At 58.7% G+C, this 115,343-nt stretch carries 70 protein-coding genes and 1 tRNA gene (1 of these 71 only partly in view); 28 read left to right on the top strand and 43 right to left on the bottom strand.

Annotated elements, in window-relative coordinates:
* A protein-coding gene (locus EC9_RS27090; protein ID WP_145348518.1) for a PAS domain-containing protein crosses the window boundary here: on the top strand, nucleotides 1–839 show its final stretch. The gene continues 5,329 nt to the left of window position 1, outside the view; the window shows 839 of its 6,168 coding nt (coding positions 5,330–6,168); its start codon lies off the left edge, out of view; it ends in the stop codon at nucleotides 837–839.
* Nucleotides 840–882: 43 nt separating this feature from the next.
* Here EC9_RS27090 and EC9_RS23780 read toward each other — a convergent pair whose 3' ends face one another.
* A complete protein-coding gene (locus EC9_RS23780) occupies nucleotides 883–1,389 on the bottom strand; it encodes a response regulator (RefSeq protein WP_218934386.1) in 507 nt (168 codons plus the stop codon).
* Between the two features lie 581 nt (nucleotides 1,390–1,970).
* Between EC9_RS23780 and EC9_RS23775 the strand changes: the two genes are divergently transcribed.
* On the top strand, nucleotides 1,971–3,452 hold the full coding sequence (locus EC9_RS23775; protein ID WP_145348516.1) for a sigma-54-dependent transcriptional regulator: 1,482 nt from the start codon (nucleotides 1,971–1,973) through the stop codon (nucleotides 3,450–3,452).
* A 292-nt stretch (nucleotides 3,453–3,744) separates the two neighbouring features.
* On the opposite strand, the gene EC9_RS23770 is transcribed toward EC9_RS23775, so the two are convergent.
* A complete protein-coding gene (locus EC9_RS23770) occupies nucleotides 3,745–3,978 on the bottom strand; it encodes a DUF1328 domain-containing protein (RefSeq protein ID WP_449314240.1) in 234 nt (77 codons plus the stop codon).
* A gap of 349 nt (nucleotides 3,979–4,327) precedes the next feature.
* Here EC9_RS23770 and EC9_RS23765 point away from each other — a divergent pair, with 349 nt between their 5' ends.
* Both EC9_RS23765 and EC9_RS23760 read left to right on the top strand, forming a co-directional pair.
* The gene (locus EC9_RS23765) at nucleotides 4,328–5,350 is read left to right on the top strand and encodes a zinc-binding metallopeptidase family protein (protein ID WP_145348515.1); all 1,023 of its coding nucleotides are present in this window, start codon (nucleotides 4,328–4,330) and stop codon (nucleotides 5,348–5,350) included.
* A gap of 578 nt (nucleotides 5,351–5,928) precedes the next feature.
* Nucleotides 5,929–6,762 (top strand): DUF3800 domain-containing protein, encoded by an 834-nt coding sequence (locus EC9_RS23760; protein ID WP_145348514.1) that lies wholly within the window; start codon nucleotides 5,929–5,931, stop codon nucleotides 6,760–6,762.
* A gap of 277 nt (nucleotides 6,763–7,039) precedes the next feature.
* Here the strand turns inward: EC9_RS23760 and EC9_RS23755 are convergent, their stop codons facing one another.
* The 5 genes from EC9_RS23755 to EC9_RS23735 form a co-directional block, all read right to left on the bottom strand.
* On the bottom strand, nucleotides 7,040–7,948 hold the full coding sequence (locus tag EC9_RS23755; RefSeq protein ID WP_145348513.1) for a diacylglycerol/lipid kinase family protein: 909 nt from the start codon (nucleotides 7,946–7,948) through the stop codon (nucleotides 7,040–7,042).
* Nucleotides 7,949–8,001: 53 nt separating this feature from the next.
* Nucleotides 8,002–9,135 carry a carboxylate-amine ligase gene (locus tag EC9_RS23750; protein ID WP_145348512.1) on the bottom strand — a complete coding sequence of 378 codons (1,134 nt, stop codon included), beginning with the start codon at nucleotides 9,133–9,135 and terminating at the stop codon, nucleotides 8,002–8,004.
* A 126-nt stretch (nucleotides 9,136–9,261) separates the two neighbouring features.
* Nucleotides 9,262–10,467 (bottom strand): amidohydrolase, encoded by a 1,206-nt coding sequence (locus EC9_RS23745; protein WP_145348511.1) that lies wholly within the window; start codon nucleotides 10,465–10,467, stop codon nucleotides 9,262–9,264.
* Between the two features lie 152 nt (nucleotides 10,468–10,619).
* A complete protein-coding gene (locus EC9_RS23740) occupies nucleotides 10,620–11,333 on the bottom strand; it encodes a phosphatase PAP2 family protein (RefSeq protein ID WP_246105847.1) in 714 nt (237 codons plus the stop codon).
* Between the two features lie 368 nt (nucleotides 11,334–11,701).
* Entirely contained in the window at nucleotides 11,702–12,061 is a 360-nt protein-coding gene (locus EC9_RS23735; RefSeq protein WP_145123355.1) for a hypothetical protein, read from the bottom strand.
* A gap of 412 nt (nucleotides 12,062–12,473) precedes the next feature.
* Between EC9_RS23735 and EC9_RS23730 the strand changes: the two genes are divergently transcribed.
* The gene (locus tag EC9_RS23730; protein ID WP_246105846.1) at nucleotides 12,474–13,388 is read left to right on the top strand and encodes a YihY/virulence factor BrkB family protein; all 915 of its coding nucleotides are present in this window, start codon (nucleotides 12,474–12,476) and stop codon (nucleotides 13,386–13,388) included.
* Between the two features lie 83 nt (nucleotides 13,389–13,471).
* Here EC9_RS23730 and EC9_RS23725 read toward each other — a convergent pair whose 3' ends face one another.
* The 3 genes from EC9_RS23725 to EC9_RS23715 form a co-directional block, all read right to left on the bottom strand.
* Nucleotides 13,472–14,857 carry a phospholipase D-like domain-containing protein gene (locus EC9_RS23725; RefSeq protein WP_145348509.1) on the bottom strand — a complete coding sequence of 462 codons (1,386 nt, stop codon included), beginning with the start codon at nucleotides 14,855–14,857 and terminating at the stop codon, nucleotides 13,472–13,474.
* Between the two features lie 202 nt (nucleotides 14,858–15,059).
* A complete protein-coding gene (locus EC9_RS23720) occupies nucleotides 15,060–18,383 on the bottom strand; it encodes an LPS-assembly protein LptD (RefSeq protein ID WP_145348508.1) in 3,324 nt (1,107 codons plus the stop codon).
* Nucleotides 18,384–18,684: 301 nt separating this feature from the next.
* Nucleotides 18,685–19,731: a Gfo/Idh/MocA family protein gene (locus EC9_RS23715; protein ID WP_145348507.1), complete on the bottom strand. Its 1,047-nt coding sequence runs from the start codon at nucleotides 19,729–19,731 to the stop codon at nucleotides 18,685–18,687.
* Nucleotides 19,732–20,033: 302 nt separating this feature from the next.
* On the opposite strand from EC9_RS23715, the gene EC9_RS23710 reads away from it, so the two are divergent.
* Entirely contained in the window at nucleotides 20,034–21,035 is a 1,002-nt protein-coding gene (locus EC9_RS23710) for a TauD/TfdA family dioxygenase (protein ID WP_145348506.1), read from the top strand.
* 131 nt (nucleotides 21,036–21,166) lie between these two features.
* Nucleotides 21,167–22,459, top strand: coding sequence for an MFS transporter (locus EC9_RS23705; protein ID WP_145348505.1), 1,293 nt, complete (start codon nucleotides 21,167–21,169; stop codon nucleotides 22,457–22,459).
* Nucleotides 22,460–22,475: 16 nt separating this feature from the next.
* Here EC9_RS23705 and EC9_RS23700 read toward each other — a convergent pair whose 3' ends face one another.
* From EC9_RS23700 to EC9_RS23670, 7 genes are all read right to left on the bottom strand, one after another.
* Nucleotides 22,476–23,840 carry an ArnT family glycosyltransferase gene (locus tag EC9_RS23700; protein WP_218934385.1) on the bottom strand — a complete coding sequence of 455 codons (1,365 nt, stop codon included), beginning with the start codon at nucleotides 23,838–23,840 and terminating at the stop codon, nucleotides 22,476–22,478.
* Entirely contained in the window at nucleotides 23,833–24,732 is a 900-nt protein-coding gene (locus EC9_RS23695) for a hypothetical protein (RefSeq protein ID WP_145348503.1), read from the bottom strand. The genes EC9_RS23700 and EC9_RS23695 overlap by 8 nt, the downstream gene beginning before the upstream one ends.
* 33 nt (nucleotides 24,733–24,765) lie before the next feature.
* Nucleotides 24,766–26,418, bottom strand: a complete 1,653-nt coding sequence (locus tag EC9_RS23690) for a hypothetical protein (RefSeq protein ID WP_145348502.1) — start codon at nucleotides 26,416–26,418, stop codon at nucleotides 24,766–24,768.
* The gene (locus EC9_RS23685) at nucleotides 26,415–27,167 is read right to left on the bottom strand and encodes a glycosyltransferase family 2 protein (protein ID WP_145348501.1); all 753 of its coding nucleotides are present in this window, start codon (nucleotides 27,165–27,167) and stop codon (nucleotides 26,415–26,417) included. Before EC9_RS23685 ends, EC9_RS23690 begins: the two co-directional genes overlap by 4 nt.
* Nucleotides 27,168–27,369: 202 nt before the next feature.
* Entirely contained in the window at nucleotides 27,370–28,173 is an 804-nt protein-coding gene (locus EC9_RS23680) for a Nif3-like dinuclear metal center hexameric protein (RefSeq protein WP_145348500.1), read from the bottom strand.
* Nucleotides 28,174–28,217: 44 nt separating this feature from the next.
* On the bottom strand, nucleotides 28,218–29,171 hold the full coding sequence (locus EC9_RS23675) for a ribose-phosphate diphosphokinase (RefSeq protein WP_145123344.1): 954 nt from the start codon (nucleotides 29,169–29,171) through the stop codon (nucleotides 28,218–28,220).
* Between the two features lie 49 nt (nucleotides 29,172–29,220).
* On the bottom strand, nucleotides 29,221–29,979 hold the full coding sequence (locus tag EC9_RS23670) for a sugar phosphate nucleotidyltransferase (RefSeq protein ID WP_145123343.1): 759 nt from the start codon (nucleotides 29,977–29,979) through the stop codon (nucleotides 29,221–29,223).
* 210 nt (nucleotides 29,980–30,189) lie between these two features.
* Here EC9_RS23670 and EC9_RS23665 point away from each other — a divergent pair, with 210 nt between their 5' ends.
* Nucleotides 30,190–31,152 carry a lysophospholipid acyltransferase family protein gene (locus EC9_RS23665; RefSeq protein ID WP_218934384.1) on the top strand — a complete coding sequence of 321 codons (963 nt, stop codon included), beginning with the start codon at nucleotides 30,190–30,192 and terminating at the stop codon, nucleotides 31,150–31,152.
* Nucleotides 31,153–31,359: 207 nt separating this feature from the next.
* Entirely contained in the window at nucleotides 31,360–33,801 is a 2,442-nt protein-coding gene (locus EC9_RS23660) for a hypothetical protein (RefSeq protein WP_145348498.1), read from the top strand.
* A 193-nt stretch (nucleotides 33,802–33,994) separates the two neighbouring features.
* On the opposite strand, the gene EC9_RS23655 is transcribed toward EC9_RS23660, so the two are convergent.
* Nucleotides 33,995–34,405: an OsmC family protein gene (locus tag EC9_RS23655; RefSeq protein ID WP_145348497.1), complete on the bottom strand. Its 411-nt coding sequence runs from the start codon at nucleotides 34,403–34,405 to the stop codon at nucleotides 33,995–33,997.
* A gap of 233 nt (nucleotides 34,406–34,638) precedes the next feature.
* Here EC9_RS23655 and EC9_RS23650 point away from each other — a divergent pair, with 233 nt between their 5' ends.
* A complete protein-coding gene (locus EC9_RS23650) occupies nucleotides 34,639–35,718 on the top strand; it encodes a beta-ketoacyl-ACP synthase III (RefSeq protein WP_145348496.1) in 1,080 nt (359 codons plus the stop codon).
* Between the two features lie 56 nt (nucleotides 35,719–35,774).
* Here EC9_RS23650 and EC9_RS23645 read toward each other — a convergent pair whose 3' ends face one another.
* From EC9_RS23645 to EC9_RS23635, 3 genes are all read right to left on the bottom strand, one after another.
* Complete coding sequence (locus EC9_RS23645; RefSeq protein ID WP_145348495.1) at nucleotides 35,775–36,557, bottom strand: AAA family ATPase; 783 nt, start codon at nucleotides 36,555–36,557, stop codon at nucleotides 35,775–35,777.
* A gap of 417 nt (nucleotides 36,558–36,974) precedes the next feature.
* Nucleotides 36,975–39,014: a prenyltransferase/squalene oxidase repeat-containing protein gene (locus tag EC9_RS27085; RefSeq protein WP_246105845.1), complete on the bottom strand. Its 2,040-nt coding sequence runs from the start codon at nucleotides 39,012–39,014 to the stop codon at nucleotides 36,975–36,977.
* Nucleotides 39,015–39,148: 134 nt separating this feature from the next.
* Nucleotides 39,149–39,760 (bottom strand): hypothetical protein, encoded by a 612-nt coding sequence (locus EC9_RS23635; RefSeq protein ID WP_145348494.1) that lies wholly within the window; start codon nucleotides 39,758–39,760, stop codon nucleotides 39,149–39,151.
* A gap of 57 nt (nucleotides 39,761–39,817) precedes the next feature.
* Here EC9_RS23635 and aroB point away from each other — a divergent pair, with 57 nt between their 5' ends.
* Entirely contained in the window at nucleotides 39,818–40,924 is a 1,107-nt protein-coding gene (aroB, locus tag EC9_RS23630; protein WP_145348493.1) for a 3-dehydroquinate synthase, read from the top strand.
* Between the two features lie 12 nt (nucleotides 40,925–40,936).
* Nucleotides 40,937–41,761, top strand: coding sequence for an inositol monophosphatase family protein (locus EC9_RS23625; protein WP_145348492.1), 825 nt, complete (start codon nucleotides 40,937–40,939; stop codon nucleotides 41,759–41,761).
* A gap of 271 nt (nucleotides 41,762–42,032) precedes the next feature.
* Here the strand turns inward: EC9_RS23625 and EC9_RS23620 are convergent, their stop codons facing one another.
* On the bottom strand, nucleotides 42,033–43,157 hold the full coding sequence (locus tag EC9_RS23620) for an ATP-binding protein (protein WP_145348491.1): 1,125 nt from the start codon (nucleotides 43,155–43,157) through the stop codon (nucleotides 42,033–42,035).
* Between the two features lie 159 nt (nucleotides 43,158–43,316).
* Complete coding sequence (locus EC9_RS23615; RefSeq protein ID WP_145348490.1) at nucleotides 43,317–45,863, bottom strand: c-type cytochrome; 2,547 nt, start codon at nucleotides 45,861–45,863, stop codon at nucleotides 43,317–43,319.
* A 292-nt stretch (nucleotides 45,864–46,155) separates the two neighbouring features.
* On the opposite strand from EC9_RS23615, the gene EC9_RS23610 reads away from it, so the two are divergent.
* A complete protein-coding gene (locus EC9_RS23610) occupies nucleotides 46,156–49,680 on the top strand; it encodes a hypothetical protein (RefSeq protein ID WP_145348489.1) in 3,525 nt (1,174 codons plus the stop codon).
* Nucleotides 49,681–49,829: 149 nt separating this feature from the next.
* On the opposite strand, the gene EC9_RS23605 is transcribed toward EC9_RS23610, so the two are convergent.
* From EC9_RS23605 to EC9_RS23580, 6 genes are all read right to left on the bottom strand, one after another.
* Complete coding sequence (locus EC9_RS23605) at nucleotides 49,830–50,102, bottom strand: hypothetical protein (RefSeq protein WP_145348488.1); 273 nt, start codon at nucleotides 50,100–50,102, stop codon at nucleotides 49,830–49,832.
* Between the two features lie 265 nt (nucleotides 50,103–50,367).
* Nucleotides 50,368–52,542, bottom strand: coding sequence for an HlyD family efflux transporter periplasmic adaptor subunit (locus tag EC9_RS23600; RefSeq protein ID WP_145348487.1), 2,175 nt, complete (start codon nucleotides 52,540–52,542; stop codon nucleotides 50,368–50,370).
* A gap of 4 nt (nucleotides 52,543–52,546) precedes the next feature.
* Entirely contained in the window at nucleotides 52,547–53,986 is a 1,440-nt protein-coding gene (locus EC9_RS23595) for an efflux RND transporter periplasmic adaptor subunit (RefSeq protein ID WP_145348486.1), read from the bottom strand.
* A 23-nt stretch (nucleotides 53,987–54,009) separates the two neighbouring features.
* The gene (locus EC9_RS23590; RefSeq protein WP_145348485.1) at nucleotides 54,010–54,918 is read right to left on the bottom strand and encodes an efflux RND transporter periplasmic adaptor subunit; all 909 of its coding nucleotides are present in this window, start codon (nucleotides 54,916–54,918) and stop codon (nucleotides 54,010–54,012) included.
* Nucleotides 54,915–56,843, bottom strand: a complete 1,929-nt coding sequence (locus tag EC9_RS23585) for a preprotein translocase subunit SecA (protein WP_145348484.1) — start codon at nucleotides 56,841–56,843, stop codon at nucleotides 54,915–54,917. Before EC9_RS23585 ends, EC9_RS23590 begins: the two co-directional genes overlap by 4 nt.
* Entirely contained in the window at nucleotides 56,840–59,167 is a 2,328-nt protein-coding gene (locus EC9_RS23580; RefSeq protein ID WP_218934383.1) for a TolC family protein, read from the bottom strand. The genes EC9_RS23585 and EC9_RS23580 overlap by 4 nt, the downstream gene beginning before the upstream one ends.
* A gap of 365 nt (nucleotides 59,168–59,532) precedes the next feature.
* Between EC9_RS23580 and EC9_RS23575 the strand changes: the two genes are divergently transcribed.
* Entirely contained in the window at nucleotides 59,533–62,058 is a 2,526-nt protein-coding gene (locus tag EC9_RS23575; protein WP_218934382.1) for a PAS domain-containing hybrid sensor histidine kinase/response regulator, read from the top strand.
* Between the two features lie 13 nt (nucleotides 62,059–62,071).
* Here EC9_RS23575 and EC9_RS23570 read toward each other — a convergent pair whose 3' ends face one another.
* The 6 genes from EC9_RS23570 to EC9_RS23545 all read right to left on the bottom strand — a co-directional run bounded on the left by EC9_RS23570 (nucleotide 62,072) and on the right by EC9_RS23545 (nucleotide 70,835).
* Nucleotides 62,072–63,535, bottom strand: coding sequence for a Gfo/Idh/MocA family protein (locus EC9_RS23570; protein ID WP_145348481.1), 1,464 nt, complete (start codon nucleotides 63,533–63,535; stop codon nucleotides 62,072–62,074).
* A gap of 68 nt (nucleotides 63,536–63,603) precedes the next feature.
* Nucleotides 63,604–64,929, bottom strand: a complete 1,326-nt coding sequence (locus tag EC9_RS23565; RefSeq protein ID WP_145348480.1) for a DUF1552 domain-containing protein — start codon at nucleotides 64,927–64,929, stop codon at nucleotides 63,604–63,606.
* 63 nt (nucleotides 64,930–64,992) lie between these two features.
* Nucleotides 64,993–67,299, bottom strand: a complete 2,307-nt coding sequence (locus EC9_RS23560) for a DUF1592 domain-containing protein (RefSeq protein WP_145348479.1) — start codon at nucleotides 67,297–67,299, stop codon at nucleotides 64,993–64,995.
* A gap of 257 nt (nucleotides 67,300–67,556) precedes the next feature.
* The gene (locus EC9_RS23555) at nucleotides 67,557–67,763 is read right to left on the bottom strand and encodes a hypothetical protein (RefSeq protein ID WP_145348478.1); all 207 of its coding nucleotides are present in this window, start codon (nucleotides 67,761–67,763) and stop codon (nucleotides 67,557–67,559) included.
* 7 nt (nucleotides 67,764–67,770) lie between these two features.
* Nucleotides 67,771–68,922, bottom strand: coding sequence for a hypothetical protein (locus EC9_RS23550; protein ID WP_145348477.1), 1,152 nt, complete (start codon nucleotides 68,920–68,922; stop codon nucleotides 67,771–67,773).
* 257 nt (nucleotides 68,923–69,179) lie between these two features.
* The gene (locus EC9_RS23545; RefSeq protein ID WP_246105844.1) at nucleotides 69,180–70,835 is read right to left on the bottom strand and encodes a TrkH family potassium uptake protein; all 1,656 of its coding nucleotides are present in this window, start codon (nucleotides 70,833–70,835) and stop codon (nucleotides 69,180–69,182) included.
* 405 nt (nucleotides 70,836–71,240) lie between these two features.
* Here EC9_RS23545 and EC9_RS23540 point away from each other — a divergent pair, with 405 nt between their 5' ends.
* The 3 genes from EC9_RS23540 (at nucleotide 71,241) to EC9_RS23530 (ending at nucleotide 74,136) form a co-directional block, all read left to right on the top strand.
* Nucleotides 71,241–72,791 (top strand): hypothetical protein, encoded by a 1,551-nt coding sequence (locus tag EC9_RS23540; RefSeq protein WP_145348475.1) that lies wholly within the window; start codon nucleotides 71,241–71,243, stop codon nucleotides 72,789–72,791.
* Nucleotides 72,788–73,159 (top strand): hypothetical protein, encoded by a 372-nt coding sequence (locus EC9_RS23535; protein WP_145348474.1) that lies wholly within the window; start codon nucleotides 72,788–72,790, stop codon nucleotides 73,157–73,159. The genes EC9_RS23540 and EC9_RS23535 overlap by 4 nt, the downstream gene beginning before the upstream one ends.
* A 149-nt stretch (nucleotides 73,160–73,308) precedes the next feature.
* Nucleotides 73,309–74,136, top strand: coding sequence for a glycerophosphodiester phosphodiesterase (locus EC9_RS23530; protein ID WP_145348473.1), 828 nt, complete (start codon nucleotides 73,309–73,311; stop codon nucleotides 74,134–74,136).
* 77 nt (nucleotides 74,137–74,213) lie between these two features.
* Here the strand turns inward: EC9_RS23530 and EC9_RS23525 are convergent, their stop codons facing one another.
* Entirely contained in the window at nucleotides 74,214–76,091 is a 1,878-nt protein-coding gene (locus EC9_RS23525; protein ID WP_145348472.1) for a serine/threonine-protein kinase, read from the bottom strand.
* A gap of 401 nt (nucleotides 76,092–76,492) precedes the next feature.
* Here EC9_RS23525 and EC9_RS23520 point away from each other — a divergent pair, with 401 nt between their 5' ends.
* Complete coding sequence (locus tag EC9_RS23520; protein WP_145348471.1) at nucleotides 76,493–77,896, top strand: ammonium transporter; 1,404 nt, start codon at nucleotides 76,493–76,495, stop codon at nucleotides 77,894–77,896.
* Nucleotides 77,897–78,051: 155 nt separating this feature from the next.
* Here EC9_RS23520 and EC9_RS23515 read toward each other — a convergent pair whose 3' ends face one another.
* Nucleotides 78,052–79,023 carry a hypothetical protein gene (locus EC9_RS23515; protein WP_145348470.1) on the bottom strand — a complete coding sequence of 324 codons (972 nt, stop codon included), beginning with the start codon at nucleotides 79,021–79,023 and terminating at the stop codon, nucleotides 78,052–78,054.
* 494 nt (nucleotides 79,024–79,517) lie between these two features.
* On the opposite strand from EC9_RS23515, the gene EC9_RS23510 reads away from it, so the two are divergent.
* Both EC9_RS23510 and EC9_RS23505 read left to right on the top strand, forming a co-directional pair.
* On the top strand, nucleotides 79,518–80,930 hold the full coding sequence (locus tag EC9_RS23510) for a BamA/OMP85 family outer membrane protein (RefSeq protein ID WP_218934381.1): 1,413 nt from the start codon (nucleotides 79,518–79,520) through the stop codon (nucleotides 80,928–80,930).
* Nucleotides 80,931–81,000: 70 nt separating this feature from the next.
* Nucleotides 81,001–82,809, top strand: coding sequence for a BamA/OMP85 family outer membrane protein (locus EC9_RS23505; RefSeq protein WP_246105843.1), 1,809 nt, complete (start codon nucleotides 81,001–81,003; stop codon nucleotides 82,807–82,809).
* Here the strand turns inward: EC9_RS23505 and EC9_RS23500 are convergent.
* From EC9_RS23500 to EC9_RS23485, 4 genes are all read right to left on the bottom strand, one after another.
* Nucleotides 82,806–85,262 (bottom strand): hypothetical protein, encoded by a 2,457-nt coding sequence (locus tag EC9_RS23500; RefSeq protein WP_145348468.1) that lies wholly within the window; start codon nucleotides 85,260–85,262, stop codon nucleotides 82,806–82,808. The genes EC9_RS23505 and EC9_RS23500 overlap by 4 nt on opposite strands.
* Before the next feature lie 194 nt (nucleotides 85,263–85,456).
* Nucleotides 85,457–87,436: a vWA domain-containing protein gene (locus tag EC9_RS23495; RefSeq protein WP_145348467.1), complete on the bottom strand. Its 1,980-nt coding sequence runs from the start codon at nucleotides 87,434–87,436 to the stop codon at nucleotides 85,457–85,459.
* Entirely contained in the window at nucleotides 87,433–88,284 is an 852-nt protein-coding gene (locus EC9_RS23490; RefSeq protein ID WP_246106161.1) for a DUF58 domain-containing protein, read from the bottom strand. Before EC9_RS23490 ends, EC9_RS23495 begins: the two co-directional genes overlap by 4 nt.
* 139 nt (nucleotides 88,285–88,423) lie before the next feature.
* Nucleotides 88,424–89,185: a hypothetical protein gene (locus EC9_RS23485; protein WP_145348466.1), complete on the bottom strand. Its 762-nt coding sequence runs from the start codon at nucleotides 89,183–89,185 to the stop codon at nucleotides 88,424–88,426.
* A gap of 134 nt (nucleotides 89,186–89,319) precedes the next feature.
* Between EC9_RS23485 and EC9_RS23480 the strand changes: the two genes are divergently transcribed.
* The gene (locus EC9_RS23480) at nucleotides 89,320–90,312 is read left to right on the top strand and encodes an esterase/lipase family protein (RefSeq protein ID WP_145123305.1); all 993 of its coding nucleotides are present in this window, start codon (nucleotides 89,320–89,322) and stop codon (nucleotides 90,310–90,312) included.
* A gap of 788 nt (nucleotides 90,313–91,100) precedes the next feature.
* Here EC9_RS23480 and EC9_RS23475 read toward each other — a convergent pair.
* Complete coding sequence (locus tag EC9_RS23475; RefSeq protein ID WP_218934380.1) at nucleotides 91,101–91,970, bottom strand: DUF1571 domain-containing protein; 870 nt, start codon at nucleotides 91,968–91,970, stop codon at nucleotides 91,101–91,103.
* Between the two features lie 399 nt (nucleotides 91,971–92,369).
* Between EC9_RS23475 and EC9_RS23470 the strand changes: the two genes are divergently transcribed.
* Complete coding sequence (locus EC9_RS23470) at nucleotides 92,370–92,849, top strand: EVE domain-containing protein (protein WP_145123303.1); 480 nt, start codon at nucleotides 92,370–92,372, stop codon at nucleotides 92,847–92,849.
* Here EC9_RS23470 and ykgO read toward each other — a convergent pair.
* The gene (ykgO, locus tag EC9_RS23465) at nucleotides 92,846–92,998 is read right to left on the bottom strand and encodes a type B 50S ribosomal protein L36 (protein WP_145123302.1); all 153 of its coding nucleotides are present in this window, start codon (nucleotides 92,996–92,998) and stop codon (nucleotides 92,846–92,848) included. The two genes, EC9_RS23470 and ykgO, sit on opposite strands and share 4 nt — an antisense overlap.
* Nucleotides 92,999–93,143: 145 nt before the next feature.
* Here ykgO and larC point away from each other — a divergent pair, with 145 nt between their 5' ends.
* The 6 genes from larC (at nucleotide 93,144) to EC9_RS23435 (ending at nucleotide 115,141) form a co-directional block, all read left to right on the top strand.
* The gene (gene larC, locus EC9_RS23460; RefSeq protein ID WP_145348464.1) at nucleotides 93,144–94,361 is read left to right on the top strand and encodes a nickel pincer cofactor biosynthesis protein LarC; all 1,218 of its coding nucleotides are present in this window, start codon (nucleotides 93,144–93,146) and stop codon (nucleotides 94,359–94,361) included.
* Nucleotides 94,362–94,658: 297 nt separating this feature from the next.
* On the top strand, nucleotides 94,659–110,306 hold the full coding sequence (locus EC9_RS23455; protein ID WP_145348463.1) for a CARDB domain-containing protein: 15,648 nt from the start codon (nucleotides 94,659–94,661) through the stop codon (nucleotides 110,304–110,306).
* A 165-nt stretch (nucleotides 110,307–110,471) separates the two neighbouring features.
* Complete coding sequence (locus tag EC9_RS23450) at nucleotides 110,472–111,734, top strand: lactate racemase domain-containing protein (protein WP_145348462.1); 1,263 nt, start codon at nucleotides 110,472–110,474, stop codon at nucleotides 111,732–111,734.
* A gap of 667 nt (nucleotides 111,735–112,401) precedes the next feature.
* Complete coding sequence (locus EC9_RS23445; RefSeq protein ID WP_145348461.1) at nucleotides 112,402–114,069, top strand: coiled-coil domain-containing protein; 1,668 nt, start codon at nucleotides 112,402–112,404, stop codon at nucleotides 114,067–114,069.
* A gap of 137 nt (nucleotides 114,070–114,206) precedes the next feature.
* A tRNA-Met gene (locus tag EC9_RS23440) sits at nucleotides 114,207–114,280 on the top strand.
* 267 nt (nucleotides 114,281–114,547) lie between these two features.
* Nucleotides 114,548–115,141, top strand: coding sequence for a hypothetical protein (locus EC9_RS23435; protein ID WP_145348460.1), 594 nt, complete (start codon nucleotides 114,548–114,550; stop codon nucleotides 115,139–115,141).
* The last annotated feature ends 202 nt before the right edge of the window (nucleotides 115,142–115,343 follow it).

Here is a 115,343-nt window from a genome sequence, read left to right as displayed (position 1 = left end):
ACCATGGATTTATTCCCGCGGAAATTCAGAGCGACCCCAAACGCTTGAAGCAGATTTTGATCAATCTGGTTGGCAACGCGATCAAGTTTACCACCGCCGGTTGCGTCAATATCATCGTTCGTTTTCTTCCTGGTGAAATACCGCGGTTGCAGTTCGATGTCGTCGATTCGGGGATCGGGATGTCCGAAAAACAGAAGCGACGGCTGTTTCAACCCTTCTCGCAGGGAGACGGGAATGTGAATCGAGAGTTTGGTGGGACCGGATTGGGACTCGCAATCAGCAAGCGTTTAACGGAGATGCTGGGAGGAGAAATCTCGGTCTGCAGCAATCTCCACGAGGGGAGCACGTTTACCGTCACGATCGCCACCGGTGACATCGACAAGGTGCCGTTGATCCAGCCGCGTTTGACGACCGAGCTAACGCAGGAAGAGACGGTTGGCGAAAAGATCACGCTGAATTGTCGGATCTTGGTTGTCGATGATCGTCGCGACATCCGGTTCCTCAGCAGGAGACTGTTGACCAAAGCGGGGGCGGAGGTTGACGAGGCCGAGGATGGGCAAGTCGCGCTGACGATGGTTCGAGAGAAGCTGGCCCGAGACGAGTGGTACGATTTGGTTCTGTTGGATATGCAGATGCCGCGGTTGGATGGTTACCAAACTGCCCAACAATTGCGGAAGCTTGGTTTTGCCGGACCGATCATCGCTCTGACCGCCGACGCGATGCAAGGGGATATGACTCGCTGCATCGAGTGCGGTTGCAACGACTACCTAAGTAAGCCGATCAATGTCCAACGACTGACTTCGATGGTCCATCGCTTTACGACCTCGCCTCCTGCGTGAAGTAGGACGCGTGCGATCGCGTCCAGCAGCGCCGCCGCTTGAATTAGGAATCGCTTGAGAACAACGGCTTCAACAACCGGCGGAAGGTTGGCGAGACCAAACCATCCCCGCTGATTTTGCCGTTGGGATCGCTGACGATCAACTTTTCCTGGTCCGTTCCGGCGGCGGCTAGCACCGCCAACACGATCGCATAGGTGGAGTATTGGTCGAGTGGTTTGGCCAGCAGACCGTTGCCACCTAAGCGTTCGATCGTTTGTTCGATCTGCCCATCGTGCAAACTGGTGATCATCACGACGGGGATCGAATGAATTTGCGGTGATGGGTCGGCTCGGACACGCTGCAGCAGCTTCAGACCGCAACAATTGGGCATTTCGATGTCGGTGATCAACAGGTCGGGTGGCTCGCGCTGAATCGCTTCCCAGGCCTCGTCGCCATCGGCCGCGAGCACGCATTCGAATTGGCAATCGCAAAGCCAGGAGCGCAGGATCTCGCGCGATGCACGAACATCATCCGCGATCACACAGCGTTTGGTTTGTTCGAGGTTCGGCATGATTTTGTTCGCGTTGGGTGAAGAGAGAGTTCGACGGGCTGGCATTTACCCTGACGAAGCGGGTTTGACCAAATCAAAGCTTTCACGCAAATTTTATGCCAGTGCATTGGTTCCGGTAGCCACACGTGACGGTGTCGCTCGGTTCGAGCGACATCCATTTTACCACTTCTAATGAGTGTGGACAGATGTGCACATGCAGTAGCTTTTATCGATGGTTTCAACGATTGGCGTGGGCTGTTGGGCAACTCCTTGAGTCGCTGGTTCCGCACTGCCCCGTTCCCACGGTGCGTCTCTACTCTTGGGAAGCCAGTTTTTGTCTCGGCTGAACCCTCGAATTGAAAAAGTGATTTGCCCTGCGTCTCGCGCTTTTGTGACCTCTTCGGAATTGCAAGACGTTGGTATACTGAAACGCTCGTATCGATAAGATTTATCCATGAGCAACTCAAAATAACGCGCCGAAGTTGGTGGGGCGGAGCCCTCGATTCCGCCGTCAACGATGAACCGATCGGTTCTCCGCGGCAAGCCCTTGCGGTTTGGATCGGAGCGTTGTTTTGGGATGTTCCCTACCGCGCGAAGCATGCATGCCAAAAATCCTGGTCATTGACGATGACCGAGCCATCCTGTTGTTGGCCACCAAAGCGCTCGAACCGTTTGCCGAAGTGACCACCGCTCTAACGGGCGAGGAAGGACTCGAACAAGTCAAGTCGAAGTCGTTTGATGTCGTGCTGTTGGACATCCAATTGCCCGACCGCAGTGGGATGGCGATCTATTGTGAGATCCGCGCTCACGACCGTCGCTTGCCGGTGATTTTTATGACCGCCGATGCGGGCAGTCAAACGACGATCGAAGCGATGCAGTTGGGAGCGTTCGATTACATCGCCAAGCCGTTGGCTGTGGAACCTCTGCAAAAATTGGTCAACAAAGCGATCGAGCAACGCAAGATGAGTAGCGTAGCGGTGGCGATCGCCGCCGACGATAAACTGCCCGATGATTCGAGCGAGTTGTTCATCGGGAAGAGCCAACCGATGTTGGAAGTTTTCAAGTCGATCGGTCGGGTTAGCAAGCAGGATGTTCCCGTTCTGATCCGTGGCGAGAGTGGTACCGGAAAGGAACTGGTAGCCCGTGCCCTCTACCAATACAGCCATCGCGATCAGGGTCCGTTCCTGGCGGTCAATTGTGCGGCGCTCCCCGACAACTTGTTGGAAAGCGAATTGTTCGGCCACGAAAAAGGAGCCTTTACCGGCGCTGAAACGCGTCGAATCGGCAAGTTTGAACAATGCAACGGCGGCACGTTGTTCCTCGATGAGATCGGCGACATGGCGGCGTCGGTACAAGCCAAGGTTTTACGGGTGCTGCAAGAGCAGCGGTTCGAACGCGTTGGCGGTAACAAAGAACTGCAAACCGACGTGCGGATCATCGCCGCCACCAATCGCCCGTTGGAGAAGATGGTCGAAGAAGGAGAATACCGCGAGGATCTTCTGTATCGGCTCAACGGCGTCACGATCGATCTGCCGCCACTGCGAGAGCGGGCGAGCGATGTCCCGTTGTTGGTGCAGCATTTCTTGACTCAGGCGAAGCACGATCTAAACAAGCCTGATCTCGAGGGAATCGCGCCGGAGACGCTCGGCCTGCTGAACGCTTATCGCTGGCCTGGCAACGTTCGCCAATTGCGAGCGGTGATCCGGCGATGCGTGCTCGATTGCGTGATGCCCGTAATCGTCCCCGACGTGTTGCCAAAAGAATTGACGGCGCCAAGCGACTCCAATAATCCGGCGACTGCCGAAGCAACCAACGATGAACTGGCGACCGATAGCGCCGACGACTCAGGCGTCTGCGGATCGAAATTGCCAGAATTGGTCGAGCGGCTTTTGCGGGACAAATCGACCGACGTCTACGCCCAGACGATCGAATATCTGGAACGCTTTGTGATCTTGCGGGTCTTGCAGGAGACCGGTGGGAATCAGAGCCAAGCGGCTGAAATTCTTGGTATCACCCGCGGTAAGCTACGCGACCGCGTGATCACTTATGGAATTCAACTCTATCGCGACGTGTCGGCGAACTGATCGCTCGCCGCAAGTTTTTGTCGTCGGCTTCGCTTCGCTGCCGCTTTGACCTGGCGGCGATCGTTGTTCGCGACGACTTCTTTGTCACAGCGCTGCGATCGATTGACGACCCGCGGTACATGTAGTTGCGTCGTTGATGCAGCGGTTGTCAGAGCGATGCCAGTCCCCGCGATGCCTTACCCCGTACACAGTGCACGGGGGAGAGGATTCGCCGTTGCAAAGGGCATCGATCGGGCGATCGAGATCGTGGCGGTGCGCTTCACGCAGAGCGACGATTCGAATCGATCGCCGGTCATACCACGGGGCCGCGGCGACCTGCGATCAGGCTGATCACGAACAGGACCAGGAAGACGACGAACAAGATCTTCGCGATACTTGCTGCGGTACCGGCGACAACTCCAAAGCCCAGAGCTCCGGCAATCAATGCGATAATCAGAAAAGTTAAAGCCCAGCCTAACATGGCGATCTCCAATATGGTTTGAGGAACAGAAAGCTGCGAAGGGTGGTTGTGAACATCAGCAGCCACTCGTTTCGCTGAAGGGAACGGTAACGCGATTGTCGTGCCAATCGCGCTGATAGCTGATATCTGTCCCTTTTCTCCTCGTCGATTCACAAAAGCTGGACGGTTAGCGTTCGCGATGGCTTCAAATCGCGCTCCTCCGCTCGCTGGCCACATCCAGCCGAGGCCTTCATGTTCGCCCGGTGTGCTTTGTCATAGATATTCCATGCCGCCGATGTGGTGCGGCATCCTATTTGCTTCCTCGACCCGCTGACGCTTTCTATACGCAGTCCCGTGGGGAGCGCGTCGACGTTTACTGTCTCCCTTCGACAGCTCGATTCACTTCAACAACAATCCAACCAACGGCTCCGATCCGATGCGATCCTTTTATTGTCAGTGCGGCGGCACCCTCTTCTTTGCCAGCGTTCAATGTGTCGCCTGCAATCGGCCGACGGCGATGTGCCCGCATTGCAACGCGGTCCGTTCGATGGCGGTTGCCGACGACGGGGTATTGGTTTGCGATCACTGTGATCGCGAGTGCCGAATGTGTTCCAATGCCACACAGCACGCGGTTTGCAACTGCGGCGTCGACGCTTCGACCGAACAGACCCTCTGTCGTTACTGCCGACTCAATTCTGTCGTTCCCGATCTCACGGTGGGCGACAATTTGCTGAAGTGGCAGCGGCTGGAGATGGCCAAGCATCGTGTGCTGTTCGATATCGAAAGAATTGGTTTGCCGATCGTCTCCGAAGCCGATAGCGGTTTGGCCGACGATCGCCCCGCTTTGCAATTTGAATTCAAGTCATCGGCGATCAAGCCGGTTTCGACAGGCCACGCCGACGGGGTGATCACGATCGACATCGCCGAGGCGGACAGCGTGCATCGCGAGCAGACGCGTGTCGAATTCGGCGAGCCACAGCGAACGCTGGTAGGCCATTTCCGCCACGAACTGGGGCACTACTATTGGCAACTGTTGGTGGAACCAAATAGTTTGGACGCTTTTCGTTCGCTCTTTGGCGATGAACGCAAACCAAGCTACGCGGATGCTCAGAAGCGATATTACGCCGACGGTGCGACTCCAAACTGGCAAGGTCGCTGTATCTCCGCTTATGCCACGATGCATCCGTGGGAGGACTTTGCCGAGACGTTTGCCAGTTACATGGATATTGTGGCGGTCGTCGAAACCGCACGGCACTTCGACCGCACGCGAGTCACCGCCGACGGCACCGATTTTAATCAGATGCTAACCGCTTACCGCGACATCGGCATCGTCGCCAACGAATTCAATCGCGACATGGGGCTATTGGATCTCGTCCCCGAGATCCACTCCGAAGCCATCGTCGAGAAACTGCAGTTCATCGACAATCTGCGGCAGGCGGCGCAAAAGGAACTGGTGTGACAAATCCGCGCGAGGCCGACCTCTCGGTCTGGTCGACCGGTTGGGCAGGAAGACGAGATTGTTGGTCGCCGCTGCCGAAAACTGCTGCCATTCTAAAACGCTCCATCATCTGAATCGTCTTAGCGGTCGCGGTCGTCACATCTTGCTCCTGGCGGTTTCGAGTGTTTCCACAGCATATCGTGGCAATTCATACTCCGGTAGGCTCGGGGGCAGTGACCAGAAGCGGAGAGAATGAACAATCGATGATCAACAAGCAGATTGCGTGGAAATGGGGGATGTGATGGAGATTCTTCGCGTTACATAAAACACCCCGATGAGAGTGGACGAGCGTGGGAACGTACCGATGTATCGCAATCTTGAGAATGGCTATCGGTTGTTAAAACGGAGCGATCTTGAAAAGTTATCGCAATTGGTCGAGCGGTCGGGAAATCAACATCACTGATCGAAGTAGATATCTCCACGGACAAGCTTGCGGGACTTCTCGTTTCTGTTGTTGGAACCACGGTGGAGAATATATATGTCAGGCCATTTGCAACTCTCTGTTCTCTACTTGAGCGAAGCTCATCGGCGGGGCTGGTATGAACGAGGAAGGTAGGCCAGATCTGTCGACATATTACGTCGACGAAGCAGGAGATGGAGTGCTGTTCGGTCCCAACGGACGCAATCGCCTGAACGATCTTGGTTCGCCAAAATTCTTCATGCTGGGGATGGTTCGCTGTGCCGAGGATCGGGCAGTCGAAGAACTACTTTCCAAGCTTCGATACGAGTTGATGGGCAATCCGCTATATGCTTCGATTCATACGATGAAGCCCGAGGTCGGGAAAACAGCCAAGTTCTTTCACGCAAAAGATGACCATGCTGAAATCCGAAGCAAAGTGTTTGAATTGTTGGTTCGCATGGACTTCAAATTCTACGCAGTCATTAAGGACATGCGAAAAGTTCTGCAGTACGTGCAAAGCCGGAACTCGATGGATTCAACGTACCGCTACAAGCCCAACGAACTCTACGATCTAACCGTGCGGATGCTGTTCAAGAATCGTTTACACAAGGAAGGCCATGTAAGAATTGCGTTTGCACGCAGGGGCAAGGCGGATAGGACGGCAGCGCTTACGCAACAACTGGAGACGACCCGCCAAAGGTTCCTGGAGCAACATAAGCTCGATGCAAACCCCATTCTGGAGATCACGCCTGCTTATCCGTGGGAGGCACCGGGCCTGCAGCTTGCCGATTATTGCCTCTGGGCGTTACAGCGATGCTACGAACGGCACGAAGCCAGATTCTTGCACGCCATTTGGTCGAAAGTGTCGTTAATTCACGACCACGATGATCCCGCAGTAGCGAACTACGGAACCTACTGGACACGAAAGAAAAGTCCGCCCGATCCCAACCAAATAAAAAACCGGCGGATATAGGTTGCCCTGATCCGAAGACCCGCAACACACGGCTTGAAGCCGAATTTCATCCACCGGTTAACTCAATCGTACGTAGAACCAAACCTAAAATCAATGACAGCCGCTCACCGATTTTGGATCGGAGATACAGAGCGATTCACGATTTACCATGCTTTTTTCTCTAATATCGCTCTGGCAATCCCCCTGCTTTTTAAATACCGCAGCAGTTTGCATCCTTTGCGTCTCAGGCAGTCACCGTCTCTGAAAATTTAGTTCTCGGTTCGACGTAGGGGCGATGCTATTCGTTGGTCTGTTCGAATTCGGGGCCCACGAACATATTGATCGCTGCGGGCATGACTTGGAATTCGACGGGTTCCTGTTCGATCACCTCGCCGTCGAGTGTAAATCGCATCGCGGGGTCGGAGCGGAGTGTTAGGCGGCTCGCCTTTTGGAAGAGGATCTGGTCGCACTCGAGGAAGTTGCCCAGTAGGTTACCGGCGATCATTTCCAGCATGTCGGTGGCGTCGCCATCGCGGATCAAGATCACATCCATTAGGCCGTCGGCGGGAGAGGCTTCCGGAGCGACAACGATATGGCCGGCATTTGTCTTCCCGTTTGCCACCAGAACGGCCCAGGAATCGAAGTCCTTGATCTCCTCGCCGTCGATCTCTACCGCGATCTGAAAGCTCTTCATATCGGTAAGCACGCCGAACGCTCCACGAAGATAGCTGAACGCTCCCCACCGCGACTTCACTTCATCGGTCAGCTCCTCCGATACGCGGACGCAGTTCCCGCCGGCGGCGACGTTTGCGTAATACTGTTCCATACCGTCGCCGCGGATCCGGATCACATCGATCGCGACCGACTGGCCGCTAGAGATCAACCCAACCGCTTGTTGGATGTCGTCGGGGATCGCCAGCGTACCGGCGAAGTCGTTTGCGGTTCCCAGCGGGATCACCGCCATCTGCGGCCGACGCGAGCTGTCGATCTGCATCAGCGCATTGACGATCGCGTTGACCGTGCCATCGCCGCCAGCTGCGATCACCGTGTCGCCGCGGCCTTGCAACGATTCTTCGATCGTCGATCGCAAGTCGACCTTGCGGGTCAGTTCGACGCAACGGGTTTCGTTGGCGTCCAATGCATTTCGGAGCTGTTCGATTTGCGCGGCTCGACCGGAGCCTTGATTTGAGATCAACAGATGACTCATTGTGTCCTACATGAGCAGAGAGTAAGGGATGGCGTTTGAGTGAGAGGAATGTTTCAGCAGGTTGCTGGTGCAGTGTCGATTGCGGTCTCTTTGATCGCGGCCTTCACAACCGCCGCCAAATTGCCTTCGGTTTGCATCGTCAACCGCTGACGATCGGCGCCGCAACCGTCTCGCACGACATCTTGAACAAACGCTTCGACGCATTCGCGGTCGCCCGACGCTGCCAACGCGGGAGCTATGTATTCGAGCATCCGAGCTGCCGATTCGGTCGCCGTTGCCTTCTCGCAGGTCAAAGGATCCAGTAAATCGGCGCTGACGCCGTAGCGGGCGGCGTGCCAGATCGCAAACGACAATAGATGCGATCGGATCGGCGGGTACTCTCGCCCCGCTTGAATGTCATCGCAGGTCTGCATCACAAGAGCGCGTACCAGTCCCACGTACCCGACGCACTGTTGCAGCGATGTGATCACGTCGGCGCATCGGTATTCGATCGTCGGCACTTTGACCGGCAGTCGGATATCCCAGTAGATGAAGCTCTCGTCTTTGATCGCTCCCGATTTCGTCAGCTCGCTCAAGCAGGCTTCGTAATCAGCCAAATCCTGGAAGTGTGGCGGGGCGCCGGCCATCGGCCACTGCACCCAGACCTCGCGGCGATAGCTGGCGTAACCTGTGTCCTGACCGTTCCAGAACGGCGAGTTTGCTGTCAACGCTTGCAGTAGCGGCAACCATCGCCGCGTCTGATTCATCACGTGCAAGCCAAGCGTTTTGTCCTGCATGTCGACGTGCACGTGACACCCGAAGATGAACAGCGAGCGGGCGATATGTTGGAACTGTTGTCCCATCGATTGGTAGCGAAACTTCGGCGTCAGCGTTTCGGATTCGGGCAACGGGAACGGGTTGGTTCCGGCCGAAACGAGAGCCGCACCGGTGCTTGCCGCCGCATCGATCAACAGCTTGCGAACCTTCTGCAGGTTCTCGCGCACTTCCTCGAGCGTTTCGCAAACGTTCGACGCCATCTCGATTTGGTTCAGATGTAGTTCCCGTTGGATGTCGGCATCGGGATCGCGGCCCAATTGACGCAAGACCTCACTGCATTTCGGGATCAGGCGTCCCGACGTCGGGTCGACCAATTGATACTCTTCTTCGACGCCAACGGCGGGGACTTTCGAGCGACTGAAGGAAACCATGGAAACTCACCAGCAAAAGGAATGATTTGTCGAACCGAAGATTCGAGGCAATCCTCGCTCGCGGGACGAGCCGAGGCATGTTCGACGGACGATCGCGAGGAACGCGATGTCGCGTTGCTTGCAGCGTCAGCGGAGGTCGATCGCTGCCAAAGCCAACGCCGCCGCGCCGTAGGGCAATGCGGCTTCATCGATGTCAAACGTTGGGGTGTGCAGCGGTTGCTGGCCGATCTCGATCCCCGCGACGCCGATCCGCATCATCGCGGCGGGGACCTTGGATCCGAAAAAGGCAAAGTCTTCCGCGCCCATGCTCGGCTGGTCGATTTGGTGCACGTTCTCTTCTCCGACGACTCTTGCTGCCGCGATGCGAAACGCCGCGTTGATCAATGGATCGTTGATCACCGGTGGCGTGTGCCGTCCGTAGGTCACTTTCACTTCGACGGGGTAACGCAACTGAAGCGCTTGCGAGATTCGATCGATCTGATCTTTCGCGTGGCCGGCTGCCTCCAGCGACAGCGTCCTCACTGTTCCACTTAGCGACACCTTGGCAGGGACGATATTCGCCGCCGCCCCAGCTTGGATTTGACCCACATTGACGACGATCGGATCGCGGGCGTCGTAGGAGCGTGGCAGGCGAGAGTAGACCTCATGAATCCACGCTGCCGCGGCGCCAACCGTGTCGCCTGTCAAATGAGGGCGAGCCCCGTGGCCGGCCGTTCCGGTCAGCTCCATTTCAAAGACATCGCATCCGGCCGTGAAGGCGAGGTCGCGAAAGCCGAACGTGCCGACGTTGCGAGAGGGATCGACGTGCAGAGCGATCGCGCAATGAACCTCTTGCAGTGCGCCGGCGTCGATCATATGGATCCCGCCAGTGCTTGTCTCTTCGGCCGGTTGGAAGATCGAACGGCTAGCGAACGTTGTCGGCAGCTCGCCGGCGTCGCGCATCAGCTTCAAAATCGCTGTCGCTCCCCACACCATCGTCGCGTGGGCGTCGTGGCCGCAGGCATGCATGACCCCCGCGGTCTGGCTGGCATAACAAGCTTCCAGTTGAGTCTGCAGCGGCAGCGCATCGATGTCGCCTCGCATCGCGACCCGACGCCCCGGCAGCGGAGCACCTCCGTCGATGTCGGCCCAGACACCGCGGCGTCCTCCAGCATATTGCGGTGTTAGGTCGAGTTCAGCGATCCGGTCGGCAAGATAGGCCGTCGTCGCAAACTCCTGCTCCGATAGCTCCGGAGCTTGATGTAGAAAGCGTCGGATCTGCCGCATGCGTGGGGAGAGCGTTTGAGCTCGCTGCAGCACCACGCGGCTGATATCGGGGACTTCGTTTACCATCGTACACCGCCAGTTTGGCATGCCGTGTGACGCAATGGAACGTTGATTCGAGCAGGCATCGTTTCTGTGTCTTCATTTTCATTGTTAGAAGGGGCGGCAACAACCGTTGGTTACCCTTGCAATGAAACACAGACGCAAACCGTGTGCCGGTTTTATCGAGTGGCGAACCGCCGCGCGATCAACCAGCAGACCACGGCCCAGACGAGCCCGGCAGCCCAACCGGCGAGAACGTCGCTCGGGTAATGAACGCCCAGGTAGACACGGCTGATTCCGACCAGGCCAGTCGCCAGGACCGCCAGCGCAAGCACGTAGACTCGCACCCAGAAATGTTTCAGCACCGGCGCCAGCAGCGCGGCCAGTGTCAGGTAGACGACCGCCGACATCATCGAGTGGCCGCTGGGAAAGCTGCTCGTATAAACTTCTGCCAGGTGAGGCACGATGTCGGGACGCGGCCGCGCGAAAAACTGTTTCAGCAAAGAACTGACGATGATCCCGCCGATCGTGGAGACCAGCAGTACGGCCATCGTGCGGTAGGCGCGGTGGATCGCTAGGAACCCTGCCGCCGCGGCGATTAACATGGAAAGGACCGACACGCCGCCGAGGCCTGTGATATCGCGGCCAACCTCTCGCATCCATCGCGGTCCGATCGGCTGCGTCGGATCATCCGCCTGCCGCATCGAACGTACGACCCAGCGATCGAAGTACCCCGTGCTCCCCTCGGTGACTTCGTCGGCCAATTCGATAAATCCCCAGCTGACCGCCACGACCAACAGCAACGCTATCAGGACGATCGGCTCGCGACCGCGAAAATATTTGATTCCTGAAGCCGTCCAAGAACGCAGGTGTCGCGGAGCGTTGCGGAGCACGGAATGCGGTTCCTTTGGTCGATTGATTGATGTGGGGCATCAGGCGTCGAGCGACGCCGCGGAGGGATATTGCGTGTCTTGGTTTGGGAGAGCCAGTCGGCACGTCGCTATTCGGCGGAACCGGACGCTATCGGCTTGTCGGTTTAGTCACAACGAGCTTCCTTGCATTATAGCCGTTTGGGCGTTCGCCCCGGTTTAGTGGCAGCGGAACCGGGGCGAACGCCCAATCGGCTGATTAAACCGACAAGCTGCTATCGCGTGCCGGTTGTTGTCTCAATTTGGAATGACCATCCGGTTTGCGGTGCCGCACTTTCGCGGAGCGAAAGGCGACCGACCTCGCCCTGCCGCTAGGAGCGGAAGTATGGCGATCAAGAATCGGTCGCCGAGCTGATGTTCGCCGGTTGGGCGGGTTCGGCTTGAGGATCCTTCGGATGACTGCTCTCCCATCGGACCAGATAATCGTACTTGCGTTGGACCTGGTTCGCCACACCACGGATCTCTGCTCCACGCTGCGTCGAACGCCCCTCACAAGCGTCCAGGATCCTCGCCTCCAATTCGACTCCCAACGGTTGTTTCTTTTGTCGCTCAAAGCCGCTCATCAGCAGCGACTTCAGCAACGGTTCGATCCGTTCGGGAAGCGACTCGCGGTCGGCCTCGAGCGAATCGCAGCAGAGTTTGGTCAGTTCGGCAAGTTGGCCTTCGACTTCGATATTTTTTTCGTTACTCATTCGATCGTTCCTCTCTCGCTTCGTGATAGCCCCGGCGGCTCTAATGGGACCAGCCGAAAAGCTGGTCGACGCTGCGGGACGCAAATGGGGTGGACCCAGATCGTGGAGTGAATGCATTTTGCGTGCCGCTTGGAATTCCGGGGGCCGATGGCGGCTGGGGCAGTATCGGCAGCGACCAGGTTGCTCGATGTTCCGCCAGTCGGCTAGCAATCGAGCCGTGGCGGCGACCGAACGGGACCTGCGATCGACTCCGCTAGCTTTGGCATATAAGTTGCGATCTAAGATGCCGGAAGTTTTTCCTGGCGGCGAACGTCCGATTCGCTTCGCCTCGTTACCGCGTACAATGTCGTGGCATGTTGGAATCTTGCAGTGCCGCGATCGGCGGCGGGGCGATCAATCGATTGGATGGCGAGTGTTTAAGGTAATCAAGAAAACGTTTACAGGTTTTGTCGACGATCAGTGTACGACGCTCTCGGCAGCGCTCGCCTATTACACGATCTTTGCGTTGCCCCCGGTGTTGTATTTGTTGCTGACGGTTTTGGTGTTCGGTTTTTCGTTGGCATACACCGATGGGGAAGCCGAGACCGAAGCGCGAACGCTGTTGGAGGACCAAGCGGCCCAGCTGCTTGGCAACGAAGTCGCGACCGAGCAGATTACAAGCATCCTGCAGCGGGAGAGCGACGCGGGGGGGCACTGGTGGAAGACGTTGCTCAGTTTTGCCGGGATCTTGGTGGGAGCGACGGGAGTTGTCGGGGCGATCCAAAGTTCGCTCAACCGCGTTTGGTCGGTCCGCCCCGATCCGGCGAGGTCGAGCATGAAGACGGTTCTGGTCAAGCGTCTGCTCTCGTTGGCGATGATCCTTGGGCTGGGCTTCCTGCTGCTGGTTTCATTGGTTGTGTCGACGATTCTGTCGGCGATCGGCGCGCGGTTGTCCAGCGTGATCGGGATGGACGAAGTGCTCGCTCGCGGGATCAACAACGGCGTGCAGTTTGTCGCCACGTTTGTGGTTTTTGCAGCGGTCTTCAAGTGGATGCCCGATGCCAAGGTGTTGTGGCGGGACGTTGCGGTAGGGGCGTTGATCACGACGCTGTTGTTCTTGGCCGGACGTTTAGGGTTGCAGTGGTATCTGTCCAACAGCGATCCAGGGGCTCAGCTCGGTTCGGCCGCCGCATCGCTGGTCGTGATCTTGGTCTGGGTCTATTACAGCAGCATGATCTTTCTGCTGGGAGCCGAAGCGACGCAGGCCTTTGCATCGGTCTACGGCGGTGGAATCCAGCCCGACCGACATGCGGTTCGCGTCGTCGAGTCGATCCAACGGACCAGTTAACCGACGGCAAGTCCGCCGCGCGATCGCGCGGCGACCGGTCCTGCTGCTTCTAGCGTGCCGGGCATTTTAACCGGGCGGATTTCTTATAACTCCGATGCGAACATCCGAACCGCCGTCGCCATCACGGCGCGGACTCGGGAGCGGTCGGTCACCCCGAGGGCACACTTTTTCGACATCGCTTCGAACCAATCGGCCAGTTGGGCGATCGTCTTGTCGTCGTGCACGACGACCGAAAGCTCGTAGTTCAGGAAAAACGAACGCAGATCAAAATTGGCCGACCCCGCCAGCGCTACCCGATCGTCGACGATCCCAACCTTTGCGTGGACCATCTTGTCGGGATATCGCAGCAGCGTGGCGCCGAGCTCTTCGAGATCGTCGAAATAGTCGAATCGAGCGTAATCGACGGGTCGCAGGTCGCTCTGTTGAGGGACCATGATCCGCACGTCGACACCTCGTCGGCAAGCGGATTCCAGCGACCGCATCGCCAGTGGTGGCGGGATGAAGTAGGGAGTTGCTATCCAGATCCGATGCTTCGCTTGGTGGATCGCATACAGCCAGAAGTCGTCCAAGATGACATCGGGGCCATCGGGGCCGATCGGCATCACCGTCAACCTGGCTCCTTGTTTCGCCTTCTCGCCGTCGTAATCTTCCAGTTTAGCGGGAGGCAGGTTTTCTTCTGTTTCGAAGTTCCAGTCGCTGCAGAAGACAGCCTGCAGTTGCACCGCGGCGGGACCTTCGATCCAGAGGCTCAGGTCCAACCAACTGTCGTCGTCGGGGTGAGCGGCGATCTGTTCCTGCACCAGGTTCGCGCCGCCAAGGATCACCCGCTTGCCGTCGGCAACAGCCAGCTTGCGATGGTTGCGGAAGTTGAGATATGCCAGTCGACTCAGTTGTGACATCGGCTTAAATCGTTCCGCCTTGCCGCCCGCTTGCCGGAGCCGATCCAGTTGTTCCTCGGAGACTTGGAACGATCCAAATCCATCGCACATCAACCGAACTTGGATTCCCTCTTTCGCCCGCTCGCACAACCGATCGACGATCCGATTGGCTGCTTCGCGATCGTCCAGGATGAACGTCGTGACATAGATCGCTTCTTCGGCCGAATCGACAAGTTCCAGAAAGGCAGCCCGCGTTTCGGCGACGTCGGGCAACAGGCGGATTTGATTTCCTGAGGTCGGCCGATGCAAACCGCGATGCAACAGAAGGTCTTCGAAATCGTCGCGTGGCGGTTCATCGTTCCCCGGTTGCGCGGGGATGTCGACGAGGTCACGGGTCTCGTGCTCTGCAGAGATCTTGCGGCCGCCGAGCCATAGAAACAGGATCAATCCAATCGGTGGCGACAGTAGAACCAGCCCCAACCAGCCGATGCGACCGATGCTGTGGCGTTGGTCGTTGCGGATGATCGTCATCGCAAGAATCGTCAAAAACGCACCGACGACGCTGCTGACGTAAGCGACGATCCAGATCATATTGGCTCCACATATCGGGTGAAAACGGAGTTTCCGCACAGGGCCGTAGTGCCTCGGTTCCGTCTCCCGTTCGCGCAGGAAGGGCGCGGTTTCAGGGGGAATCGCGGGATACGCTACGTCCAATTAGCGTAATGCGATTTCCGTGCCAAACGAATCGTCGCGGTTGGGATTGGCCGCCACAAAGGCTGCCGAAGGGCAGCGTTTATTCGAGTCCCTCGGCGCCCGGCGGCGGAATCAGCTGGCCGCCCAGTCGCCCGAGTTTGCGGGTGGGGAAGAATCGCGGTTCGATGCGGAAGTTGAAACTGACGTTGTCGCGGCCGCTGTCGACATTCACGCCGACTTGGATTAACGCCGACTCGCCGATGCGAGTGATCCCCAGGTCTTGCCCGACGTTTCCGACCTCTCCGAGATCGAAGGTCGTGTTGGCCGACATGATCCATTTTTCGCTTAACCGGTAATCGATCGCACCTTGCAACACGTTGCTGGAGATCGGGCCTTCGAGCGACAAAATTCCGGCGTAGATGTTTCCTAAGCCAGGCCGGCTCGTCAGCACGCCCGCGCTGACCGACTTGAGTCCGTCGGAAAAGAAGTCGAAGTAGCCATCCGATAGCAGCGTCACCCGATCGCCGGCGTGGTAGCGGAAATCGTAGGTCAACGGTCCGGCAACTTCACCTAGGTTGTCGCGATCCGATTTCGGATAGACAAACAGATCGACATCGAACTGCGCCAGGTCGACGATCCGTTCGCGGCCTGGCAAGCCACGCTTGGTTTGCCAGTTTTGATGCAGTCCAATTCGGCCTTGCATCAGGTCGTCAGCCATCTCGGTGGTGGGGCTTGTCACGTTCCGTTGCAAGCCCATGCGGACCGCGTAATACCGCGGGTCGAATGCAAGCGGCAACGGATCGCCCGCTGTCAGGCCAAACGTGTTGAACAAGAACCGGCGACGGAACTGCTCTTGCGCGTTGTCGTCCAATTGGTCGTACATCGGCAACTGATCCAGGTTCTGATCCGCTTCGGCAAAGAAGAATTCACCCTGCACTTCCACCTTGTGCGCCAGCCCCTGAATGTTCAACAGACTGCTTTGCACCTGTGGCGACAAACGCCACATCGGCAGCGAACCGCGGATGCCCGCTTGGCCCAGGAACCGGGTGAGGTCTTCGCCATCCAATGCCTCGCCCCAATAGGCTGCTTCGCCCGAGACAAACGGAACCGCTTTAACAGCTCCCAATTGCAACGGCATCGCAAGTTCCTGACGCGATGAAGCCTTCAAGCCCTCGCGGTCGCGTTCCCATGCGAACAGAGTGAATTTGGCGGCGTCGGTTGGGTCCGAAGGGACCACGTCGACCTCTAACTTGGTGTAGCTTACCGAGGTATGTGACGACCATGTGAAGTGATCGCCCAGCAAGCTGGATCCCAAAAGGTAGTGGTCGAAGCGAGGCAGTTCACTGTTGTCGGTAAAAAATCCGTTGACCCGAACCTTCGCCGAGAAATCAAACAATTGATTGTCGTAGTATTTGCGCAGGTGCCCGCCGGTGGTGTGGTCCTTTTCGCGATCCCATTCCTGTTCCAGATACTGTTCCAGGAAGTTGCGATCGGAGATCAGACCCGCTTCCATCGTGACCTCCCAGTCGTTGGCAAAATATTGCCGGTGCCGCCACAATACGCGGCCGCGCACCTCTTGGGCTGGTGTCATGTCGCGTCGATCGCTGCCCAGCGTGTCGAGTCCACTGTCGACAATGCCCCAGACATCAGCGAATCCACTGGCAGGGCCGCCAATTCCCAACAGGTCGGGACGCGAGTAACCAAAATGTGTTCCCGCCGCCGGCCCTCGATCGCTCAAGTAGTCCGCCGACAGTTCCCATTCGGTCCCTTCGGGCGGCGCGTCGACGCCAAACAATTGATAGGCGTCGAAGTCGAGGAAGACTTGCGTTCCGAAGATGCTGTCGCTTTTGAATTTGGCGCCGGTCAAATAGTAGCTGGGGTTCTGCAGATTGGTCGCAAAGACAGGCCAATACAGCAGCGGAAATCCGCCGACGTAGACGAAGTTGTTGCGGCTGGTCGCCCGCATGTCGCGATCGACCACCGTCGCTTCTCCGCTGTACGGATTGACCGCCGTCTGTTCTCGATCGGTAAAGCGAACCTCGCCGCTCTGCAACCAGTACGATGGCGTTCCCAGCCGGCTGGTCGTCACAGCCGCTCCGTTGGCGATGAAGTCTCCCTGTCCGACCTGACGCAGCACGTCGGCTTTTAACCGCACCAATCCGTCGTACTGGGGCGTCGTTGCGATCACTTCAGCCGCCAGCACCACGCCCTGTTGGCGCGCGATGTTGTAGTACATTCGCTTGGCATAGATGATCCGTTCGCCTTGGCGGAAGACGATGTCTCCCTCCAAGTAGAGTTCGCCATCGATTCCCGTTGTCGGCTGGCTGCCACCAAACATTTCCAGGTTTTGCAGCAGCGGCAACCAAGCGACGACGCGGTCGGCCGAGATCGTGATCGCTCCCAAATCGAACGATCCGCCACCAGCCATTTGCGCTTGGACGTCGCGAATCACGACGGTCACGCCTTGGCTGGCAACAACTACCGTTTCGCCGGTGTTGAGACGATTGATCGTCTGGATCTGTGTCGGAGTGGTGCTGCCGCGCGAGGTGATTTCGACAGCTTGCGCGCCGATCGAAAAGTTCAGCCCGCCGGTCCCCATCGCTCCCTGTTGAGGTGGCGCGACGTTGCCGGTGATCATCGGTGGTGCAGGCAGATCGGGAACCAGCCCCGGCTGTGATCCGCCGTTGGGCGGAACCGTCAGGTTGGGTGGAGGTAAGTTGTTTTGTGGTGGAGGGTTCTGCGGCGGTAGATTTTGCAGAGGCACATTCTGTGGCGGCAGGTTTGGCGCTGGTGGGTTCTGCGGCACCGGCTGATTCGGCGGCGCTTGCAGGTTGGGTGGCGCGGTCGGTAGTTGCGGCGGCAACTGAGGCGCGGTTTGAGGCTGCGGTGCCGACGGCGCACCGCCGCCGGGCGGCAGTTCAAACTGAACCTGTTGAATCGGGAAGCGGTCGCCCTGACCGTGAGCAACGCGCATCCGATCCAAGATCGCCGGTTTGTGTTCCGGTTCACCGCGTTTTTCCAGCGCAGTGACGTCGGGCGTCAGACGCGAATAAAATCGGCCCAGCCAATTTTGATCGCGCAGCTTTTGATTGCTGATGTTGAATCCAAACTGCACCTCGACACCATCTTCAAGGTACGCGATCACCTTGGTCGGGATCTCCGAATCGGGACCCTGTTGGTCGACCCACAGCATCATCTGTCCGCCGGTCGCTTGGCGGCCGTTCTGTGCGATCTGGCAATTCCCCTTGAAGTACAGGACGTCATATTGTCCCTCGGTCCAGCGCGACATCTCGTCGCCGCGAATCGTGATCCGATCGGCGGGATCGACGGGTGGCAATTCGATTTCGACGCCAACGCAAACCGTCGCAAACAGGGACAAGGCGAGCGCGCACGCCAACCTCGCGGCGGTTTGAATGATCTTCAAACCGCTCTCGTCGCTGCGCCGCGGCGCACGCTTTTGTCTGGCGTCCGTGCCCAAGTTCAAAAGCTACCTGTAAACGAATAGACTCGATCGCTGCCGCTTCCTGCGCAGCGATACCGGGGAGAATCGGGCCGGAGTATATGAATTCCGCGATCCGAGCCACAACATCAAACTCGCGTGCTAGCGGGCTGCAAAATCAACGGTTTTGCAGGTCCAGCGGTCAATCGACGCGAAGCCCCCGAAAGTTTTTTAACTTCCGGGGGATGAATGGCTGCGGTTTTAAATGCAAGCAAAACGAATGCGATCAGCCGATGTAATCACCGATCGAGACGATGTTGCCCGAGCGAACCGAGGCCTCCGCAGCCAAGCACATCGCGACCGACCAGCGGCCATCTTCGGCGGTGCAGTGCAACGGCACGCCGCTGCGATGCGCCTGGACGACTCGAGCGACTTGATCCTCGAGCTCGAACAGCTCGCCGGTCGGTTTGTCGATCGGAATCGTTACCACTTCGTTCCCATCGAACCCACGCAGGGAGAAGGTCGGATGCCGAGTGCGGTCTTGGGCACCGGACCACGACGCCCACAGCGCCCCTTTGGTTCCGGTGATCTTGGCGGTCTGATGATGCTCGAACGCGGCCAAGGTTTGCGAGACGACGGCGTAGCTGCCGCCGCTGAAGTGCATGATCGCGCTGAAGTTGTCCTGCAGTTCGGGACGCCCTGGTTGCCGCGAGTTGGCGGTCGCATAGATTCGCTCGGGCTGCCCCGATCGTTCCAGATACCAGCGGGCGAGGTCGAAGAAATGGATCGGTTCTTCCAGGATCCAGCTGCCGACGCGATCGATGTCGTACCGCCAACCATCGGCCCCCTGGCGATACGGGTTTCGGGATAGTTCGACCAACGCGTACAACGGATCGCCAATAAAGCCTTCGTCGATCAGTTCCTTCGCCTTGCCCCACATCGACGACAACCGCAGTTCATGGCCGACGGCGAACAACCGATCATGCTGGTTTGCGATCCGGATCATGTCGTCGCATTCCTCCATCGACACGCCCATCGGTTTTTCCAACAGCAGATGCTTGCCGGCTTGCAAGACCGCCGTCGCGACCGCGTGATGCAGATGGCTGGGGACGACGACGTCGACAAAGTCGAGATCTTCGCGAGCGACAAGTTCGCGGTAGTCGTTGTAGACCGCGGCGTCGGGATACTTCTCTTTCGCCGCGGCGACCGATGCGTCGCTGCGAGCTGCGATCGCCACCAGTTCCGCTCCGTCGGTGACGGTGATTGCGTTTGCGTGGTGTTGTCCCCAGGCTCCAAGTCCGATCAGCCCAAATCTCACCGGTCGATCACTCATCCCTCAATTTCCTTTTCTCATATGGTTTGCTGAAGCAGATCCGCTGGACCAACCGCCCGCCCAGTTGTCAAAAGCCGCGTCGAATGTTTTTTGCACAGACAGCCACGCAGCCTGATATTTTCGTTATGTTATTGCCTGTAGCTCGATCGCTACCACCCGCCCTCCAAAGTTTCCGTTTGCGCCCCACAGGGGTTCCCACGATCGACGGTCAATCGATCGTGAACGTCGTCCCTCCCCAACCGCCGCGACGCTTGCTTCACCGGACGTGAACGCCACTGCTTTTTTTGCAAGTGAGTCCAATCATGAATATTGCTCCTTCGCCGGTCGACAAACAACAGACCTATGGCGATTCGGTCTTCCCCTATGCGTTTGTCTGTTCGGAGTCCGATGCGACGCTTGCGGCGGCGACCGATTGGGTTGGGGAACACCGCGATGAGATCCTTGGTCTTGCCAACCAGCACGGTGCCGTGCTGCTTCGTGATTTCCCGGTCAAAAATGCGGAGGGCTTCGATGCGATCATCCAGTCGCTTCGGTTGGAGAACTTTCCCTACAAGAAGTCGCTCTCCAACGCGGTTCGCATCAATCGGACCGAGCGGGTTTTTTCAGCCAACGAAGCGCCTCCCGAAGTGCGGATCTACTTCCATCACGAGATGGCGCAAACGCCGCTGTTCCCGAAGTGGATCATGTTCAGTTGCGAAATTGCTGCCCAGCAGGGAGGTGCGACGCCGATCTGCCGCAGCGATGTGTTGTGGGAACGCTTGGCGGCGGAGTGCCCCGAATTTGCCCAAGCTTGCGAACTGACGGGGCTCACCTATTCCAACGTGATGCCCAACGATGACGATGCCAAGAGCGGGATGGGACGCAGTTGGCGAAGCACGCTGGGCGTCGCCGATCGCGAGGGAGCCGAGGCGCGGCTCCGCGAACTAAATTATTCCTGGGAATGGCTCGACGGCGAGAGCTTGCGAGCGACGACCCCTCCGCTGCCCGCGGTGATGGATCTCGGCAATGGTCGCAAGAGCTTCTTCAATCAAATGATCGCTGCCTATTGCGGTTGGAAGGATCCGAGCAACGATCCGTCGGGTGCGATTCGCCATGCCGACGGGAGTCCGTTGGATGGCGATGCGGTTCGCCGAGCGGCCCAGTTGGCCGAAGAACTGGCCTTCGATTTGGAATGGCAGGTCGGCGATGTGGTCATCCTCGACAATACCGTTGCGATGCACGCCCGGTCGCCATTTGTCGGCACGCGTAAAGTTGTCGCGTCGCTCGCTGAAATGAACACGCATTCGTTTACCGTCACCGTCTAGTGCAGCTAGTCACAAGTTTTCAAGTTTAACCGCGCGGGCCTCGCCCCGCGTTTTTAAAGGCCGCGCGGCCCGATGGGCTCGCGGTTAAACGAAAAAAATACAATACGACCCGTCTAGCCACCGGAAACCTTATGTCCAGTCCCCAGACCGATACCACACGTTGGTATTCCGGGATCTCACGCTACCAGTGGTTGGTCTTGATCATCGCATCGGCGGGCTGGGTGTTCGATGTCTACGAAGGCCAGATCTTCAACCTCACCCGCGGCGATATGCTGTCGGAACTGTTGGATGGCGACCAGGCGGCGGTCAAAGGTTGGGGCGATCGGTTTCTCGCGATCTTCCTGTTGGGAGGGACCGTTGGCGGGCTGGTCTTTGGATCGATGGCCGATCGCTACGGTCGGCGGCCGATTCTGATCGTCACGATCCTGCTCTATTCGGTCTTCTCCGGCCTGACCTACTTCGCCACCGATATCTATCAAGTTGGCGTGCTCCGGTTTTTGGTCGCGCTTGGGATCGGCGGTGAATGGGCGGTGGCCGCCAGCATGGTCGCCGAGGTGTTTCCGAGCAAAGCGCGAGCGCAAGCGGCTGGCATCTTTCATGCGTCGAGCATTTTGGGAACCTGGTTGGCCGCACTCGCCGGAATCTTGGTTGCGACGCAGTGGCGGTATGCCTATTTGTTGGGAGTGCTGCCGGCGCTGTTGATCGTATGGGTGCGGGCGAGCGTAAAAGAACCCGAGCGCTGGCAGAAGCAGGTCGATGAGGATGACCCGCAGTCGAATAAACATCTCGCTGGCAGTTTCCGCGATCTGTTGCTGAATCCCCGCTGGTCGGGCCGCGCGTTTGGTGGCTTGCTGTTGGCCGCGGTCGGGTTGGGGACGTTTTGGTCGGTCACGGTCGCCGGGCAGGATCTTGTCAAAGAGCTGTTGCTGCGGACCGGGACCGCGGCGGAAGATGTCGGCGCGATGGCGAAGTTCGCTTACGGGATCGTGCAGGCTTCCGGCGGTGGACTGGGACTGCTGGCCTTTGGCCCGATCGCCGCTCGCTTCGGCCGCAAGCCCGCCTTCGTCGGCTTTCAATTGCTGGCCCTGCTGATCGTACCCGTCGTCTGTTTTGTTCCGCAGTCCTACACCCAGATGCTTTTCATTCTGCCGGTCTTCGGTTTCTTGACCCTCGGAATGCATGCCGGTTACGCGATCTATTTTCCCGAGTTGTTCCCGACGCATCTGCGAGCGACCGGCGCCAGTTTCTGCTTCAACGGCGGGCGGATGCTTGCCGTTCCGGTGCTGTTGTTTTCAGGGTGGTTAAAAGAGCAGCCCGATATGCAGCTGCGGTACGCGGTGCCGGGGCTGTCGACGCTGTTCCTGGTCGGCGTGGTGATCATTCTGATGATGCCCGAAACGCGAAACCAAGAGCTTCCCGAATAGCTTTTCCTGGCAGTCGTTAAGACTCCAGCGGAACGATCGGCGACGGCTGGCAAGACGCCCGCTGACGATCGCCGAGGATTCCGACCGACGCGACGACGGCGATCAGCGGCGTGGCCAGCGACCGCATCCGCATGTTGCTCCAGTAGATCGAATGGACGCAGCTGAGCGCGATGGCTAACAGTAGCATCGCCATCCAAGCCGGTGACATCAGGCGTCGGCCGAGCCGCCAGATCCCCAGCAGGCAGCAGGCGAAAAGAGCTACGTAAAAGCTGCCGATCGCGTAGCGCAGCAGGTTCGAATAGTCGCCGGCGTGAGGCATCGGCGACCACAACCGGCCGAGCCGCACCAGGCAGCTGGCGACAAACATTTGTGGCTGTCTGCGAATCGTTGCCTTGGCCGATTCGTAGGCCAAGCGATCGTCGTCGATCTCACCTAAGGGAGCCGCCGCGTGTGAGGTGTCGATCGTTTCGGCGGTCCAGAACGAAAGCTCCCGCGGGTCGGCGGAGAAACGCTCGGCCCATCTTCGGTGAAAAAATTCAGCGTCCCACTTTTCGCCGACCTTTGCTTCAGCAAGGTATTCGTAAAACGAAGGATTGTTCCCCAGCAGTAGGGTGTATCCGCCATGCGTTGTCGCCCAGATCGGTTTCCCCGTCACCGATTGATTCCGCCACGTCCAGCCACCGACGGCGAGGAGCATCACCAATCCAACGGTTGCGATCGTGATCGCCGTTCGTCCGACTTGGCGTCGGCTTCGCAGGAACAGCATCAGCAACATCCAGGCGGCCCAGACGATAAAGACCGGCCGGCAGAAGAACCCAGCGGCCAAGCCGACGGCTAGTGCCAGCGACCAGGCAAGCGTTGACGTTGAGGTGCCCGCAGGCTGTAGCGTCGCTTCGTTGCGGAGAAACAGCCACCAGATCAGCGCAGCCAACATCGTCGCAAGCGTTTCGGTCATCACCAGCGTCGATTGACCCAGTAGGATCGGATCGATCGCAACCAATGCCGCGGCGACAAAGCCCGTCGCCTGGGACTGCAGCTGCGATCCGATCGCGAAGACTAGGCCAACCGTTGCCAAACCAAAGGCCAGGTTTAGCGCGGCGGCTGCTGGCGAACCGAGTTGTCCGTCGGTGACGAACCAGGAGAGCAGCCACGGATAACCGGGAGGCCGGAAGGCTGTGGGGCGAGCTTGCCCGTCGGCGTCGACTTGCCCATAGACGTTGTGATTGGCAAGGTTCTCCGCGAGCAAGCGGTAGGCGTCGGGATCCTGTTGCAAGTGATCGTACCGCCACGTCATCACGCCACCGCGAACCAATAAGGCAAGCAACAGCAACGGCAGGATCAGCCGCAGAGGCAGGCTGCAGCAGCGGGCAGGATCAGACATCGTTGTTTCTTTGCGGTGGTTGGGGAATCGCGTCCGGCGGGGCGTCGCGGCGGGTGTCGAACTGAAATCCACATACCGCATACTGTCGCGGTCCGAAGTCCCAAATCCAAGGGGCTGTCGATTGCAATCGCTGCAGTCCCTCGGCAAATTGCGAATCGGTTTGCATCTGGTGGGCGAGTACAGCCGGGTTCAGACCGGTGAAGAAGTTTTGTTGGTTCAGCAACTGTCGAACGTATTGCGACAGTTGGTCGCTCGGAACTTGAGGCAGTTGGGGCGCGGTCAGCGATGAAACGAAATCGGTGATCAAAATTCCGCGGCCGCCGGGATTTAGGCGATTCCGCAACAGATGCAGATGTTGTCGCCGGACCGCTTGAACGATCGACAGCAACTGTGCGTGTGCCCCGATCGTTTCGGTGACGCTATGGACCAACTGGCTCAACAGACAAACCGACGCGACCGTATCGAAGCGCTCCGTCAGCAACGCGTCGGGCGGTTGCTGCAATCGGTCTTCGATCGCAGCGACGATCGAATCGACATCCTGCGGCGCATCGACAGCTTGCGACAACAGCTCTGAAATTCCAGTCAGATCGCCGACGACGGTTTTGATTTTTGCAGATCGCTGTGGCGACGAGGCGCCAGAGAATTGTTTCTCCACTCCACGCAACATCGCATCGCCGTCGAGATCGACTAGCACGACTTCGCGATAGGCATCGGCGAGTTCGGGGAGATCGATGTCGTTGCAATTCCCGGCTCCTAAAACGCACAAACGCTTCGATGGCGAAGCGTTATCCAACAGCATTGCCATCACGCGGCGGCGGTGCTCACGAGCACAATCCCATCCGTCGCGAGACTGCAGATTGTGTTGCGATTGCGAGTGCAGGATTCGGTTCATGCGAGCAGACGTTGGCTGTGACCGGCGGCAGGATCAAGCGTGCCGCGGCGTCGTCGCGACCTCTTGCTGGCCATGGGGATTCGCTTCGCCGCGAGCGATGGCGGCAAACATCTCTCCCATCTCCTGCAACGGATAGATGCAAAACGAATAGTCGCGCGATGAGAGCAGGCGTCGTTGCGCTTCGCGACGATTGACCTGGTTCAATTGATCGGCCAGTTGCCAGCGGAGGTCATCCAGACGAGCCGACAGGTCGGTGTTGATCGCGGTGATCCGATCATGCCACGACTGTTTGTCGCCACGCGGCGGGATGTCGCTCAACAGTTCACGCTTCTCCTGCACCAGATCGATCGGCAGATCGGCGAGGTCGGCAAAATGTTCGGGCTGAAAACGGGTGCGTCGGATCGACTGACGCAGTTGATCCGAACTGGCGTCATCACTTCCGAGCGATTCGCCCAGCGGAGTGAAGGTTGCCGAGAGGACGGTGAAGTGCGGCGGCGCAACGTCGAAGAAGCGGCGGATGATCGTATCGTTCAATTGGTCGTATTTGCCGCCGCCGATGCCGTGCAGGAACAGATCCGACAGGACCAGCCGAGCGTACATCGTCGTGACCAACGCGCGGGGACGAAGCCGCACGTTGTTCTGCAGTCGCTCGAGCAGGTCCGCTGCCGTCGCGGTGGGATCACCGTGATTGGAGATCGTCAAATGCGTCGACGCCAAATCGCTCAGCTCGATCTGTTGGTCGCTGACTCGCGCATAGAGCGCCCGGCGTTGGCGATTCGTTTCGTCGTAGATCCACAGCGGCGCTTCGTACCAACCGTCGCGACAAGCGAGCTCGGGAACGGGGTGGGAGTTGCTGCGGATGTGATGCGCAATCCGGTAGGCGACGACCGATTCGTTGTAACAATCGTGCAGCCGTGGAAGTTCGCGGATCAGATGGAGCACAAACTCGCAGAACGCGGGGCCTTCGCACAACCGGCTCAGTGGAACCTCGAGCGTCGATAGTCCCAGTTGTGATTCGATTTGGTGACGCGATTGCGCCAGCGATAGCCCGATGTTGCCGGTCCGATCTGCCGCTTGGACCGCTTCGGGCCAGAGTTGTTCGATGCAGGGATTGTCGACCAACGGAGCGATCGTTCGCGCGACGCGGCGGCCGAACGTTTGGAACGCCTCGGGGTCGTCGATATCCGCCATTTCGTAGGGGACGACGGCGGAAGGACGATCAAAAGCGATCGTCTCGGTCGCCGGTTTGCCGCTGCGCAGCGTCGGGACTCGGATCGATCGAGCGCGGCAGATATCGTTGTCGACGATCAGATTGATCGCCATCGTCGACAGCGACTGTCCCAGCTGGGAGAGGACAAAGTTCTTGAACCAGACGCCCGGATGGAACAGTTCGGGTTGATGACCGGCCATGACCAATGGCCGATCGGTTGAACAGCTGGAACAGATGTTGGGCAGGTCGCGATACGAAGAGACGTAATCGATCGCGGTGTGGATCAATTCATGGCGTGCGCGTTTGCGAAACGACGCAATCGACTGGCCCCCGATCTGCAGGTTCCAGTCGGCGGCGTTGCGCAAATTTTCCGCCAACGCATCGGCGTTCGCATCCAGCGGCGGGTCGATCAACCAATCGCGGTGGGCCCGCGGCACGCGGTAGGATCGATAGGGTTCTTCGTTGATCGTGGTCACGCGTCGGGGCACAGTTCTCGGCGTCGGGGCAGCTTGCGACCTTCACGACAGGCCGACGTAATCGCATCTTCCAAGACACGATTATAATACGCCAGCCGGGTTTCCGCGTGGTCCAACGATCCGCCGAAAGAACGGCTGAGATCCAAGTAGATCCGCGGGACGGCGAGTTCGACGACCGACAGATCGGCCAATGCCGCTTCGACCCACAATTGCAACGGCATCGCATACCCAGGATCGGTGATCCGCAGCCTACGCAGCGCGTCGACGCGATAGGCTTTGAAACCGCAGAACGCATCGGTCAGCTTCAGTCCCAGGCGGCGGTTCAATTGTTGAGTGATCTTGCGATTGATCAACATCCGCTCTTCCGGCGGCGCGTCGTCGTCTTCGGACATCTTCAGATAGCGGCTGCCCGAAACGATGTCGGCTTGGCTGGCCGCGGCGACAAAATCGGGGATCCGCACCGGTTGGTGCTGGCCGTCGCAATCGATCGTAACGACGACGTCGTACCCGTTGTCGATCGCGTATTCGAATGCTGTGGTCAGGGCCGCGCCGTAGCCACGATTTTCGGGGTGCCGAACGACCGTGACGTCGGTTCGCTGGGCCAGCCGGGCGTCGGTACCGTCGTTGGAACCGTCGTCGACGACCAAGATGTTCGCTGCGTAATTGGCCACGTTATCCAGAACTTCGTCGACAAAGTTGACTTCGTTGTAGACCGGAAGGGCACATAGCCACTTGTCTGGAGCTGTCATTGGATTTCCTTCGTGGAGCGGATGAACGAGCGAGAGGATCGAATGGCCAGCGCTCCCAGTGGGGCGGGCAACGGCTGGGCGAATTCGATCTCGCTGTAAGCATGGTAGGAACGCAGCCAGTGTTCGCTGACCGCATTCTAGACCGGAGCGGCCGAAGGTCAAACGCAGCCGATCGGGCGGATCGCAGAAATCGAGCGATTCGCTATAGAGAAAACTGGCGCAATGGGTCCGATTCGCTGCGGCTTGCCCAGACGGTAAGCTCGTCGTGCTCTTGCATCAGGTGGTCGGCCAGTTGTTCCATCGCAAAGCGTTCGCTGGCGTAATGCCCGACCAGGATCAGCCCGATCCCCTGCGATTGGGCCTCTAGACAGGCATGAAAGTTGGATTCGCCGGTGAGCATGCAATCGCAGCCCTTGCGGCGGGCGGCGTCCAGAAACGATCCGCCGCTGCCACAGGCCAAGGCGACTTTGGTGACCGCCGCGTCGGGATCGCCGACGTAGCGGACCTTGGGCAGTTTCAGAAAGTCGGCGGCGCGACGCATGATCTGTTCCAGCGTCGTCGCTGCCACGCGGCCATAACGACCACTCCCGTCGGGCGTCTCCGAAGTGTCGGCCGGATCGGGTAGCAGAGGAGCGATGTCGGTCAGTTGCAAGCCTTCGGCGAGTTGTTGGTTGATCCCACGCCGGGCCGAATCAAACGCCGTGTGAGCGCTGTAGACGGCGATCCGATGGGCCGCCAGTTCCAGCACCATTCCGCTGGCCGTCGAGTCGGTGGTCAGCCGAGCCATCGGTTTGAAGGGCAATGGATGGTGCGCGACGATCAGATCGACCTGTTGGTCGGTCGCTTCGGCAACGACATCGGGGGTGATCGTCAGGCAGGTCATCACGCGCCGGCAATCGCGTTGGCGATCGCCGATCAACAGTCCCACGTTGTCCCACGATTCGGCCAGTCGCAGCGGAGCGACCGCGGCCAGCGACTGGCAGACGTGTTCGATCAAGAGCGGCATGGGGCTGGCGCCTGATGATGGAAGGTGTTGATGAGAGCGACGGTCTATTTTTTGTTGCGGAACATCGCGCTGATCGATTGATCGTTGTGGATCCGCTTGATCGCTTCGGCTAGGAATTTGGCGACCGAGCGGACTTTGATGTTCGGCAACATCTTGCCGGGCGTAAGCGGAATCGTATCGGTGATCACGATGCTGTCGATCGGCGAGGCTTTGATTCGTTCGATCGCCGGGCCGGAGAAGATGCCGTGGGTGGCGGCGACATGAATCTCTTTGGCGCCCGAAGCGTGAACCAGCGACGCTGCACCGCAGATCGATCCGGCGGTGCTGATCATGTCGTCGAACATCAAACAGATCTTCCCCTCGACACTCGACCCGATGATCGTGTGCTGTTCGACTTCCGTCGCGCTGCTGCGGCGTTTGTCGACGATCGCCAGGTGGCCGCCCAGTCGTTCCTTGTGCCCAACGGCTCGCTTGATGCTTCCTTCGTCGGGGCTAACGACGACCAGTTCGTTGGGATCGTATTCCTGTTCCAGGAAGTGTTGGTTGAGGACGGGAGCGGCGTAGAGGTGATCGACGGGGACGTCGAAGAAGCCTTGGATTTGAGCCGCGTGCAGGTCCATCGTGAGGACGCGGTCGGCGCCGGCGCGGGTGATGATGTTAGCGACCATCTTGGCTGTGATCGGCACGCGGCCTTCGTCTTTGCGATCTTGGCGGGCGTAACCGAAATAAGGGATCACCGCGGTGATCCGTTGCGCGCTGGCCCGTTTGCAACTGTCGATCATGATCAACAGTTCCATCAGGGTATCGTTGACCGGTGGGCAGGTCGGTTGGACCAGATAGACGTCGCGGCCGCGGACGTCTTCATCGATCTTGCAGAAGTTTTCACCGTCGGGGAATTTTCCCAACGTGATCGCTCCGGGGGACAGATGCAATTCGTTGCAGACGTTGTGCGAGAGCTCTGGATTGGCTCGACCGCTGAAGATCTTTAGTTCACGCATCTTGGAAGCCCGCTGCTGAAGCGTTGGGGAAGGTGTAGGCACTTGAAAGTTAAGCATCGTTGCTGGCATAGCCCATCTCGCGCATCTTGGCGTCCACGATGGCAAGCTCTTCTTGGTTGTTGATGCTCAACGATTCGCAATCTTGCAGCACAGGAAGCGCTTCGACCGGACGACCGGCTGCGCCCAGCAGAGCGGCGCAATCGGTCAGGTAATATTCGGCCTGGCTGTTATTCTGCTTCAATTGACCCAGCGCGTCGAGCAGATCGCTGCAATTGAAGATGTACGTACTCATGTTCACTTCGGTGATCTTCCGCTGCTGGTCGGTGGCATCCTTCTCTTCGACGATCCCGGTGAAGCGGCCTTCGGCATCGCGGACGATCCGTCCCAGACCGGTCGGATCGCTTTTGTGCAACGTTCCCTGCAGCAGCGCGGGCTGCGTCTTTTCGAATTCGGCCAACAGCGTTTTCAGGCTGGTCGACTGCAGCAGCGGCGAATCGCCAGCGAGCACGATCACGGGACCGTCGTGCGATTGCAGGTTTTCGCGGCAGACCTGAACGGCGTGCCCGGTCCCCAGTTGTTCGGCTTGGACGACAAATTCGATGTTCTCGCGATCCTTGAGCGTCTCGCGGACCTTCTCCTGTTGGTGGCCGACGACGACGATCGTCTTGGCGACACCGGCGGCTTGCAACGCGTCGATCACGAAGTGGATCATCGGGCGATCGCAAACGGGGAACAGAACCTTGGCCAGTTCACTCTTCATTCGAGTGCCTTTGCCAGCGGCGAGTACGACAGCGATGGGAGCATTCATATCTGCGACGAGCTTTGGAAAGGAGGGGACTGGGAATGGCGAGTATCTTGCCATGCCCGCAGGTCAGTGAACACCGGGGATACCCCGACACAGCGACTCAGTCGTCGGTGGGGCCGACTGATCTTTTCGGCTGGGGAATGTCCTGACACAATGGGCCGACATATCTAGGACCGACAAAAGCTGCCCCGACGGGGGCGGATGATTTTGGCAATGAAAAGGATTCGACGTCGCGTGAACAAGCAGACCGCTATCGATTTTGCCGTCTATCTCTTGGTGCGGACGCTGTTTGCCGTCATCCAAACGCTTTCGGTCCAGCGGATGCAACCGGTTTGCAACGGCTTGGCCTACCTGGTTTCGGACGTTTTACAGCTCCGCCGCCGGATTATCGACACCAATCTGCGGATCGCATCTCCCAACGCTAGCGACCAGCAAATTAATGAGACGCGTCGCCAAATGTGGGCTCACCTGGTGATGATGGCTTGCGAAATCGCATGGTCGCGTCGGCGATTGCACCTTTCCAACTGGCGGCAGATGCTCGATTTCCCCACCTCGGGCATCTTCCTGCGGCCGTTTTTGGAAGGCCGCCCAATGGTCTTGGTCAGCGGACATTACGGCAATTTTGAGATCGGTGGCTACGCGACGGGGCTGTTTGGGATCCCGACGATGACCGTCGCGCGGCCGTTGGACAACCGCTTCCTGCATCGTTACATCACCCAGTTCCGCGGCATGCACGGCCAGATGCTTGTCGACAAAGAGGGCTCGGCCGACATCATCCAACAGCATCTGGAATCCAACGGCACGCTCTCGCTGGTGGCCGACCAGTTTGCCGGCGCCCGCGGTTGTTGGGTCAACTTCTTCGGCAAACCGACGTCGTGCCACAAGGCGCTGGCGCTGTTTACCTTAGCCAACGACGCTCCGATGGCAGTATTCTACTCTCGCCGGACGACTGGCCCGATGCAATTCGAGATCGGTTGCAACGGCGTCGCCGATCCGCGCGAAGCCGGTCCGGAGCTGGGAGGCGTGACCGAGCTGACCTGTTGGTACAACGAGCGGCTGGAGAAGGCGATCGCTCTAAGTCCCGAGCAATATTGGTGGATGCACCGCCGTTGGCGTGACGTTCCCGAGAAGATTCAGCGACGAATGGATCGGATGGCGGCAAAGCAGGCTGCTTGATTTTGCAAGCGTCGCCGGGCGAAACCCGATCGAACGTGCGATTTCGCTAAATTTCTAAGATTCTTGTACGGACGCAGCCTCCGCGGCCCACTAACTATTAATGGGGAGCCTCGGTTGCGATCGATCGCCCGATGGTTTCTCTGGGGCCGCGTAGAACTTGTTCAGCGGTCGCCGTGACAACTGCTTGCTCCATCGGGAATCTTCTTCATGCGTTTAACCGTTCGTACCCTGTTGGCATATTTGGATCATGTGTTGCCCGAAGAGGCGAACGAAGCGCTTTCGGCGAAGCTGCGCGATAGTCCCTACGCGACGCAATTAGCCGACAAGATCAAGGCGTCGATCCAACGCACCGATCTGGGGGCACCCGCTGTGGGGGCGGTTCATCCGATCGAAGACGCCAATACGATCGCGGAATATTTGGACAGCGTTCTGCCGGGCGAGCGGATTCCGGAAGTCGAGCGGGTCCTGTTGGAATCGGACGTGCACATGTCCGAAGCCGCCGCGTGCCATCAGATCCTGACACTTGTCCTTTCGCGACCAGCATTGGTTCCGCACGGGTTGCGCGACCGGATCTACCAGCTTTCCCAGGGACTTGCTGCGGACAGCGAGGCGACGGCAATCAGCCCCGACGGTCCGTTGTTGAGCAATCCTTCGGTCGCTTCTTTGGATCTGCCTGTTGCAGAGGCGGCGACAGTGGAACGGGGGCCCGCTCAAGAGATCGATTCCGCATCGACGGTCGCCGTTCCGTTTCGATCGGCTGCTGTCACGCAATCCGCCGCGAATGGACATGCCGCCGGGCTTTCGCCCCGCCGTCCCGATGTGCCCGAGTATTTGCGAGCTGGCCGGCCGTCGCGAATTCTCCCTTGGTTGATGACCTTGGGGCTGTGTGCGGTGCTGTTATTTATCATTGCCAAAGCATTTCAGCCGGTCTCGCGTTTGGCCTCCGATACGCCGCAAGAATACACCGCCGAGGATCCGTTGAGGATCGATCGCGAGGACCTGCCAGCCCCTGGGTTTGGGCCTGTTGGCGAACAGCCGGATACGGTCGTTGTCGAAGAGGCGAGCCCACGCAGCCCCGCTGCCGCGGCGACGGGTTCAGATCTTTCGGCTGTCGAGATTCCCGCCGCCACCGCGCCAGCCGCCGGCAGCGATTCCGTCGCGCCAGCCGCTGACGAATCGACGATGCCAGCCGCTTCGGCGACGCCGGCGGTCGCGGTCCCCGCAGTGCCAGCGCCCGCGTCGAACGCCCCGGAATCCAATGCGTCTGATCCCGCCGCCGATCCGAAGGCTGTGATGCCAACGTCCGCCGATCCTGTCAACGCAAACACGGTTCCGTCGCCGCAGCCCCCAGCGGAGCTTGCCCCTGAGGAGCCCGCGATGCCGGCCCCCCCTGCCGCAACGGAGCCCGTCAGCCCCGCAGCATCGTTGAGTCCTGAACCCGCAATGGAACCGGCCGCAGCGGCCGCGCCGGCAGATCCGCCCGCGCCGGTGGATGTGGCTCAGCAGGTGGGCGTTCTGGAATCGCAAGGGACCCTGCTGCTGTCCCGAACCGACGCAGGATGGGAACGCGTGACGAAGGGGGCGGCAGTTGTCTCGGGCAGCTCGCTGGTGAATCTGCCGACCTTTCGCAGCCGAATTTTGTTGGCCGACGGGGTGGCGTTGACCAGTGTGGGAGAGGCCGATTTCTCGTTCGCTGCAGCGGATGATTCGGCCCCCACGATCAATCTGGCGTACGGTCGGTTCGTGTTGGAATCGGCGACACCCGATGCGACGGTCGAACTGAATCTTGCGGGGCAGTTGGCGACGCTGCATCTGCCGACCGCGGAGTCTCGAGCTGCGATTCAGGTCGCGGTCTTCCGCGCTCCAGGAGCCGATCCGGTGGTGGCTGAATCGATCCAACAGGTCGTCGCGCTCCAAGTTCTGGCAGGGAGTGTTGGTTGGACTGTTGAGGGAGGGGATGATGTTTCCCTGGCTGAAAGGGTTCGTTGGAGTCGGATCGGCACGGCGGAAGCGACAAACGCTAGCGCCGATTCGCCCGCTTGGGCAGAGGCTCCCGAAGCGAATGCGGTTTCGATCGACAGCCTGTCGCGGAAAGGATTGTTGGAGTTGATCGACGAGACAAAAACTATCGAGATCTCGCTGCGTGAGGCGGTTGGGTTCCGGCGTGCCGAAGTCGCTGCCTTGGCCGCTCGGTCGTTGTTGGCTCTGGGAGTTTCGGACGTCTACTTCGGTACCAAGGGGATCTTCGAGAACGACGCGCAGAAATCACATTGGCAGGAGCACTTCGTCGCCGTTCAGTCGCATTTGGATCGCGGCGGCCAGTACGCAACTGATCTCCGCGATTCGATCTTTCGGATGGATGCCGCTCGAGCGCCGGGGCTGTATCGCTTGTTGTGGGGGTATTCTCCCGAGCAACTGGCCAGCGGAGAGGACTTTGCCTTGATCGAAGCGCTCAACGACGGCGCTTTGGCAACGCGCGTTCTCGCGTTGGAAAACCTTCGTGAAATCACGGGGACCACGCTGAACTTCCGGCCTCAGGAAACGGGGCCGCGTCGGGCTGCTGCAGCGAAGAAGTGGGACACCAAACTGGCGGCCAAGGATCTGGTCTGGGGGCAGCCGCCGACGCCGCTATCGGTGCTGGAGCGATAGCTTGCAGATTTTTTCGCTTCAACCTATCGCAACAAGTTTGCGGAAGGCCCTCATCCCGAAAAACTTGCTTGATGCTCGTTTTTCGGCTCTCCCGCGCTGTGCGGGTGGGATGGGGAAGGTCGCGGCGGCGGGCTCATGAACGGCGGGCATGTTAGCTCCCCCACTCCCGTTCTCCCCGACTGGATTTTGTGGATCACTCAGGGTAGTGGAAGGCGAGTGGAGCTTCGATGTCGGCGCGCAGGCTTTGGTGGACGGGGCAGAGTCCTGCTGCCGCTTCGATCGCGGTGCGGTGGCGATCGTCTAAGTTGATCGGAACGTGGATTTCGACGGGCAGTCGCATGATACGTCGCGGCAGGTCGGCCGACATGTGTTTTTCAACGCGAACTTTCATGCCTGTTAGATCCAGATCGTGCCGATCGGCATAGATCCCCATGATCGTGCTCACACAACTGCCGAGGGCCGTTGCCACCAGATCGGTGGGGGAGAACGATTCTCCGCGGCCTTGGTTGTCGACGGGAGCATCGGTCGACAGTTGACAGCCGCTGGGGCCATGGGTGGCTTGGCATCGCAGCCCGCCTTGGTATTCCAATTGGATCTCGACCACTGGGGAAACTCCTGGTATCGCGAAAGGATTGGGAATGGCAAATCACGGACTGGAATGTACGTCGGCTGGGACATCGAGCACAAGTCGGCGGAAACCGGGGGCGGATTGTCGTCGTCGGGCGGTTCCGTCTGCCGCAAAACGTTCGATTCGTGTATTATGGTCTGAATCCATGCCAGCAATCCGCACGGGATTGCCGGCCTTTTTGTTCGCGTTTGCTATCGGCGTCTTATCGAATGTCACAGATTACCGAATCTTCTTCCGCTGGAATCCGTTCCAAATCCGAGCGCGGTTCGGCACCGCTGACCCAGACCGGCGGTCGCAGTCGACTTGGCCAAGCCCTTGGTGTCCGCGTCGCTTCCACCGGATCCTACGCCCCCAGTGAAATTGTCACCAACGACGACCTGGCGAGTCTTGGCTGCGATAGCGATTGGATCATCAAGCGGACAGGGATTCGCGAGCGGCGTAAGGCGCGCCCCGACGAAGCGACCAGTGACATGGCGTACGAAGCGGCGTCGCGATGTTTGAAGGATGCTGGGGTCGACGCTTCGGAAGTCGACATGATTTTGGTCGCGACGATGACCCCCGACCATCCAACTCCGTCGGCTGCGTGTCATTTGCAACGGCGTTTGGGAGCGACCGCTCCGGCGATGGACGTCAACGCCGCGTGTGCCGGTTTCATGTATGCGATGGTGACGGGGGCACAATTTGTTGCGGCGGGGAACGCCAAGAAGGTGCTGGTTGTTGGCGCCGACCTGATGAGCCGCACGATCAACCCGCACGATCCCAAGACCTATCCGCTGTTTGGCGACGGCGCTGGGGCAGTGTTGTTGGTTCCCGATAAGCCCGAAGGGGCGGGCCTGCTGAAATACACGTTAGGCAGCGAAGGCTGCGGCGGCAAGATGTTGTGCATTCCCGCCGGCGGTTCGCGAACTCCGTTGGTCCCCGATGCGTTCAATGAAGGTCGCCACTATCTTTGGATGGATGGCCGCGCTGTCTTCAAGTGGGCCGTTCGCGTGGTCACCGAGAGTTCGATCGATGTCTTGAACGAACTGGATATGGGGCCCGATGATCTGAGTCTGATCATTTTGCACCAAGCGAATCAGCGGATCATCGATTCCGCGGTTTCCGATCTGGGCGTGCATCGCGAAAGCGTGTTTGTCAACGTCGATCGCTATGGGAATACCAGCGCCGCGAGCATTCCGTTGGCGCTTGATGAAGCCGTTCGCGCCGGCAAGATCCAACGCGGCCAGCACGCGCTGCTGTGTGGTTTTGGCGCGGGGCTCGCCTGGGGAACCGCTGTTCTTCGCTGGTAGTTCGCGATCTGCCGCGATAGCGTTTGTCTTAACAGTGCCTTCTGTCGACGCCGCAGTTATGCCGCCGCGACCAACATTTCATCTTGGATCGCTTCGACGATGTCGGGAGTGATCTGAGTTGCACGGGCACCAGCACCGGCAAGCAGCGACAGTTCCGCTAGTCGGGCGAGAGTCGCCACACGCCCTTCGCTTAATTCGTGCAAGCGGACAATTGCCGCATCGTTGAACAGTTCTGGATCGCCGCCGGCATCGGCGACGCTTTGACGAACAAAGCCTGCGGAATCCGAAAGGGCCCAGTGTGGCAGGTCGATCCGCAGCGGGCAGCCACCGATTCGATGGACCAGGTTGCCAGCTGTTTCGTTGCTGCAACCCAGGACAGCGGTCACGTGGCGCGATCGATTGATCAGCGAACTGACCGATTCGGCGACCACGCTCGATGCGTCGTCGACCAACAGGCACGTGTAGACGTCCTGCCGGCTGGCGGCGTCGATCGTGTCGCAAGTCCGACGCCAGGCGTCGGTGCTGTGCAGCGTTGGCTCGCCGCACATCGCGCCGGAGAGCTGGTCCAGCCAATCGGCTTGCGAGTCGCAGCGTCCCGAAAGCAGGACCGTTTCAACGATCGCACCAGTCCACAGCACATTGCGGCTGACATGTCGCAGCAGCGAGCTGCGGCCCGACCCGGGGCCGCCGATCAACAGCCCCACCGAACGGGCGTTGCCGACCAGGAAGCGAAGTCGGGCGATCGCCTCGCGTTGGCTAGTCCCTTCGTAGAAGTCTTCGCGTCCATTGACCTGGCCAAATGGCAGGCGATGCAACCGCCAATATTCGTGATATGACATACTCTGGACCCAATCGACGTGACTCTCTGACGCAGCGGTGTGGTGCGAAACGGCACAACGATGATGCGCGGATGATTCCGGATATCTGCGAAAATCGGGTTTTCTGGGTAACTTTCTTCAGCAAATATAAACGCTAGCGTCGAACACTTTTGTAATCGAGGCCCGGCCTTGAGGGCTGCCGCGACTAGTAAAGCGAGGCCTTTCAATCAAGCTGGGAAATCTCTTCCGCGGTTTGCTGCTCGGACGCTTCCCCAGTTAAAGCGGTTCGGGAGGGGGGCGACGCAGAACAGCCATTGATCGCTAGCGATCCGCGGTTCCGTTGAGAACTGGATGCGAGCGGATGCCGGCTGCGAAACGCAAGTGAAAGTGCGGCGGCGATCGCCCGAGCCAGGCGATGGGAGTGCAGCGGCTCGAGGCTTACAACGGGAAATCGTCTTCGGCGGCCTTGTCGGCGTACAGTGGCAGGTGGCGGTAATAGACTTCCAGAGTCATCGTGCAGAGCGACGTGATCGCCAGGCGGCCCCCGCGTCCGCCGGTATGGCCGCTTTTGAAATGCCAGCTGCCCGCTGCGTGCCCTGTCGATTCCTGGGAGTCGACCAACCATTCGCTCATGTTTTTATTAAACGCGTCCCAGTGGGGGCCGCCATACTGGCGAAGGACTTGAGCCGAGTAGTAGTTGTGGTAGGCATCGTTCTTGTTGAGTCCGATCTTGGCAAGGTAATCGACTCCCTTCTGAAGCGATGGGTTCTCTTTGTCCCAGCCCAGATACATCCGGCACAACAAACCCACGGCGGTCATCGACGGCTTTTTGGCTGGCGATGTGTAGCCGTAATAGACGCCGTTGTCAGCCGAAACGCGATCCAAGAACAAGGATGCACCGCGAACCGTGTTAGGTGGTACGACTAGGTGCCCCATGTGGCCACTCTTCAGAGCCATCACCATCCAACCGACAACCGACGTATCTCCTTCCTGCCCGGGGGAGTATCGCCAGCCGCCCCCCGTTTTGTGTTGTGACATGGCGATGAAGTTCAGTGCCGCTTGGGCTGGTTTTGCGAGCGCCGGGTCTTTGGTCATCGCGTACGCTTCGCATAGCACGATCGCACATAACCCATGGGAGTACATGTTTCCCGCCCCATCGCGACAATCGCCGGTGATCAGACCGCCCTGGTTTTTGACCTTCATGTTTCCGGCGATGAACATCAGGCCGCGTTGGACGACGCTTTTGTATTTGCCTTGCCGGTGTGTTTGACCGGCACCCAGGAAGGGGAGGATTGCCAGGGCGGTCGCCCCGTTAAAGCTGTCTTTTGCCTTTTCGTCGCCAGGATTTCCACATTTGTTACCACAGGCGATGTTGTGATGCAGATTCCAGGCTCCGTTGGGCAATTGATGCCGTTGGAACCATTCCAGGGCTTTGGTGACGGCCGCTTCGGTCGCTTCGCTGCCGCCGTATTTCTTCAGCAGTTCCTTTTTCATGTCGGTACTTCGCGCCGAAAACTCGGTCGTCGCTTCCATCGCAGCGGTCAACGATTGGGTCAATGAATCCATCGGGGCGATCGCATCGATCATGTCGGGCATCTCGGTACCGACCATCAGCACCGCGTCGGGCGTCTCGACCTCGATCGCTTCGACAGCTTGAACCGTCGTGGGGGGGCTGACGACCGGCTCTTCGATCATCTCCTCCTCCATCGAATCGGGTTCGATCTGCTCCAGAGAAAACTCTTCCATCTCTTGCCCCGCCTCGTCGGTCGGTGTGACGGTGAGCACGTTTTTCGCGATTTGCACCGGATCTAAGGTGACCAAGGCGAGCATCAGCAAGACGAGGCCATGGACCAGGCTGCTAACCATCCAAGGAGGGGCGGAGCTGAAGAATCCCCCTCGGCGATATTCAACCTCGTCCTCGTCGTCCAACATGGGGGTGGCTGGCTTTGCCGCAGCGGCCGGTTTCGCGGGCGTCGCCGCAGCGGTTTGCTTCTGGACCGATTGCAGAGCTTTGCCTTGAGCGCGGACCAGTTCACCGCCAGGCAATCCCATCAGCGCTCCCAGCGACCCGGCCCATGGTGCATTGAGATCCTTGACGTCGTAGGGCTTGCCATCGTCGACTAACGCTTCAGAGGGAAGGTCGTGTTTGGCCGCGATCTGGCTGAAGAGCGGATCGACCCAGCTGGAATCGGCTTCATTGGGGCGGAGCCGCTTGTGGAAGCGACGGAACATGTCGCGGAGCACCAACAGCCCAAAGCATTGAACTTGGTCTGGCTCGAGATCGGCGATGTCGGTGTCGTCCAGCGATTGCTCGATCAGCTCGGGAAGGCTCTCGGCAATCATCGACTGGTAGTAGTGAACGATCGGCTCGGGGTTGAACTCCGGCCAATCCTGTTCCTGGATCGTGCCCTTGAGCGATTCGGACAATTGCATCATCGGTCCGGTAAAATGCTGCTGCCCGAGCGCTTTGCGGTCCATAGATCGAACTCGTTGATTTAGAAGAGTATGGGGGTGACGCTTCCCGTAAACTGAATATTAGGCTGCGATCACGGCTCCTTAATATTATATCCAGATGAACGCCCAGATTCGATGAACGTACCTATAAAAGTCGCTTACTTGGGCGATTCTGTCGTTTCAGACGCTACTTTTGCGAACAACCGCAAGCGATAGGCGATCCGTGGTAGGACGCTTTCGGTCAGTCGAGCCGCTCGTCGCCCACCCGGCATTCCCACCCACCCCTCGTCTAGGTGGATCGCGATCGTCGTCGCCTCCGCTTCGTCGTCGGATTGTCCGAACCGCACATAGGCCCATGGCCAATGCGCTGGATCGGCCGCAGGGATTTCCCTTTCTCCCAGCTGTTGCCAATCGAAATTGTTGTCCGCAAGGAATACGCGTCGGAAGTAGCCTAGGTCGCGCAGTTCGGTCAGGTCGAGCCAGCCCTCGTGATAAAAGTCGAGTTCGGGGACGGCTTGGGATCCTTCGGGGCGAAGCAGTTCGACAGGTCGGCCGACCCGAATCGCCTGGCTCACCTCGGGGCCCCAGAAAGGATCGGTCTGTTCGGTCGGCATACTCCGGTTACGAACGATCGCCAGCGACATCGCGATTGCGAAACCGAGTCCGAGAAGTGCAAATAGGCAGCCGCGTGGGGAGACCAGTGGCGGTCGCGGAGGCCACTGGGCCGCTGGTGCCGCGTTGTCGGTCGATGCTTCTTTAGATTGATCCATGCTGCTATCCTAACCCACGTGCTTGATTCGCCTAACCTGTAGCAACGATCAAAATTCATGGTTTTGCCAAACGTTCCCGACCGCCTGGAAGTCCCGCTGCCCGATGCTCCGTACCCGATTCTGATCGGCAGCGATTGGCTATCGGATCTCGTTTCGCCGATCGCCGATCGGATGCCCGATCTGTCGCATGCGATCATTATTCACGATGCGGCTGTCGCCCAGCCATGGGCCGCGACAATTCAGCAAGCGTTGCAGGACCGCTATCGGACCGACATGATTTCGGTCCCGTCGGGCGAACCGAGCAAGTGTGTCGAACAGCTGCAGCGGTTGTGGATTGGGCTGCTGGAAGCCAAGACCGATCGCAAGAGCGCGATCATCGCCGTCGGCGGAGGTGTCGTGGGCGATCTCGCCGGGATGGTGGCGGCGACCTTCATGCGTGGGATCCGGTTTGTCCAAGTCCCCACGACTTTGTTGGCTCAGGTCGACAGTAGCGTCGGCGGCAAGACGGGGATCAATCTGCCCGGTGCCAAGAATATGGTCGGCTCGTTTTGGCAGCCCCAGTTGGTTGCGATCGATATCGCGACGCTGGGGACTTTGGCACCGCGGGAGTTCATCAGCGGGCTGGCTGAAGTGGCGAAGTACGGCGTGATCTGCGATGCCGAATTTTTTGCTTGGTTGCAACAGAACCACGAAGCGATCCATGCCCGCGATGCCGCGGCGCTGAAGCATGCGATCCGAACCAGTTGTCAAGCGAAAGCCGACGTCGTCTTGGCTGACGAACGCGAAACGACAGGCCGCCGCGCGACCTTGAACTATGGGCATACGTTTGGTCACGCGATCGAAGCGCTTGCCGGATACGGACACTTCCTGCACGGCGAAGCGATCGCGATCGGGATGCAGATGGCTGCCGATCTTGCACGCCGCATGGGGCGTGTCGACGATGCGTTTTGTGAACAACAGACGGAGCTGTTCACCTCGCTGCAGTTGCCGAACACTTGGTCCGAAGCCGATCCCGATGCGATGTTGGGAGCGATGTTCAGCGATAAGAAGACCGAACACGGCAAGCTGCGTTTCATCTTGCCGACAAAAATTGGACATGTCGAATTGGTCGACGATGTTCCCGAAGACTTGGTTCGCCAAGCGATCACCGCCTGCAGCAAATAGAGTGAACCGAAGATGAGCGATTTGGATCGAGAGCAGATCATGGAAGTCGCACGCCAGGCCGCGGTTGCCGCCGGCGGCGTGCTGCGCCGCTATTACGAAACCGGCGTGCAGATCCGCAGTAAAGCCGACGCAACCGGAGGCCAACACAACCTCGTCTCCGACGCCGATCTCGAATCGGAGCAGACGATCGCCGGTGTGATCCGGGCGGCGTATCCCGATCACGAGCTGTTGGGAGAAGAGGAGCTTTCGGGAGCGATCGAAGCGGAGCATCTGTGGGTGATCGATCCCTTGGACGGGACAAACAACTTCGCCCACAGCATTCCCCATTTTGCGATCTCGATCGCCTACTGTTATCGCGGCCAGACGCAGGTCGGCATCGTCTACAACCCGATCCGCGAGGATTGGTTCACGGCGATCGCGGGGGCTGGAGCGTGGAGCAACGATCGCCGCTTGAGCGTTTCGAGCGAAGAGTCGCTGGGACAAGCGATGCTGGCGTGTGGGTTCCATTACGATCGCGGCAAGTTGATGCAGGCGACCCTGGACGCGATCGGCGAACTGTTCTCGCAACATCAGATTCACGGAATCCGCCGGATGGGCGCCGCGGCGCTCGATCTGTGCGGCGTCGCAGCCGGGCAGTTCGGCGGCTTTTTCGAATACTTCCTTTCGCCGTGGGACTTCGCCGCCGGGAAGCTGATCGTCGAAGAGGCGGGAGGAACCGTGACGACATCGCGAGGCGAACCGCTGGGGCTGCAAGCCGGTGGCGTGATCGTGACCAATGGCAAACTGCACCCGAAGCTCTCCGAGATCGTCCAGCGTCACCAACCCTCCGGTTTTTAAGCCCCCCGAGGCCGGGTGCCACTGGCTTTGCCAGTGCGTTCCTGATCGAAGGTTTGAGTGTGGGCTGAGCGGGGCGTCATCCAATACGGACTCCCTTCGTCTCCGATTGCAACGTCTTACTCTGGGATGCTGTAGCCTAGGCCTTCGGCATTGTTAAAACTGCTCGGTGCTACATCCACAGGGGCTTCGGTAAATCAGCACTGGCAGAGCCAGTGGCACCCTGTGGTCTGGCAGCAAGCCTCTTTTGGGTTCTCGATTGGGATTCCGACGATCAAGAATTGTGGTCGGAGCAGGCATCGAAGAGTGGTCGCCACTGGGAGCCCCGTTTCTTCATCACGTTCTTCAGGTATTCCGACCAGACCAGGTGATCTTTGTCGTCGTCTTTGACGACCGAGCCCTGTAGGCCGGCTGCGATATCTTCGGCGGTGACGCTGCCGTTTCCGAAGCTGCCCGCGAGGGCCATGCTGTTGCACAACAAGGAGATCGCTTCGGCGGTGGAGAGGACGCCCGAGGGGCTTTTGAGTTTGTTCTTGCCGTCGAGCGTTTCGCCCGATCGCAGTTCGCGGAAGATGGTGCAGACCTTTTCGACGGCATCGGGCGTCGGTAGTTCCGCTTGCAAGTCGAGGTTCGATGCCAGTTGGGCAACGCGGCCGGTGACGATGTCGATCTCCGTTTCCAGATCCGATGGACTGGGCAGGACGACGAGATTGAAGCGGCGTTTCAGAGCTGCCGACATATCGTTGACGCCGCGGTCGCGGGTGTTGGCCGTCGCAATCACCGAGAAGCCTTTTTCGGCAGCGACCTCGGTCGCCAGTTCGGGAACGCTGATCCGTTTTTCCGACAGCAGCGAGATCATCGCGTCTTGGACTTCCGACGCGCAGCGCGTGATCTCTTCGAAACGGGCAAGTTGCCCCGACTCCATCGCGCGGAAGACGGGACTCTTGATCAACGCTTCGGGGCTGGGACCGTGAGCGATCAGCATCGCGTAGTTCCAGGTGTAGCGGATCTGTTCTTCCGTTGTCCCCGCGGTCCCTTGGACAACTTTGGTTGAATCGCCGTTGATCGCCGCGGCCAGATGTTCGCTGAGCCAGCTTTTGGCGGTCCCCGGTTCGCCGATCAACAGCAGCGCCCGATCGGTGACCAGCGTCGAAATCGCAATCTCGACAAGGCGTCGGTTGCCGACGTATTTGGGAGTGATCGGCGTGCTGCCCGCCTTGCCGCCGCAGATGTAGGTGAGCACGCTGCGGGCAGACATTCGCCAACCGTTGGGGCATGGATGCTGATCGTTTTTGATCAGCGCGTCGATCTCTTCGGCAAACAGATCTTCGGCCGGACGCCGCAGCATCCGGTCGTCATTGCTCGCTTTCTTCTTCGGTTGGGCTGCTTTTTTTGCCATCACGAAACTCCAAGTTCTTCGACCTGACAATCTGCTGCCATCGTCCCACCAGGCACTCTTGGCGGGACATGCGACATCCAAGCCGGAATGATACGACGATCATTCCGGCCCAACCAAGTTGGGTTTGCGACATCGGATGCCGCACGCCCGTTCATCGATCTACTTGGCGTAGATCTCGTGCGACGGATTGCCGCCCGCTTTCAAATACGCCAGCAAGTCGCGGATCTCTTCAGCGGTCATCGTGTCCATCAATCCAGCGGGCATCATCGACGTCGTCGCTTCGCCCATCGTATCGATGTCGTCGCGAATGATCGTCGTCTGATCGGCGGGATTCATCATGTTGGTCAGGACCATCATGCGGTCGCCCGCCAGGTTGATGACTTTGCCAACGATGACTTTGCCGTCCAGAGTCAGGAACTGCGTTGCACCGTATTGGTCGCTGATGACTTTGTTAGGTTCGATGATCGAAACCAACAGATCCTTGGTGCTGAAGCGTCCGCCGGCACCGGTCAGATCGGGACCCAAGATCCCTCCCTGGCCGCTCATGCGATGGCACTTGTAGCACTGACCAACAGCAAACATCTTCTTGCCGCGTTCGAAGTCAAATGCTTGCTTGGTGTCGTCGCTGCTGGCGGTCAGATCCTCGACCTTCCATTCCTTGACCACATCGCGCGGTTCCAGATCGGCCAACGGATCGCGAGCCTCCGGAGTTTTCAGCAGGTCGCCGAGTTCGGCTTTCTTTTCATCCGAAAGCTTGGCGATTGCCGCATCGCGGATGTTCGACAAAAAACCGCCGAACGACATCCCGCCGCGGGCGGCAGCAGCGTTCTGGAACCAACCGAAATAGGCTTTTTGCGAATCGGCGTCCCAGGTCGCTTCGTGTCCGCGAAGCGTAAACGCGTATCGCATCTGATCTTCTTGCGTCGGCGCGTTGATCATCAAGTCGACGACGCGAGCGGCGATCTTGTCGGCGTCCAGTGCGATCAGAACCTGAGCCAGTTCGCGATTGACGTCGACGTTTTTGCCAGGCAGATGCGGATCCAGTTGGGCCAGAATCGTTGCACGTTGTGCGTCGTTGGGAGTGCCCAAACGAATGAATGTAAGTCCGTAGGCTCGCAGCAAATCGATCCGCTGCGAATCGCTAAGGGCGTCCCACTTGATCGACGTCAGGGCTTCGATCGCCGCGGAGGCATCGGAAGCTTCGCCACAACGAGCCAAAGCGATCACGCCGTGGATCAACGCTTGAGGATCGGTCAGTGCCAGGACTTTGCTGCGCCATTGGTCGACCGGTTGGTGTTCCAAGGCGATGCGAGCGGCAAAGCGGATGTTGCGGTCGGAATTTCCAAGTTCCGCAATCGCCGCGGCGACTGCCTCGGGATTAGCCGAACCGTGAAACGATTCCAGCTTGTGTCGCAGTTGACGCAGCGCCTGCGATTCTTGATCGACCGACGCGGCAACGGGGGCTGTCGATTCGGGACCGGTGTAGCGGATGCGGTAGAGTGCCGACTGAGTTCGTCGGCCACCGATCGTGAAGTACAGCAGGCCATCTTGAGGTCGCACTACCAGATCGGTCACGGGCAACGGCGCCGCGGTTGCGAAGGTTTCGAACGATCCGCTGTAGCTGGAACCCGATTCGTCCATGTGGACTGCAAAGATATTTCCGAAGCTCCAGTCACAGATGAACAATGCCTTCTGGTACTTCGCTGGGAACTTGGCACCGGTACCAAACGCGATTCCGGTCGGTGAACCGGGGCCGATGTCGACGACAGCGCCGAGGCTGTCGGGGTAATAGGCTGGCCACTTGCCAGCGCCGTTTCGCCAACCGAACTCGGCGCCACTGACAACGTGGTTCACGCGGGTCGGACGGTACCAAGGGGTACCGACGTCCCATTCCATGTCGGCATCGTAGGTGAACAGTTCGCCGGCGGGGTTGAAGGCGATGTCGTATTCGTTGCGGAAACCGGTGGCGATGATTTCAAAGTCGCTGCCGTCGGGGTTGATCCGTGCGACCCAACCGCCGGGAGCCAAGCGTCCCGCATTGTGGCCGCGGGCGTCGGGCATGCTTCCCAACAGATGATCTTCCGACCAATGGCGAGGGACGCGACTGTGGGGGACGTCCGCTGGCAGATCGGTCGTGTTGCCGCCGGCGACATAAATTTGTTTGCCATCGGGAGAGAGGATCAACGCGTGCGGGCCGTGTTCGCCGCGGCCCTTCAATTCGATCAGGTGTTCGACCTTATCGTACTGGTCGTCGCCGGTGGTGTCGGTCAAGCGATAGATGCCGCTTTTGACTTCCTTCTGCTTCCCTTTGGCGGGTTGTCCGTTGACGTTGATGTACAGGCTGCCGAAGGCGGAGAGCATGCCATGGGCCATGCCGAAGTCACCTTTCAAACGCTCGACATCGACCCCACCGTCGGCCTTGACCGTGATGCGATAGAGCCCGCCGTATTGATCGCTGGCCAGCAGACGTCCTTTCGGATCGGTGGTCAAGCAGACCCAAGAGCCTTCGCTGTTGGAGGGGACTTGGTACAGCAGTTCGACCTCAAAGCCTTCAGGGACGTTGAACGATTCGGCTGGAGTCACACCGACTCCCCCTTTTTTGGCGGCCGACGCCTTGTTCTCGGCAGCCGAAAGGCTCGTCGCTAGTGCTAAGAAGAGCCCGAATAGCAGTGGGCCGGTTGGGAACTTCGTTCTCGTTAATAACATTTTCTTGTTCACCGTGGGGCGTTAAGGGGAGATGCGGCGGCGACGCGGCCGGGAGTGTGTTGCTTAAGCCGCCGAAGCGGTTGGAGCCGTAGGGCGATTTTACCCAGATTTTGGGCGATCGCCAGCCGCAGCGTTTGTGGAGGCGAAAGAATCGATCGATTCCCCTATAATCGCGACCGGTTAATTCACTGGAGGTCAGCCACACCATTGGTGTGACAACGGAAGTTGTCCCGTTCGGTCTCGTCGTGTAACAGCCCAGTCTTTTCCACATTGTTTTGCCCAGGATTTACGAATGCCTTCGCCAAATAGCTCGGAACCTGTCCAACGATCTCTAGGTTGGGATCGTGCGATTGCCACAGACGCGGCCGAACGTGCCAAGCTTCACAGCTACATCGCGTTGCAGTTGGCTGCCGCCGGATTGCAGCCGCCCGAGGACGATTCGACCGACCATGCCTTGGCTCAATATTCCGTTGGCTTTCTGCAGAATCTGCGCGAGAAGAACCGATTGTTGGCGGATTACCGCGCACCGGTCGATCGTCGCATCGAAGCTTTTTTGACGCGTCATTTCGCCGAACTGAAACTCGATCAACCGCTGCGTTTGCCATCGAGCTCGTTGGTCTTGGACCGTCACGGGGTGGCCCGCGAGCTGAGCTTGCCGGCCCGCGGCGATCACTTTGAAAACGATTTCGTGAACAGCTATCGCGTCCACAATGGCGTTCTGCACAATCCGCGCTTCGACCGCCGTACCACCGCGGGGACCTTTCATATCGTCGAAGGGGGACCGGCGATCGCTGGCAGCAAGCGGACCGTACCCAAAGCGGTCTTTGCAAAGTTGTTCCAGGCGGCGATGTCTCCGCCCGACGAATTGATGAGCCTGCCCTACACGGCCGACAGCGATTCGCCGGCGCGTTGTTTTGTCAGTCTGTTGTTGCGGCCGTTGGTCTGCCCCGCGGTTGCCGGTTGCTGCACCGAAAAGCGGATGGAGGTGCGGTTCTACGCTCCTGGTGCTTTGGTCAGTAACCTCGATTTTGTGGAGTCGATCTTTGGCAACGCTGGCGACGCGTTGGTTCCCGAAAACGACGCCGGCTTGGACGTCGAACACTGGACCGGCCACACAGGTTGCGTGATCTTGGCGCCTCATTTGGAGCGGCTGACGAAAAAGGAACTGGGGCTGCCGCATATCAGCGAAGCAACGCCGCTACAGATCGCCGATCGGATGTGTTGGGAAGACGAAAGCGAATGTTACAACGACGGGTCACCTTTCAAAGCGGTCTGTCGGACCGACGAAGGTGTCGTCGTGACGCTGATCGCCGACAACTACTACGGCTACTGCAAGAAGGAAGTCAAATCGCAGATCAGTTATTCGGCGAACCTATTAGGCGGAGTCGAAGAGGAGCACGCCGGCGGAGCGATGGCCTTCGCCAGTTATTCGTTGGGGGACGAGTTTCAAGTCGACAGCCGACGTTACAACAATCGCACCTTCGAAGATATCGCTCGCGACTACAGCGAATTCATCGACGTAAAACCCGAGGGATACGGGGTCGATCGGTTGTACCCCGAGGTGATTTATATCCCGGAGAATGCCAAGGTGACGCTGTTGGAGCAGTGCGTCAAATGGCAACACGATGGGCGGGAACAGCGCATTCCGCTGTTGCCCGAAAACGTCTACATCGCCCCCAGCGGTTACAAGATCCGACTGGATAAACACCCTGCGGCCCCGTCGTGGCGACTTGTTGGAACCGCGGGGGAAGGCCTGGTGTGCCACAAGCCCTGCACGGTCAGCGGCGGCGGCAAGAGCGAGATCAGCAAAAGTCTGCGTGATTACATGCTGTATGGGCCGATTTTTGTGATGGATTTGGAGCGTGATTTTGCCACGCTCGACGAGCTGTTTAGTCGTGACTACAGCGGCCGTTGGCATCCCGAATACAAGCAAAAGCCGAGCTATTCCGAGCGGTCGACGCGGAAGGTTCTCGATTCCAATCGCTCGCTGGGCAGTATGATCAAACTGCTCACGCCCTCCCCCGATTACAACGACGACTACAACGCTTGGTTGGCGTCGATTCCGAATCATATCTACGCGATGGCGTTTATTATCAAACGATTCTCGAAGCCGGAATGGGAAGGGAATTGGCGGGAACATTTCAGCGTCGATATCGTTAACGGCGAACTCGGCCATCAACTGAAGCACGGTCGCCGCAACTTGGTCGGCACTTACCTCAAGGTGGGGCTCGATGGCGACCAATGGCGGACCTTCAAGCTGCGGCAGGACTTCATCGCGGCGGCCAAGGTTCAGATGGAAGATGACATCACCGCGAGCGTCGTGATTCCCGGTCGCCGTGTTGGCGATGTCGGCCCCGCGGTTGCTCCCGCTGAAAGTTACAAGTTTGTCGAAAACTGTGAGTTCCGGCTGTTCCAACGCCCCGACGATGCCGTTCATCGTGGGCTCGATAAGCAGACCGAACTCGACATGTCGCGTCCAGGGAACTTCTTGTGCAACTATGAGCCGAAGGATCGTGCTGCGATCGCCGCGATGCTTTCGAGCACGATCGAGTTGGGCGAGTTCAGCGACCCGATGCGAGAGATGTTGATCGAAGCGGGAGAGCAGGATTCGGGGTATGTCGTCAGTTCGGCGCATCCGCGAATGATCGACGGCAAACCGTCGAAGAACCCACGCTATCTGCAGGATCGGCTCGATCTGACGTCTCCGCTGGAAACCTACGTCGCCCATCGCGGGATGCGTTTGCATCGGGCGCTGCCGATGGATCAACCGGTCCACATGCCGGTCGCCGCGGTGCTCAGCGGACGCCGCAACAATCCACCCGATCCCGAACAAGGGATCAAGCAATTGGCTGTCTATTCGCCGTTGCACTACCAGGAATTGCCCGAACTGTTCATGGACTACATCTGCAGTTTGACGGGCAAGAGTCCAAGCACGACCGGTGCGGGAAGCGAGGGAGCGTTGACTAAGGGGCCGTTCAACAATATGCCTCCGACGGTCGACCTGAACGATGTCTTGGTCTCGATGATCTTGACGGGGCTGAGCGGCTTCAGCACGCCGGCGGGGCACATCGGTCCGCGGTTCGAAGTCGGTCACGACATCAGCCTGTTGATCCCCGAGATCTGGTGCCGATTGGGGCCCAAGGAACGCGATCCACAGCGGATGATCGAGCAATCGCTGTTGGAACCGATCGCTGATTACGTGGACAGCAAAGGAGAATATGTTCCTGCCAGCCGGCTTGGCTATCGCATCACGCAGCGTTTTGTCGTGAAGTATTTCGGCCGCGTGTTCGACAATCCCGGCAAAGTCTTCTCCGACGAGATTTTACAGCCCGAACTGCAAGATCCCGAGGCGTTTGCCGAAGGCGTGCGGCACATCGCCGATGCTCAGCAGAAAGTTGCACAGCGGTACTTCGACGATGGGACTTGGCAATTGGCCAGCCCGCCAATTCAAGCAATCCTGTCGATCATGGCGACGGGCGAATGGTATGGTCACGATGCCAACAGCCCCGTGGTTCGCGAGATGTTTACCAAGGAATATCTGTTGGCCAGCGACTGGTATCAAGCGCGTTTGCAGACCAAACAAACGCGTGATGTTGCGCTCTGGAAACGTCACATCGAATACATCGCTTCGCAACGCGATACGCTCGCGTCGTTCCGCAGCGATATCGATCTGGATGCCCGCTTGGCGTATGCCCAGCAGCAGTTGGAGATCGCATCGAGCCCGCAGTACTTGAAGGACTTGGTCGGCACATTGGGGGCTGATCCGATGTTGCCGATCGAAGCCCGGCCAAGTAAGCCCGCGGCAGAATTGGCTTGATCGCAAGCATGCGTTTCGCATGAGCAAACTGCTGCGTCCGAAAGGGGCGCGGCAGGCTGCGAGGGTTTGAATGCCGAGAGCGACCGCAGGCATCGCCGATGCGCTGCGGTGGAGTTGCAGGTGGACGCGACTTCCGACGCCCGCGACGCTTACTGTAGACGAAGCGTGCGTGTCGACATTTCTGCTTGTTTTCGCTGACGCTTGCGTTGTCGGCTGTGGTAGCGACCGTTGTTTTCCGCACTGCAGAACATGCAACGGTTCTGCGACTTCATGTAATATCGGTTCAAGAATGGATATGCGAGTCCCAGCGAAGCAACCGACAGGGCGATGACCGATTTGCGCGAGATGTTCTCGTAGAATTCATGGGGCACGATTTCGCGACAGCGACGGCACCATCGTGGAACTTCTTTGACTTGAGGCACGCGGACTCCACACGTACGAAGGCTGCTCGACCGACACTCCCCAGGATCGTCGATTTGCCCCAATCCTGTCGTCCATCGTATTGCTTGGCAAGCGGAGCACAACGAGTAAACGGGGAGGAATTGGTAAAGCCGTTCGGGTGAGGGGCGTGGCTCCCCATAGGGGGATTCGAGACGCTATATATCGGTACATCTGAACGACGCGTGACGATGTACAGGTGTTCTCTTCGTTGGGGATTCTCGACTCGCGACGCCCCCCAACGATCGATTAAGCCTTCTCCGACGCTGCGGTGCGGTGCGTGTCCAACAGATGCTGGAACCAAACCTGGATGCGTTGATAGAGTGTCAGCGACCGGCGGCCGATTCGAACCCGCACCGTTTGTCCGACGGGCAAGTCGTCGATCTGTGCCGGGTCGATCTCGATAATTGCTGCAAAACGGGGGGAGAGTAAACGATACCCATTTTTTGTCGATCCCGAATCCTGATCGGCGCGAACCGGCAGAGGTCCGTTGTGGACTCCGGCTAATGCAGGATGCTGAAGCTTGGTGGTTGCCAATGGATGTATGTGAGCCAGTCGGCCGGTGGCCAGATTGCTCGCCGCCGATTTGATCTCCACCGGTTTGCCGATTTGCATTGCCACTTGGCGGATGTCCTGTTGGGCGATCGAGGCCATCACGCGACGGTCGCTCGGTTCGGCGATCGTCAGCAATTCAGTCCCCTCGGAGACGTATTGTTGCAGCCGATCGGCCAGCTGTCGCGCCACGATCGTCCCATCGCGATGGGCTCGCACGGTCAGCCCATCGATCTGTGTTTGCAGTTGACGCATCCGGTCGTCCAACGCACGGCGTGTCTCTTGTTCGATCTGTGAAGCCGCAACGTCTTGCTCTTCCGTGGCCCTCCGCTTGCGAATCTCCGACTGTCCGATTTCCGTCTGCAGTTCTACCAGTTGTTGCTGCAGTTCTTCGTTGCGTATCCGGATCAGGACGTCTCCCGCTTGGACCGTTTTCCCATCGTCCACTTCGATGGCGACGACGAATCCATCCGCTGCGCTGCGGACGACAACATCCTCCCCTTGATCGACGATCGCCGGAGCGACGATCGCCGTCGATATCGGCATGTAGAATATTCCGGTCCCAGCCAACACGGCCAACGATCCGCCAACAACCGCCGCGCGAACGCACGCCGCAGGGTCTTGCAAGGCTCGGCGGTTCAGCGATTGAAATAATCTGGCGGTCGGGCGAATCACCCAAGCCAGCAACGCAAAGCCAACCAAGACGACTCCCGCTCCGCGAAACATAAACGCCGCTGCGATCGCCAGCATGATACAGATTAGAATTCGCCAAACGATCGATGCGATCCCGTATCCAATCACCACTCCCCGTCGCCAACCATAGTGTCGATCGCGTCCGGATCGGCGGCCGAAAAACAGCTGACTGGTTAAGTCGCGGACCGCCATTCCCCCTTCGGCCGCTAGATTCGGTAATTCCAACAGATCGGTCAGAAGATAGTACCCGTCAAATCGCATCAACGGATTGGCGTTGAAGAAGACCGTCGAAAGGCTGGCCGCAAAGATCACATTGAACAGATGGTAGCTGGCCGCGGGCGAATCGATCCATCCCCACGCGATCGCCGCGATGGCCGCGATCGTCAGTTCCACGTACATGCCCGCCGCGGCGATCGCCATCCGTTGCCAGCGGGAACGCAACCGCCAGCTGGTTGTCACGTCGACGTATGCCAGCGGCGCCAGCAGCACCAATACGATCCCGACTTGCGTCGTCTCGCATCCGAAGCGGCGGGCTGCGGCGGCATGTCCCAGTTCGTGGATGAACTTCAGCACGACCCAGGTGATCAGGGTGGCGATCCAAGTGCTGGGACTGAAAATCGCTGTCGACGATGCGATAAACCGATCCCACTGCATCGCGACACTCGATAGTCCGATCAGCATGATCGAGCTGGCAAGCAGCACTCCCAGCGGTGAAAATGCCGGCTTCAGGAATGCCGCTGCCGATTGGATCAAACGGTCGGCATGAGGCAATGGCAGCTTGATCCAAAACGGATTGAAGCGGTCTAACAGACCAGTCTTCGAGTCTCGTTCCGCATTGTCTGGAGCGGTCGCAGAGGCGGGCTGCATGCCGTCGAGTACGATCATTCGCTGTTGCAGCAGCCAGTGCGTTATCGAATCGGCTTGCCGCTGTGTTAACGCTTCGCGGCCCAGTGTTTGAGCAGCGCGGCCGCAGGCCTGAGCGACCGTGGTCTTGCCGTCCAGCAACGAGATAAAGACGTATTCTTCATACCCCACCGAAAAGAACTTGTGCCGCGATGGGACCTCGATGCGGTATTGGATAGCGCCTCGCGCGCGATCGGGCCAGAATACCAATTCGGGCAGTACCCGTGGTTTCCATTGGCTGACGTCGTCCGTCAATCGATCGATCACCATCGACATCGCACTACCACCCCAACCACATCATCAACGCGGACCATGGTTTGTGGAACAGCACCCACATCAACGGTCGGCGATCGGATTGGATCGACGCGCGGCCATGCATTCCAGGACGATAGATAGCGTGCGGATCTTCGATGCGGATCTTGGCGACAAACACATTTTCGTTGTCGATCACTTCGGCTTTGGGATGCACTTGTTCCACAACGCCTTCGATCCGTTGAGTCGGAAAGGCATGCAACCGTAAACGGACTGGCATCTGAGGACGCACGTAGGCAAAATCCGCTTCGGGGATCCTCAGTTCGACAATCATCTCGCCGACCGGGGCGATCTCGAACAACGTCTGCCCTGTTTCCAACGGGGCCCCTTCGACCTCTTTGATGTCGCCCGCGATCACAACACCCTTGAAGGGGCTGCGGATATCGAGATGTTCGATCCGGCTTTCGATCATCTGCAACCGGTGGGCGACCTGTTGCGAATCGAGCTGCGCGATCTGGGAGGCTGCATAGTCTTGTTTGGCCAGCGAGACCTGTCGCTCTTTGTTGGATCGATTCAGTTCTGCCTGCAGCCCGGCCCGTTCCCAGTTCAGTTCGCGGGCGCTGATCCGCGCCAACAGGGCTCCCTCGTCGATTAGGTCGCCCGGGTCGACAAACGACTTTTCCAGCGATCCGTCAAACGGCGCGGCGATCAAGCGACGCGACACCGGCTGCAATGCACAATCGCAGCGAACGGAGTAGTGGATAGGAAACAGCATCACAAACAACAGCACCATCAAACCAGCGATCGCAACCGATCCGCGGCTGTTCGTAAACGCATCGCGAACCGTATCGAGGGCGCGATCGAGTCTGCCCGGCTGATGACGCCAGATCGTTGCCAGACGAGCGCCCAGGGGACGCGACAACGAATCGATCAGATGGGGCGTCCGCAAGGATTCAATCTGTTCGGCCGGATCGATAAACAACCACGCGCCGCGGATCTGACCTGTGGCATCGGACAACGGCGATCCGGCCAATCGGGTGCAACCGACCGCCAACGCAAACTGGCGCAGAGCGAGTGCTGCCGAGGGTTGGCCAAGATTCGCCGGAACGTCCAGTTCGACCGTCTGTCCGCGAACGATGATCTCGTCCAACGCGAACTGCAGCTTGCGATGGATAGGACTGGCGGGGTCGTGGGCCGTCGCGTCGGTGTCCGCGATCACTTCGCAGGTCGGTGTGCCGTCGCGGCACCAACCGACGACAACGCGCCGCGCCCGACAGAATTCGCCGATCACGTCGCCGGCAACCGTCGCCGCTGACGAGAGATCGTCGATCGCTTCCATTTGGATCATCAACTCCAACGCCGCCGCCAACGCTTGCGATTCACCCGCGTTCGAAAGCGCGGCGTCGCCGGCCGTCGACAGGCTGCCGCGGTTGGGGTGATTCGATGGTGCGTCGACGATGGAAGTCATGCCGGTTTGTGGCTCTGCTGGCGTTAACGGTCTTTCATTTTGCGAGTCGCTTCGGCCATGATCGCTCCGCGACTGGGGACGCTGGTAATTTGATTGGGCGTGTTGGCATCGATCTCCCAGCGGCAACTGCTGCCGCTGAAGATGCGTCCGTTTTGGTTGGCGACCCGAATCTTGACGCGGACCGTTCCGCTTTTGGCATCGGCGATCGGGGCGATCGTTTCGACCACACCCTGGGCTGGCAGGTCGTTCAGTCCGACGGTGATGCGAACGGTTTTGCCCGGCACAATCGTACTGACGGCCGAGATTGGCAGCGAGAAGATTGCGTGCACGATATCCAGTTGAACGATCGTCATCACGATCGGATCGGTCGGCGCGACAAACTCTCCCGCATCTTTGTTGATGTTTGCGACCACGCCGTCGATGGGAGATTGCAGCACACGTTTTTCGATCTGCGCCAAAATCCGTTCGTATTCAAAACGGCGGATCTCAAGGTCTTCGTTGACCGCTTGCAAACGCGCATCGGACGATTCGAAATCGGCGAGGGCTCGATCGGTCTCGCGCTGCGTCGCGTTGCCGCGATTCCGCAGTTCTTCCAGGCAGGCCAGTTGGCGACGTTTCACATCGCGTTCCGCCTGTGCAACGCGAAGGTTCCCTTTGGCATCTTTGGCGACGCGAGCCGCGGCCAGCGAGGCCTGCAAGACGCGATCGTCGACCTGTGCCAACGTCTGTCCTTTTCGGACCTTGTCCCCTTCGCGAACGTCGATGCGAGCCAGCGTGCCGACTTCGGTCGCAGGGATTTGGATCGTTTGATAGGGCTCGATGATACCTTCGATCGCGGAGTTCGATTCCTGGGCATGGGCGCCGCTGACGATGGTCCCCGTCAGAACCAACGAGACCAGCCCGATCTGGACGAACGTATTGGAGATGCTCATTTTTCGATACCTTGTGCACTTCGGGTACGCGGTTTGACGATCAAGTTCTGCGTGGCCAGATCCTTTTGCAAAAGATCGCGGCGGAGGCTCGCTTGTCGCCGTTGGTGCTGGACCTGTAGCTTGGCGATCATGTTGGCCAGACGCTGCGAGTCGCGATCGCTGTGATCGCTCGGATTGGCGATCTGGCGTTCTAGCCAACGCGCGATCCAAGGGGCTTGGCGAATCAGCGGATCATCCAGGGCATAATAAAAACGGACGCTTCCGGGATCGCCTTGGCGGGCGGAACGGCCGATCAGTTGGCGATCGACGCGATCGATTGCATGGTGCTGGGTGATGATCACGTGCAGCCCGCCGGCCGCGGCGGCATCCGCATCCAAGTGGATGTCGGTTCCGCGTCCCGCCAGGTTGGTTGCGATCGTGATCGCTCCGCAACGGCCTGCGGCGGCGATGATCTCCGCTTCGTCGGCGTCTTGTTTTCCGTTCAGCAGTTCGAATCGAAGGCCTTCGGTTTCGAACCGTTCGGCCAGTTGTTGGCTTTCGGCAATCGAATGGGTTCCGATCAGAACCGGTTGCCCGCGCCGTTGACAATTTCGCGCTTCATCGACGATGCGGTTTCGCTTTTCCTGGATGTCGGTACAGCGAACCGATGCGAGTGTCCGCCGGCGACTTGGCACGCGCAAGGGGACCTCAACGACCGACAGGTGATAGAACTCGTTCAGCTCCGCGGCGCATCCGGCAGCCGTTCCCGTCATTCCACACAACACATCGTACATGCGGTAGAAACGTTGACGCGTGATCCGCGCCAGCGCTGTCTGTTCGGTCGTGATCCGCAAGCCCTCCTTGGCTTCGATCGCTTGATGCTGGCCATCGTTCCAGGTTCGATCGTCGAAGACCCTGCCGGTGGAAGCGTCGATGATGCGGACCTTGTCCGCGGTCACGATGTAATGCACATCGCGATGGAATTGGTGAGTGGCGCGGAGCGCCAGATGGACGTATTCGTGCCACGCGCGTCGCAGTTGTGGGTCGCCGGTGGGGGCTGAATCGTCGTAGATCGCTTCGATTCCGGCGGGCAGCAGTTCCAGACCGCTGCCATCGGGGGCGATCTGGAAATGTTCTTCTGCCGAGAGCGTTGCAGCGATTTGCTTCGCCGCTTGATGGATTGCTGCGTCGGGGGCTTCGCGATCCCCGGCGGCGCTGAGGATCAACGGACTGGTCGCATCGTCGACCAGCACGTGATCGATTTCGTCGAGAATCGCGCAGTGCCGGCCGCGCTGCAGCAACTGCGTCTCGCTCGCTGCGCCGCGAAGACGTTGTCGCAATTGGTCTCCCAAGCGACCTCCGGCCGTCGACCGCAACGCCATTTGATCGCGTAGATAATCAAAGCCAAACGCGTATCCAGGGGCATAGGTGATATCGCATTCATAGGCGGCAGCGCGCTGGCCATGGTCGGCGTCGTCGCTCAGACAACCGGCGGTCAGCCCCAGATGTTCGATCACGGGGCGCAGCGTCTCGAAATCGCGTGTCGCTAGGTAGGTGTTGGGCGTGGCGACATGAACGCCGCGGCCAGACAAGGCGTGGAGCACGGCGGGCATCAAGCCCGACAGCGTCTTGCCTTCGCCGGTCTGCATCTCGGCGACCGCGCCATGCGCCAGGATGATGCCAGCGGTCAGCTGAACATCGTACAGAGATTTGCCCAGCACTTGGGCGACCGCTTCGCAAACGAGGGCTCCTCCCAAGGCAAGCACTTTGGGGCTAGCAACCTCCGCTCCACGCTGCACAAACTCGCGCAGCTGCAACGTATGAGCTCGCAGCGTTTCACGATCGGATCGTTGGATTGCCGATTGGGCATCGCGAATCGCGGCGACGTGGTTCGGCAGGTCGCGGAGCGATGGGGTCGACCGACAGCGGTTGTGCAACAGCCTCATCGCAACATGGCTCCCGGCTGTCGATGGCGATCGTAGATAGCTCGCGCGGTCGCTGGCAAACGCACCGGTTGTTCATCCGACGTTGCTGCTGGATCCTCAAATACCGCAGCATCCGGAGCCCCAGGGGATGGGATTTCAGCGATCGGTTCCTGATCCATCGACAACAGCGTCCCCATGGCTCGACGCAGCGAAATCCAGGAGAGGGCATAGGTTACTTGAGCCGTGGCGTAGGCGGCTTCTTCGTTCCCCAACCTCTGCTGGGCGTCGAGCAGATTTTCCAGCAGCAACACGGCGGAGTCTTGCTGAGTCGGCAGCGTGCGCCAGCGTTCGTCGAGGAATTGCACTTCTGCCGCGGCCGCAAAAACTGCATTCTGTTTGCTGACCATTTCGCGATAGGCGGTTTGGGTTTCGCGGACCGCAATATCGACTTCCAACAAGGTCTGTTCGATCGTCGATTCGAAGTCGAGGATCTCGCGGGTCAGTTCCAAGCGGCTGCGTTTCAGGCGTCCCTTGGCCGCGCGGTTTCCGATCGGGAACTCATACAACATGCCGACTCCATAGGTTGGCCGGCCATCGGTCCATTGACGGTTCCACGATCCCAAGGTGTCGGCATTGTCTTCCAGTCCGGCGACGTAGGTTCGCAACAACAGATCCAACCGCGGCAGGATCTCGTTGCGCGCCACATCCGCTTGCACCGAAAGTGCTTTGACGCGTCGCATCGCTTCGGCAATCTCCGGTCGCGAGGCGAGGGCGATCTGCGCCGACGCGCTGGCCGAGATGTCGATGCGGAAGTCTAACGGTTGGTCTTGGGGTGTCCATTCCAGTTGCATCGCGGCGACCAGTTCGGGATCGTTGATCAAACGTCGCAGCCGGGATTGCGAATTGCGGATCTCTGTCTGGGCGCGAATCACTTCCGCTTCGCGGCCGGTGACCGCAACCTGGGCTCGCAAAATTTGACGCTGCAACACGTCGACCCCTTCGCGGGCCCGCAACGTGTCGTAGATTTGGCGAGCGCTTTCGAGCAGCTTGCGGCGTTGCAGCAGATGGCTGCGCCCCAGATAAAGTTCCCAATAGGCGTTGGTGACATCGATCAGATGGTCTTGGATCTGAGCCTGCGTGCGATCGTTGGTGGCCCGGTAATCGAGCTGTGCCAGCACGATCCGGCTCTCGTTGACAAACCGACCGGCGCCACTGAGCAGCGGTTGGGTGTAGTTGACTTCCAGCCGTGTTGTCCCCTGTGGATTGGGGATCAAAAATTGCGAGTTATTGCGTTGGTGACCGCCGTTCTGCGCCAGTTCCAGTTTGCCGCCGATTCGGTTTGTTTGACGCAGTCCCGCCGCGGCCGACCATGTTTTGTCTTCAAACCGACCGTCTGCCGAACCGGTCGTCAAGATGCTTCCGATCGGGTCGCTTTTATCATCGAATTGCGATTCGACAAATGACTGCCAATCGAACTGGGCCTGTTCGACAGCGACCGTTGCCCGCCGTATCCGTGGTTCGGTAAGTAGCGATTGGATTTGTGTGGAGTTGGCCAAAGCGGATTGCACCAACCGATCGATCGAGATCGGCAGCGTTGCCGGACCGATGCCCACCGATTGCCGAACTTCCGCGTTCCACCACATCGGCGGCAGCTGGTCGGGGAGCGCGTGATGGCCAGCGATCTTGAGCGTCGGCGTTGCAACGGCCGGCCGCGGTTGCCGAGGCAGTTCCAGTGACATGCCGGTCGAAGGATAGGAACTCGGTGTTGGTTCTTCGCTGGCGCTATCGACGTCGGGCTCCACCAGGCGGATTGGCTCGCTGCCGGTTGGTGAGTTCTTTTGCGAACCAATCGATTGCGGAGGATTCGATTGAGGACGCAAGCTGGGTGGATCGGATGGTCCGTTCGGCGCAGGCGCTCCAATCGGCTCCGGCTCGGTGATCGTTGCGGATTGCTCTTCGTTTGGTTCCGCCACCGGTTTCGTGTGCGGCAACCGTCGTGGCGTCGGCGCAGGGCTTGCCGGAGGCAAGCGAAGGGGCAATGGGGTGCGAGTGGCTGGTGCGACCGAGGGCACCGGGTTCACCGCAGGGCCGGGGACCCGCGGCAGGTTCGCCGGTTCGGGAGTCTCACCGATCACCCGTGGTTCTTCCGAATCTGTCGGGCTAAGACTTGGTGTCGGTAGGCGTTGGGGAACATCGGCGGCCGGTTCGATCCCTGTGGCCACCATTCGAGGCAACCGTTGGGGCGGTTCCGCGGCGACATTCATCCATGGCGTAACAATCCCCATTGCGATAACGCAATGCCGGCTGATCGTTTGGATCGAGCGACTGAATGGGATCTTCTGCACGGAAACGCCTGTGAGTGAGGCCGGATGTCGGTTCACGTTCGTCTCAGTCAACATCGGATCAATCTGACCATCCCGAACAACCGGATTGCCTAGAGATGTTAGAGCTGGCCAGATCCAAGTCCGATTCTCCGAACAATCCAGCAGGTTGCGATAATCGGGAAAGTCACCGCAACCGTTGAAGTCGTTCGGATCTTGGGGAAGGCATCCGTTCGGAACTCCCCATTTGGTTGCGCTGTTCGTTGCGGTGACGTAACGTTTCCCAAGCTCCTGGATCCCTGGAGTGTCGGTTTGGGGCGTTCGGTCGGATTCAATTCCCACGATAGATGCTTATGTTCAGCACACTAAAAACCATCCTTAATAGGCTGTTGCGACCATTTCGTTGGTTGGCAGAGCGATTGCCGACACGCGTGCGGATCGTTGCTGCGCTGGTCGCGATGGTGATGGTCAGCTTTATCGGTACGTTGACGCTGCAGGTTTTTCCGAACCCGTATGTCACCACGATGGAAGGCCGAGCGAGCTTTACCGAAGCGCTTGCAATGAGTGCCACGACACTGATCTCTTCCGGGAATCGCGAGGGGTTGAAGGCCTTGTTGGAAGGTATCGTTCGCCGCCAGCCCGATATCATTTCGATCGGACTGAGAAAGCCGAATGGAACGCTGCACGCAGCTGCCGGTGAGCATGCTAGCAAGTGGGATTCGAGGCTGTTGGAACGTCGTAATGGTCAGGTGTTGTCGACCGACCGTCAGATGGTGTTGCCGGTTTATCAACGCTCGGACAAGTGGGCGGAACTGGAGATCGCATTCGAACCCTACAAACCGTTTCTTGGAATCGAGCCCTGGAAACTTGTCCTGATCCTCGTCGCACCTGCCTGCTTTATTCAGTTCTATCTGTTTTTAGGAATGATCCTGAAACAATTGGATGCTTCGGGAGCGGTCCCGACGCACGTCCGCGATGTGTTGGACAACCTTGGCGTGGGGCTGGTGCTGTTGGATCTGGAGTATCGCGTGTTGTTGGCTAACCCGGTGATCCAAGCCGATCTGAAAATGAGCCAGCGGCAGTTGTTGGGACAGAGCGCGTCGGATTTGAACTGGATCGCCGAAGATGACAACGCGCTCCCCTGGACCGAAACACTCCGTCGCGGTGCGGCGTTGTCGAACCGTTTGTTGGGGATCGAGGTCGAAGGCAAACGCTGCATCTTTAGCGTCAACAGCACGCCGATTCAGACTAGCGAAGGGACTTGCCAAGGGGTGATGGTCACGTTCAAGGACATCACGACGCTGGAAGATCACAAACGCGAACTGGCGATCGCCAAAGACGCCGCGGAATTGGCGAACGAAACCAAGAGTCAATTCCTGGCGAACATGAGCCACGAGATTCGCACGCCGATGAACGCCATCGTCGGCTTCACCGACGTCCTGCGTCGCGGTTTGGAACACGATCCCGATCGGCAGCTGGAATACCTCGACACGATCTATTCCAGCGGCAATCATTTGGTCGAATTGATCAACGACGTGTTGGATCTGTCGAAGATCGAATCGGCTGGCGTCCAGTTGGAGATTCGTGATTGTTCGCCATTCCAAATCGTCAACGAAGTGGTGACGGTGTTGACGGGCAAGGCGAACGATCAAGGCATTCAATTGTCCTCCAGCGCCGCTGGCGAGATCCCCGAAACAATTCAAACCGATCCGACGCGTCTGCGACAGATCTTGATCAATCTGGTCGGTAATGCGGTGAAGTTTACCGAGTCGGGTGGTGTCCGCGTTAGCTTTGTTGTGCTGGGCGGCGATGCGGGGCCGCAGATGCGTTTCGATGTCATCGATACCGGAATCGGGATGGACGATCAGCAATTGCAGCGAATCTTCAGCCCATTTGTACAGGCCGATAGCTCGGTCACGCGGCGGTTCGGAGGCACCGGTTTGGGACTTTCGATCAGCAAGAAATTTGCCGAAGCGATGGGAGGCGGGATCACCGTGGTCAGCAGTCCCGGCGAAGGGAGTGTGTTCAGCGTATTGATCGATGTTGGATCGTTGGATGGCGTTCGGATGGTGTCGGGCGAAGAGGCCGCCGCGGTCTTGCGCAGCCGTCAACGCGCAGCCGCCGATCAGGGCATCGCCAGTGTCCGACCAGGCAAGATCTTGATCGTCGACGATACGCCCGCCAACGTCCAATTGTTGGAAGTCGTTTGTCGCAAAGCGGGGATGACTGTCGAAACCGCCGAAAACGGTCAAGTCGCGATCGATATGGCAGCCGAAACGCAGTACGACGTGATCTTGATGGACATGCAGATGCCGGTCATGGACGGCTACAGTGCAACGACCGAACTGCGGAAGCGTGGCGTCGAGACTCCCATCGTGGCGCTCACCGGAAACGCGCTGGAAGAGGATCGCCGTCGTTGCTTCGATGTCGGTTGTACCGCGTTCCTCGCGAAACCAGTGAACATCGACGAATTGATCAAACTGTTGCAAGAATTGCACGGCGTTGGCGATGCCAAGCAGAGCACTAGCAAGTCGACGTCGCAACCGATTGCGGTCGCGGCATCGCCAGCCAAGGAGCGTGTCAGCGGTCGAATCCGATCGAGTCTGCCGATGGATCTTCCTGAATTTCAGCAGGTCGTCGCGCAATTTGTCGACGGGTTGGATCACTGTGTCGGCGAACTGCAGCAAGCGATCCAGACGGGCGATTACGACGCGGTCGCACGCCACGCCCACGCGCTGAAGGGAACCGGCGGAACCGTGGGATTCCCTCAGTTCACCGAACCGTCGCGGCAATTAGAAGAAGCCGCCAAGCAAGGAGACGAAGCCTTGCTGTTGGCTAGCATCGAAGAGATTCGTCAGATCGCCAAGGCGGTCGAGGGGCCGGATTTGCCTAAACCGGCCACCTCGACAACGTAAACCTTGGTCGCGATTAAGCGGGGTCTTTGCCGTCGACCCAAGGGCCGCCCAGCTTCATGTATTCCGGCTCTTCCAACACGCTGCCGGTATCGCCAGCACGCCAGCCCGGAATGTGTTTGACTGGTGCGCGTGCAGCCGACAGTTTTTCCCAGCTGGCTGCCCAGCCCGGATCGGTCGTGCTGATCTTGCCCGAATCGCCATCGAAGAAGAAGACCGAACCCTCGCGGTAGCTGCGAGCACCCAGAGTGACGACAGCGATCGCCGCGGCTCCCAGTTCGGGTGTGTTGTTGCACTGCATCGGTTCTTCCGCCGCACACGCTTCGATCCAGTTCTTGAAGTGAGCGTAAGTCGTGTCGGCGACAGGCTTCGTTGCGATCCGTTCGGTCTTTTGATCGCGGATTCGCGTCACCTGCGATCGCTCGGGAACGAAGTCGAAGCCGTCGAATTGTTCGCCGTTGCCGAACACAAACGATCCGTTGTGTCCACGGATCAGTTGTTGGATTCGAGTTTCCTGGTTGCACATCGTGGCGTTGACCAGACCGTGGACACCTTCGGGGAAATCGGCGGCGACGGTCGCCACGTCGGGAACATCGCGTCCATCGTATTCCATGTACAATCCACCCGCACCGACAACACGGGCGGGGAATCGCAGGCCGGTCGCCTTCAACATCGCGGTGGTGCGATGGACGAATAGATCGGTGTACATGCCCGATCCAAACGGCCAGAAACGACGCCATTGCTTGTAGACAGCGCGGTCGAAGGGGATCTCTTCGGCCAAGCCTTCGTCGGATCCGAGCCAACGCTTCCAATCGACATTGGTTGGCGTCATTTCAGGTTCAAGCTTGTAGTATCGCCATTGGCCTTGAGCTGAGTTGCGGAAGTATTCGGTCTGGTACATCAAGACCTTGCCAAGCTTGCCGTCTTGCAGCAAGTTGCGAACTTCGTCCCATACCGGCAAGCTGGTCGATTGAACGCCGACCTGCATCACCTTGCCCGACTTACGCCACGCGTCGACGACCTTCAGCGATTCTTCCACCGTCTTGGTCATCGGTTTTTCGCAGTAGACGTGCAAGCCTGCTTCCAGAGCGTCGATCGTCTGCTTGGCGTGCCAGTGGTCGGGAGTACCGATCGCCACGGCGTCGAGATTCTCCTTCTCGATCATCTCGCGATAGTCGACGTATTTGGCCGGCTTGAATCCGGTTTCCGTTTCGATGTAGTCGGCGACGCGATCGCGCTGCACCGAATAGACTTCGGCCAAAGCGACAAGTTCGATGTTCGCACCATCTTTGTGCAGCTGAGCCAGCTTCTTCACATGGGCTCCGAAACCGCGGCCGCCGGGACCGATGAAACCGATCCGCAGACGTTCGTTGCTGCCAGCTGCACGGGCTGGGGCGGGAGCTTGGATGACCGACGCAGCCGCAGCAACCGCTGCGGAGGTCTTGATGAACGAGCGGCGATGAGTGCCTTGATTCTGCACGATATGAAAATCCTATGTTGGGGTATTGGATTCGTTCTTCTTATGAACGCTGTTGTGTGAATGCACGTTTATGATAAGTCGGTCAACACGCCATCGCCACACAAATTGGGATCTCCAAAAGTAGTGATTTCGTGTCCCATTCCATTGGCGATCGCTGCCAACAAACGATTGTGGTTCTGTTTGTTGTATTTCAGCGAGCGGCCCATTTTGAAGCCCAGCCCGCCGCCGAGCATCACAAATGGGATGTTGTTCAGCGTGTGAGAGTTCCCCTTGCCCAGTTCGTTTGTCCAGACGATCGTTGTGTTGTCTAACAGCGATCCCTGACCACCCGGTTCGGGCGTTTCGTCGAGCCGCTTGGCTAGATAAACCAGTTGCTCGCAGAACCATGTGTTGATCTTCACCAACTTTTCTTTGGCGGCTTTGTTGTCGTCCGGTTCGTGCGACAGCGAGTGGTGGTTCTCGTCGATCCCCAGCCAGTTCATCCGGGCACCGCCAACGCTTTTGGTGTACTGCAGCACCGCGACGCGATTCATGTCGTTGGCCAGACCGTTGACCATCAATTCGATCTGCATCTTGCCCAGCAGCGGCGCGTTGTCGTTTTCGTTTTTGACTCCCGATTCCAGTTCGGGAACGCTGACGGCGTAGGTCTGCTTGCCGCCGGCTTTTAGTTCCTTCTCCATCTCGCGGACAAACGATTCGTGTTCGTCCAACAGACGGCGGTCCTCGCGGCTGATCAGCCCGCGGACGCGGCGAAGGTCTTCTTGCACGCTGTCCAAGACGCTGCGAATCGTCGCCTGGTCCTCGACGCGTCCGTACATCTTTTCGAACATCCGGTAGGGATCTTCGATCGGTGCGACAGGTTTGTTGGGGCCGGCGTAGCTGAGCCGAGTCCAAGGATCGGCGCGGTCGCCGACGTTGACGCCAAACAGCAGTTCGCCGAATCGGGTCTGCGTTTCGGGATTGCTCTGCAGAAAGTTTTTGATCTCTTGATCGATCGAAATACCGCTAGCCCAGCCGGCCGGCGTGTGCGAACCGCCTTGGATGTTTCCCGGAAACAGATGCGTTCCCGTCAACAGGCAACTCATCCCACGCATGTGGCTGTCGCCGTCACCCTTGACTTTGTTGCAGATGCCGTGCAGCGTCAGCAGTCGATCTTTGTAGGGTTCCAGCGGAGCGAGGATGCGTTTCAGCTCAAAGTCGGAACCCTCTTGATCGGGCCAGAATTCATCGGGGATCGTCCCGTTGGGGCTGAACATGATCACCAGTCGCTGCTTGCGGCGGTTCACTTTTTCAGCCGACGCGATGCTGGGCAGATTGCTCAAAAACGGAATCGCGGCAGCCGAGACACCCAGCTTGCGCAACAGTTCTCGACGTCCTAGGTTTCGATGATTCATCACACGATCCTTTCGAAAGGGTTTGCGTTTTTGTAGCGTTCGATCCAGCCGATCGGTCTGTCGTTAACGATGCACCGCGGCGATCGTTACGATATCGACCATCAACTCGCGGACGTTGAAGTTGTTCTCGACAAAGCTGGCGTGCAATCGATCCAACGTGTCCGCACCATAGGCGGCCGGGGGTTGTTTGATCAGGTGTTCAAACAATTGGCGAATGAAGCCCTTCTGAGCCGCTTCGCTTTCGGCCGCATGCAGCGCCAGGTCGCGTGCGCCTTCGAGACGGATGACTTTTCCGGAGACCGATTTGTAATCCGACGCCGCTTCGATCTTGCGATCCTTTTCGGTCGTTCGATATTGCCCCACGGCATCGTAGTTTTCCAAGCTGAATCCGAGCGGGTTGATCACGTGGTGGCAACCTTGGCACTGCGACGACTTGGTCAGTTCGGAAACCTTCTCGCGCATCGTCAGGTGTGGATCAAACGCCGCCGCTTCGAATACCGTTGCGATCGGCGGTGGATTGAGCACGCGTCCCAGCAGGTTCCGCGTGACAAACACCCCGCGATGGATCGGCGAGGTGTCGTTGTGATACGCCAAGGCCGAAAGGACCAACGGATGCGTGACCACGCCGGCCCGTGGTTCTCCCTTCAGCGAGACCGAGACAAATCGTTCGCCGTCGTCGGAATCTTTGTCCTTCGGATGCGGGATCTTATAAAAATCGGCGATCCGTTGATTGACGTACATCGTGTCGGACAACAGCAGTCGGCGGTAATCGGGAGCGTCGCCCCAGAAGACATCTTCCAAAAATAGATCCAACGAAAGCCGCAGGTCGGCTACCAATTCGGGCGAGAACTGAGGGTATTGTTCGCTGTCCTTCGACATCTCCTCGGCTCGTTCCAACGAAAGCCAGCGTCGGAAGAAGCCTCTCAGTTTCGCCCGCGTCCGCGCGTCGCCGACCGCCGCGACGACCTCTTTCCGCACGGCGTCGGGTTTCATCAGTTGGCCATCTTTGGCGACCTTCAGCAACCTTTGGTCGGGGATCGAATCCCACAGGCCAAACGAAATTTGGGATGCCACGTCGTAGCTGTCGACTTCGCCAAACGGAGTTGTCGGGTACAAGAACCTTGGCGATTTGAGCGTCAGGATCACGCATCGCTTCACCGCTTCGCCGATCTCATCGGTTGCGGCAAATTGCGATTCGACAAAGAACTTCCGCTGCTCGTCGTCCAACGGTCGGCGGAACGCTCGCTCGACGAACTGTCCGCAGTATTGGATGATCTTTTCGCGGCGGTCGGCAGCGTCTGGCTTGGTTTTTGCCAGTCGGTCGATCTGGGCGACGATCGCCGCTGCCGCGTCGACTGCCGCTGCGGTCGTCGCTTCGTCCCACGATTTGGAGACTGCGGTGCCGCGCGGAAAACCAAAGCTGGCGTCGTCAGGAGGCAGCGGCGTGGTCGAGACAAACAACGGGCGCGTGTATTGATCGCGCAAGCTGCGCGACGGGATCACTTGCCGCGGGCGATGCGGCGGTTTCCACATCAGTTCGACCGACGCCGATTTGTCGCGATGCTTGAAGAAATTTAGCTTCAGCCGATAGCTGCGGCCTCCCAACAGATGAATCGATTCGGTCAACTCGCGTCGTTCTCCGCCGCTGCTGACCCAGCCATCGATCAACGGCTTGCGATCGTCGTTGACATACAACTTGACGCCGTTGCCAGTGGCGACGGTGAATTCGTAGTCGCCCGTCTCGTCGGCGATCACCAATCCGCTCCAGTTGATCGAAAACTCTTCCTTACCAATCTTCTCGTCGGGGCTCCCCTGACCGAAATCGAATTTGATCTTCGGATCGACTCGCTCGATCACCAACTTGTCGGCTTTAGTGTTCCGCGCGTTGTAGTACTGAGCCTTCAAACCCGGCTTGCCTTTGGGCAGCTGGATCCGATCGTTGTGGCTGACCAAGTCGCTCAGCACGTTGTCGTATTGTTCCACGGTCAGTCGCGAGAGCGTGATCCGCGGCGGTTGGTTCTTCGCTCGCGCTTCGGCGGTATAAAATTGGCCGATCATATATTCGGCGACCGCCAACGCGTCTTGATCGACACACTCCTCGGGCTTCTCGTCGGGCATCGTCTCATGGATCACGCGGGCTAGATCCTCGGCTGCCAGATCGCCGTACAACGGTTCTTCGTAGCGCTCGTTAACACCCTGCCCTTGGTCGCCGTGGCACGAAGCGCACTGCGCGACGTACAACTGTTTGCCGCGTTTCACCAGCGCGGCGGGATCCTCTGCCGCGGATGTCGCTGCTGAGAACAACAGACAGATCGCTAACGCGATCCCGCGCTGCGGTGACCGCAATGGAACAGAGGGGGATTTGAGCATCGGCGACGTGGTGGGAATCTTTTAGAATTTGGGAGGAGTCTGTCCGGCAGGCATGGCTCGCTTGGGGTGGGGGCCGCTGCGTTAGCTGGATGTTCGCGGTAGGGGATTTTCCCCAAGGAGTCCATCAATTGTACGAACCACGCCAATCCCGATGCAAGATCCTAATAGCTCGCAATGCCAACGGAGCCGCTCGCCAAAATGCCGCGCAACGCAGTCGAATGCTTACGATTTTCGCGTTAGCGAAGAGCTAATAGGTCTTACAGCTGCAGGCTTCCAAGGCACAATGCGGCTGGCAGAGCGAGGCCGAAGATCAGTTGGAGGACGATCGAAAACCAGAATTTGCCCGGATCGTCGGCGCGGACCACAACCGCCTTGCCGCCGGTGAAACCAAAGACGGCGACACCCATAGCCAATTCGAGGCCGAGTATCGCCAGAATGAATAAAAAGCCTGCAATCACCATCACGCAAGGCTCACTGCGTGGGGTTGATCAGCGCTGCGGCATAGCCCAGCAGGTCGCCGCGGGCTTTGCAGAAGTCCTGGATCGGTTCGTATCCAGCTCCCTTTTTGGCAAGCTCCAGCATCAGCGGCACCACGCGCGTCGCGGGGACTTCTGCGGGAGTGTACTCCACCGCCGCGGCGAGCGCTTCGGCTGGGCGACCGACACGGTCCAACAGTTCGACGTAGGTCTCGATCGGACCGGTCCCCTTTTCCAGCATGTCGACGTTGCGAACTTTGCGTTCAAAGTAAGCGATCCCTTCGTCGACCTTCTCTCCCAGCAGGACCGAAAAATAGAGGTCGTGGCTGCTGTAGAAATCAGCGAACGGTTCATCGCCGGGATACTGAAACTGGCGATTCAATTTGCGGCCGTACTGCGTCATCTCCCATGCGCGGCGGAGCTGAGCGGGATCGTCTAGGACGCGCGCAAATCGGATCGTCGACGCGAGGTGAGTCGTGTCGATGTGGTAGCCGTTGTCGGAGAACAACCAGCCGCGATCGGCGATCAGTTCGACGATGTTGTTCGATTCCGGCGGCGTCCCTTCCCGCTGCTCGATGTCGCTGCGGACCGATTCGACCAGTTCGTTGTAGACATGATCCAACAACAGCGATGCAGCGGGGCGCTGTTCCGCAGGCGGACGGCCGATGATCGATTGCTCGAAGGTGGTGATGCTGTTGCAGGTACCGTTGTTCTCGAGGATCAACTGATAACCGCGAGCGATGTCGACGCCTTCGTGCAACAGCACTTGGACCAGGTCGTCGGTGTTCTCTTCGTTCGGTTGGATGTCGCGCATCATTTCGGCAACTAGCGGTAGATTGCCGACTGGCCGCAGATACATCCACCCCTCGGCGATCCGCCCCTCCTGCATCAACATTTGGCCGACCTCGCGGCATGCGTCGATCAGCCCCATCTCCATCTGCCGATCCAGTTCCTCGCCCGCCGGCGGATCGTTGTCGGTGCTGAACAGTGGCAAGCCGAGTTTCAGACGAGTCTGCAGCTTCAGCGTTTCGAACAATTCGTGTGGCAGTCGTTCGGTGCGGTAGTGATCGACCAAGTGCGACAGCACCGAAGCGGGGTCTTCGCGGCAGGCGATCAGCTGGTCAAAAGTATCGGAAGTGGTGGACATTTGGAGTACCGCGTACAGGACTGGAGGTGGGAATCGCGTTTGCCAATGGGAGGTTGGCGACCGTGAGACTCTAGTATCGACGCGAAGCCCCGATCAAGCAAGCAGATGCCCCGAGGGCTAGTTTTCGGCTCGGGCTAGGATAAAAACGCAGAGTGGTAGAGATCGCAGAGTTGTGGTCGCGGCGGCCTCTGCGATCTCCTTTACTCTGCGTTTTAACTTCTCGAACATTCGGTGCAATCGAGATTGCGGATGTCGTATTAAAAACGGCGCCAGAACGATGGCATCAGTAGGACTAGGACGCTGAAGACTTCGACGCGTCCGAGCATCATCAGCCAGACGAACAACAGCTTGCCTCCTTGGCTGAAGCCGGCGTAGTTTTTTGTCGGACCGGTGACGCCCAATCCGGGGCCGATGTTGTTCAGCGTCGCGGCGACGGCGCTGGCGCAATCGAGCAGTTTTTCATCGAGCGTATGTTCTTTCAGCTCGCGCCGCGTGACGTTCGAATCGGCTGCCGGGTCGGCCTCCTCCATCACCTCGGCAACCGCAGCGATCCGATTCAGGTCGGCGCCCCAAGTCGTGGAGGGTTCGAAGGTGATCAGAATCAACCACGATGCGATGAAGATCCCCAGGATCAAGCAGAAGTAGACGGGGATCGATTTCCGCAGCTCTTGATCTTCGGTCGGGCTGCCCCCCAGCGTCAGCGGTCGGACGACGCGGGGGTGATGCACGCGTTCGACTTCTAACAACAGGATCTTGTAGAACAACACGTGCCGGATGACTTTCAGTCCGCCGCCGGTGCTGCCCGCACAACCGCCGACAAACATCAGCAGCAGCAAGCTGCCGCGGCCGAAGTTGTTCCAGTTGTCGAAGTCGCCGGTGCCGTAGCCGGTTGTTGTGATTACCGAGACGACTTGGAACAGACTGTATCGCAGCGAACTGCTGAACGTATCGAAGCCGGCGTCGTGGTGCCGCATCCCAAAGAAGATGATCAGGGCCGAGAGGACACCGATTATGCCGAGATAAAATCGCCACTCGGTATCGCGGAACAAGCGTCGGGGACTGTCGAAGAGCGACAGATACAGCAGCGTGAAATTTGTCCCGGCGAGGATCATAAATACGATCGTGGTGTAGTCGATCGCCGCGCTATTGAAATGCCCCAGACTGGCGTTCCAGGTGCTGAAGCCGCCGGTCGCCATCGTCCCAAAACCGTGGCAGACGGCGTCGAACATCGACATCCCTTCGATCCGATAGATCAGGATCAGGATCAGATTCAAACCGATGTAGATTCCGGCGAAGGCCCACGCTGTCGCTTGCATCCGCGGCATGCTTCCCTCTTTGGTCGGCCCCGGCATCTCGGCTCGCATCATCGCTTTGCCGGCAGATCCCTGCCCCAGGATCGCGACGAACAGAACGACGATTCCCAGACCGCCGAGAAAGTGGGTGCTGCTGCGCCAGAACAGGATGCAGTACGGGACCATGTCGGGGTTTTCCAGATTGGTCAGCACCGTCGCCCCGGTGGTGCTGAATCCCGATTGTGCCTCGAACATCGATTCGATGAAGGTGACCGGTTCGCCCGGACGGATCTGCGTGCGGCTGAACCAAAACGGCAGCGCTCCGAGAACCGTCGCCAGCACCCAACTGAGCCCCACGACCGCCATCGCCTCTTTTTGAAACAGCGCGGCCCCTTTGCTGGACCTTCCGGTGCGGATCAAAATCGCGCCAAACAACGCGCAGACGGCGACCGATCCCAGCAGTGCCACAACGCCGTTCCACTCGACCGCCTCGATCCCCGGTGCCTCCGCTCCGGTTCGATTGGCCAATCCCGGCAGCGCCCAGGGGAGGCTGAACAGCATCGAACCACCGATCAATACACAGACGATGCCCAGCAATCGGCACAGCAGACGATAATTCATGAAGCTTACTCTGACAGGCGGTCCAGTGAATTCCGGACGCATTATCTGCGAACGAGCGCGTTTTGTTTAGCACCGTCCGGGAAAATAGCTGGGGTGGCAGGGGGCGGTCGCGTGCCCCCGTAATGGCGGTTTCTTTATCCGTATTTGGGCTGCGTCGGCTATTGCGGTGCTTCCCCACGATCGTCGCGGCAGACCGTGTGTGTCACGATTTTCTAATGTTTCTAACGGTTCTCCGATCTGCACGGCAGGTGAGTTGCGCGATTGCGCACAATGGTGAAGCTCAGGTCAACTTCAGCGATGGGGAAAGCGATAACTATTGAGTCGGGAAAATGTCCGCGCCCCTACGGGCTTCCCGAAGCCCTTGTTGATGGAATCGCCAAAGCCACAACAACCCAAAGACGATCGATGAGTAGTTGCCTTTCATTAACCTATGAATACCTCGGCGGTACGCCTAATGTTGCCGCCGTCGATGTGTTGACGGAAACATTCCGCACCGCGGGACCGCGAGCGCGGCGGTGTTCGATCACCGCGTTGATCCAGCGCGATTCGGATCTTGCATTCGAAGAGCTGTTGAGTCTGTGGGGCGAGATGAAGGGGGCCGAGCGACAATTGGTTGGTGAATGCAGTTCCAAATTTGGGATGTTTGTCACCAATGCGTTGGAGAAGGGGGCCGATTCGCAACTGGCATCGGCTGTCGACGTGGCCGCTCAGTTGAGCATCCATGAAACGCTACCCGAATTGATTCGTCTGGCCGAAGCCTCGCCCGATCCCCAGCTGCAGAAACGCTCGCTGCAAGCGGTCTTGTCGATGACGCAATCGTTGGGCGCTGGGGTGCGGGACCAACACGATCGCAGGCCGATCCGTCGCACCGTCTTGGAACGCTTGGCGATTTCGGTTCGATCGATCGATTTTCATCACCGCGAAGAACTGATCGATGCGTTCTTGAACGTGGCGGTCTGGAGCGATTCAATACTGCTGGCGATGCTCGACGCAAACGGCAAATCGGCCGATACGTTGGCGCGTCGTTTATTGCGTTCGCCCAATCGTGGCGTCATCGATCTGCTGGTCGGTTGGGTTTCCAAGAGTCGGATTCCCGATCCGGTCGTGCCGATTTTGAAGTCGCGCGACGATCAAGCATTCCGCGATGCTTTGTTGCGTCACGTCGGGCCGACGCCCACGACGCGGACGCTTCGCCAGTTGGAAAGTCTGCGGCCGATGGCGGCGTTTGAGACCGTCGGAGATCTCTTCGCCGGGACCGCGGGCGATCAGCGCGCGGCATTATTGTACGTCGTCCATCGATTGGCGACCGATTCGCAGATCGTTCGAGAAACGGCGATCCGAGCGATAGAAACCGGAGACGACGATGCGCTCCGAGTTGCAACGGCGGTTCTGCGTCAGATGGGGCCGTTGCCGCTTTCGGTCCTCAAGTCCGAAGCGATTCAAATCGCTCGCGCGATGGACAGCGATGCCCGATACGAAGCGGTCTTCGATATTTTGTTGTGGCGGCAGATCCAATTACTCGATTTCCCTTGCGAGCATGTGCAGGAGACGATCCGTCAATCGCTGGCTAACTTGTCGGTCTCCACTTTCCTCGCATCCCAGTCCGATTTGACTTTTGCAGATCTGGCCAACCTTGCCCCCGTGATGGGCTTGATCGATCCCGAATTGGAGCAGAGTGTGATCGATGGGCTCAAGCACCCGATGATCGATGTTCGTTGCCGGGCTGTCGAAGCGGCGGCCGCCTTGGGGCTGATCGATGGTTTGCTCGATGCGCTTCGCCAAATTTATGCTCAGGATCATTTAACCGTTCGGATTCAGATCGCCGCTTTTCTGCGGCACGCTTTAGGAGACGCCGCACGCGAGTGGCGAGAGGAATTGAAAGAGGCCCCGTCGGGCCCGGTTCGCGACGCTGCCCGTTTGGGAACCGGTCGGTTGCAGGAGATCTACATCGTATGAATACACGTGTTGGCGATTTAGCAAATCATTTCCAATCGGCAACGAGCCAATCGGCCAGTCCGCTTGCTGTCGCGTTTGCGATTGGTATCCCCGCACTGGCGATCGGTCTGGGGTTCCTGGCCTACCACAAGTTCTGCCGCGCGGAACGTGAGTACAATGCGCCTAACAAATTGTTTGACGGGTTGTGCCGAGTCCACCGATTGGCGAGACGTGATCGACGATTGTTATTGCAAATTGCAGCCGAGTTGAAGGTCGAACAAGCGGCGTTGTTGTTCACCAACCCCGCGCTTTTACGGACCGCATCGAGAAAGCAGATAGCGGCTCCCTCGAAACGGATAAAGCTCCTGCACCGCACGCTCTTCGACTGATCGTCCGATTCATCAGATCTTCATCTGCCATCGGGGGCCTGCGCGATTTCGAGTCGTGGCGTGTTCGAGTATGCTGTGGGGCAGAAGAAGGGGCGCGTCGATTGGGCGATGCTTCGATACCGAATCCTAGAAATACGTCGAGAGATTGAATGTTAAACGGACGTTGGTTGTTGGCTGCGTTGTTTGTATGTGGTTCGCTGGATACAACGCTCTGGGCTCAGATGATCGTCGGGCACCGCGGGGCTTCGTATGATGCTCCCGAAAATACGGTCGCCGCTTTTGAGGAAGCTTGGCGTCAGCAGGCCGATGGCGTCGAAGGGGACTTCTATCTGACGACCGACGGTCAGATCGTGTGCATCCACGACCGAGATACCCAGCGGACCGGCGGTCGCCGATTGAAGGTCTCCGATTCGTCGTTGGAACAACTGCGCGAACTCGAATACGGCGCCTGGAAAGATGCTCGGTTTGCGGGCGAACCGCTGCCGACTTTCGCCGACGTCTGGAAAGCCATTCCGGCCGGCAAGCTGTTTGTCGTCGAATTAAAAGTTGGCCCCGAGATCGTTCTGCCTCTGAAACATCAGTTGGAAGAACTCAACATACCTTTGGATCAAGTCCTGATCATCTGCTTCAACAGCGATACGGTCGCGCGTTGCAAAGAGCTGTTGCCGACGGTGCGGACGCACTGGTTGACCAGTTACAAGAAGGATGCCAACAGCGGCAAATGGCGGCCGAGCGTCGACCAGATCGCCCAGACGATCCGCGATTGTGGTGCCGACGGTTTGGGGACGCAGGGAAATCGGCAGGTTGTCACGCCCGAGTTCATTGCTCAATTGAAGAGCCGCGGAATGGAAGAGTTCCACGTTTGGACTGTCGATTCGCCCGACGACGCACGCTACTTTCAAAAGCTTGGCGCGATGGGGATCACGACCAATCGCCCCGCGCTGATTCGCGAGTCGCTGACGACCGAGACGCGATAGTCGCATCCGCAGGGCAACGACGATCGCTGGCAACGACGAAGGGTGACAGCGGCAGTGGCTGAAGTGCCGCTGCCGTTTCATTCGGCGTCGACAGCTTCCGTTGCCGGCGGTTCAACCGGCGCAAATCGCTCGGCGGGAACGCCGTCGGGCCCCGCGGCGCCCAGCAGATCTTGGGTCCGCCGGATCTCTTCTTCCGCCCACGATTTATCGGCGTACAGCCGGATCACGCTTTCCAAGAACTCTCGATGCCGATCGGGATCGAGTCGCGTCAGCGAGCCGTCGATCCAGGCTCGCAGTTGTTGAGCCTGCGTGTTGGCTTGCTTGCCCTTTGAATCTTTGAGCGGTTGGATTTCCTGACGCACGATGGGGATCAAACGGGCGACCGATCGGTCGCGATGGTCGGCGTGGCTGAAGACGATCAACCAATCCTCCAACAACTCACGTGCCTCGGCGGGGTTTTCTTCCCGCAACAGCATCGCTTCGACAAATGCCTGTTCGGCCGGTTCGAGTTGTTCGATTCCCCCCTTGAACCGAGCCCGCACCCGCAAGCGTCGGAAGACGCGATCCGAATCGATCTGGTCGGCCAGCGCAGAGACCTCTTCGGCGCGGTAGTCGTCGGGGTACTGAGCGAGGAATTGTTTGATCGCGCCAGCCGCATTGTCGACGTCGCCAAAATCCTCCGCTTCGCTGATCTTGTTGTACAGCGATTCGGCAGACGGTGGTTGCATCATCCAAAGCGCGGCGGTCACCAACAGCAGCAGCAAACCGATCAGCAGCAGGATCGACAGCAGGCTCTCGCGCGGCGTCGACTCTTGAGCGTCGGACGTTAGCGGGGCCGACGCGCGGTTGCGTTCCTCTTGGTCGACGGTGCGGAAATGGGTCAGCGGAGCGAGCGTCGCCGCTTCGGGAAATTCCTGGACCTCGGAGTTGATCGTATCTTCAAAACCGAACTGGCTGCCGGTCCCACCGTCGGGGTGATTTGTCGCGTCGAGCGTCGGCCGCTGATCGGTCGGAATCAACGAGGGAGCCCCTAGGTCCAACGACTCATCGGCGCCGGCACCAAGTGTCGGGGCGTTGTCGATCGTCGGCCGGTCGGCGTCGAAGGTCAGCGAACCGATTTGCAGGTCGTCGGCCAAGATCGCTCGCAACCGATTTCCAACCGCCAGTGCCGTCGGAGGTCGATCTTTCGGCCCCTTCTCCAATAACTGGTGGATCAACGAAACGAGCTCCATCGGCAATTCGGGGAGGATCAAATCGAGCGGTGGTGGTGGGTCGGTGTGTAGGCTTGTTATGACTCGCGTCAGGTCTTTGCCGGCAAAAGGCGGACGACCGGCCAAGCATGCATACAGAACATTTCCCAACGCGTACAAATCGGTTCGCGGAGTGATCGGGCCATCGCCGGCTTGCTCGGGAGCCATGTAGTCGGCGGTACCCAGCATCGCGCCGACGGCGGTCATGTCGTCCCCCAACCACAGTTTGGCGATTCCAAAATCGGTCAACTTCATCGATTGATCTTCCGCGATCAACAGGTTGGCCGGTTTTAGATCGCGGTGGATCACGCCAAAATCGTGGGCGTGCTTGAGTGCTCCGCAGATGTCGATCCCGTAACGGACGACGTCGCGCCAAGGGAGTCGTTTGAGCGAGCGGATCTGCTGCTGCAAACTGGGGCCATCGACCAGTTCCATCGAATAGAACAGATGCCCCTCCTCTTCGCCGTAACCGATCAGCCGCACGATGTTCGGATGATTCAGTTTTTTAAGCGTTTCGATCTCGGTGGCAAAGCGACGACGAAAGCGAGGTTGGTCGGCGATCTGCGGGGCGATCACCTTGATCGCAACACGCTCCTGCGACTTGGCATGCTCCCCTCGGTAGACGGCCCCCATGCCCCCCTGCCCCAGCTTGTCGAGAACTTTGTATGGTCCGAGGTGTTCGAAATCGATCATGATCGCTGACATGCTGGGGGGAATCGCTCAAAGAGAGCATTCTAACCTCCCAGTGCTGCCGCAGTGGAGCCCCGAGCGATGTTCTTTGCTTGCGAGGATCGTTTGGCGAATGTCTCCCCATTCCTCCCCAAACCCCCTGCAGCGAAGGAACCAGGCCCCATGTCAAGGCGTGGCACTCCCAAAACGTTACCGGATCAACTACCATTTTGGCGTCGATGCGTCGCGTGCGATCCGCAGCGACGTTTCCGATTGCACTGGCGGATGCATGAAGAATTCAATTGTTCCTCTGTTTTGTTGGGGGAAAGGCGGCAATGTGGATTCTGTCATCGTCCAGGCGCTTAGTTTCCAACCCCTAATCGAGACAGAAGAGGCGAGAAGTGATCCGTTTCCCCCAGCAAATTTTGTGTTTCCTTATGTTGTCCTGCGCGGCAACGATCTGCGTTGGCCAAGAGGCTGCGCCGCCACCGGACACTACCGCCTACAGCGCCGCCACGTTGGACCAGATGCAAGCGAGCATCGACGCGGCCGCGATGGCCGGTCATAACGCGTGGATGTTGACATCCTGTGCGTTGGTGCTGTTCATGACCGCTCCCGGCCTGGCCCTGTTCTACGGCGGGCTGGTCCGCCGGAAGAATGTGTTGAGCGTGATGATGCAGTGCATTTTTCTGATGGGGCTGATGACGGTAATCTGGTCACTGTATGGGTATTCGTTAGCCTTTGGTGGCACGCCGGGTGACAGCTATCTGTCGCATCTGATCGGCAACGGCGAATATCTGATGATGAACAATGTCTCGCGGACCTGGGACGAAGCCGCCGGCGCTCCTTTCACGCCGATGGAGGGCGAGGTCCCACGGCTGACCCACATGTTGTTCCAAGGGATGTTCTTTATCATCACGCCAGCGCTGATCTGCGGTGCATTTGCCGAGCGGATGAAGTTCAGTGCGATGGTCGTCTATTCGGTCCTCTGGGGAACGTTTATCTATTGTCCGCTGACTCACTGGGTTTGGGACGGCGGAATCTTGGCCTACGACGGCGATCAAGCGATCTTGGGGGGCGCACTCGATTTCGCCGGAGGGACCGTGGTCCATATCAGCAGCGGAATCTCGGCGCTGGTTGCGGCGATCATGATCGGTCCGCGGATGGGATTTGGAAAGTTGCCGTTGCCGCCACATAACTTGACCTTCACCGCTGTCGGTTCGGCGATGTTGTGGTTCGGTTGGTTCGGCTTCAACGCCGGCAGCGAATTGGCGTCCGACGCAATGACCAGCAGCGCGTTTGCCGTCACGCACTTCTCCGCCGCCGCCGGCGCGGTCGCTTGGGCCGCTTGCGAGTGGCTGTTGCGCGGCAAGCCGACGGTTCTTGGTGCCAGCAGCGGCGCTGTGGCAGGACTCGTTTGCATCACTCCAGCGGCGGGATTTGTGAACCCGATGCCGGCGCTGATCATGGGAGCGATCGCGGGTGTCGCTTGTTATTGGTCGTGTGCCAAGTTGAAGCATATCTTCCGCTACGACGATGCGTTGGATGCGTTTGGCGTTCACGGAGTCGGCGGCACGGTGGGAGCTGTCCTGACGGGACTCTTCGCAACCCGCGCCTGTTGGAATATCGGCGACGGAGCCAAGTTGGGGCTGTTGGAAGGGGGCAACGTGTTGGCCGGACAGGTCGCCGCGGTTGTCGTCACCTACGTCTACGCCGGTATCGGCAGCATCGTGTTGCTGCTGCTGATCAAGATGACGATCGGTCTGCGTGTCGAAGCGAACGACGAAGAACAGGGACTCGACATCTCGCTGCACGGCGAAGAAGCGTACGTGTTGAACTGATCGATTCGAGAGGGCCGATCGGCTGGCATAGCCGATCGGTCGTCGCGATCGCATTCTCCGAGGCATCGGCGGCGTTTATTTCAACGCAGCCGCATGCCTCTTTTTTTGTAACGGTCTCCTCTCTTCGGTTCTCGTTACCGCAGGCGCTCTGTCGCTCAGTGGCCTGTGATCGGCGCTCGCACCGCGACCGCGCTGGGATCGACATCGAGACCTCGGCCGCACGTTGCGACCAGATAGCGATGGGCATCACCGCGCTGCTGCGGTGTCCAGTGTTGGGAGATCCGAACCCAATAGCCGCGGTCGGTCGCTAACCAGGCAGCGACGCGGTCGGGCGTGTCGTGGCGATCGACCGCCAGATGCTGCTTCAGCTTGCCGATCAATTGAAGTTGTTCGGTGTCCAACCGCTTGTTGTCGATTTGAGCCAGCAGCGGCAAGATTCCCACGCCTGCGGATGCCAGTTGCCGCTGCGCCGCAAGCCGCTGGCGGCGGTCGGGAGCTGCCAGTTGCCCGACCGCTTGTTCAACCGTTGCCTTGGTGATCGCTGGCGACCGCGTCGCCTGGGCTCGCAACCGCTTGTCGATCGCATCGGCAAATTCATCCAGCTGATAGCGATCGAGCATCAGCGACAACAGTGGGACGACATGCGTTTCAAACAACTGGGGTTCTTCGACGATCAGATGCCAGAAGCTAGCTGTTTGAATCTGTTGGCTCTGTTCACCGACCGCATGGGTGATCTCGATCGGGCCGCTTGCCTGTTGTTGAATCAGTAGCGTTTCGATCTGATCGGCGGGAAGCTGCCGCGTCGATTCGATCCGCACGCAATCGCTCTGCGTCGTATCGATCGTCACCTTGGATCGTCCGAGATGGCGGACGTAGTGCAGCGAGGGAGTGCCGTGGTTGGCGGTCACAAAGAGAAACTCTTCATCTTCGCTTGGTTCGGCTGGCACTTGGTGCAGTCGGACTTTCTTGTAATGAAAGCAATCCAACTTGATCCGGCCGAGGACCAGATGGAATCGACCGCACTGGGTCGAGAGAATCAGACTCTCCTCAGCTAGCGGCTGAGCGACAGCGATGTTTGATAGCAATACTAAGCCGATTGTAACGGCCTTCGCGATGGACCACCTCATGACCTCCCCTCCTTGGTTTGGTGTCTGTGAAAGACTGGGTGTTCCTGCGACCGGGTTTGCTGGCACCCGACGAGGACGTGATAGTTGGAAATTTATAGTCGAATGATTGTGTTACTCTCGAAAACCGCCTGCTAAAAGTCGTGTCACGTCCTCGCTGCAATGCTCCCAGCCGAGAACTCCCTCATTCCTGGTTATCGGAAACCGGCGACAACGAACAGCTCAATTAAGCAAGAAATAATGCTCAAAGCGACTCTATTTAGGAATTCATTGTTTTGCTGGCGGTCGGATTCTATCGATATTAACGATTCTACGGGCAACTGCCTGCAGAACTCGGCTTGTGACGACAAGCCCGAATTGGTTAGTTAACCACAATGAGTCTGAATTTCGAGGCGAGCCGGATCGTAAAACCGCGCGGTTTTCGCCGCTGGCGGGGCGTTGAAGGCCTCGGCTTGATTTTGGGATCCGTGATTGAATTACGCAGAGGAAAGGAATCCATGCGTCAGAGAGTGAACATGCTTCGCCGAAGCCTATGTCTAATCTGCGTCTTCGCGTCGTTATCGGTTGCTCACGGGCAATTTGGTGGCGGCATGGGAGGCGGTGGGGGCAATGCGCCCGCACCTCCAGGCGTCGAAAAACCAAAGTTCCGCGACCATATGTTTCAGCAGGGATCGATGCGCGTTCAGCGCGAGACCGGCGATCAATTGGTGGCGAGCGTTGCGGTGAAAGGAAACCGTAGCGTCGGTTTGAATCGCATTATGGCCAAGGTGCAGACGCGCGAAGGTCGCGTCTACGACTTCAATTTGGTCATGGAAGATGTTCGCCGGTTGCACAAGTTTGGTGCCTTCGAGCACATTCAGCCGGAGATTGTCGAAAAGCCCGAAGGCGTTCATGTAACGTTTGTCGTGCAGGAACGACCGATCGTTCAAGCGATCGAATTCGCTGGCAACCGCGGTATCAACGACCGCGAACTCAAAGGCCGTGCGGGGATCGCACCCGGTGATCCGTTGAACCAGTTCTCGATCGAATCGGCTCGCTCACGGCTTGTCGATTATTATCACGAGGAAGGGTTTAACCAGGCCACGATCGAAACGGTGATCGGCAAGACCGGATATCCCAACGCGGTGATCTATCGGATCAACGAAGGGCCTTTGGAACGGATTGGTTCGATCGAGATCGTCGGCAATACGTTTGTCAGTTCGGCCCGGTTGGAAAAGATCATCAAAAGCCGCGAAGCGTTTTTGGGAATCTTCAATTTTGGCAACCGCGCCAAGATGGACATCCTGCAGCAAGATCTCGAAAAACTAACCAGCTACTACCGCGACCTGGGCTTCTTCGAAGCGGAGGTCGGCAAGATGATGCGATACGACGAGACGGGCAAGTATCTGAACTTGCGGTTTGTGGTCAAAGAAGGCCCTCGCTATTACGTTCGCAATGTCGAATTGATCGGAAATCAATTTGTCGATACGGCCAGTCTGAAAGAGCGTTTGCGATTGAAGCCGGGCGACGCCTTCGATCGCGGCAAACTGCAGGCCGATGTGACCGAGATCCGCTACGGTTTGGGATCGGTTGGTTTTATCTTTGCCGATGTGCAACCGCGGCCGACCGTGTTGGACGAACCGGGGCAGCTCGATTTGGTCTATCGGATTGCTGAGGGTGACCAGTACAAGTGTGGTGAGATTCGTATCCATGTCGACGGCGACGACCATCTGGTGGCCGAACATGTGGTCGAAAACCGTTTGGAGTTCGCTCCCGGCGAGATGCTCGATCGCAAGAAGTTGGACCGCAGCGAACGCCTGCTGAAGTCGACGCAGATTTTTATTACCAATCCGGCCGAAGGCGCAGTTCCGCGAATTGTTGTCGAACAACCCAAGCTGGTCGATCTGGAAGCGGCTGCGGATGAATACTAAGACGTTTTTTAACGACATTCCGCGAACTGGTGTCGCACGATTTCACGGTCTTTCCTACAGAGACCTCATCGTGCTATTTCCAGCCACGCGCAGTGAAACGCTTTCGGGACTGAAACCGGGCATATATATGAATCGTTCTCTTTCTGCTCCATCGAACATCGCAGCTGGGCTGTGCCTGTTGGCATGTTTGGCGTTTAGCGGTTGCGCCCATCTGCGCCAGCAGAACGTTGCCACCAGCGATTCTCCTCCCGACGCTGTCGATTTCAGCAAGTTAGGGATCACGCCACCGACCGACGCCGCGCCTGCGGCCGACAGTTCGACACCCGCCATCGCCGCGGAAGAACCGCTAACGATCCGTGGCCAAGACTCCGGTTTCTCGGTACCTCCTGGCGTTGCAACGTCGGCTCCCACACCATCCCCTGGTGGCGGAGGCTTCACGCGTGGCCCCGTCCCGGTCAGCGGCCAAAATGTCCAGCCCCCGTTGGTGCAACCCCAAGCGGCCACCGCTGGCGGTGCCTATGGAACCACCGCAACCGATCCTCGCGTTGCACAGAACGGTGTTGGCGGTTACCAAGCTCAAGTGCAACCAGCACCCAACTATGGTCTGCCAGCTCCGCCGGCCGACTACCAAAACTACAACAACCAGCCTGTTGTCCCGAACCAGCAGACGTTTGGTCAGCCTCCCGTTGCACCGCAGCCCGGCATGATCGGCGCGCCGATCGAACCGATCAATCCGAACTTTGTCGACCCGCTGTCGAACGAGCCGCCGCCGTTGGTGATGCCTCGCGTGCGAACCGTCCCCGTCGACGTCTTCGTGACGCCCGCCCGAACCGGTCGGTTTATGGTCGGTGGTGCCGTCAACAGCGACGCCGGTGTGACCGGTCAGATCGTGTTGGACGAACGCAACTTTGACATCTTGCGATTTCCGCGCAGCTTCCAAGACTTGTTCTCCGGATACGCCTTCCGCGGTGCCGGGCAAACCTTCCGTTTGGAAGCTGTTCCCGGTAGCGATTTCCAGCGTTACATGATGTCGTTTGGCCAACCGTATCTGTTTGGATACCTGCCGTTGAGTCTTTCGGTGCAAGGCTTCTTGTTCGACCGTCAGTACCGCGACTGGGATGAATCGCGTTTAGGTGGCCGTGTCCAACTGGGCTATCGCGTTACCAATGAACTGTCGCTCTCGACAGCGATCCGCGCCGAAAACGTCGACTTTGGCGATGTTCGCGTCCCCGGAATTCCTTACGTCGATCAATACGTTGGCAACCACGAACTCTATTCGGGCAGCGTCCGCTTGTCGCATGATACCCGCGATATCCCATTCGCGCCGACCGAAGGGCATCTGTTTGAAGTGACGTTTGAACAAACCTTTGGATCGTACGACTACTCGCGGATCCAAGCCGATCTGAGGAACTACTACCTGCTTCGCGAGCGTGCCGATCACTCGGGGCGTCATACGATTGCGGTCACCAATAGCGTTGGCTTTAGCGGCGCGGACACGCCGATCTTCGAGAATTTCTTCGCCGGTGGTTACAGCACCATGCGTGGTTTCGATTTCCGCGGTGCTAGCCCCGTTATCACCAGCGGTTCAGACAACGTTCAGGTCGGTGGTCGTTTGAGCGTGTTGGGATCGGTCGAATACCAGTTCCCGTTGACCGCCGATGATGCCACCAAGGGCGTCGTGTTTGTCGATTACGGTACGGTCGAACGTGAGATCGAGATCAAACGCGAGAACTTCCGCGTCGCTCCCGGTTTTGGTTTCCGCGTCAGCATGCCCGCCTTGGGACCTGCTCCGCTGGCCTTCGACTTTGCCTTCCCCGTCGCCCACGCCGACACCGACGATCGCCAGGTCTTCAGCTTCTTCATGGGCTTCTCACGCTAATCCGCTTGGGCAAATTCCCGCAGCCGCGCCAGCTGCTGCGGATCGCTCGGCGGCGACGTTAACAGCAGATAGTTTGCCAGCTTCGCCGCGGCTTGCGAGTCGTTGACCGTGAGATAGGCCTGGCAAATTTCCAGCTGAACGGCGAACCAATCGTCGCTCCCCTTCTTCATCCCGCGGCCGTACTGCAACATCCGCTCAATCCCCTGCCGACGATCATCCGGCCCGTCGCTGTGCAGCAACATCTGAGCCAGCTCTCGAGCGAGGCTTCCCGATCGTGGTTCGGGGAACTGCCCGATCACTTCCATCGCCCGGTTCGATTGCTCGCTGGCGACCAGCGCCTTGAGAATCGCTAGCTGATCGGGCAAGGATCGCGTTTCACTCGCGATGCGATTGGCGACCGCCAGAATCACGTCTCCCAAGCGTTTTCGATCGACCGAATGCTGCTGTGCGTCGCGACCCAAGCAATCGATTAGATCCAGCGGCCACGGCTTATCGGGATTCGCTGACAAGAAGTCCAGGTCGAGGGTGCTCGTTTTACCGAGTCGCAGTTGAGCGAGCGCTACGGCAAACCGAGCCTTATCGGCCGCGGGAAACTCCGCTTGGCCGAGCTGTTGGTTGAGCGCGTCCCAACCGAACTTCAACACGACCGTTCGGTCTCCCCACAGCGCGACCAATAACGCTTGCTCGCCATCGGCTGGTAATTGAGCAATGGCTTCCTTCAGCAAGTCTGCTTGTTGATCCGGTTCCTTCTCTGTTCGTAACGCCTTCCGCCACAGGCTGGCTGCTCGCGTCGAATCGCCTGCCGCCAGAGTCCACAGCCTCGCGGCATCGGCCCAGGCCTGGCGGTTCTCAAACAGCTGGCTCAGCATCTGCCGGGCTTGCGGCGTTTGAGCTCCCTCGGGCCACAGTCGCAATTGGGTTTCTAGCAGCTTCTGATACCGCCGCTGTCGTGGCGAGTCTCCCTCCCACCCCGCTTCGACCAACAAAAACGCAGCTTGCAAATGAGCCGCCTGAGCCAAGCGATGTGAGGTCAGTCCTTCGCCGGCTTGGGCCAGCTGTTGGCTCGCCGCGTCCAAGTCGCCCGCTTTGCGATAGGCGGCTCCGGATTGCAGCCGATGTTGGAACGCAGATTCCGCCTCGCCGCCTTTCGCTTCGCGGTTGGCGGCTTCGGCATACTGACCCGCCGCTGCGGCAAACTCACCGCGACGCAACATCGCCGCCGCCGCAGTCGCCATCACGCGCGGATCGGCTGCCTCGCCGGAATCGCCGAGATCGATCAGCCGCAAACTCGCCATCCGTCCATAAAAGGCACCGTGCCGCGCTTCGATCGCTTCGGCCCAGTCGGCTGCCGATTGGACATCGGGATTTTTCCCCGAGAGCAAGAATTCCAACCGAGCCAGGTCGAGCGTCGGCGGAGCGGCGCGGACGGTCTTGGTGTAATCGTCGGGCTGGAAATAAGCGTCCAACCACTGTTGAGCCTCGCCACGCTTTCCCTCAGCGATCGCGATCCGGATCAGCATTGCCCCGGTTTCGGGGACGATGTCCCAAATCGAAGCGGCAGCTGTCGAGGGCGTTGGATCGCCCTCTTCCGATTCGTTGGCTGGCAACAGCGGCCGCAAGGCGAGGGCCGCTTTGTGCGTATCGTCAACGCGCAGCCACGATTCGGCCAACAACCGCACGACGTCGCCAAAGCTTGGGTCGTCGGCGGGTGTTTTGCGAAGCAGCGTCTCGGCTTGCGCGGCCGCATCAGCCGCCGCCGCCAAGGCATCGTCGCTGTCGGGCGGATAGAGATCGGCTCGGGCCAAGAGGGTTCGCACCAATTGGCGTTGGACGGTTCCCTGCACCACGCGCAACTCAGCCGCCGGGGCCAAGCGGTCGTCCCGTTTCAAATCGGCCAGCGGGATCGTCTCTTGCAGCGCATCGGCTAACTGAGTCAAACGGTCTTCGCAATCGCGGATCGCCGCCAACGCAGCTAGTCGCAATGGCGAGCTCTCGGGCGAAGCGAGCACGCTGAGCGTGGCGGTCTGGCTGCGACGGAAGTCGACCATCGCGCGGGCCAATCGAATCCAGTCGGCGCGGCGGCTGGTTTCATATCCGACAAGCCAACTCTCTAACAAATTGGAGGAGCGGTCCCAGACGGCCGGATCGATCGGTCGCTGTTCGATCCCGCGTTGCAGCATCGCATTGCTCAACCGAATCGTCCACGTGGCCGATTCATCGGATCCCGGCTTGGCGTCGGCTAGATGCTGGCGGCAGATCGTCTCGGCAACCGCCGCCAGTCCCGATTCGAGCAGCCGCCGTTGCAGGTCGCCTTGGCGATCGGTCGTCTCGCGTCCCAGCGGGGTCAGCGATTCGGACGCATCGATCGAAGGCAGTCCGATCGAGAGCGCCGCAGCGATCGCCAACACGCGGATCGACGCCGGGAGAAGTCCAATGGATTGGATGCACTGCATCGACGGGAGTTCCTGCGGGGGCGCGACGGCAGGTTCGCTTGACCGTCCTGTTGATTCGTAAAGTCACGATTCAAGGTAAGTCAAAACCCCAACACCGTCCAGGCACCGGAGGCTGCAAAAGGATCTTGGGTTGCCCACGGGGCACGACAATCCGGTCGATGCGCCCGGCTCCATTAGGGGACCATCGACTTCGATCAACTGCGGGCAGGGACCCAGACGCGGCGGCTGTACGTGATCCATTCGATCACCAATAACAGCAGAGCGGCCAGCAAGATCCATCGCCATGCTTCGCTGAGGCGGTTCTGCTCGCCAGCGATCGTCTCGGCGGTTTCGTACCCCAACTCGATCGTTTCGGTCGCGGGGATCTTGCTCTCCTGAGCGTCAAACAGATTGACGGTGAACATCTGCAGCAGGCGATCGCCAGCGAACAACTGGTACAGCCCAACCGCTTCGGTATCCGAAAATCCAGTCTGACCACCGACACCGGCGGTCAGCGTTTCGGTCTCGCCCGACGGCAAACGCAATTCAACTTCGGTCAATCGGTTTTCCGTTCGCAGCGTGATCGGTTGCCCCGGGCGGTACGATGGCGCGCCGGTCGTGTCGATCGCTCCGCCCAAATATCGCAAGACGTTGTAAACGAAGACCGGCCAGCTGCGTTGGATCGGCCAGTCGGTGTTGTAAGCTTCGCCTCCATCCTCGCTTTGCGAAGCGATCTCAAAACCGAGCACCAGGTCTTGGTAGCCGCGTCGGGAGGCCAAGGCCAAGATCGGTCCCGAATCGCTGGTCATCAGAGTCTGCGTTCCCGCCGGCCCGGTCAGCGTCTTGCCTTCGACAATTTTGATCGCAAACAATTCTAAGAACCGCATGATCGGATGGGTCCGATCGACGTCGACCACAAACACCGCCGACGACAGGTCGCCCGCTTCCCAATCTTGTGGCGGCAGGCTGCCGATAAACCAAGTGCTGGCCAGTGGCATCGTCTCGGGGGCGCAGCGGTCGTAGACGATCAGGTCGTCGCTGCCGTCGGCCGCTCTCTTTTTGTATTCCTCCGTTTCGAGGTAGCTTGGCTCGACGAACTCCAGCCTCCCCAATCGCGATGCGCGAGGCGTTTGCATCGCCGTCTTCAGCGGTTCGTTTCCCGGCGTGACAACCAGCACGGCGACGCTGTGCAGCGGCGAGAGTCCGGTGTAGGCGACGTTATCGATCGCCAAGTCGTCCGATTGATCGAGGCTCAATTTCAAGCCGGCGTCGTCATCGATCTGCAGCGCGAACGAGAGTCCCTCTTCTTCTCCAGGTGCTAGTTCGATCGCCGAGGCATCCAGGAATTCACCATCGCGGGTTAACGTCGCCGTGACCGATTGCGGCTGCGAGCCGAGGTTGGCGATCGTCGCAAAGGCTTGAACCTGCGACGGATCCTCGGGATTCCGTTCGGCGCTAAAGGCGGTGATCGCCATGTTGTTGGCGCTCCCCGATCCGATCGGGATGAACTTGGGCGTGAGGTTTCCCAGGTCGAAATCGTTGATCGCACCGACCCGTCCGTCGCTGTAGATGTACAGCGTCGCGGGGAGCGCGTCGGCGACCTGGATGTCGTTCACATCGGCTGCTTGGCTGGTGCGGTTTGGATTCGCCAACCCCGCCGCGGCTTTCAGTGAATCGAGCATGTTGGTCGTCCGATTGGTCGGCTGCGCTAAATCCAAGGCATCGCGCAACCGGCGTCGGTCGGACGTAAAGCCTTGCAATACGTCGGGTTCATCGCTGAACGCGATCAGCATCGCCGAATCGCTGCCATCCATGTTGTCGATCTGTTGACCCAACAGTTCCTTGGCCTGTTCGAAACGCGACGGTTTGACGTCGGTCGACTGCATGCTGGCCGAAGCATCCAACAACAACACCATCCTACGGCCGCTCTCGCTGCTCGCTTGCCAGCCCGGACGCAGCAGCGCCAGTGCCGCCAGCGCGATGAACAGCAGTTGCAGAAACAGCAACAGGTTTCGCCGCAACCGCTGCAACAGGCTGTTGACGTGCATGTCTTCGATCGTGCGAGTCCACAGAAAGGTGCTGGGGACTTCGATCGGTTGGCGGCGAAGCTTCAGGAAATAGAGCAGGATGATGCCGATCGGGATCAGCCCCAACAGGCCCCATTGCCAAGGATGTAGCGCGGGCAAAAAGTTCATCGCACCACGCCTCGCTGCCGCAGATACTTGGTGACCAATTCTTCAATGTTCTGGTCGGTCCGCGTCAGCAGATAGGTCATGTCGCGTTGGCTGCAGAAGGTTCGCGATTGATCGATGAACGCGTCGACGGTTTGTTTGTAGCGTTGCAGCAGCGCTCCGTTGACCGTCACTTCGGCTTCGTCAGCGTCTTCGACATCGATCAGCTTCAGGTCGCCCTGCAGCGGTGGATCGATCTCTTCGGGAGCCAAAATGTGGACGACAAAGACGTCCATTCGGCGTCCCAGCAACATCCGCAAGGCGGCTTCGTAGCCCTGCTTGTCCATAAGATCGGTCAGCAGGACGACGATCCCGGTTCCTGGATTGCGGAGGACAAAATCTTTGACGCCGTCGGCCAGCGAAACGTTGTGAACCGGTTGGACGGTATCCAAGTAGTTCAGCATCTTCCACAGGCTGGCTTTGCCACGCAGCGTTGGCGCGGCGGCACCGGGCGGTCCCAGTGCGGCGACACGGACGCGGTCGGCGCGGCACATGCCGACGTAACCGAGCGCGGCGGCCAGCTGTTTGGCGACGTGTAGTTTCGTCGGATCGCCAAAGCTCATCGACGCGCTGGCATCGATCAACGCATAGAAATGCAGGTCTTCCTCTTCCAGGAACAGTTTCAGGAACAACTTGTCCAGCCGCGCGTACATGTTCCAGTCGATGAACCGCAGGTCGTCACCGGGGACGTAGTTGCGGAAGTCGGCGAATTCAACGCTCTGCCCTTTGCGGCGACTGCGTCGTTCCCCTTTCATCCGGCCGCGGAAGACCTTGCGGCTGACCAATTCCATCCGCTCCAACCGCCCCAGCATCTCGGGCGATAACAAAGGCGTGGCGGTTGCGGTGGTATTCAATCAAAACTCTCCCAACCGACGGTCTGCCGGCGTCATGGACTTTTGGGGCGGCAATCGTTTTTGGACTTCGCCAACCGCCGAGTGCTATCGATCGAGATCAATCGTTTTGCACAGCGGCCGCCGGTTCGTCGCTGGCCGCATCGGCTGGCTGCGAATCGTCGGCCGGTTCGGTCGATGCGTCGGGCTGGCCGGCGGCTTCTTCCGGGGCGGCGACCTTTGGCGACAGGATGATCTTATCACCTTCGATGCGGACGCTGTCCAAGCTCCTAATAAATTTTGCCATATCGGGATCTGTGTTCAGCTCTTTCGCCAAGTTCTCTTTGCCGATCGCTTCGATCGCCATATCGGGAACCGGTTCGCCTTTGATCGTGGCGGCTTTCAAGTTGACGAACAGCATGCCGTCGACCAGTTTGACATCGAAGGTGGCCGAACCGTTAAAGAATCGTCCGGCGACCGGGATGCTGACATCGCCTTCGACTTGCCCGTCGGCGATTTTCACAAACACGCGGCCGCGGAGGTCATCCTGCTTGGCGATCATCGCGTTGATCTCGTCGGCGGTCAGGATCAGTTCGGGCGGCGTCGATTCGGCTTCCACCGCGGTCTTGAAACCGTCGACCCGCGATTCGAGCTCGGCCAGTCGCTCTTCGCCGATCTCGACGACGGGCAGATCGGCGGCGGTTTCGGAGGTGTATTTCTGGATCTGATTGTTTACAAACCAATAGGTCCCCACGCCGCCGCAGACCACTAAGATGGACAGCAGGGCGATCGATCCGAGGCAACCGTAGAGCCAACAGCTGCCCGAAGACTTGGGTGGGGCAAACGAATCGGCTGGTTGGGATTGATACGGGGCTTCGCTCATAGGGGACTCCGGCGAGACAGTGGGGCTTTGAAAAGATCATCGAGCTGTTCGGATTCTACCGAAAGATCTTGGCCAGCAAACCCTCTCGCTTTGGATGGGCTCTTCATTGAGAATCCCATATCAAGGAGACTGAAATGCGTACGAAGTTCTCAATCTGGCTGATATTGCTGGTCGCGATCATGAACCAATCCACCAACCACGCCGACGAACCGGTTCCTGAATCCGCAGGGTTTGTCGCGAATTTGAAGCTTCCGACCTTGGGAGGCGTCCAGTTCTGGACCGATCTGCGTTGGTGGTACGGTTGGCGAATCCAGCAGAACAAATTGACCGATCAGTGCCGCCTGCTGAATCCATCGAACATTCGCCACTTCTCCGGCTCGCGAGAGGCCTGCGACGCGCGGTTGGCGGAGATCGTTAGCGACGGTCCTTGGCCCGAGCCACCGCAGCGAGTCGTCATTTGTCTGCACGGTCTGATGCGGACCCATCGCTCGTTTGCCTCCTTAGGAAAACGGATCGAAAAGGAAACGCCGGCGACAGTCATCCACTTCGGCTATGCGAGCACACGCGCTCCGGTCAGCCAGCACGCTCGCGCGCTGCGAGGGTTGATCGAGAGCCTGCCCGGCCAACCGCAGATCGATCTGGTCGGGCACAGCATGGGGAACATCGTCGCCCGGCATGCAATCGGCGACTGGCAAACCGAGGGCGATCCGGCGGGCGTCTTGGATCGACTGGGCCGATTTGTGATGCAGGGGCCGCCGAATCAAGGCGCTCAGATCGCCAAGCGGTTGCAGTCGACAACGGTGTTCGAAATCATCACCGGAACCAGCGGCGTGCAGTTGGGGATCAATTGGGACGAACTGCAGCAACATCTGGCGACGCCGCCATGCGAGTTTGGGATCATTGCCGGCGCGTTTGAGATGGGACGATTTCGCAATCCCTTAGTCGATGGTGACAGCGATCTGATCGTCAGCGTTGAAGAGGCGAAGCTCTCTGGAGCGAACGACTTTGTGATCGTGCCGGTGTTGCATTCGTTTTTGATGGACGACAAAGACGTCCAAGAGTTGACGCTGCGGTTTCTGGAGACCGGCGCCTTCGCGGACGACGGCCAACGCAACCCGCTGCCCTGAGCCGTATGCACTGAATCCGCAGGTGTTCGATCCAAGGGGACTGCCCTCCCCGAAAAACTTGCTAAACGCTCGTTTTCCGACCCTCCCAGCTCCGCCGGGCGGGTGAATTTGTGACGCACTACACCCTCCCAAAACGCAGTTTGCCGGGGAGGGTGGAACGAGTGCAGCGTCGTTCCGGGAGGGGCGTCGGGCGGTAAATCCGCAGGTGTTCGATCCAAGGGGACTGCCCTCCCCGAAAAACTTGCTAAACGCACGTTTTCCGACCCTCCCAGCTCCGCCGGGCGGGTGAATTGGTGACGTACTTCACCCTCCCCAAACGCAGTTTGCCGGGGAGGGTGGAACGAGCGCAGCGTCGTTCCGGGAGGGGCGTCGGGCGGTGAATCCGCAGGTGTTCGATCCTGGGGGACTGCCCTCCCCGAAAAACTTGCTAAACGCTGGTTTTCCGACCCTCCCAGCTCCGCCGGGTGGGTGAATTTGTGACGCACTTCACCGCTCCCCAAACGCAGTTTGCCGGGGAGGATGGAACGAGCGCAGCGTTGTTCCGGGAGGGGCATCGGGCGGTAAATCCGCAGGCGTTTGATCCCGGAGATGGCCCTCCCCTGAAAACTCGCAAAACGCTGGTTTTTCGACCCTCTCAGCTCCGCCGGGCGGGTGAATTTGTGGCGTACTTCACCGCTCCCCAAACGCAGTTTGCCGGGGAAGGTGGAACGAGCGCAGCGTCGTTCCGGGAGGGGCGTCGGGCGGGTGAAGTGGCGCGGAGGCTGCTGCGAATTGCGAGGCGCTGCTTCTTAGGGTTTGACCTGCGCCAACGACTCTTCCGATGCGATCGGTTCGAAAGCGTAATCGGGATTTTCGGCATCGAAGTCCATCGCGACGAAGTTCGGATTCAGGTCGACGTTGGCAAAGATGTACTCTTCCTTCAGCAACGGTTCGCTACCTTCGGTTTCCGGCCAATCGTAGGAGGCGAAGTAGACAGGGACCTGCATTTCCTTGTCGATGAAAATCCGCGCGATATGGTAATCGGCAGTCGAGTTGGGATCGGTCTGCGTGACTTGAATGTGTTCGCATTCCCGGTCTCCCAGTTTCGCATTGTCGTAGAACTTGACATCGACATCGCTCGTTTGGCGACTGTCGCGCATGTTCTCGATCAACCGGAAGATCAGGTTGCGGAAACCAAATTCGGTGATCGGGTGCAGGTTCCCCTGCATCGCCCAGGAACCCTTGGGGTTTAACTCGACGGTGATGTTTGCCAAGCGTGGCCCACCGCGCCGCGCCAAGACGTTGCCGTCGCGTTCGCCTTCGACGTACAACACTTCGCGGCCGGCCAGTTCGCTCGGCTTGAGGAACTTCAGGTAGACGCTCATCGGTGTGACCAACTTGCCGTCGGCAAAATGGCGGTGGCGGACTTTGGCTTGCATGTACTGTCGAGCCGTCAGTTCGCCGTCGATCCGTTCGCGCTTGATCAGCAGGCACGAATACTCTTTGATTTCTTCATCGGTTCGCTGCAGCCCCTTGGTCGCGATCTCGATCACGCGGTCCAGCGGGTGCGCCGACGTCGGCGCAGCTGTCGCTTTTTTGGCTGGGGCGGTTTCGAGGCTCGCCGAATCCTCGGCGGTTGCCAGTGTCGGCAGCAGGCCGATCAGCAGCAGTGCAATCATCGTGATGCTTGTTTCTTGTTGTCGCGATTGTCGTCGCATTTCTCACCCTCTTTCACGGTTGGGAGGTGCAGTGTATCCCTTCGAGCCACCAAACGGGAACGTAGCATTTTTCTCAGCTGGCGGGTGGAGCAAAAATTCCCTTTCTGCAGGAACGCGGTACGATCGCGTCTCCATCCAGAAAGCGCAAAAGTTCCACTCAAGCCGCATGTCCAATCGCTGTCCCCCAGAATGCCTGCTATTCACTATTCTAGCGCTACAGACTGGGGAGTAAACATTTGCCGCCGTTTCGCCGCCACACTAATTTACTCATCATCCCGATCCGCCCTTGAACTATCATCGCCACCGCGTTGACAATACTGGTCAATTTATCGTTTCACGAACATTCTGTAGGGAACACGCATGAAGTACTGGCTGATGAAGACCGAACCGGGAACCTATTCGATCGAAGATCTGGCGAAAGAGAAGCGGAAGACGACCTGCTGGGAAGGCGTCCGCAATTACCAGGCTCGCAATATGATGCGCGATGACTTTAAGAAAGGGGATCGCGTTCTCTTCTACCACTCGGGTGGGAAAGACCCCGCGGTTGTGGGAACTGCCAAGATTGCCAAGGGAGCCTATCCCGATCACTTCGCGTGGGATTCGGGCAGCAAGTATTACGACCCGAAGAGCAGCCCCGAGAACCCGCGCTGGTTTATGGTCGACGTGCAGTTAGACAAAGCGTTTGAGCAGCCAGTGACGCTTTCGCAGATGCGCAACGAACCCCAACTGGAGCAGATGGAACTGCTCCGCAAAGGAAGCCGATTGAGTGTCCAGCCGGTCACCGAATCGGAATTTGAGGTCGTGTTGAAGATGGCCGAAGCGGCCAAAAACAAAGCTTAGCGGCGAGCCTTCTTGGACTTCGCACCACCTTGGCGGACCTTGAACTTCGGATTGCTTTTGCAAATCACGTAGATTCGGCCACGACGCTTGACGACTTGGCAGTCGGGGTGACGATTCTTCAGCGTGCCGATCGAGCTTACAACTTTCATGGATCCAACTTTCTTAACAATATTATGCTAGCAACGGTTTACACTGCGTGCCGTTGGCAGTCTGATGTTTCTTCGGTTCATCAAGGGCTGCACATTTTATCCGTTCTTGATTTAACTGCAACGCCATTTTACCAGGAGCTTTTCTTTGCGTATCGCATACTTCGACTGCACCAGCGGAATCAGTGGTGATATGACCCTGGGGGCGCTGATCGACGCCGGGGCCAGTATCGACCGAATCCAAGCCGGTGTTCGATCGATGGGGCTCGGCGAGATCTCGATTACCGCGGAAAACATTAAGAAATACGGGTTTCGCGCGACGCAGGTCACGATCACGCATCCGCCAGAGCATGCTCATCGGCATCTCCATCACATCGAAGCGATGCTCGATAAAGGGGATATTTCGGCCGAAGCTCGCGATGTGGCCAAGCTGATTTTTCGTAATTTAGGCGAAGCGGAGGCGCAGGTTCACGGCTCGACGCTCGAAAAAGTCCATTTCCACGAAGTCGGCGCCATCGATTCGATCGCCGATATAACCGGCGTTGCGATCGCCCTGACCGAACTAGGTATTGAGCGAGTCGAGGCGTCGCCAGTTCCCACCGGCGGCGGAACGATCCAGATCGCCCACGGCCGCGTCGGCGTTCCCGCTCCCGCGACCGCGCTGCTGCTGGCCGGGATTCCGATCGCACCGAGCGACATTCAGGCGGAGCTGACGACGCCGACCGGAGCGGCGATTCTGAAGACGACCTGCAAAGCGTTTGGCCCGATTCCCGCGATGAAGATCTCCGCGATCGGTTGCGGTTCGGGGACGATGGATCTGGAGAAGCAAGCGAATATCTTGCGCGTGCTGATCGGCGACAGCGACACCGCTGGCCAACCGTCCGCTGGACAAGCTGCCGGTCAGTTCGAAACCGATCAGATCGTGATCACCGAGACAAACGTCGACGATTCGACGGCTGAAGAGTTGGCGTGGTGCGTCGACCAGTTGTTTGATGCCGGCGCATTGGACGTCTACCAAACACCGACGGTGATGAAGAAGGGCCGCAGCGGCGTCAAAATCACCGTGCTGGCCGACCCCAGCTTGGCCGCGACGGTCGAGAGCGTTTTACTCAGCTGTTCGTCGGCAATTGGCGTTCGTAGCTGGGACGCGCGGCGGACGAAATTGATTCGTCGGCCGCACGCTGTGGAAACCTCGTTCGGCAGCGTGCAAGGCAAATGTGCTTGGCTCCCTTCATCGCAGTGGCGATTCACCCCCGAACACGAATCGCTCCGTCAGCTGGCGGCCGAGAAAAAAGCGACAGTTCACGCCATCCGAGACGCCGCAACAAAGGCCTTCGATCCTGCCGCGCTGTTGCCGCCAAGCTAATTGTTCGTCTCTTCTGCCCCGCCACCTCTCGCGGGGCATGATGGATCGCATCTGTGTTTCCGCTGTGTTTCAGGGCAAGTCTGTTTCTGTGTCGAGGCAATTCTACCGCTTGGTACGCTGGCGAGCGGTCCCTCGGCGAGCGGGATGCGATAGCGTTCCGGCTGATGGCTCATGTTAAGAAACGGAATTTCCGGGTGGGCCCCTTGCGGCCATGGTGTTTTGCACCATTGTGGTGGGTATGCTGTCGGCGTTGCAGTTGACTGTATTGCGTCCCCGGATTGAGCAGAGGTGAGCTAGGTGTATGGCAAACGATCGTCAAAACGACTCGTCAAGCGTCGGAAGTTACAGGCTCAGCAATTAGAGGACCGGCGGCTGTTAGCGGCGGATCTCGAATCCGAGCCGAACGACACGCGGGATTTGGCAAACGAGCTGTCGCTACAAGTTTCCACGGCCGTTCCGTCGCTGATTCGTGGCAGCGTCGAGGCGGAGTTGCAAGCGGGGGAATCCGATTTCTTTCGTTTCGCAGCGTTCGCTGGCGATCGAGTCTCGGTCAGCGTGAGCGATTTGGGGTCGGGAGTCGATCCAGAAATTTATGTCCGCAACAGCGCGGGCACTGTTATCGCCCAAGATCGCGATTCGGGGCCGGGGCATTCAAGCCTGACATCGACGCTGTCGATCGATTCGAGCGGTACCTACTTTATCGAGATCGTGGGGGACAACGCCTCTACGTCGGGCGATTACCAGATCGACGCGATCATCGCCCGCAACCTTGCGTTTGAATCGGACCCAAATCAACGAAACGATTCGATTTATTATGCCGATCCGATCGAATTGGCCATCGCGGGAAATACCTTGTCGGGGATGATCGCCGGCACGATTTCCGCAACCGATGGGACCAACCGGGATGAGGATCTTTTTGGGATCGGTTTCATGAACGCTGGGCAAGCGGTTTCGATCGATTCGGTGGTCCCCGAATGGAGCGATTTGTCGCCAAATGTCGAACTGCTCGACGCCACCGGCACGCCGGTCATCGACACCAATGCCTCGCACGCGTCGTTCGATGGCACCACGTTAGTCGACTCCGAGTATTTCATCCGCGTCAGCGCGGAATCGGGCGAGGGCCCCAATTCACAGTATGCGGTCACCGCGACAATTAACGACACCGTGCCCCCGCGTGTCGCAAGCTTCGATCGCTTGCCTGGGGGGCAGCCAAACTCAGACACCTTGTTCTCCACGTTTTCGATCGACTTCACGGAAGCTCTGCTGGTCGGTTCGCTCTCGGAGACGGTCTTCGATCTTCGCAGTTGGGGCGCGGATGGTCAGTTTAACACGACGGACGATGTTCGATACGATCTGGATTTCAACTACGACGATGCTGCCAAGCGGATTGATTTTGAAATCACCGATGGACCACTCGACAACGGCACTTACAGTTTTGCTATCTCCAGTACGGTCACCGACCAGGTCGGCAACGCGATGGAGAGTGGCGCGGGATACAACCGTACCTTCATCGTCGACGCAGTTCCCGTAGCAGGTGTCTTCGAAGGCCGCGACAATGGCGAATATGGCAAGGCGACGCCGCTGTCGCTGGAAGCCGATACAAATGGAACCGGTTGGCTTCGCAGCGAGATTGGGTTTGGTGCGATCGATCCAAGCAGCGACGAAGATTGGTGGAGCTTCGATGCGTCGGCTGGGGACAGCGTCGATGTGTGGGTTCAACCGCGAAGCGATGGTTTCCGCCCCTCAGTGTTTCTGTACCAGATGCATGAAGATGGAACTCGCGTGGTTTCGATCGGTAGCGATTATTACGGTAGCGGTCCCAATCTCACTGGCTATTTGAGTGGCATCGAGGTCCCCACCGACGGCACCTATTTTGTTATGGTGCAGCGATATGCTGGGGCGGGTCAGTACGATGTCCGGGTGAATGTGAATCGCAGCCATGCAATCGAAACCGATGTCGGCGATGCCAATCGATCGATTGGCGGCGCCGACCCTCTGGTGTTTTCTGAGGATAGTTCCGTGCGTTCGGTCGATATTGCGGGAACGATCACGGAGCAGGGAGACGTCGACTACTACCAGCTAGGTCATCTCAATGCCGGTACGACGCTCACGGTCGATGCTTCGTTATTGCCTGATTGGTCGATCCTCGAAGCGACGGTGGAAGTTGTTTCCGCGGACGGTACGGTTGTTCTGGACGATGATGCAAGCGATGCGATCTTTCGCGGGGCGCTTGCCAGCGACGGTACCTACTATGCACGTGTTTGGGCCAACACCGCCGTGATCGATGGCAGCCGTTTTACGCTTACCGATCAAGCTTCGGGCTGGAATGATGCGGAAGCGGCTGCTGTTGCTTCCGGAGGTCATTTGGCGTCGATCGAGAACGCTGCGCAAACTCGCTTGCTTTACGATACCTTTGGTGGAAACAAGTGGATCGGTTTAAACGACGTCGCCAGTGAGGGAACGTTCCAGTGGAGCGACGGTTCGGACGTTGATTTCACAATCTGGGGCCCGGGGTATCCAAACTCCTATGATCATGCCGCATTTTCATCCAATGTCAGTTGGTACACGACCTACGAGTCTCGCAGCCTTCAGGGGATCATTGAAGTGCCAGCGGAGCCGGGGGCGCCAACGGTTTCCGGTGGCGGGATGCTGTCGCAGTATTTGCTTTCTGTCGAGATCGGCGACTTGGTTCCGCCGACGGTTGCGAGCGTCAGCCGTTTGCCCGAAGAGGAGGGCGTGCTCGATCAACTGGTCAGCACTTTTACCGTTTCTTTTAGTGAATCGATTGACACCGAAACGCTGTCCGCTGCGCCGCTCGAATTGCGTGGTGCGGGTGAGGATGGCGTGCTCGATACTGGGGACGATGTACTATACAACTTGAGCCACGGATACGACAGCGACGCGTTTGAGGTTAGTTTCACGGTCCACGATGGTCCGATATTGGAAGGCTTGCACCGCTTCACTATCGGTGACGACGTGACCGATGCCTTGGGCAACGCGTTGGATGGCGACGGTGACAGTACCACCGGCGGTGATTTTGTTCTCAGCTTCACCGTCGACGCAGTTCCCGAAGGAGGTGTCTTCGAAGGCCGCGACAATGGCGAATACGGCAAGGCGACGCCGCTGTCGCTGGAAGCCGATACGAATGGAACCGGTTGGCTGCGCAGCGAGATCGGGTTTGGTGCGATCGATCCAAGCAGCGACGAAGATTGGTGGAGCTTCGATGCGTCGGCTGGGGACAGCGTCGATGTTTGGGTTCAACCGCAAAGCGATGGTTTCCGCCCCTCAGTGTTTCTGTACCAGATGCATGAAGATGGAACTCGCGTGGTTTCGATCGGTAGCGATTATTACGGTAGCGGTCCCAATCTCACTGGCTATTTGAGTGGCATCGAGGTCCCCACCGACGGCACCTATTTTGTTATGGTGCAGCGATATGCTGGGGCGGGTCAGTACGATGTCCGGGTGAATGTGAATCGCAGCCATGCAATCGAAACCGATGTCGGCGATGCCAATCGATCGATTGGCGGCGCCGACCCTCTGGTGTTTTCTGAGGATAGTTCCGTGCGTTCGGTCGATATTGCGGGAACGATCACGGAGCAGGGAGACGTCGACTACTACCAGCTAGGTCATCTTAATGCCGGTACGACGCTCACGGTCGATGCTTCGTTATTGCCTGATTGGTCGATCCTCGAAGCGACGGTGGAAGTTGTTTCCGCGGACGGTACGGTTGTTCCGGACGATGATGCCAGCGATGCGATCTTTCACGGGGCGCTTGTCAACGACGGCACCTACTATGCACGCGTTTGGGCCAACACCGCCGTGATCGATGGCAGCCGTTTTACGCTTACCGATCAAGCTTCGGGCTGGAATGATGCGGAAGCGGCTGCTGTTGCTTCCGGAGGGCACTTGGCGTCGATCGATAACGCTGCGCAAACTCGCTTGCTTTACGATACCTTTGGTGGAAACAAGTGGATCGGTTTAAACGACGTCGCCAGTGAGGGAACGTTCCAGTGGAGCGACGGTTCGGACGTTGATTTCACAATCTGGGGCCCGGGGTATCCAAACTCCTATGATCATGCCGCATTTTCATCCAATGTCAGTTGGTACACGACCTACGAGTCTCGCAGCCTTCAGGGGATCATTGAAGTGCCAGCGGAGCCGGGGGCGCCAACGGTTTCCGGTGGCGGGATGCTGTCGCAGTATTTGCTTTCTGTCGAGATCGGCGACTTGGTTCCGCCGACGGTTGCGAGCGTCAGCCGTTTGCCCGAAGAGGAGGGCGTGCTCGATCAACTGGTCAGCACTTTTACCGTTTCTTTTAGTGAATCGATTGACACCGAAACGCTGTCCGCTGCGCCGCTCGAATTGCGTGGTGCGGGTGAGGATGGCGTGCTCGATACTGGGGACGATGTACTATACAACTTGAGCCACGGATACGACAGCGACGCGTTTGAGGTTAGTTTCACGGTCCACGATGGTCCGATATTGGAAGGCTTGCACCGCTTCACTATCGGTGACGACGTGACCGATGCCTTGGGCAACGCGTTGGATGGCGACGGTGACAGTACCACCGGCGGTGATTTTGTTCTCAGCTTCACCGTCGACGCAGTTCCCGAAGGAGGTGTCTTCGAAGGCCGCGACAATGGCGAATACGGCAAGGCGACGCCGCTGTCGCTGGAAGCCGATACGAATGGAACCGGTTGGCTGCGCAGCGAGATTGGGTTTGGTGTGATCGATCCGCGCGGCGATCAAGATTGGTGGAGCTTCGATGCATTGGCTGGCGACAGCGTCGATGTATGGGTTCAGCCGCAAGGAAGTGTTTTCTTGCCCTATCTCACCTTGTACCAGATGCGTGAAGACGGCTCAGGCTTGGTCGCACTCGACAGCGACTACGCTCCTAGTGGTCCGGGGAACACGGCATACATCGCGGACGTGCTGTTGCCTGCTGACGGCACGTACTACGTTCGCATGCAAACCAATATTTATCACGTTGGAAGCCAATATGAGGTTCGCATCAACGTCAATCGTGGTCACCAAATAGAACGTGACGAAAACAATGGTAATCGTTCTATTGGTGGTGCCAACGCATTGACATTTGACGAAACCGGCACCGTAAGATCTGCCAGCATCGTGGGAACGATCACCGAGCAGGGAGACGTCGACTACTACCAGCTAGGTCATCTCAATGCCGGTACGACTCTCACCGTCGATGCTTCGTCGTTGCCCGAGTGGTCGATCCTGGAACCGTCGGTGGAAATTGTTTCAGCGGATGGCACCGTTATTCCGGACGATGATACCAGCGATGCGATCTTTCACGGGACGCTTGCCAGCGACGGTACCTATTACGCACGTGTTTGGGCCAACACCGCCGTGATTGATGGCAGCCGTTTTACGCTTACCGATCAAGCTTCGGGCTGGAATGATGCGGAAGCGGCGGCTGTGGCAGCCGGAGGCCACTTGGCGTCGATCGATAACGCTGAACAAACCCGACTGCTTTATCATACCTTTGGCGGAAACAGATGGATCGGTTTAAACGACGTCGCCAGTGAGGGAACGTTCCAGTGGAGCGACGGTTCGGACGTTGATTTCACAATCTGGGGCCCGGGGTATCCAAACTCCTATAATCATGCCGCATTTTCATCCAATGTCAGTTGGTACACGACCTACGAGTCGCGGAGTCTCTATGGGATCGTCGAAGTGCCAGCCGAGCCGGGGGCGCCGACGGTTTCCGGTGGCGGGATGCTGTCGCAGTATTTGCTTTCTGTCGAGATCGGCGACTTGGTACCGCCGACGGTTGCGGGCGTCAGCCGTTTGCCCGAAGAGGAGGCCGTGCTCGATCAACTGGTCAGCACTTTTACCGTTTCTTTTAGTGAATCGATTGACACCGAAACGCTGTCCGCTGCGACGCTCGAATTGCGTGGTGCGGGTGAGGATGGCGTGCTCGATACTGGGGACGATGTACTTTACAACTTGAGCCACGGATACGACAGCGACGCGTTTGAGGTTAGCTTTGCGGTTCTCGATGGTCCGCTAGTCGATGGGCAACATCGGCTGACGATCGACGACGCCGTGACCGATGTCTTGGGCAACGCATTGGATGGCGATCTCGACAATACCGCTGGCGGTGATTTTGTTCGCACCTTCACCGTCGACGCAATTCCCGAAGAAGGTGTCTTCGAAGGCCGCGACAATGGCGAGTATGGCAAAGCGACGCCGTTGGGATTCGAAGCCGATACCAACGGAACCGGTTGGCTGCGCAGTGAGATTGGGTTTGGTGCGATCGATCCAACCAGCGATCAAGATTGGTGGAGCTTTGATGCATTGACTGGGGACAGCGTCGATGTATGGGTTCAGCCGCAAAGCGATGGTTTCCGGCCCTCAGTGTTTCTGTACAAGATGCATGAAGATGGAATGCGCGTGGTTTCGATCGGTAGCGACTATAACGGTAGCGGTCCCGATCTCACTGGCTATTTGAGTGGTATGGAGGTCCCCACCGACGGCACCTATTTTGTTATGGTGCAACGATATGCTGGGGCGGGTCAGTACGATGTTCGAGTCAATTTGCATCGCTCCTCCAGCATCGAAACGGATCAAAACTACTCCAACGATACCCGCTCCAACGCCGATCTGCTCGCGTTGTCCGGCGACGACAGTTCACGTTATGGTTCGATGGTTGGAACCGTGATGGCGGGACAGTCGGGGAACGTCGACGAGGACTACTTCCAACTCGGTGTGATCGAGGCGGGAGAGACGATTTTGGCTCGCGCTCAAACTCCGGCCTGGAGCACTTTGGAGCCGTTAATCGAGATTCGCGATGCCGACGGGAACGTCGTCTCAGTGAATCCCGTACCGACAGGGGCCGACGTGGCGCGGTTCACTGCGACCGATTCGGGAGTCTTTTATGCGGTCGTCGTGGGGATCGGTGGCGAGGGGATTAAGGGGCAATATCGGCTCGATGTGACGGTTTCCGACGAACTCTCGGTTCCCGATCTTGTCGTCTCGGCGATCGATTTGCCATCGCCGGTTTCCGCGGGGGAACAGGTAACCGTTTCGTGGACCGTCGGCAACTTTGGCACCGCGGCGACCGATGCGACAAGCTGGGTCGACCGCGTGATCTTGTCGGCCAACGATACGATCAATGACTTCGACGATATCGTGCTCGGCAACTTTGTGCGCGATGTGCCGTTGTCCGCCAATCAGACCTATGACGCTGAATTGACGGTGTCGTTGTCTCAGCGATTGGCCGGTCCGTACCATCTGTTTGTGCAAACCGATTTCCGCAACGATCTGTTTGAGTTCGTCTTGGACGACAATAATCTGACACAGTCGGCGACGCCTTGGCAGATCGGCCCAGCGCCGCTGCCCGATCTGGTTGTCCCGGTGGAATCGATGGTTGCACCGACGCAGATCGATCCCGAAGCTGAGTTTTCGGTCGCTTGGCGGACCGAAAACGTTGGGGCGGTGCCCGCACCGGGCGGCTGGGTTGAACGCGTCTACATCGCCGATTCCAGCTCGGGACAGAACCGACAATTGTTGGGGCTGTTCACTCACGACGAAGATTTGGCGGCGGGGAGCTCCACCGCCACGCGGACCGAAACATTTCAATTGCCCGCCGGCAGTTTTGCTGGCGACGTCTATTTTGTGGTCGAAGTCGACGCGACCGATTCGATCTACGAATCGGACGAAACAAACCACTTTGTCGCGACAACAGCCAGCGATGTACGGACGTTGTTGTCGTTTATCAGCACGTCGACCGAGATTGAAGAGGGGGGAGCACAGGCTCGGATCACGCTGGTTCGCAACGGCTCCACCGCTCACCCCCTGTCGGTAAGCTTGCAAGCCGATGTTGCAAACCAGATCGATTATCCCCGCGAAGTGATCATTCCCGCCGGTCGCAGCCGGGTGACGTTTTATGTGTCGGCCAGCGAAGATGCCATCGTCGATGGCGATCGAGCGGTCCAGATCTCGGCAACGGCAACCGATTTCGATGTTGCGGAGGCAAGCTTCGATGTGATCGATCGCGATCGGGCGACGATCACCGCAACGCTTTCGGAAACGAACGTTCTCGAAGGGGACTCGACCACCTTGACGGTCTCGCACAACGGTCTTGGCACATCGGACGTGGTCGTTCGGATCACGGCCACGCCATCGAATCAAATCGATTTCCCCGCGGCGGTGCTGATCCCTGCGGGGCAAACGAGCGTCGATGTGACGGCCACCGTAACGGACGATTCGATCTTTGAGTCGGCCGGTACGATCGTGATCGACGGCAAATCGGCCGGCTACGTCGCGGGACGGGCTGATCTGAATGTTCCCGCGTCGGATGTTCCAACGCTGCAGATCGACATCCCGTCGACGATGGCTGAAGGGGACGATGCGATCGGCACGATCACTCTGGACGCCGTCCGCGATCAACCGGTTCACGTTTTGCTGAATTCCGACGCGGCGGGTTTGTTTGTTTTGCCGACGTTGACGATCCCCGCTGGCGCGCGATCGGCACAGTTCTCGATGCTTGCAATCGAGAACAGCGACGTCGATGCCGCGCGATCGATCGCGGTGATGGCCGCGCCGGTTACCGATTTTAACTCGGCTGCGATCGCCGACGCCGCGGTCATCGCCAATGTCTCGCTGTTGGACAACGACGGACCCACCCTGTCGGCTTGGATCGACCGTGGGGTGATCTCCGAAAACGGTATCGCCACGTTGACGGTATCACGCAACACCGATACCTCCGGCGCGTTGGTGGTATCCTTGCTAGCCGATGACAGCGGCGAGCTAGCGGTCCCCGCAACAGTGACGATTGCCGCTGGAGAACGCTCGGCCACGGTGGCTGTTCAGGGATTGGAGGATAGCGTCGCCGATGGCGATCAAAACGTGCAAGTGACCGCCGCGGCCGACGGCTTCAATTCCGGCTTGGTCAACGTGATCGTTTCCGATTTGGACTTGCCCGATCTCGTCGTCGCGTCGCTGGAAATACCGGCGGAGATCGATCCCGGATCGCGGCCGACGCTGCATTGGTCGGTGGCGAACTTGGGCATCGCGGCGGCAACCGACGGTTGGACCGAACGGATCTATTTGTCGTCCGATCCGCAATTTGGAAATGACACGTTGTTGGCGGAACATCGCTTCTCGGGGCCGCTGTCGGTCGATGCGAGCAACGGGAGAAGCGTGCCGGTGACTTTCCCCGATACGCCAGGGGAATTCTGGGTGATCGTCGAAGTCGACGGCGAGCAAACGCTTCGCGAGGGGATCGATGCCAACAATCGGTTTGTTTCACCGACGCCCATTTTGCTCCGACCGTCGTACACCGCCACAGTTTCTGCGGAGATCGAAAGTGCCGCCGCAGGAACCGCAGTGACACTTGCTGGCAGCGCCGCCAACACTGACGGCACGCCAGCGGCGTTGGTCGACGTCGTGGTCCACATCACAGTGCGTGGGACAACGCGAACGCTGGATGCAAGGACCGACGCGAACGGCAACTTCCAAACCCTCTTCACTCCGCTGTCGGGCGAAGCGGGGCGGTATGCCGTCGCTGCATCCCATCCCGCGTTGTCGGCGCCGATGTCGCAAGACACTTTTGATTTGCATGGCCTGGTTCCCACGGCCGGTTTCGATTTCATTGGCTTGCCTGCTGGCAGCTCGACAACGCAATCGATCACGATCCGCAATTTGGCCGATCTTCCACTGACAGGCCTCTCGATCACGACGGTTGATGTCGCCAGCGGATTATCGGTCACCCCATCGGTTCCCGCCTCCAACGTCGCAGCGTCTGGATCGTTTGACCTGACGTACGACCTGACCGATCTATCCGCGGATCAGGGGGCCAGCCAATTTGTACTTCGTGTGAGCACCAACGAAGCTCCGGCGCTGGAGATCCCGATCACCGTCGACGTCATCGCCCCGCAGGCGTCGTTGGCGTTCGAGCAATCGACGCTGGAAACAAGTATGGTTGTCGGCGAACAGACAAGCGTTGAACTGGTAATCGAGAACCGTGGCGTTGCCGACTCGGGACCGATCGAACTGTTCCTGCCCGCAGAGGCACCGTGGATGTCGGTGATCTCGGGGCGAACGATCGAGAATCTTCCCGCGGGCGATAAGCTCACTGTCACCCTGATGTTGCAACCGTCGATCGATCTGGAACTGGGAAGCTATCGCGGTTCGATCGTCGCCAGTAGCGAAGCGGGAGATATTGCTGTTGATTTTGATTTCAGAGCGACTGCGGAAACCGTGGGAGAGTTGCGTGTGACAGTCGTCGACGAACTTTTCTACTTTGCCGAGGGGGCTCCTACCGTCCGCGACGCCGCGATCGAATTGCGAGATGCCATCACGAGAGCATTGGTGGCAACCAACGCCGCAGTAGCGGCCAGAGCAGCTGGGGAATCGGCGGGCACGGTGACGGTTGACGACGACGGAGCGATTCGATTTTCCGACGTTCCACGCGGCAAATACATTGTCCAGGTCAGTGCGGATAGCCACGATCCCAACGAAGTGTTGTTGGAGATTCCGGCTGGCGATGTTGCCGACGAACAAATCTTCATTTCCCGAAACTTCGTTGAGTATACGTGGACGGTCGAAGAGGTTGAGGTCGAAGACCGGACTCGCGTAACGATTGAAGCTGTCTTCGAGACCAACGTTCCCGCCCCGGTTGTGGTGGTCGAATCAAACATCGACCTGTCCGCACTCAGCAATCCCGGAGATACACAAACATTTGAGGTGAAATACACCAACGAGGGATTCATTCAGGCCGAAGCTGTCGAAATCTTTTTTGATGAACATCCGTATTACGAGATCGCCCCCCTGGTCAACGAGATTCCGATCTTGCCGGCTCGTTCGACTGCAACGATTCCAGTTCGTGTCACGCGCCGCGTGGTTGCCGGGCCTCCACCCGAAGGCGAGTCAGCGGGAAGCTTGCCCGATGCGGATTGCCATATCGACGGCTATACGATCTATCGTTATGAATGCGGTCCCAATGGCGTATGGAAACGCGTCCCGATCGCTGTCATCGGCGTCGACGGAAACTGTGCTCCTGGAGGGGGGGCACATTCGCCCGGCGGAGGTGGAACGTTTGTTGGCACTGGTCTTGGTAGCGGTCCGAGCGCAGGCGGTCCGTCTTTTGGAGGGAAAACAGGCGACGGCGTGCCTCCAGGCTTGCCTCCTGATCCGGTATTTTCCGGTCCACCTCCGGCGATTCCCCAAGCTCCTTCCTCTTGTGACGCATGTTTGGAGGAGGTCGGAGAACAGGCACGCGACTATTTGATCGGCAAAATCCCGTTTGCTGGTGAGATAACGATGGCGATGGGGTTCGGAGACTCGGTTCAAGATGTTGCCGATGCCGTCGCTGGCAACGACTCGTTTGACAAGAACGATGCCAAATCATTAACTAAAACCGCATTGGGGTTTGTCGCATTATTTCCCTCTCCATGGGGAATGGCGGCCCGTGGCGTGTTGACCGCTTGGGATGCTTATGACAGCCTCTATCCGCTGCTTACGAAATGCGCCGGCTTGTTTGGATTTGGTCCTTCCGCGCCGGTAACTCCGCTCGAGGGCGAAGCGGCCGCGGTGGGGCCAGCCGTTCAAGTGGCGGCCTCGCGGCTACAAGAGTTACTCGATTTCTATCAAGCCTTCTCCGCGCCGGAACAGTACCTTTATGGCAGCGCTGAGTTTATCGGTGTCTCGCAGTCGTTGGAACGCTTGAGCTGGGTGGCCGATGTGAAGTCGCTCACGCTGAATGCGACCGAAAATTTTCAGCGAATCTCGTCTGACGATCGCCAACTTTTAATCGATCACGCCCATCGGCCCGATGCCGTCAGTGATGAAGAGGTGGATCGTTTTGTCGACCGTATTAATCGCAGCATCGACTATTGGGACGCGGGGGTCTTTACGACAGAGGATCTGCCTGAGGGCGCCAATGGCGACTTTATCGATCTGAAGCATTGGGGGGGCCTGATGCAGGAAGCGGAGACGGCTTACAGCGAGTTTGGTGAGCAGTCGATGGCGGCGTTGGACTCGGCGATCGACGATACCGTGCTCGAGCTGCTGAATGCGATGAACGGGCATTCTGACGATGGCGTTTGCGCTGCCGTTCGACTGCAGATCACCCAGGACGTGGTGCAGACACGCCAGGGATTCCAGGCGACGCTAGGCATTGCCAATCAGACTACTTCTCCGCTGAATGCTGTGATTGCGGAAGTCGTGGTTCTGGATCGCACGGGCAACGATGTTTCGGAATTGTTTGGTGTGCAGGTGATTGCTTCGGAAGGCTTCGATATAAACGGCGGTTCGGCCACGATCGGGATTGGAGGCGATGGTACAACGACCTGGTTGATCGTCCCTTCGACCGAAGCAGCACCGCTTGGCGCAACGGAATATTTTGTCGCTGGAAGTTTCCAATATGACCAATTTGGTTTGACCGTTAAAGAAACGCTGCTGCCGACAGCGATCACCGTCTTGCCCCAACCCGAGTTGGTGTTGGATTACTTTTTACAGCGCGATGTTGTCAGCGATGACCCGTTCACCGATGCGGTCGAACCAGCGGAGATTTTTACCCTGGGGGCGCAAGTTCGCAATCATGGCGTCGGAATTGCACGCGACCTGCGGATCGAATCGGCCCAGCCGAAGATCATCGAAAATGAAAAAGGCCTGCTGATCGATTTCGAAATCGTCGGCACCAGCGTCAACGGTGAACCTGCCCAACGGACGCTGACTGCGGAGATCGGCGATCTCGCTGGCGGAGAACTGGCGATCGCCCAGTGGCAACTAGAAGCCTCGTTGCAGGGATTGTTTACCGAATACGAAGCGAGCTTCGAACACATCTCCGACTTTGGTCGCCCTGATTTAAGTCTGGTCAAGAGCGTCGAGATTCACGAATTGATCCGCCCGGTGCAGGCTACCGCTTCGGGAGTCGACGACCGGCTGTCCGACTTCCTGGTCAACGATATTCCCGACGTGCAAGACCTTCCCGATACGCTCTATCTGTCCGATGGTAGCGTCCAGGAAGTGCAGCTCGGTAGCGATGCTCAGTTCGATCCGAACGCATCGCCCTGGAGCCTGGTCGTCGATGTCTCGGCGACGATGCCCGACGGTTGGGGATACTTGCGATTGCAAGACCCCAGTGACGGTAATCATGAGTTGATCGGGATTCGACGTTCCGACGGCAGTCTGTTGGCGTCGGAAAATTTCTGGCAGACCGACCGCACCTTCATCGGTCTTGGAAAACGACCGGTATACGAAAACGTCGTCCATCTGCTCGATTTTGACAGCACCGGCGAATACCAGTTCGTCTATTCCAACGGCGATCGACAGGGACCGGTTGTTGAACGGTTTAGCGGTGTCAGTCCGAATCCAACCGATCGTGCGATCGATGTCATCGACGTGCATTTCGACGAACCAATCGATCCGGCAACGCTCCTGCGCGACGCGATCACGCTGTTGAAAAACGGCGTTCCGTTGGACACGCCGACGCTCGCGATCTCGGCGAATTTGAATCCGACGCTCCGGCTCTCCGGACTCGGTGCCCTGACCGCCGACGACGCCGTCTACGAACTGCATATCGAGCTGGCGTCGGTCCGCGATCTTTCGCAAAACCCAGCCCAGGGAGTCGCTTCGCTGACGTGGGTCAAAGGGGAAGCGGCACCAGCGGTGATCGAAGTCTCCGGCCTTCCATCGGCGATTGCGACGACGGCAGTCGACAGCTTCCAGATCCAGGTCACCGAATCGGTTCAGCTTGCGTCGCTGCAAACGGCTCTCTCGATCCAACGCGATGGCAATCCGATCGATCTCTCGTCGGCTTCGTTCCACCTGGTTAGCGAGGGGCTCTACGAGGTCTCTGGTCTCAACGCGTTGACCGCAACCGACGGCGACTATCAGGTGAGCATCGATGCAGCGCGGTTGATCGATCTCGATGGTCTCTTCGGTTTTGGTTCAACATCCAAAATCTGGACGCTCGACACCACCGCACCCCAAATTACCGACCTTTTCGCCCCGCCGACCAATCCACGCAACATCGTAGTCCAACGGATCGACGTGCAATTCTCTGAGCCAGTCGATCTGACCAGCCTCGGCGTCGACGATCTCCGGTTGGTCCGCGACGGCGCGGCGGAGAACTTGATCGCGGGGGACAGCCGAGTGACCATCGAGGACCGCGGCGACAACGTCTACCGGATCGCTGGCATCAACTGGGTCCAAGGCTTTATCGCCGACCCGCAGATCGCTGACTTCACGTTCACAATCCATGGCTCCGAAATCCAAGATCTTGCCGGAAACAGCGGCTCGGGCTCTTTGTCGACGACTTGGACGATCGATCTCGTTTCGCCCACGGTTCCCACCGACATGGCGCTTGCCGTGGAACCGGCGACCGACGGGACCTCGACGTCGGCGGCCAATGCGGTCTTCAGCGGCACCGTCGACGAAAACGGCCTGACCTTGGTTATCGAAAACGAATACACGGGAGACGAACTGTTCCGTGGGACGCTAAACGATCGACAGTTCTCGATTCCGCTGCGGCTTCCCTCCGAAGGCCGCAACGAACTATCGGGACGGCTGATCGATAACGCTGGCAACACGACAGATTTTCCGTTGCCCGACGCATTTACCAACCTTTTGCCTCCGACCGTCGTCGAGACTTCGGGATTCAAACCCACCATTCGCGCGACGGCGATCGACGCGTTTTCGGTCACGTTTGCGAAACCGATTCGGCCCGAAACACTCACCCGCGACGTGCTGACGCTGTGGCGCGACGATACTGCGGTTCCGCTGCCCGCGGGGCTGACGATCGACGCATCGGCCGACGCCTTCATCTTGACGATTTCGGGGCTTCGCAGCGCGACCGCCGACGAAGGGGCGTATCGGTTGAGTATCGATCTCAGCGGCGTACGATCCACTGACGGCTTGGCTGGCACCGGAACGTACAGCGAACGTTGGATGGTCGACACGACGCCCCCAACGACGCGTGTCGTGTCGACACCGTTGGAATCGACGGCGCGACGTTATCTGTTGTCGGTCGAATCGGATCCATCGCAAGGGACGTCGTCACCGATTTCAGAGTTTCAAGTGTACGCGGCCTCGGAGAACTCCCCCCTGCGACTCGTCGCTCAATTGGAACCCGAGTCGCCGGCGACCGAATTTTCCAGCGAATTGAACGAAGAACATCTGTTCTTCAGCGATTCGATCGACGCGGCGGGCAACCAACAACGCCTCTCGATCGGTTCGACCGGGCAATTCCCGATTCGTCTGGACGGGGACGCATTGGCCGGATTACCGGACGATCTAACCTTTGAAACAGGGACCGAGTTCGAATTTTCGGGCGAATGGACCGTCCAACCTCCCGTGCTTGTCGATGGCGGGTTGGTGCATCAAGTTCAGCACGGCGTCCGCTTGCTGAACGTCCAAACGTCGACACCTTGGAGCAATCCGGTGTTGGTTTGGGATGTCAATCACGATGGCCTCGTTACGCCGCTGGATGCACTACAAATCATCAATCGTTTGAATCGGATCAGTGGCATGGGCGACGTGAAGCTGCCGCAGCCCGAAGGAGGAACGGATCATCGATACTATGATGTCACCGGCGATGGAAACAGCACGCCCCTCGACGCGCTCCGTGTCCTCAATGCACTGAACCGCAGGAACTTTGGGGAAGTGGGCGAGAGCGAAAGTCTTGCCGCAGCAGCCTTGAACCCTTGGGCACCGCTCGTTGCATCCCAAGGATTGGTGGAGCCAGCGTGGACTGTGGACCACCAGCAATCCTTGATAGGTGATTCGTTCGCTTTGCCGGAGCGTGATCTGGCAAATCCGCTCGAGTCCCAGGAGGTTGATGCGTTTTTCTTCGATCACTCGAATTTGGACGATGATGACGACGAGGAAACGCAGTTGTTGGAGCTGTTGTTTGAAGCCGGCCGATTAGGGCTCGACAAGTGGAATGGTGCGTTGCTGGGCCATGTGGGACCAAGGTGAACGCAGTGCGGCATCAGGTTTGCGGTGAGCCACGCAGGGACCGTTGAGGAGATCCTCGGATGATGGGAGAATGCGCTTTATCCTAAAGCGGGATCGCGCCGAACGAATCTGCTGTCGTCGGCACCACGATTGAATCTCCATCAACGAAAGGCTGTTTGGCGAACGATGTCTGAATTCCCTCGCATGTTCCGCGTTCGTCAAACGTTTGACGACACGCGCGTTGCTTCGATCTCGTCTGCGGTGGCGAACCAATTGAGTGGATCGTCGCTGGCGGCGAAGATTCGTCCGGGGCAGAGCGTTGCGATTTCGGTTGGCAGTCGTGGGATCGCCAACATCGCCGAGATCGTTCGAGCAATCGTCGACTACGTCAAATCCTTGGGCGGCGTCCCCTTTATCGTTCCCGCGATGGGCAGCCACGGTGGCGGGACCGCCGAAGGGCAGGCGGCCCTGTTGGGACGATACGGCGTGACCGACGCGGCGATGGGCTGCGAGATCCGCAGCAGCATGGAGACGATCGTCGTCGCTCAGGCGAAAGAGGGTTTTGACGTCCACTTCGACCGACACGCTTCGACCGCCGATCATGTGATCGTCTGCAATCGGATCAAGCCGCACACGCGATTTGTCGGCGAGATCGAGAGCGGGCTGATGAAGATGCTGTTGATCGGTTTGGGCAAACGCAACGGCGCGGTGGTCTACCATCAAGCGATCCAGAACTTCAGCTTCGGCCAGATCATTCGCAGCGTAGCCGGTGAGGTTTTGAATCGTTGCCCGATCGCACTTGGGGTCGCAATCCTGGAGAACGGGTACGACGAGACCGCAGCGATCCAAGCGGTCGAGCCACAACAGTTTGAATCGCATGAACGGAAACTGCTGCTGCGAGCCCGCGCGATGATGCCCGCCCTCCCCTTCGATCGCGCCGATCTATTGATCGTCGACAAGATCGGCAAGGACATCAGTGGTGCCGGGATGGACACGAACATCGTCGGCCGCAAATACAACGACCACGTCGCTCGCGAGGACGAGTTTCCCAAGATCCATCAGATCTACGCCCGCGGCCTCACCGCAGCGACGGCCGGGAATGCGACCGGCGTCGGGATCGCCGAATATTGCCATCAGCGACTCGTCGATCAGATGGATCCCGTCGCGACGCGAATCAATTGCCTGACCGGCGGCCACGTGACCGCGGCGATGGTACCGATCCATTTCGCAACCGATCGCGAAGTCTTGGCGGCGGCGATCACGCAAGCGGGACTGGTCGCGCCGGCGGACGTTCGCTGGATGTGGGCTCCCAACACGCTGGAGATCTCCGAGGTGATGTGCTCCGAAGCCTACTGGGACCAAGTCGCCGATCGGCCGAACTTGCAGATCGTCCATCCGCCCGAACCGATCCGCTTCGATGCCGACGATCAGTTGTTGGAAGTTTTTTAGTTTAGAAGCCCGCTCAAGCCCCGCCGCGGTTTTGTCTTGCATGGACGCGCGGGGCGTTGCCCACGCGGTTAAACGATGGGGATCGTCGCCGGGACGCTTTCGTTTAACCGCGTGCCCATCGGGCCGCGCGTCTCGGTGCGACATGTCTTCTGGCCGCGGGGCTTCGGTGCGACGCCTGCTTTGGGTTGCGGTTCTGGCTTGCATGGACGCGCGGGGCGTTGCCCACGCGGTTAAACGATGGGAGTTGGCTGTCGCGGGATTCTTCGTTTAACCGCGTGCCCATCGGGCCGCGCGTCCTGCTGCGACATGTCTTCTGGCGGCGGTTCTGTCTCGCATGGACGCGCGGGGCGTTGCCCACGCGGTTAAACGACGGGGGGCGTCGCCGGGATTCTTCGTTTAACCGCGTGCCCATCGGGCCGCGCGTCCTGGGGGTGAATTGGGGTTCGCTTCTGGCTCGCACGGACGCGCGGGGCGTTGCCCACGCGGTTAAACGACGAGGGCCGATTGAGCCGCGTTTGGGCGACTCAAAATTTCCTCACCGAGATCTCTCCACAACTGCTAGAATTCGGTATGTGTTCGCCGCGGCTCTTTCCCGCCGCTGCGATCCGTCGGTGGTCGAGTCGTTGCGTAGGCCGCCGGAAACGCTGCTTATCCTAGGAATCCGATCATGGACCACGTTCGCCATCAAGTTGCTCGCGTCCGCCGACGGTTGATGCTGCAAAAGTTTGCAAGCATTTTCTGCTGGTCGCTCTTTGCCGCCTTGTGTATCGCTCTGTTGGCCCTGGCGGTGCCGAAGCTGTGGGCACTGTCGTTCGACTTGGATACCTGGCGACTGTCGTGGTTGGCTGCCGCGGTTGCCGCAGCGGTGGTGATCGCCGGCGTGGTGACGCGGTGGACTGCGCCGAGCATGAACGACGCAGCGATCGCGATCGATCAACAGTTTGGGCTCAAGGAGCGGATCAGTAGTTCGCTGTCGATGAGCGAAGCTGAACTCGATTCAGAGATCGGCAAGGCGCTCTTGGCCGATGCGGCTCGCCGAGCGGAGAAGTTGGACGTGTCGGAGCAATTTCGCCACCGCGTGCAACGGATCGCGCTGCTACCACTGGCTCCCTGTGCTGTGATGGCCGTGTTGCTGTTCATTCCCGATGCGACGCAGGACAACCAAGCTCAAGCGAGTGTCGACACCGCATCGCAACAGCAGATCAAAACCGCCGCGGAAGAGCTGAAGAAAAAGCTCGCGATCCGACGCAAACGCGCCGAAGCCCAGGGACTCAAAGATGCCGGCGATCTGTTCAAGAAGATCGAAGCCGATTTGGATCAACTGGGGCAGCGCAAGGACATGGATCAGAAGCAGGCGATGGTCGCTCTCAACGATATCAAGAAGCAGCTGCAAGAGCGCCGCGATCAGATGGGTTCGAAGGAGGAGATGCGGAAGCAGTTGGCCGGTTTAAAGGATATGCAGCGCGGCCCGGCTGACAAATTGGCGTCGGCGATGCAGCGCGGGGAACTGGGGAAAGCGGAAGACGAGATCAAGAAACTGGTCAAGAAGCTCAACGATGGCACGATGACCAAAGCCGAACAGAAGCAGCTGGAGAATCAGATCGCCAAGATGCAGGAAGCGATCGAGAAGGCTGTCGAAAAGCACGAACAGGCGAAGCAGGATCTGCAAAAGAAAATCGACCAAGCCAAGCAGGAAGGCCGCAGCGAGGATGCCGAGAAGCTGGAGAAGGAGTTGCAGCAGATGCAACAGATGGACCAGCAAATGCAACAGATGCAGCAGATGGCTGAGGGGCTAGCTCAAGCAAAAGAGGCGATGCAAAAAGGGGACGCGTCGAGTGCGGCGGAGTCCTTGGAACAGCTGGCCGAAGAGCTAGGCGAGATGCAGAACGAGATGGATCAATTGGAAGAGATGATGGACCAATTGTCGCAAGCCAAGCAGCAGATGCGGTGCCAGAGCTGTCAGGGCAGTGGCTGCCAGCAGTGCCAGGGATCGGGGCAGTTTCCCGGCAAGGGTGGAGGCAAAGGCGATGGCGGCGACGGAATGGGCGAAGGGGAAGGAGGCAAAGGCGACCGTCCCGAGGAGGAGACCGAGACGGGGAACTACGAATCGCAGGTCCGCACCAAACCGAAAAACGGCAGCGGAATCGCCGCCGGATTTGCCAACGGCCCCAATCGCAAAGGGGTGACGCGGGAGGAGATCAAGAGTGCGGTGATCAACGCGATGCAGGAGGAGAGCGACCCGTTGGAGGATCGTCCGCTTCCGCGAGCCGAGCGAGAGCATACCGAGCAATATTTCAACCTGTTGCGTCAGGGGAGCAGCGAACCGGATCGGTAATTTTTTGCTCATTGAGGTGGCTTTCCCAATCGGAAATGGCGATATACAATCTGCGAGGTTTTGGGAGTTATCCACATCGGCAGGCCCCGCTTGCGTTGCCGGTCGATTGGATGTAAACCATTGCCTTGAAACAACTTGGCGGCATAGCTCAGCCGGTTAGAGCAGCGGAATCATAATCCGCGTGTCGGGGGTTCGAGTCCCTCTGCCGCTACTGCAAAGCAAAAAGCCCTTGAGTCTAGGAACAACCTGGTCGCTCAAGGGCTTTTTTCGTGCGCCCGCTGGTAAATCCCATCGGATCTCAACGCCACAGCCCCCTGCGTCCCAAAGAGGGGGGCTCTGCTTCAGCCCAGAGCAACGTCCTGGGGAGAAGAATGCGTTTTTTCCGGCGTTATAGCTCCAGCGCGGCAGCCGACTCTTAATCACGGCAGGATGATTATTCTGCCCCTTCATCCTGCCAATCCATGAGAACGGAGGCAGCGTGCACAAAACGGGGCCGGAACATGTTTTCTGGTGGTGCCAGTATCGCCTGCTGGACGCGGAGGGTGGGTATCGACCTGCCCGGAAATCGTTCCTGACTCCGATTGCGTCCGCCACCGAGAATGCGAGTCCGCGTGAGGCGAATCGCTTGCGCAACGCCGGGCTAATCGACCGAGCCCACAAGACGGTTGCTGGTTTCGATTACGCGGATTTCCGCGCGACCATGCCCTTTGTCCACGGTGCGATGAACCTCAAGCTGCTGTTGCCGAACGCCTCGCTCCAGGGGGGGGCGGCCGGACCTGAATTCCGACTCGAGCGTCTCCTGCAGTTCTGGTTGATTGTCTTTCACTGCGATCAGATAATCGCCACCAGAGTCCGTAATCTGTCTTCAGATATCCCGATGGCAAAACATCGCGTCGCCGGTCACCAGCCGGCCTTCCAAGGCAATGCGTCGCAACAACCGCATCGCCGCTTTATGTTCATTGGTTTGGCCTTGCATGCGCGCTTGAGCGAGCACGCCGCCAGTGGCCGTATTGAATCGACTGAAAGTGGATGCTTTGCCCGTGAGGCTGCAAGGTTCCACAGAGCGTCTTGATATCGAGTGCGACGGGACGAAGTTCGCCAGAAACAGCTGTAAGGTACTCCGTCACCCACGCTCGGACTGCATTCTCCAGCGTCTCTGACGGCAAACCAAGCAAGGCATCCCTACAGCAAGTTGATGTAGGCGGCCTTCTTCCGAAGCCAATCGAATGCCAAAACTCCGGTTCTTGATCGTGTTACCATTGAGCAATCGCAGT

This window comes from Rosistilla ulvae (genome assembly GCF_007741475.1).
Taxonomy (GTDB): Bacteria; Planctomycetota; Planctomycetia; order Pirellulales; family Pirellulaceae; genus Rosistilla; species Rosistilla ulvae.
Note: the sequence above shows the minus strand (reverse complement) of the source record. Positions and strands in the feature narration are given on the sequence as shown.

Bases quoted from the DNA above. Each gene is read 5' to 3' on its own strand.
- EC9_RS23725 (WP_145348509.1), bottom strand. From the start codon at position 14,857: ATGATCTGGATCGTCGCTTACGTCAGCAGCGTCGTCGGTGCGTTTTTG.
- aroB (WP_145348493.1), top strand. From the start codon at position 39,818: ATGGTTTTGCCAAACGTTCCCGACCGCCTGGAAGTCCCGCTGCCCGAT.
- EC9_RS23590 (WP_145348485.1), bottom strand. From the start codon at position 54,918: ATGAGCATCTCCAATACGTTCGTCCAGATCGGGCTGGTCTCGTTGGTT.
- ykgO (WP_145123302.1), bottom strand. From the start codon at position 92,998: ATGAAAGTTGTAAGCTCGATCGGCACGCTGAAGAATCGTCACCCCGAC.
- EC9_RS23780 (WP_218934386.1), bottom strand. From the start codon at position 1,389: ATGCCGAACCTCGAACAAACCAAACGCTGTGTGATCGCGGATGATGTT.
- EC9_RS23635 (WP_145348494.1), bottom strand. From the start codon at position 39,760: ATGGATCAATCTAAAGAAGCATCGACCGACAACGCGGCACCAGCGGCC.
- EC9_RS23715 (WP_145348507.1), bottom strand. From the start codon at position 19,731: ATGAGTGATCGACCGGTGAGATTTGGGCTGATCGGACTTGGAGCCTGG.
- EC9_RS23695 (WP_145348503.1), bottom strand. From the start codon at position 24,732: ATGAACCGAATCCTGCACTCGCAATCGCAACACAATCTGCAGTCTCGC.
- EC9_RS23470 (WP_145123303.1), top strand. From the start codon at position 92,370: ATGAAGTACTGGCTGATGAAGACCGAACCGGGAACCTATTCGATCGAA.
- EC9_RS23525 (WP_145348472.1), bottom strand. From the start codon at position 76,091: ATGTCAGCGATCATGATCGATTTCGAACACCTCGGACCATACAAAGTT.
- EC9_RS23755 (WP_145348513.1), bottom strand. From the start codon at position 7,948: ATGAGTCATCTGTTGATCTCAAATCAAGGCTCCGGTCGAGCCGCGCAA.
- EC9_RS23495 (WP_145348467.1), bottom strand. From the start codon at position 87,436: ATGAACTTTTTGCCCGCGCTACATCCTTGGCAATGGGGCCTGTTGGGG.
- EC9_RS23560 (WP_145348479.1), bottom strand. From the start codon at position 67,299: ATGCTCAAATCCCCCTCTGTTCCATTGCGGTCACCGCAGCGCGGGATC.
- EC9_RS23765 (WP_145348515.1), top strand. From the start codon at position 4,328: ATGCGATCCTTTTATTGTCAGTGCGGCGGCACCCTCTTCTTTGCCAGC.
- EC9_RS23585 (WP_145348484.1), bottom strand. From the start codon at position 56,843: ATGAGGCTGTTGCACAACCGCTGTCGGTCGACCCCATCGCTCCGCGAC.
- EC9_RS23545 (WP_246105844.1), bottom strand. From the start codon at position 70,835: ATGAATTATCGTCTGCTGTGCCGATTGCTGGGCATCGTCTGTGTATTG.
- EC9_RS23650 (WP_145348496.1), top strand. From the start codon at position 34,639: ATGTCACAGATTACCGAATCTTCTTCCGCTGGAATCCGTTCCAAATCC.
- EC9_RS23735 (WP_145123355.1), bottom strand. From the start codon at position 12,061: ATGAGTAACGAAAAAAATATCGAAGTCGAAGGCCAACTTGCCGAACTG.
- EC9_RS23675 (WP_145123344.1), bottom strand. From the start codon at position 29,171: ATGCGTGAACTAAAGATCTTCAGCGGTCGAGCCAATCCAGAGCTCTCG.
- EC9_RS23515 (WP_145348470.1), bottom strand. From the start codon at position 79,023: ATGAGGTGGTCCATCGCGAAGGCCGTTACAATCGGCTTAGTATTGCTA.
- EC9_RS23750 (WP_145348512.1), bottom strand. From the start codon at position 9,135: ATGGTTTCCTTCAGTCGCTCGAAAGTCCCCGCCGTTGGCGTCGAAGAA.
- EC9_RS23665 (WP_218934384.1), top strand. From the start codon at position 30,190: ATGAAAAGGATTCGACGTCGCGTGAACAAGCAGACCGCTATCGATTTT.
- EC9_RS27085 (WP_246105845.1), bottom strand. From the start codon at position 39,014: ATGGACCGCAAAGCGCTCGGGCAGCAGCATTTTACCGGACCGATGATG.
- EC9_RS23565 (WP_145348480.1), bottom strand. From the start codon at position 64,929: ATGAATCATCGAAACCTAGGACGTCGAGAACTGTTGCGCAAGCTGGGT.
- EC9_RS23510 (WP_218934381.1), top strand. From the start codon at position 79,518: ATGCGTCAGAGAGTGAACATGCTTCGCCGAAGCCTATGTCTAATCTGC.
- EC9_RS23450 (WP_145348462.1), top strand. From the start codon at position 110,472: ATGTCTGAATTCCCTCGCATGTTCCGCGTTCGTCAAACGTTTGACGAC.
- EC9_RS23535 (WP_145348474.1), top strand. From the start codon at position 72,788: ATGAATACACGTGTTGGCGATTTAGCAAATCATTTCCAATCGGCAACG.
- EC9_RS23645 (WP_145348495.1), bottom strand. From the start codon at position 36,557: ATGTCATATCACGAATATTGGCGGTTGCATCGCCTGCCATTTGGCCAG.
- EC9_RS23760 (WP_145348514.1), top strand. From the start codon at position 5,929: ATGAACGAGGAAGGTAGGCCAGATCTGTCGACATATTACGTCGACGAA.
- EC9_RS23490 (WP_246106161.1), bottom strand. From the start codon at position 88,284: ATGCTGGGGCGGTTGGAGCGGATGGAATTGGTCAGCCGCAAGGTCTTC.
- EC9_RS23500 (WP_145348468.1), bottom strand. From the start codon at position 85,262: ATGCAGTGCATCCAATCCATTGGACTTCTCCCGGCGTCGATCCGCGTG.
- EC9_RS23610 (WP_145348489.1), top strand. From the start codon at position 46,156: ATGCCTTCGCCAAATAGCTCGGAACCTGTCCAACGATCTCTAGGTTGG.
- EC9_RS23620 (WP_145348491.1), bottom strand. From the start codon at position 43,157: ATGGCAAAAAAAGCAGCCCAACCGAAGAAGAAAGCGAGCAATGACGAC.
- EC9_RS23680 (WP_145348500.1), bottom strand. From the start codon at position 28,173: ATGCCGCTCTTGATCGAACACGTCTGCCAGTCGCTGGCCGCGGTCGCT.
- EC9_RS23710 (WP_145348506.1), top strand. From the start codon at position 20,034: ATGAATATTGCTCCTTCGCCGGTCGACAAACAACAGACCTATGGCGAT.
- EC9_RS23625 (WP_145348492.1), top strand. From the start codon at position 40,937: ATGAGCGATTTGGATCGAGAGCAGATCATGGAAGTCGCACGCCAGGCC.
- EC9_RS23520 (WP_145348471.1), top strand. From the start codon at position 76,493: ATGTTGTCCTGCGCGGCAACGATCTGCGTTGGCCAAGAGGCTGCGCCG.
- EC9_RS23480 (WP_145123305.1), top strand. From the start codon at position 89,320: ATGCGTACGAAGTTCTCAATCTGGCTGATATTGCTGGTCGCGATCATG.
- EC9_RS23600 (WP_145348487.1), bottom strand. From the start codon at position 52,542: ATGTCGATGGTGATCGATCGATTGACGGACGACGTCAGCCAATGGAAA.
- EC9_RS23615 (WP_145348490.1), bottom strand. From the start codon at position 45,863: ATGTTATTAACGAGAACGAAGTTCCCAACCGGCCCACTGCTATTCGGG.
- EC9_RS23485 (WP_145348466.1), bottom strand. From the start codon at position 89,185: ATGAGCGAAGCCCCGTATCAATCCCAACCAGCCGATTCGTTTGCCCCA.
- EC9_RS23530 (WP_145348473.1), top strand. From the start codon at position 73,309: ATGTTAAACGGACGTTGGTTGTTGGCTGCGTTGTTTGTATGTGGTTCG.
- EC9_RS23685 (WP_145348501.1), bottom strand. From the start codon at position 27,167: ATGACAGCTCCAGACAAGTGGCTATGTGCCCTTCCGGTCTACAACGAA.
- EC9_RS23700 (WP_218934385.1), bottom strand. From the start codon at position 23,840: ATGTCTGATCCTGCCCGCTGCTGCAGCCTGCCTCTGCGGCTGATCCTG.
- EC9_RS23540 (WP_145348475.1), top strand. From the start codon at position 71,241: ATGAGTAGTTGCCTTTCATTAACCTATGAATACCTCGGCGGTACGCCT.
- EC9_RS23670 (WP_145123343.1), bottom strand. From the start codon at position 29,979: ATGAATGCTCCCATCGCTGTCGTACTCGCCGCTGGCAAAGGCACTCGA.
- EC9_RS23550 (WP_145348477.1), bottom strand. From the start codon at position 68,922: ATGTCCACCACTTCCGATACTTTTGACCAGCTGATCGCCTGCCGCGAA.
- EC9_RS23745 (WP_145348511.1), bottom strand. From the start codon at position 10,467: ATGGTAAACGAAGTCCCCGATATCAGCCGCGTGGTGCTGCAGCGAGCT.
- EC9_RS23595 (WP_145348486.1), bottom strand. From the start codon at position 53,986: ATGACTTCCATCGTCGACGCACCATCGAATCACCCCAACCGCGGCAGC.
- EC9_RS23775 (WP_145348516.1), top strand. From the start codon at position 1,971: ATGCCAAAAATCCTGGTCATTGACGATGACCGAGCCATCCTGTTGTTG.
- EC9_RS23445 (WP_145348461.1), top strand. From the start codon at position 112,402: ATGGACCACGTTCGCCATCAAGTTGCTCGCGTCCGCCGACGGTTGATG.
- EC9_RS23660 (WP_145348498.1), top strand. From the start codon at position 31,360: ATGCGTTTAACCGTTCGTACCCTGTTGGCATATTTGGATCATGTGTTG.
- EC9_RS23705 (WP_145348505.1), top strand. From the start codon at position 21,167: ATGTCCAGTCCCCAGACCGATACCACACGTTGGTATTCCGGGATCTCA.
- EC9_RS23475 (WP_218934380.1), bottom strand. From the start codon at position 91,970: ATGATTGCACTGCTGCTGATCGGCCTGCTGCCGACACTGGCAACCGCC.